Below are 86441 nucleotides of genomic sequence, written 5' to 3'. Positions count from 1 at the left end.
GTCTGGCGGGCCGGGCCGAGGAAGCGGCGTTGGCGATCGCGGCGGCGGCCGAGCGGACGACGGGCGCGCTCGACGCGCGGACGCTGGCAGCGACCGCGGCGTTCGCCGCGGCGGCGGACGAGGCCGGCCGCCTCGTCGCGGAGCGCACCGACGCCACCGGGGCGACCCTGCGCGCCGCGGTCGAGCACCTGACGCGCCAGGCCGAGGACGTATCGGCGGCGCTGGCGCTCGCCGCCGAGAGCGCGGCGGGCGACCTCGACACCCGCCTCGCCGAGGTCGGTGCGGCCTTCGACGGCCACAGCCGCGCGCTGACCGACATGATCGACCTGCACGCCGACGAGGCGCAGACCCGCCTGACCGCGGCCGGCCGCGACATCGTCGTGGCGGTGGCGAGCCAGGGCGCGCGCGTCAACGAGGCGCTGGAGACGACCGGTACCGCGCTGGCGAGCGCCGCCGAGACCGGCGGCCGCGCCGTCGACGAGGTGCTGACGAACCGCCTCGCGGCGCTCCAGGACGCGATCGCCCGCGGCGACATCCTGGCCGACCGCATCTCCCGCGACACCCACGACCTCACGCAGAGCGTCGCCGGGCGGCTGGAGGAGATGGACCGCCTCATCACGGTCCAGGGCCGCGCCGTCGCCGAGACCATCGCGGAGCGTACCCGCGAGGCCCGGGAGGCCGTCGAGGCCCAACTCGGCGCGCTCGAGGACCGCTCGGCCAAGCGCACCGCCGAGATCGGCGCGACCTTCAGCACCATGGTGGCGCATGTCGACCAGCATATCGGCGCCCGCGCCACGGCGCTGAACGAGGCCCTGATCGTGCGGGCCGGCGAGATGGCCCGGGTGATGGCCGAGGGCGGCCGCGAGGTCGCCCAGGCGCTTGACGGCCGCGCCGACGAACTGGCGCGCGCCATCACGGCCCGCAGCCAGGCGATGAGCGACGCCCTGACCGCCCGCGTCGACGAGATCGGCGACGAGCTCGGCCGCCGCACCGAGGAGCTGACCCGTTCGCTCGATGCCGGCGCCGCCCGATTCGACGACCGCGTCATCGCCCGCCTCGAGGGCCTGGCCCAGACCCTCGACGAGCGCGGCCGGATCGTCGACGAAACCTTCGGCGTGAAGGCGGAGGAGGCCCTGCGGCTGATCGAGGCCCGCACCCGCGGCCTCGATCAGGAGCTCGGCGCCCGCACCCGCGAACTCGTCACCTTCGTGGAGAGCCACAGCGGCGAGGCGAGCCGCGACCTCGCGACCCAGGCCGACGCGATCCGCGCCGCCTTCGACGGCCGCACCGAGACCCTGGCGGCCCTCGTCGACGAGCGCATCGCCGCGATGTCCCAGGAGATCGACGAGCGCGGCCGGGCGATGTTCGGCACGCTGGCCAACCGCATGACCGAGCTGGCGCGGCTGTTCGACCGCGGCGGCCTCGCCCTCTCCGACCTCATCGGCAAGCGCGGCGAGACCGTGCTGGCCGCCCTGCAGGGCACCGTGGAGGAGGCCGACCGGGTGCTCGCGGAGGGCTCCGGCCGCCTCGAGACGGCGCTCGGCGACCGCTCGACCGCGCTGGCGACGCTCCTCGACGAGCGCGAGGCCGTGGTCGATCGCCTGTTCGGCGAGCGGCTGCGGGCGCTCGGCCACCTCATCGACGAGCAGGCCGCGACGATGCGCAGCCTGCTGGACGGCGGCTCCGAGGCGCTGCAGGCCGGGCTCGACGACCGGATCCGCGCCTTGCACGACGCGCTCGAGGAGCGGGCCGTCGCCGTGCGCGGCCTGCTCGACGACCGGGTCGGCACCCTGCGCGGCGTGCTCGCCGAGGGCGGCGACAGCCTGGCCTCGACCCTCGAGGAGCGGGTCGGCCGGGCGGTCGGCACCCTCGATTCCCGCACCCATGCCCTCTCCAGCCTGTTCGACGACCGCCTCGCCGCCCTCGACCACCTGGTCGAGAGCCGCGGCGCGGCGTTCGCCGAGGCGGTGGAGGCCCGGGCCCAGGCGCTGGCCGGGCTCATCGACGCCCGCACCCACGCCTTCGCGGCGGCGGCCGAGGCCGGCGGCACCCACCTCTCGGGGCGGGTCGACGCGGCACTCGCCGACCTCGACGCGCTGATCGAGATGCGCGCCCAGGCCGTCGAGACCAGCCTGGAGCGCCGCGGCGAGACCCTGGCCGGCACGATCGCCGCCCGGGGCGAGGAGGTCGCCGGCCTCCTCGACTCCCGCGTCGCGACCCTGGAGGACGCCGTGTCCCGCGGCACCCGGGCTGTCGCCGGCCTGCTGGCCGAGCGCGAGGCCGGCCTCGGCGACGCCCTCGACGAGCACCGCGACGCCTTCGCCCGGACGCTCGGCGAGCGCGTCGAGGCCCTGGCGGCCCTGCTCTCCGAGCGCGAGGCGGCGATCGCCGGCACGATCGAGCAGGGCGGCGGCAACCTCGTGCGCCTGATCGACGGCCGCCAGCGGGCGCTCGCCGAGCTGACCGGTGCCGGCGACGTGCTGGCCCGGCGGGTCCAGGAGCGCATCGACGTGCTCGCCTCCACGATCCGCAGCGGCGGCGACGCGCTCGCCGGCCTGCTGGATTCCCGCAACGCCGACCTCGCCGAGACCTTCGATGGCCGCGGCGCGGCGCTCACCGCCCTGCTCGACGACCGGGTGGCGGAGCTGTCCTCCGCCCTCGAGCGCAGCCGCGCCGCCCTCGACGCGGTGCTCGGCGGGCAGGTCGAAGCCCTCTCCCGCCAGCTCGAGGCCGGCGGCGAGGCGGTGTCCGACCGCCTGCAGAACGGGCTCGCGCTCCTCGGCGGTACCGTCGATGAGCGGGCGCACGCCTTCGGCGCCCTGGTCGACGCCAAGGCGGCGGAGCTCGCCGCCCTGATGCAGGCCCGCACCGAGGCCCTGTCGGGCAGCGTCGACGAGCGCTCGGCCGCCTTCACGGCCCGCATCGACGGCAGGATGCGCGCCTTCGCGGCCCTGGTGGCGTCCCGCGGCGAGGCGCTCGCCGACGCCTTCGATGACCGCAGCGACGCCTACGCGGCCCTGGTCGACGCCCGCACGGCGGCCCTCACCGCCGCCCTCGACGAGCGGGTGGCGAACCTGCACGGCGTCATGGACGAGCGCTCCGCGGCCCTCGCGGCGGCCGTGCAGGAGCGCGCCGCGGCCCTCGCCGCGGCGATGGACGAGCGCAGCGCCCAGCTCGGCTCGGGCTTCGACCGCCGCGCCGCGGCCTTCGCGACGCTGATCGACCAGCGCGGGACCACCCTCACCCGGGCGCTCGCCGAGACCGCCAAGGAGCTGTCCGAAGCGATCGACGGCCGCGGCGGCGAGCTCAACCGCGACCTCGCCGAACGGGTCGAGGCCCTGCGCCAGATCGTCGACGAGCGCGGCGGCGCGCTCGGCCAGCGCCTCGAGGCGACCACCGCCTCGCTGCACCGGACCATCGACCAGCGCGGCAACGCCCTGGTGGCGGCGCTGGCGGCGAGCGGCGAGACGGTCGACGGGCTCGACCGCCAGGTGGCGCAGCTGCGCGGCCTGGTCGAGGGCCCCGGCAGCGAGCTGGTCTCGGTCCTGGCCGAGCGCAGCGAGGCGCTGGAGCGGGCGGTGACCGAGGGGATGGGCGGTGCGGCCGTGCACCTCGCCGAGCGGGCCGAGGCCCTGGCGGCCCTCTCCCGCGAGGCAGCCGAGACCCTGCGCCGGTCGGCCGACGAGGGCGCGGCCCGGGCGGTCGAGGCCCTCAACCGGGTCAACCAGCGGCTGGGCGGCGAGCTCGGCGGCCTGGTCGGCCGCATCGAGGCGGCCAGCGGCGCGCTGCAGGAGCTGATCGGCCGTTCGGACGAGAGCTTCTCGGCGATCGAGGGCGGGCTGTCGGGCAGGGTGCAGGAGATCCAGGCGGCGCTCTCCGAGATCGCGGCCGAGACGGCCAAGGCCTCGGACCGGGTCGCCGAGCAGGTCGGCGCGCTCCAGGGCGCGGCGACCGGTGCCCTGCGCCAGGCCGCGGGCCTCGCCGCGACGCTGGACGCCCGCGGCAAGGCCCTGACCGAGACCGCCCGCCAGCATATTGGCGACCTCACCGCCGCCACCGGCGCCCTGGAAGGCGCCGAGGGCCGGGTGAGCGCCGCGCTGGGCGAGCGCCGGGCCGAGATCGACACCCTGCTGGGCAGCATCGACGCCCGCTCGGCAGCCCTCGCGGCCGCCACCGAGGGCGTCGGCGCCCGGGTCGAGGCGACCCTGAAGACGATCGAGGCCCGCACCCAGGCGCTCGGCCGCGAGATCGAGACCGGCGCCCGCCAGGCCGGCAGCGCGGTAACGGAGGCGTTCGAGCGCCTGCGCGCCGGCACCGGCCAGGAGGGCGAGCGGGCGGCCGAGACGGTCCGCCAGGCCGTGGCGGGCGCCTCGGGCGAGATGCGGACCGCCTTCGGCGATGCCGCCGAGCGCTTCCAGGGCACGGTCGAGTCGATGCGCGCCATGGCGGGCGAGATCCGCCAGACCCTGGAGGAGATCCGCGGCGACCTGCAGCGCGGCGTGACCTCCATCCCCCAGGAGGCCCAGGACGCCACCGGCGAGATGCGCCGGGTGGTGGCCGAGCAGATCAAGGCGCTGAACGAGCTCTCGGCCCTGGTCCAGCGCTCGCCGCGTTCGGTCGACGTGACGCAGCCCCGCGTCGCCGAGGCCGGCCGCTCCGCCTCGGCCGCCGCCCCGGCGGCACCGGCACCGAAGCCCGCGGCTCCGGTCGCAGCGGCCCCGCGGCCGCAGCCGACCGTCGCCAAGGCGCCGGTGCAGGCCGCGACGCCCGCGGCCCAAGCTTCGGCCCAAGCTCCGGCGCAGGCTCCCAAGCCGGCGGCTCCGCCGGCCAAGGCCCAGGCGCCCGCCGTCAAGCCGCCGATCGCGACGGCCCGGCCTTCGGCCGACGCCGGCAAGGCCCCGGCGGGGCAGAACCGTCCGGCCGCGCCGCAGGCTGCGGCCCGCACCGGCGGCGACGCACAAGGCCGCAACGGCTCCGGCGGCTGGCTCTCCGACCTCCTCTCGCGCGCCTCCCTGGACGACGACGAGGACGTGCCGCCGCTCGCCAGGACCGGGGACAAGAGCGCGGACAAGGCCGGCGAGAAGGGCAAGGGATCGGCGATCGGATCGGCCGCGACGGCCAGGGCCGGCGGATCCGCCGACGACGCGGGCGCCGCGGCGATCGACTCGATCTCGAGCAACATCGCCCGGATGATCGAGCATCCGGCCGCGGTCGATCTGTGGGAGCGCTACCGGCGCGGCGAGACCAACCTGTTCACCCGCCGCCTCTACACGGCGGAGGGCCAGCGGACCTTCGACGAGATCCATCGCCGCTATCGCGCCGAGCCGGATTTCCGCCGGACCGTCGACCACTACGTGCGGGAGTTCGAACGCCTGCTCGGCGAGGTCTCCCGCACCGACCAGGACCCGCGCCGGGCCAACGCCTACCTCACCTCGGAGAGCGGCAAGGTCTACACGATGCTCGCCCATGCCAGCGGACGGTTCGAGGGCGCCTGACGCGCCCCCTCCCGTTCCGATGCGAACAGGCCCTTCCGGCCCTTACCCGGGTCGGAGGGGTCTTTTTCGTCGGGATTCGGTCCTTGGGATTCGCGCTAGCCGGCGATGTGGCCTCGGGGAAAATCAATCGTGGCGTTCGCCGACACTGCGGCCGCCGATGGCTCCGTGCCCGCCCGCGAGGCGGCCGGACACCGCCGCGGGTGCGGTCGGCGCCGGTGGGGCTTCGACGGCGCAGGCTTCGCGTCTCACCGACGATCCGTCGGGAGGCGCGACGCTGGCCGTGCTTCGGATCGAAACTCGCGGTGAAGGCCCTGCCCGATCGGACCGGCGGGGCCGGGATCGATGACGTGCGTCCGCGGCCGTCGGCGTTCCGTCAGAGCAGCCCGAGCGAGGCCAGTTCCCGCCGCATCGACTCCGGCATCGCCGCGAGGTCGCCGGCGGCACTCCGGGAGATGTCGCGGGGAGCGTCGGCGGGGGCGAGGTAGCGCCAGCCCTGGAACGGGCGGCAGGGCCGGGGCTCGACCGGCGTCACCGCCGGGTCGAGGACGAGGCGGCAGCGGCCGACGCCCTCGGCGTCGGTGAACGGGCGGATCGCCAGCACCGGCTGGCGGCAGGCGATGAGACCGCGGATCACCCAGTAGAGCGAGCCGGTGCCGACGATCTCGTCGCCGCGCTTGGGCACCATGCGGGTGATGTGGGCCTGCTCGGGCGGGCGGCCCTGGCGCAGGGCCTCGGCCCGGCGCGCGGCGATCCACTCCTCGAGATCGGCGATGGACTCGCAGCCGACGCAGAGCTTGAGGAGATGCAGGGACATCGCGGCCTGGGATGGGGAGCTGGGGCGCGGGCTCCCTGCGCGGCGATCGTGGCGCCGCGAGGGCAGCGCACTCGCCGCGAGAGCCGGGCTCTCGCCGCGAGGCTGACGGCCGCGTGTCGAGAGGGGGCGGCGCCACCGCTCAGGTGAAGCGGGCGAGCTTCTCGTTGACCGCGAGGTCGTCGATCTCGGCAAAGGCGTCCGCGAGGTCGACCGTCTCGTCGACAGGGGCCGCCTCCTCGCGCACCGGCACGAAGGCGATGTCGTCGTCGGCGAGCGCGGGCTCGACGAGGCGCAGCCGCGGCGCGGGCTCGGCCTCCTCCGCGTCGGCCTCCCGTCCCCTGCCCCGCCCGGTTGCGACGATCTCGTCGACGTCGTCCTGGTCGAGGGCGGTCTCGGGCATCTCGGCGCGCTGCCCGGCCTGGGCCGGCGGATCGTCCTCGCTGGCCCAGATCTCGATCATCGCGATCAGGCGCTGCTCGAGGTAGCGCAGGGTGTTGACGATGCGGCTGGTGCGCTGCGCCGTCAGGTCCTGGAACGAGCAGGCGGTGTAGATCTGCGTCGCGTTGTGGTCGAGGCGGTCGCAGACGGCGCTCTCGGCGCCGGTCTCGCGCAGGGTCCAGGCGACCTCCTGGACCTCCTCGGCGGCCTGCAGGATGTCGGAGGTGGCGCGCTCGGTGGTGCGCACGATGCCGTCGAGGGCCTCGGAGGCGGCGCCGAGCTGGCTCTGGTCGTGGTCGGGCGTATGGATCGCCGCGATCTCGGACTTGGTGCGGCTGATCGCCTTCGCCATCTCGATCAGGTCGAAGCGCAGGCGCTCCATCCCGGGCGGGCCGCGCTCGGCCGTGACGACCGTCTCGATCCGGCCGATCGCCTGGAGCAGCACGTCGGTATCGGCGTGGCGGTTGCGCCGCGCGAACTCGCCTAGGAACCAGCGCCCGCGCGCGGTCTCCAGCATCGCGCCCTCGATGACGTCGTACTCTTCCCGCGGCATGGGGAGCGAAGGAGTCCCGGCCATCTCACCTGCCCTGTCAATCGCCCGCCGGATCGGCCGGCGCGGCGTCGCCCGATCAGGCGTGTCGTCGTTAAGGCTTGACATCCCGGCGTTAACGGCGGCTTACGCCAGGCCCGCCCCGGGGCGGCTGATTCGGTCCCGCCGCCCAAAGGTTTCCGTGACGGTCCCCCCGCCCTCCCCCCGCGACGGCCTGCGCCTCGCCCTGCTCTACGCGGCGGTCTTCGCCGGAATCGGCGTGGCGATGCCGTTCCTGCCGCTCTGGCTCGCCGGCCTCGGGCTCGGGCCCGAGCTGATCGGGGCCCTCGTCGCCCTGCCGATCCTGGTGCGGATCGTCGCGACCGCGCCGCTCGTCGGCTTGATCGACCGGGGCGTGCCGCCCCGCACCCTGATGGTGGCCGGCAGCCTCGGCCTCGCCGCGACCTGGGCCCTGATGCCGCTCGCGGCCTCCCTGTCCTGGCTTGCGCTCGCCGGGGTGATCGTCCTCAACGCCGTCGCCGGCGCGTCGCTCGTGCCCTGCCTCGACTACCAGAGCCTCGCGGCGGTGCGGCGCCGGCCGGGGCTCGACTACGCCCGGATCCGGCTCGGCGGCTCGCTCGGCTTCCTGGCCGCGACGCTCCTCGGCGGCTGGCTCCTCGGCCTCGTCGGCACGGGCGGCATCCCGGGCTTCCTCGCGGCCCTCGAGCTCGTCTCCGCCTGCGGCGCCGTGCTGCTGCTGCGCCGCGAGACCGCGTCCGCTCCGGCCCGCCGTGCCGCCGGCCGGGTGCGCCTGCCCGCCGCCCTGTGGCTCGCCATCGCGGCCGGCGCGGCGATCCAGGCGAGCCACGCCGCCGTCTACGCCTTCGGCTCGATCCACTGGGTCGGCCTCGGCCTGTCGCCGGCCGAGACCGGGATCGCCTGGGGCGTCGGCGTCGTCGCCGAGATCGGGTTCTTCGCGGTCGCCGGACGCGTCCCGTACTTGCGCGACGCGCCGTTCCGTCTGCTCGCCCTGGGGGCGCTCGCCGCGCTCCTGCGCTGGGGCGGGCTCCTCGCTGCCGCCGGCCTGCCGGCCCTGGTGCTGCCGCTCCAGGCCCTGCACGCCCTCACCTTCGGGGCGACGCAGCTCGGCGTCATGGCGGCCCTGTCGCGCCTCGCCCCCGAAGGCGGCCGCGGCGCCGCGCAAGGGACCTACGCCGCCTGCGCCGCCCTCGCCTCGGCCTCCGCCACGCTGGCGAGCGGCGCGGCCTACCGGGCCGGCGGCGGGACGCTCGCCTTCGGGCTGATGCTGCCGGTGGCGGGCCTCGGCCTCGTCTTCACGCTCGCGGCGGTGCGGGCGGCACGGCGGTGAGCCCGCCGGCTCCGATGGTTTGCGAATTGTTAGCAGGCCGGGGTATAGGACCGGCCCGAGGGGATCTGTGGCGAACGAGGGAGGCCGGCCCGTGCCGACCGAACCGATGACGCGGGGGGCCGAACCGGCCCACGCCGCGCTCGAGCGCGTCCGCGACGGCCTCGCCGCGCGCCTCACCGGCCGCTGGACCGCCGACCAGGCGCCCGCCGTCGAGGGCGCCGCCGCCGCGATGCTGGCCGGCGCCGCCGGCGCACCCCTGATCATCGATCTCTCCGGCCTGTCGCGCCTCGACACGCTCGGCGCCTGGGTGCTGGAGCGCACCCGCGCGGCCCTGCCCGACGGCACGGCCTATGCGGGGGCCTCGCCCGAGCACCTGATCCTGCTGCGCGAGGTCGCCTACCGGGAGGCCGCGCCGTCGGCGCGCGCCCGGCGCTTCCACCCCCTCGATCCGGTGGCGAACCTGGGCTCGGGCGTGCGCAGCCTCGGCCATCAGGGGCTGGCCGGCCTCGCCTTCCTGGGCGAGGTGGTGGCGGGCTGCCTGCGGGTGCTCGCCCGGCCGCGCAGCTTCCGCGGCCCGGCGCTCATCAACCAGGTCGAGCAGATCGCCCTGCGCGGCGCGCCGATCATCATGCTGATCGCCTTCCTGGTCGGCTGCATCGTCACCCAGCAGGGCATCATCCAGCTCCAGCGCTTCGGTGCCCAGAGCTACGTCGTCAACATGATCGGCATCCTGTCGCTGCGCGAGCTCGGGGTGCTGCTGACCTCGATCATGGTGGCGGGGCGCTCCGGCTCGGCCTTCACGGCCGAGATCGGCTCGATGCGGATGCGCGAGGAGGTCGATGCCCTGCGCGTCATGGGCCTCGACCCGATCGAGATCCTGATCGTCCCGCGGATCATCGCCCTGATGGTGGCGCTGCCGATGCTGGCCTTCCTGGCCGACCTCGCGGCGCTCGCCGGCGGCGCGCTGACCTCCTGGCTCTATGGCGGGCTCTCCCTCGAGGCCTTCGCGTTCCGGCTCCAGAACGCGATCGGGCTGCGCCACGTCCTGATCGGCCTGATCAAGGCGCCGTTCATGGCGCTGATCATCGGCATCATCGCCTCGGTGGAGGGATTCCTGGTCGAGGGTTCGGCCGAATCGCTCGGCCGCCACGTCACTGCCTCAGTCGTCAAGTCTATCTTCATGGTCATCGTCCTCGATGGACTCTTCGCGGTGTTCTTCGCGGCCATCGATTTCTGAGCGAGGCGAGCCTTTCCCTTGCACCATCCCCATACAGCCCCGTCGGCCGCTCCCGGCCGCCTGCCCGGCGCGCACGATCCGCTGATCCGCGTGCGCGACCTCGTGGTCGCGTTCGGCGAGCGGACCGTGCTGAAGGGGCTCGACCTCGACATCCGTCGCGGCGAGATCCTCGGCTTCGTCGGGCCCTCCGGCCAGGGCAAGTCGGTGCTCACCCGCACCCTGCTGGGTCTCGTGCCGAAGCGCTCGGGCACGATCGAGGTCTTCGGCGAGGACGTCGACCGCCTGACCCTCGCCCAGCGCCGGGTGATCGAGCGGCGCTGGGGCGTGCTGTTCCAGCAGGGCGCGCTGTTCTCGGCGCTCACCGTCAAGCAGAACATCCAGGTGCCGATGCGCGAGCACCTGAAGCTCTCCGAGCGCCTGCTCGACGAGTTCGCCCGGCTCAAGATCGAGATGGTGGGCCTAAAGCCCGACGCCGCCGACAAGCTGCCCTCCGAGCTGTCGGGCGGCATGATCAAGCGCGCGGCGCTGGCCCGGGCGCTCGCCCTCGACCCCGAGGTGCTCTTCCTCGACGAGCCGACCTCCGGCCTCGACCCGATCGGGGCGGGCGAGTTCGACGAGCTGGTGGCGACGCTGCAACGCACGCTGGGGCTCACCGTGTTCATGGTGACCCACGACCTCGACAGCCTCTACACCGCCTGCGACCGCATCGCCGCGCTCGGCGACGGCCAGATCATCGCCGAGGGGCCGATCGACGCGATGCTCGCCTCCGACCATCCCTGGCTGCGCTCCTACTTCCACGGCAAGCGCGCCCGCTCGATCATGGTGCCGGAAGCGCCGTCATCCCGCGGAATCGTGGAGGGCGTCGCCTGATGTGCGATGCCGCACCCGCCCGCCGCCCGGGCCCGCTTAAGCTTCTCTCGTCAGGCTGCGCCGCGATGCCCGCTCGGGAGCATCCGGCTCGCGGGCTCCTCGCCCCGTCCCTGCCGGCCCCCGCCTTTACCCCGCACGCGCATGGAAACCGTTAAGGCATGGAAACCCGCGCCAACAACGTCCTGATCGGCGCCTTCACGCTAGCGGTGATCGCGCTCGGCTTCGCCTTCGCGTTCTGGCTGCGCGGGTCCTCGTCGAACCAGGCCCGGATGCCGGTGCGCATCGTGTTCTCGGGCGGCGTCGGGGGCCTGGCCAAGGGGGCGGTCGTCACCTTCAACGGCATCCGGGTCGGCGAGGCGACCGATGTGCGGCTCTTGCCGCAGGACCCGCGCCGGGTGACGGCGATCGTCGAGGTCAACCGCGGCACGCCCCTGCGCGTCGACACCCGCGCGCGCCTCGACATGACCATGCTGACCGGCGTGGCGTCGATCGCCCTCGTCGGGGGCAGCGCCGACGCGCCGCAGCTGGCGCCGACCAAGGACGACCCGGTCCCGACGATCTATGCCGACGCCTCCGACATCCAGGACCTGATGGCGGCCGCCCGCACCATCGCGCAGCGCGCCGACGACATGCTCCAGCGCCTCGACCGGGTGGTCACCGGCAACGAGGGCGCGATCAACCGGACGCTCGCCAACGTCGAGCGGTTCTCGAAGACGCTCGGCGACAGCGCGCCGGCCCTCGACGCCCTGACCAAGGCGGTGGACGGGCGCAAGCTCGCCAGCCTCATCGACAACGTCGACCGGTTCTCGACCGCGCTCGCCGCCGCCTCGCCGGACGTGCAGGCCGGGGTGCACGATGCCCGCACGCTCGCCGGCAAGCTCAACGCCTCCGCCGACCGGCTCGACGCCGTGCTAAAGGGCGCCGAGGGCTTCCTCGGCTCGGCCTCGGGGGATGCCGGCAAGAGCACCTTCGCCGAGGTCCGCGACGCCGCGGTCTCGATCCGCGATGCCGGCCGCGCCTTCCGCACCATGTCGGAGAACCTCGACAAGCGCACGGCCACCCTGACCCAGAGCGTCAGCCGCCTCAGCGGCGCCGGGCGGCGCGAGGTGCAATCGCTCTCGACCGACGGTCAGCGCACCCTCAACACCCTCAACAACGCCGTGCGCAACATCGAGCGCGACCCGTCCCAGGTGATCTTCGGCGGCAAGCCGACGTTGCCGGAATACAACGGTCGCTGACCATGTTGCCGTGCAGCATCGCGGGCATTGCACCCGCGCGCGGGCCCGCGCGTTGTCCGGGCATGTTCGGTCACGCTTCCGGGCCGGTTCCGGCCCACCCCGTCCTCGGTCCCCTCGCCGCCATGACGATCACGGCCTCCCCGGTTTCCCGCCGCGCCCGCCGGTCCGGCCCGGTCCTCGCCGCCCTCCTGGCGCTCGCCGTCGGGGCCTGCGGCAGCGGTGCGGTGCCCACGACCTTCGACCTCACCGCCCTCCCGGGCGCGGCCCGCGGGGGCGCGGCGCGGCGTTCGATCGTGGTGGCGGAGCCGGTCGGGCTCCAGCCCTTCGAGGCCGACCGCATCATCGTGCGCGAAGCCGGCGGCTCGCTGTCGTTCCTCGGCGGCGGCCAGTGGGCCGATCGCCTGCCTCGCCTGATGCAGGCCCGCCTGGTCCAGAGCCTGGAGAATACCGGCCGCCTGCGCTCGGTGAGCCGACCCGGCGACAAGGTCGTGGCCGACACGATCCTGGTGACCGAGATCCGCGCCTTCGACATCGCGGCAGGCTCGCGCGAGGCGGTGGTCGACATCTCGGCCAAGCTCGTCGCCGACGCCACCGGCAAGGTGGTGGCCGCCCGGATCTTCCAGGCCCGCGTGCCCGTCGCCGAGGTCAATGCCGGCGTCGCGGCGAACGGGCTCGACCGGGCGCTCTCGACCGTGCTCGCCGACATCGTGCGGTGGGTCGGCACGGCGGCCTGACGACGCCGTCCGGCGCCCGGGGCGATGAAGGCGGTGCCGCCCGCCTCGTCGGGCGGGAGGCGAGGCCGGCGATATTCGACCGGAAATTCATCCGCGGGCGGAAGTCGGTGGCGGCGAGCACGGGCGGCTCGGAAGTTCGCCCGCGCCGTCCAGGTCTTCCCGCCGATCCGGTGGCGTCCCGCGAATATCCGCCGGCAGAATCGACCGACGGTTCGTGCGGTCACTCCATCACGGCCGCCTTCATGATGACCACCATCATGGCGCGCCCGGTCGTCTCGCTGACGCAGCGCACGGTGTGGGGACGGTCACAGCGGTAGCGCAGGGTCTCGCCGGCCCTCGCGCGCTGCACCGCGCCGGCCACGTCGACCTCGAACTCGCCCTCGAGGACCGAGAGGGATTCCACCGACCCGCGCTGGTGGGCATCCGAATCGAGCACGCCGCCCGGATCGGCCGAGAGGTCGTACCATTGCAGCCACTCGACGGTCTTGATCCAGCCGACGATCGCGAGCCGCATCCGGCCGTCGTCGGAGACGAGGATCGGCGTATCGGCCCGGGAGGACTTCTCGATGAAGGGCTCCTCGTCGCCGGTGGCGAGCACCCGCTCGATCGAGACGTCGAGGGCCTGGCTCAGGCGCCAGATCGTCGCCAGCGTCGGGTTGGTCTCGTTGCGCTCGATCTGGCTGATGATCGACTTCGCGACGCCGGACTGCTCGGCGAGTTCCGACAGCGACAGGTTGTAGGCCTTGCGCAGCCGCTGGATGGTCTTTCCGAGCTGACCCGACAGCACCTGCGCCCCGGTCAACAGGTCCTTGGTGCGCTCCCGCCCCCGCTCGACGCCCATCGCCTGCCCCCGAACCCCGCTGGATCACCGCCGGGCGTTCCGCATACCGAACGCCCGTACGCTCCATCAAACGCAATCGCCGGGAGCACGCAAGGGTCCATCGGGCCGCGCAGGGTGTTTCTTACGGGACGGGCGTCAGTTCCACCACGCATGGAAGTGGTGGACCGGGCCGTTGCCGTGGCCGATCCGCAGCTGGCCGGACGCCGCGAGCGCCGCGCTCAAATACGCCTTGGCGGCGCGGGCGGCTTCCGGCAGCGGCAGGCCGCGGGCGAGCCCGGCGGCGAGCGCCGCCGACAGGGTGCAGCCGGTGCCGTGGGTGTTGCGGGTCTTGATCCTGGGTCCGGCGAGCCGCAGCACCGCCTCGCCCGGTCCGACCAGGAGATCGACGCTCTCGGCGCCGGTGCCGTGGCCGCCCTTCATCAGCACGGCGCGCGGCCCGAGCGCCAGGAGGAGCCGCCCCTGGTCCAGCATCGCGGCCTCCGTCTCCGCGATCCCCTCCCCCAGGAGCACGGCGGCCTCGGGCAGGTTCGGGGTCAGCACCGCGGCGTGGGGCACGAGCTTGGCCCGCAACGCCGAGACGGCATCGTCGGCGAGGAGCCGGTCGCCGCTCGTGGCCACCATCACGGGGTCGAGCACCAGGGGCAGGCCGGCGGCGTGGCGGGCGAGGCCCTCGGCCACCGCCGCGATCGTCGGGCTGCGCGACAGCATGCCGATCTTCAGCGCCTTCACGTCGAGGTCGGTGAAGACGCTCTCGATCTGGCGCGCCACGAATTCCGGCTCGACGTCGTGGATCGCCTGGACGCCGCGGGTGTTCTGGGCGGTGAGCGCGGTGATCACGCTGGCGCCGTAGACGCCGAGCGCCGAGAAGGTCTTGAGGTCGGCCTGGATGCCGGCGCCGCCGCCGGAATCCGAGCCCGCGATCGTGACGGCGATCATGCTTTCTCTCCGATCGTGCCGAAGATCGACCAAAGTCCGATCATGCCGCCCCCCGGGCCGCCAGAGCGCCGTCGACGACCGCCCGCAGGTCGCGGGCCCTTGCCTCGACGTCCTGCCCGGTGCCGAACAGGGCCGAGATCAGCGCGATCCCGTCGGCGCCCGCTCCGATCGTCGCGGCGGCGTTGCTGCGGTCGATGCCCGCGATCGCCCCGACCGGAAGGGTGGCGCCGCGGGCGAGCCGTGCCCGGAAGACGATGCGGTTGAGCCCGTCGAGCCCGACCGGCGGGTCCGGATTGTCCTTGCTGGTGGTGGAGAAGACGCCGCCGATGCAGGCGTAGTCGACCGGCAGGCGATAGAGCTCGTCGGCCTGGGCGGCATTCTTGACCGTGAGACCGACGATCGCGCCGCGCGGCAGAAGGCGCTTGGCGTCGGCTGGGTGCATGTCCTCCTGGCCGAGATGCACGCCCTCGGCGCCCACGGCGAGCGCCAGGTCGACCCGGTCGTTGACGAGGAGCGGCACGCCGGTGCCCTCGAGCGCCGCGTGGATCCGGCGCAGCCGCTCCACCGTCTCGCGCGCGTTGGCGATGGTTTTTTCGCGGTATTGCAGCAGGGTGCAGCCCCCGGCCGCCGCCTCGGCCGCCATCCGGGCGAGGTGCCCGGCGTCGCCGCCGCAGACCCCGACATCGAGCAGGCCGTAGAGCCGCAGGTCCACCGGCACGGTGGCGGCCGGGACGGATGCCGGGCCGGCGCTCACGGGCGGGTTCCCGCGCTGGGCGTGGGGCGGCGTGCGGACATGGCGGGCATTCCTATCGGGCGAGAGCCGTCGTGGCGTTTCTCCCGGAGTAAGGGCGGGCGAGCGCGGGCGTCAACGGGCACCCGGCTCGCCGGGTCCTCAGCCCGCCCGGGCCCCGCCAGCCGCGGCCTCGCGGGCCCGCTCGACCACCAGGCGCCGCTCGCGCCAGACCACGAACACGCCGGCCGCCGCCACGATGCCGCCGCCGAGCGCGATCGAGGCGGTGGGCAGCTGGCCGAACACGAACCAGCCGATCAGCACCGACCACAGCATCGTGGTGTACTCGAAGGGCGCGACCAGCGAAGCGTCGCCGTGGCGGTAGCTCTCGGTGAGCAGGATCTGGCCGATGCCGCCGAGCACGCCGACGACGACGAACAGCGCGAGGTCGGTCCAGCCCGGCATCTTCCAGCCGAGCACGACCGTCGAGAGGCCGAGCAGCGAGGTGAACAGGAAGAAGTACAGTACGATGGCGCCGGTGCGCTCGGTGCCGGTGAGCTTGCGCACCTGGATGGTGGCCGCCGCCGAGCAGGCCGCCGCCAGGATCGCGAACAGCGCGCCGGTGGTGCCGCCCCCGCCCGCGCCGCCGAATTCGAGATGCGGGGCGAGCGTGATCAGGACGCCGAGGAAGCCGACGCTGACGCCGGCCCAGCGATAGGCCTGGACCTTCTCGCGCAGCACGATGGCCGCGAGCACCACGACGAGGAGCGGCGAGGCGTAGCCGATCGCCACCGCGTCGGAGAGCGGCAGGAAGGACAGGCCGGCAAAGCCCGCGAACATGCCGCAGGCGCCGATGATGCTGCGCAGCATGTGCCCCTTGAGGTTCTGCGTGCGCACCGCCTCGATCACGCCGCCCTGCCAGCGCAGCCACACCAGCAGCGGCGCGATGGCGATGAAGGAGCGGAAGAACACGATCTCGCCGGTCGGGAACCGGTCCGCCAGGGTCTTCACGCCGGCGGACATCAGCGTGAAGGCGAGCGCCGACAGGACCTTGAGACCGATGCCGAGATAGGGCCGGGCGGCACCGCGCCCCGACGCGCCAGCTCCGGTGACCGACCGGCCGGGGACGACGAGGGGGGCTGCCATGGGCGGGGCGCTTTTTCTTGGCGGAGCGGGGAAGGCACGGTCGCGTCGATCGCGGCGTCCTGTCAGAACCACGAATCGGCACGGCCGAGGTAGAGGCCTCCCCGAGCGGCTGACCTGCGCGATCCGCATGGTCGTCTTTAAGTCTCCGCAAACGAATCTCGGCCTGCATCCCCGGCCGAGGTTCGACGCTCTGCCCGCGCGTCATCAAAGTGATACGCGAATGGGGTTTGGCTGGCGCGAGACGCCGCCAAGGAGATTGCACGTGGCCGAGGATGCCGACGCGCTTCGCGTGCGAACCCTGTTCCTCTCGGACCTCCATCTGGGCACCAAGGGCTGCCAGGCCGAGCTACTGCTCGACTTCATGCGGGAAGTGGACGCCGACGAAATCTACCTGGTCGGCGACATCGTCGACGGCTGGAAGCTGCGCTCCGGCTGGTACTGGCCGCAATCGCACAACGACGTCGTGCAGAAGCTGCTGCGGAAGGTGCGAAAAGGGTCTCGCCTCGTCTACGTGCCGGGCAACCACGACGAGTTCCTGCGCGACTTCCTCGACATGCATTTCGGCGGCATCGAGATCCAGGACCAGGTCCTGCACGAGGCGGCGGACGGCAAGCGCTACCTCGTCATCCACGGCGACCAGTTCGATCTCGTGGTGCGCCACGCCCGCTGGCTCGCCCTGCTGGGCGACGGCGCCTACACGGCGGCGCTCTTCGTCAACACCCACCTCAACTGGGTGCGCCGGCGCCTCGGCCTGACCTACTGGTCGCTGTCGGCCTGGGCCAAGCTGAAGGTGAAGAACGCCGTCAACTTCATCGGCCGGTTCGAGGAGTTCCTGATCGCCGAGGCCCGCCGGGCCGACGCGAACGGGGTGATCTGCGGCCACATCCACCACGCGGCGAGCCGCATGGTCGGCGACATGCACTACCTCAACACCGGCGATTGGGTGGAATCCTGCACGGCGGTGGTCGAGCACTACGACGGCACCATGGAGGTGATCCGCTTCGCCGACTGGAAGCGCGCCAGCGCCGAGGCGCCGGTGCCGCTGACCTCCCGCAGCCGCCCGCTCGCCCCGGTCGAGGAACTGGCGCCCGCCGCCCGCTCCATGCCGGAGCATCCGATCGTGAACACCCGGGCCGTCGCGTGAGGCTCCTCGTCGCGACCGATGCCTGGCATCCCCAGGTCAACGGCGTCGTCCGCTCCCTCGAGCACATGGTCGCGGCGGGTCGCCGGCGCGGCCACGACCCGGTGATGCTGACGCCGCTCGACTTCGCCAGCGTGCCGCTGCCGGGCTATTCCGAGATCCGGCTGTCGCTGGTGACCGCCCGCGGCGTCGCGCGGCGGTTCCCGGCGCTGGCGCCCAGCCACGTCCACATCGCCACCGAGGGGCCGATCGGGCTCGCGACCCGCCGGGTCTGCCTGGCGCAGGGCCGGCCCTTCACCACGAGCTACCACACCCGCTTTCCCGAGTACCTCGCCGCCCGCCTGCCGGTGCCGGAGCGCTGGAGCTACGCCTGGCTACGCCGCTTCCACGGCGCGGCGAGCGGCACCATGGTGAGCACGCCCTCGCTCGAGCGCGATTTGTCGGGGCGCGGCTTCACCCGGCTGATGCGCTGGACCCGCGGCGTCGACACCGAGCTGTTCCGCCCCCGCGACGGCGAGGCGGCGCCGGACGCGCTCGCCGGCCTGCCCCGCCCGTTCTTCCTGTTCGTCGGTCGGCTCGCGGTGGAGAAGAACGTCGAGGCGTTCCTGCGTCTCGATCTGCCCGGCACCAAGCTCATCGTCGGCGACGGACCCGACCGGGCCCGGCTCTCCGCCGTCGATCCCACCGCCCGGTTCCTCGGCACGCTCACCGGCGAGGCCCTGGCCCGGGTCTACGCGGCCTGCGACGTCTTCGTCTTCCCGAGCCTGACCGACACCTTCGGCATCGTGCTGCTGGAAGCCCTGGCGAGCGGCCTGCCGGTCGCCGCCTATCCCGTCACCGGCCCCCTCGACGTGATCGGCGGCACGAGCGTCGGGGTCCTCGACCACGACCTTGGTGCAGCCGCCCGGGCGGCCTTGGCGATCCCCCGCGAGGCCTGCCGGACGGAGGCCCTGCGCTACACCTGGGAGGCGAGCGCCGACCAGTTCTACGGCAACATCGAGGCCGCCCATGCCGAGGGCGCGACGAAGCGGCGACGCCGGCGCATCGGATTGCCACTGCCGGGCGAGGCGCCCGCTTCCCTGCCGCGGGTCGGCGAGGGCTGACCAAGCCGTTTCCGAAGCGATCGGACCCGGCCGCCTCACGCGAACAGATCGACCACCTCGAAACCCCTCCCCGCCAGCCGCTCGCTCAGCACCCGCCGGTGGCAACGCTCCGGGTCGCGCTCGAAGCACAGCAGGCATGTCGGCCCGGCCTCGGCCAAGGCCGCCAGCTCGTCGAGGGCGGCCTGGCCGGTGCCGGTCTCCAGCACCTCCTCGCAGTAGATCCGGCGCATCAGCGCGGCGTCGTGGGCGCGGGCGGCCTCGCGGCCGGCCTTCGGCGTGCCGAGGCTGCGCAGGTGCCGGTAGCCGATCCCGGCCTCGGTGAGGCCGGCGGCGAGCGCGCTCTTCGAGAAGCCGCGCTTGCGCGAGGCCGCCACCGCCCGCACGTCGGCGAGCGTCGCCACCCCGGCACCGCGCAGGGCCGCGGCGAAACGCTCGGTATCGGCGCCTTCGTACCCGATGGTAAACAGAACCTTGTCCATGCGGCGTCTCGACAAATCCCAGTCCCTGCCGGGGCTTATGCCCGACGGTGAAGGCCGCGACGAGCCGCGGCCTAGGCCTATGTGGCGCTGGCGCCACGGGTTTCGAAATTCCGTCCCAATTCCGTCAAGCTTCCATTAACCGGCCCTACCGCATCGAATATCCATAGTGTTCAGCGTGAAGTCAGGCCGCGCCCCGATGCCGATGGAGTCGACGATCCCCTCCGCCCCGTGGTCCTCCGTCCTGTCGCGCGGCGTCCTGTGGGGCAGGCGCGCGCTCGCGGCGGCGAGCCTCGCGACGCTGGCGGCCTGCGCCGGCGGCGGAGCCGATTTCTACCCGACCAAGGGCGACGCGAAGCCCCATCCGGGCGTCGCCAAGGCGAAGCTTCACCCGATCCAGGGCATCGACGTCTCGAAGTGGCAGGGCCCGATCGACTGGACCTCGGTGAAGGGCGCCGGCACCCAGTTCGCCTACATCAAGGCGACCGAGGGCGGCGACCACGTCGACGACCGGTTCCGCGAGAACTGGGACGGGGCCGGCCGGGCCGGCGTGCCGCGGGGCGCCTACCACTTCGTGTTCTGGTGCCGCTCGGCCAAGGACCAGATGGACTGGTTCAAGCGCAACGTCCCCAACGACCCGACCGCCCTCCCCCCGGTCCTCGACGTCGAGTGGAACGGCCATTCGCAGCTCTGCCCCAAGAAGCTGCCCAAGGCCCAGGCGCTCGCCATGACCGAGTACATGCTGCGGGAGATGGAAGCCTATACCGGCAAGCGGCCGATCATCTACACCGACATCACCTTCCACAAGGACGTGCTGGAGGGTGAGCTGCCGGATTACCCGCACTGGGTGCGCTCCACCGCGGCCGAGCCGGAGCAGCGCTACGTCAACCGCGACTGGATGCTGTGGCAGTTCACCTCGACCGGCCGGGTGCCGGGCGTGCGCGGCGACGTCGACCGCAACGCCTTCTACGGCACCAAGGCCGAATGGGCCTCGTTCCTGGCCACCGACTGCGACCCCCGCAACCACCGCCGGCTCTCGGCCGCGGGGCTGTGCACCGACAAGTGACGCTGGACCGAGTACTGGCAACGAGGAAGCCCGGTCCGCGACGAGCGACCGGGCTTCTTCATTGGAGCCGATGAGTTCTCGCAAGCCCACTGAAGCCCTCGATGTCATCCCGGGGCTCGGCGCAGCCGGGAACCCGGGATCCATGACCGCCGAGGCTGGAGGACGAGGCGGATTGCGTCCCGCTTCATCTTGAACCGTCAGCGTTTGTGGATCCCGGGTTCCGCTGCGCGGCCCCGGGATGACGCGGAGGTGGGCAGGTCCGGGGTTTGTTCGACGAGCGAGACGATGTCGAACAAACCCTCGCCGCCTCACCCGTTGCGGAACGTGTAGCTGTAGCCGTTCAGCGCCGGTGCGCCGCCGAGATGGGCGTATAGCACCTTCGAGCCCTTGGGGAAGAAGCCCTTCTGCACGAGGTCGATCATGCCCTGCATCGACTTGCCCTCGTAGACCGGGTCGGTGATCATCGCCTCGAGCCGGGCGGCGAGGCGGATCGCCTCGACGGTCTCCTTCGAGGGCACGCCGTAGACCGGATAGGCGTAGTCCTCCTTGATCACCACGTCGTCGGCGACGATCTCGCCGGCCCCGACCAGAGCCGCAGTGTTGCGGGCGATCTCCAGCACCTGCGCCCGTGTCTGGGCCGGGGTGCAGGAAGCGTCGATGCCGATGACGTTGCGGGCGCGGCCGTCCGCCGAGAAGCCGACCAGCATGCCGGCGTGGGTCGAGCCGGTGACGGTGCAGACCACGATGTAGTCGAAGTGGAGGCCCATCTCGGCCTCCTGCCGGCGCACCTCCTCGGCGAAGCCGACATAGCCGAGGCCGCCGAACTTGTGCACCGAGGCGCCGGCGGGAATCGCGTAGGGCTTGCCGCCCTTGGCCTTCACGTCCTCGATCGCCTGCTTCCAGCTGTCGCGGATGCCGATGTCGAAGCCGTCATCCACGAGCTGAGACTCGGCGCCCATGATCCGCGTCAGCATGATGTTGCCGACCCGGTCGTAGACCGCGTCCTCGTGCGGCACCCAGGCTTCCTGGATCACCCGGCACTTCATGCCGATCTTGGCCGCCACCGCCGCCACCATGCGGGTGTGGTTCGACTGCACGCCGCCGATCGACACCAGCGTGTCGGCGCCCGAGGCGATCGCGTCCGGCACGATGTATTCGAGCTTGCGCAGCTTGTTGCCGCCATAGGCGAGGCCCGAGTTGCAGTCGTCGCGCTTGGCGTAGATCTGCACGTCGCCGCCCAGATGCGCGGTCAGGCGCGGCAGGTGCTCGATTGGGGTCGGCCCGAAGGTCAGGGGGTAGCGCTCGAACTGCGACAGCATCGAAGGAATCATCGCCGGGGTCCTCAGTGGAAGCGCCTTCATCCTAGCCGCGATCGCATGAAAGGTGCTCTCGAACTTACCCGTCTCGCTGCAACGACGGAAGGCGAAAGCCAAGCTTCGTGCTAGAGACGTTCACGCAGAAGCGACGAAACGGAAGGATCTTCCATGGCGGACGGCCTCGACCGCATCGACCTGAAAATTCTCCGGCTCCTGCAAGAGGATGGCCGCATCGGCAACGCCGAGCTCGCCAAGCGCGTGAACACCAGCCCGGCGACCTGCCACCGCCGCACCCAACGCCTGTTCGACGACGGCTACCTGCGCGGCGTTCGCGCCGTGGTGGCGCCCGAGAAGGTCGGGCGCGGCTCGCTGGTCCTCGTCGGCGTGGTCCTCGACCGGTCCACCCCCGAGAGCTTCTCCGCTTTCGAGGCGGCGGCGCTCGCCATGCCGACGGTGCTAGACTGCCACCTCGTCGCCGGCGACTTCGACTACTTCCTCAAGATCCGCGTCTCCGACATGGCCGACTTCAACCGGCTGCACAGCGAGACGCTGATCGCCCTGCCCGGCGTGCGCCAGACCCGGACCTTCTTCGTCATGAAGGAGGTGGTCGACAACGCGCCGCTCAGCCTGTGAGATCGCGGCGGTTGCCGCTGTACGCAGTTTGTTCTAATCGTAAACGAAGACTTGCCCGGCGCCCCGCCCCGGGAGCCCCATCTGGTTATCCGTCAGGGCGGCCCCATCTGGTCACCATCACGGTCGACAGGGTTCTCGTCCCCGCGGGCTCCCGGCCGGTCCCCGGTCCCATCAAGCCTAGCCGCGCCCCGTCGCTGGCGGCCCGGAGCCTTCCCGCATGGCCTCTCTCGACAAGCTCTTCGACCGTTCCGCGGAGACCCGCGTGATCTCGGTGAGGGGCGCCCGCGAGCACAACCTCAAGAACGTCGACCTGACGATCCCCCGCGACAGGCTGGTGGTGTTCACCGGCCTATCGGGATCGGGCAAGTCGTCGCTCGCCTTCGACACCATCTATGCCGAGGGGCAGCGCCGCTACGTCGAATCGCTCTCGGCCTATGCGCGCCAGTTCCTCGAGATGATGTCGAAGCCCGACGTCGACCAGATCGACGGGCTGTCGCCGGCGATCTCGATCGAGCAGAAGACCACCTCGAAGAACCCGCGCTCGACGGTCGGCACCGTCACGGAGATCTACGACTACATGCGCCTCCTGTGGGCGCGGGTCGGCATCCCGTACTCCCCGGCCACCGGCCTGCCGATCGAGAGCCAGACCGTCAGCCAGATGGTCGACCGGGTGCTGGCGCTGCCCGAGAAGACCCGGCTCTACCTGCTGGCCCCCGTGGTGCGCGGCCGCAAGGGCGAGTACCGCAAGGAGATCGCCGAGTTCCAGAAGAAGGGTTTTCAGCGACTGCGCATCGACGGCGAGTACTACGCCATCGACGACGTGCCGAAGCTCGACAAGAAACTCAAGCACGACATCGACGTGGTGGTCGACCGGATCGTGGTGCGGGCCGACATGGCCTCGCGGCTCGCCGATTCGTTCGAGACCGCGCTGGAGCTCGCCGACGGCATCGCGGTCGTGTCGTTCGCGGATGCCCCCGAGGACGGCGCGTCCCCCGAGCCGATCACCTTCTCGTCGCGCTTCGCCTGCCCGGTCTCCGGCTTCACGATTCCCGAGATCGAGCCCCGACTCTTTTCCTTCAACAATCCGTTCGGTGCCTGCCCGACCTGCGGCGGGATCGGCCACGAGATGCGGATCGACCCGACGCTGGTCATCGCCGACGAGGCCCTGAGCCTGTCGCGCGGCGCCGTCGCGCCCTGGGCGAAATCGACCTCGCCCTATTACGGCCAGACCCTGGAGGCCTTGGCGCGTCATTACCGCTTCCGCACCGACACGCCGTGGTCGAAGCTCACCGCGGCTGCCCGCCAGGTCGTGCTCTACGGCTCGGACGGCGACGAGGTGCGCTTCGCCTACAACGACGGGCTTCGCGCCTACGAGGTCTCTAAGCCGTTCGAGGGCGTGATCCCGAACCTGGAGCGGCGCTACAAGGAGACCGACAGCGACGCGGCCCGCGAGGACATCGGCCGGTTCATGGCCGAGACGCCGTGCTCGGCCTGCGGCGGCAAGCGGCTGAAGCCCGAGGCCCTGGCGGTGAAGATCGCCGGCTCCGACATCGGCGACGCCACGGTGCTGTCGGTGCGGGACGCCCATCGCTGGTTCGGCGAATTGCCCGGGCACCTGAGCGCGAAGCACAACGAGATCGCGGCCCGCATCCTGAAGGAGATCCGCGACCGGCTGACCTTCCTGGTCGATGTCGGGCTCGAATACCTGACGCTCGCGCGCGGCTCCGGCTCGCTGTCGGGCGGCGAGAGCCAGCGCATCCGGCTCGCCTCGCAGATCGGCTCGGGGCTGACCGGCGTCCTCTACGTCCTCGACGAGCCCTCGATCGGCCTGCACCAGCGCGACAACGAGCGGCTGCTTGGCACGCTCAAGCGCCTGCGCGACCTCGGCAACTCGGTGATCGTCGTCGAGCACGACGAGGACGCGATCCTGCAGGCCGACTACGTCGTCGATGTCGGCCCCGGCGCCGGCATCCATGGCGGGCAGATCGTGGCGCAGGGCACGCCGGCCGAGCTGCTCGCCGACCCGAACTCGCTGACGGCGAAGTACCTCACCGGTGCCCTGTCGGTGCGGGTGCCGAAGATGCGCCGCAAGGCCAAGCGGAATCCGGCCGCCAAGGCCGGCGAGCCCGAGCCGCAGATGCTCCGCCTCGTCGGCGCGCGCGGCAACAACCTGAAGGACGTGACCGCGGCGATCCCGCTCGGCACCTTCACGTGCATCACCGGGGTGTCGGGCGGCGGCAAGTCGACGCTCGTCGTCGACACGCTCTACAAGGCGGTGGCGCGCAAGCTGAACGGCGCGATGGAGCACCCGGCACCGCACGACCGGATCGAGGGGCTGGAGCATCTCGACAAGGTCATCGACATCGACCAGTCGCCGATCGGCCGCACCCCGCGGTCGAACCCCGCGACCTATATCGGCGCCTTCACGCCGATCCGCGACTGGTTCGCCGGCCTGCCCGAGGCCAAGGCCCGCGGCTACCAGCCCGGCCGGTTCTCGTTCAACGTCAAGGGCGGGCGCTGCGAGGCCTGCTCGGGCGACGGCGTCATCAAGATCGAGATGCACTTCCTGCCCGACGTCTACGTCACCTGCGACGTCTGCAAGGGCAAGCGCTACGACCGCGAGACCCTGGAGGTGAAGTACCGCGAGCGCTCGATCGCCGACGTGCTCGACATGACGGTGGAGGAGGCGGCCGAGCTGTTCAAGGCGGTGCCGGCGATCCGCGAGAAGCTCGAGACCCTGGCCCGGGTCGGCCTCGGCTACGTCCGGGTCGGCCAGCAGGCCACCACGCTGTCGGGCGGCGAGGCGCAGCGGGTGAAGCTCTCCAAGGAGCTGTCGAAGCGCGCCACCGGCCGCACCCTCTACATCCTCGACGAGCCGACCACCGGCCTGCACTTCCACGACGTCGCCAAGCTGATGGAGGTGCTCCACGAGCTGGTCGACCAGGGCAACAGCGTCGTCGTCATCGAGCACAACCTCGAGGTCATCAAGACCGCCGACTGGGTGATCGACATGGGCCCCGAGGGGGGCGACGGCGGCGGCACCATCGTGGCGGAAGGGACCCCCGAGGCCATCGCCGAATCGGCGGCGAGCCATACCGGCCGGTTCCTGCGCGAGGTCCTGGCCCGCCGCCCGGCGGCGTCGCCGCGCAAAGCCGTCGCCGACAAGGCCGCTCCCGGCAAGCAGGCCAACCGGAAGGCGCCCGGCAAGCAAGCCGCCGAGTAGCCTCAGGCGGCCCGTTCTCCGGCAAAACACCCATGAACCTGCGCCGCCAAGGCCGCGAAGCGGCTTGTGCGGCGCAGCAAGCGGATGTTTTTTCCGAAAATACGCCGCAGTAATCGTGCGGCTCCACCGTCCCCGTCTGTGTCGGAAATGCGTCATTTGCGCAACGGCCAGGCAACCTCTGCAACCCGCCTGGGCAAAGGGCTGGCGTTCGGAGCGTGGCTGTTGGAAGATTATCCCGTTCAGACTGCGCAACACGGCGGGGGCCGCACGGAGCGAGGTGTCGATTCACGTGCGCACTTCATAGCGCGCGACGTCGATGCATGAGCGGCGGTCCCTTCCCGAGAGTAGCTGGGAAGGAAATCTCATGGTCAAGTATTGGCTCGCCGCGGGGGCGGCTGCCCTGTCCCTCGGCATGTCGGCGACGGCATCCTACGCGCAGACGACGACGGTGCCCGGCGAGCAGGTCGGCCTCGCGATCGGCGCGCCGCTGCCCGAGGGCGTGTACGCGATCAACACGTTCACCTATCGCAGCCCGGACGGCCCGAACCTCACCTCGACCGACACCGCGGTCAACATCCCGGTCCTGGTCTGGTCGACCCCCTGGAAGGTGTTCGGCGCCCGCGTCGAGCTCGCCGTCGCTCCGCCGACCGTATTCACCTTCTCTCGCGCTCCGGGCGGGCGGGACACCAGCATCAACGTCGGCACCTTCGTCGGCGGCATCTTCGCCTGGGATCTCGGCAACAACATCGGCGTCAGCTACCTGGCCGGCGTGTACCTGAACGAGCTGAATGCCGGCCGCGGCGGCGGCCTGCCGATCCTGGCCTCGAACACCTACCGCCAGGGCTTCGCCATCAGCTACACCGGCGACGGCTGGAACGTCACCGCCAACCTGACCTACAACTTCTACGACACGCCGGCCCGCTTCGGCGGCCGCGGCGGCATCCCGGGCTTCTACGGCAGCCAGTACCCGACCGACGCCCTCAACCTCGACCTGACCGCGACCAAGAAGTTCGGCAAGTTCGAGATCGGCGCGATCGGCTACGGCACCGCCAACCTGCCGAACCGCAGCCAGCTCGCCTTCGGCGCGCCGTGCAACGGCAACTTCGCCACCTGCGGCACGGTGGTGGGCGGCGGCGGCGGCCGCTTCGCCCTCGGCGGCCTCGTCGGCTACGATTTCGGCAAGTTCACGGTCCAGGCCTGGGTCGCCCGCGACGTCGCCACCTCGGCGCGCCAGATCTCGCCGGTCACCGGCCTGGCGACGAACCGCGAGGCCTACTCGACCGAGGGCTGGTTCCGCGTCGTCGCCCCGCTCTACACCGTGGCGGCCGCGCCCGAGCCGGCGCCGGTCCCGCTCATCCGCAAGTACTGATCGAAGAACCGATCGCGCACGCGATCCCCGGGCCTCGCCGCGGCGAGGCCCGTCCGGCGCCCGGCTCGTCGCGAGCCGGGCGTTCTGCGTTGCGGGCGCCTGTCGGGCCGGGACCCCGCGACCTATAACGTGGAGCGTGCGGACTGGGCCGTCGGAGCCCCGACGCCCTTCGAGATGTGACGCGCGGGGCGCCGAGCCCCGGCAGGAGACCATGATGGCGGCGCCCGGCGACTGGAAGATCCCCTCCTCGGTGCAGCCCCGCCCGGCGGCCTACTCGTACGACCTCGACCAGACCTTGACGGCGATCGTCGCCCTGTCCTCGCGGGTGCCGGACGGCGCCTACACGGCCGAGATCCTCGGCACCGAGCGGGCCGGCAACGGCGTCGTCATCGGTGAGGACGGCCTGGTGCTCACCATCGGCTACCTGATCACCGAGGCCGACACCGTCTGGCTCACCGCCCATGACGGGCGCACCCTGCCCGGCCACGTCGTCGGCTACGACGCCGCCACGGGCCTGGGCCTGGTGCAGGCCCTGGGGTCGCTCGACCTGCCGCACCTGCCGATCGGCAGCGCCGCGTCCCTGCGCGTCGGCGACAAGCTGGTGATGGCCGGAGCCGGCGGCCGTTCCCGCTCCGTGGCCGCCGAGGTGGTCGCGGTGCAGGAATTCGCCGGATACTGGGAGTACCTCCTCGACGACGCGATCTTCACCTCGCCCGCCCACCCGCATTGGGGCGGGGCGGCGCTGATCGGCCCGGCCGGCGAACTCACCGGCATCGGCTCGCTGCAGCTGCAGCAGAGCGGCCGCGACGGGCGCCCGATCAACATGTCGGTGCCGATCGACCTCCTGAAGCCGATCCTGGCCGACCTGACGACCCTCGGGCGGGTCTCGGGCCCGCCCCGGCCCTGGCTCGGCCTCTACGCCACCGAGATCGACGACCAGGTCGTGGTGATGGGCCTGTCGCCCCGGGCGCCCGCCGAGGTCGCCGACCTGCGCGCCGGCGACATCCTGATGGCGGTGGGACAGGAGGAAGTCGGCGACCTCGCGGGCTTCCTGCGCGCCGTCTGGGCGCTGGGCCCGGCCGGCATCACCGTGCCGCTGACCGTGCACCGCGACGGCCGCACGCTCAGCATCCCGGTCGTCTCGGCCGACCGCGCGACCTTCCTGGTCGCGCCGCGGCTGCACTGAGGCGCGACGGAACCGGCTCGGGACTCCGGGCCGGTCTTTTGGCGCCGCGCGCGGCCGACCGCCAAGCGGCGCCCGGAGCGGCAGGATGGTCCGCAGGCGGCTCCCTCCCCGACCGACATCGGCGGCCGCGGGATCGCGTCTGCGCTGTTCGCCGTCCCGCGCGCTCCACCGGCACCGAGGCCGGCGCGGCCTGCCCGATCGAGCGGTCAAAAAAAATCGCGAATTGTTTCGTCTTGACGGCGGCATCGATCGACTTCGCTTAATATTGTTAGAGCAATTCACGCCTCAAGTATCACTATAGATACCTGATATTGGTCTCGTTATATCTGTCATATCTTCAGATTACCGCATATCCACCGAGATGATTTTCATTTCAAATTAATCGGCCCCACGCCTGATGGGCTTCCTATCTTGCAGGTCGCCGTGATATGGCATCGACATCCCACGTTACGGCGCCCACTGCGTCGCTTTCTCCATTTCTGCTCGCGTTGCTTTGCCTGTGCAGCATCATGATGCAAGGCATGACAACCTTCTTCGGGTTCACGATACGGAGGACCGATCTGTGGCTGCTCGCAGTCCTGGCCGGCCTGTGCTGCGCCTTGTGCCTGCCGTCGGGATCGGGGATGCGGGATCGGCTCACGGGACCGCTGCAGAACTGCGTCGCCGTGGTGGCGATCTGCGACTTCACCCTCGTCTTCCCGTGGCAGGTACAGGCCTTCGCGCTGCCGCTCGTGGACGACACGATCAGGGAGATCGATCTGGCGCTCGGCTTCGATCACGTCGCCTGGATGCGGTGGCTCGATGCCAATCCGGGGATCCGGGCCGTCCTGGACGTGTCCTATCGCTGCATGATCCCGCAGATGGTCGTGGTGATCGGCCTCTACGCCGCATCCGGTCGGTATCGCGCGCTCGACCGCTATCTCGCCGCCTTCGCCATCGCGATCTTCCTCACGTCGATCCTGAGCATCGCGGCGCCGACGCGCGGCATCGTCGCCTTTCTCGATCCGGCCTGGCGCGGCACCCCGTCATGGCCCCACGGCGCGACGGACGTCGCGGCCTACGATGCGCTGCGGTCGGGAGCGCTGCGCGATCTCTCGGTCCGGCCCGAACTCGGGATCATCTCCTTTCCGAGCTTCCATGCCGCCTCGGCGGTCCTGTCGGCATGGTCGTTCTGGTGCTTCCGGTCCCTGCGCCTGCCCGCCATCGCCCTCGACGGGATCATGTCCGTCGCCACCGTCGGCTGCGGCGGGCACTACGTGATGGACGTCGTGGCGGGCCATCTCGTCGCCGGCCTCGCGATCCTGCTCGCGGTGCGCGGCTCCGATCTCGGCTATCGCCTCCTCGACCGTCTCGCAGGATCGCCGACGCTCCCGTACCGGCCGACCGACCCGTCGACGCGCGTCGCGACCGCCGAGCGGGCGACCCGATGAGGAGCCGGGGCCGCGCGGCTCGGGTCCCGGAATGCCCAAAACATCGGCACTGCGATGGGCCGGCATTGCACTGCACACCATGTCGCCAGCGACTGCCTCGATCGCGCGTCCGTACGATCCCGCGGCACTCCGATCCCAGCGTCAGCCCGCTCCCTTGGGGCCCTGCAGCATAGTGCCTAAATCCCCGTGGGAATTGCGCTTCATGCGCCAGAGTGCTGCCAAATCGGCGAGCATCCGGGATTGTTGACGATTCCCTGACCGCTGCATGTGAATCGTGCATGGCTGGCTTACGCAGTCCCGTCTCACACCACGGCAGCCAACTCCCATATGGTGCGTTGCAACAGAAGCAGGCGGTCGGTGCCGAAACGGTTCGCACCGGATGCCCGCTCAGAGGTCAAAACCGATGTTCGTCTCCCTCATCCTCAGCAAGATCCGCTCCTACCTCCGCTACCGCGAGACCGTCCACGAGCTGTCGCGTCTGTCCGACCGCGAGCTCGACGATCTCGGCATCAGCCGTTTCGAGATCCAGGGCATCGCCCGCTCGGTCGCCTAAGCTCACCGTCACGCGTACCGTTAAGCTACCGCGTACCCGAGTACCCCAAGTCGATCGAAGCCATCCGGCTCACCATCGTCTCGCGCGCCCGCCCCTTCCGGCGGGCGTTCGCTTGTCCGGGCCCCGCCATTCGCCGCGCATCGGCGGTGTTGCGTCCGTGGCGCCCGATCCGATATGCCGCGTCATGTCCGGATCCCTTCCCATTCACGTCGTCGGCGGCGGCCTCGCCGGCTCGGAAGCCGCCTGGCAGATCGCCGAGGCCGGCCTGCCGGTGGTGCTGCACGAGATGCGGCCCCTGCGCGGCACCGAGGCGCACCAGACCGACGGCCTCGCCGAGCTGGTCTGCTCCAACTCCTTCCGCTCCGACGATGCGTCGCTCAACGCCGTCGGGCTGCTGCACCAGGAGATGCGCCGCCTGGGCTCGCTGATCATGCGCTGCGGCGATGCCCACCAGGTGCCGGCGGGCGGCGCGCTCGCCGTCGACCGCGAGGGCTTCAGCCGCGCGGTCACGGCGGCGCTGGAGGCGCACCCGAACGTCGCCATCGCCCGCGAGGAGATCGACGGGCTGCCGCCGGCCTCCTGGGACAGCGTGATCGTGGCGACCGGCCCGCTCACCGCGCCCGGCCTCGCCGAGGGCATCCGCGGGCTCACCGGCGCCGAATCGCTCGCCTTCTTCGACGCCATCGCGCCGATCGTGCACCGCGACTCGATCGACATGGGCAAGGCGTGGTTCCAGTCCCGCTACGACAAGGCGGGCCCGGGCGGCACCGGTGCCGACTACATCAACTGCCCGCTCGACCGCGAGCAATACGCCGCCTTCATCCAGGCCCTCGTCGACGGCGAGAAGACCTCGTTCAAGGAGTGGGAGGCCTCGACCCCCTATTTCGACGGCTGCCTGCCGATCGAGGTGATGGCCGAGCGCGGGGCCGAGACCCTGCGCCACGGCCCGATGAAGCCCTTCGGGCTGACCAACCCGCACAACCCGACGGTCAAGGCCTACGCCATCGTCCAGCTGCGCCAGGACAACGCGCTCGGCACGCTCTACAACATGGTCGGCTTCCAGACGAAGCTGCGCCATGCCGAGCAAGTCCGGGTCTTCCGCACGATTCCCGGCCTGGAGAATGCCGAGTTCGCCCGGCTCGGCGGCCTGCACCGCAACACCTACCTCGACAGCCCGCGCCTCCTCGACGCGACCCTGCGGCTCAAGGCCGAGCCGCGCCTGCGCTTCGCCGGCCAGATCACCGGCTGCGAGGGCTACGTCGAGAGCGCGGCGATCGGCCTGATGGCCGGCCGCTTCGCCGCCGCCGAGCGGGCGGGGCGCTCGCTCGAGCCGCTGCCGGTCACGACGGCGCTCGGGGCGCTGATCGGCCACATCACCGGCGGGCACATCTCCGACGACGCGACCGCCGCCGAGGACGCCGGCAAGCCACGCTCGTTCCAGCCGATGAACGTCAATTTCGGTCTCTTCCCGCCGCTCGACCGGGCCCCGAAGGCACCGGACGGCAAGCGCCTGCGCGGCCCCGAGAAGGCCCAGGCCAAGAAGCGGGCGATGACCGACCGCGCCCGGGCCGCGCTCGGCGAATGGCTCGGCGAGGCGCCGGAGCCGCTGCCGGCCGAGGCGGCGGAGTAGCCCCGGCCGCAATCTCCCTGGGGGCAGTCGCCCCTCTTGCCCCCCGCGGCATCCCGGGGCTCGACGAAGTCGAGCACCCGGGATCCGGAACCGCCGAGAATTCAGGGATAGGCGAAACGCGTTTCGCTTCGCCGGTCCGCGTCCGCGTCCGCGACTATGGAGTCCGGCTTCCGCGACGCGGCCCCGGGATGACCCGGAGAGTTGTCGCCGGGCGGACGAAGCCGTGCACTACTTGACCGACCGCGCCGCCCGCCACAGCCGCCAGATCCGGCGCCAGTTCGGCACCTCGATCACGGTCGAGAGCGGGTCGTAGCCGGGCCGCTCCATCGCCCCGAGATAGGTCTCGACCATCGCGACCGGCAGGAAGGCGGGGGCGGCGACGGCGGCGATCGTGTGACGCTCGGCCGCGTAGGCGGCGAGGTGGCGGCGGGCGAGCGCCCGCAGGTCGGCGCAGGCGCCGGCGAGGCCCGGGCCGCCGCGGCCCGCCACGATGTCCTCGCGGGTGACGCCGTGAGCGGCCAGCACGTCGGCCGGCAGGTAGACCTGGCCGCTGCGCGCGTGCCAGGGCAGCGCCCGCAACAGCCCGGTCACCGCGTAGGCGACGCCGGCATGGCCCGCGGCGGCGGCGCCCCCGGGCTCCGAGCCGTCCGCCAGGATCAGGCTGCCGAGGCGGATGAGGCAGGAGGCGGTCTCGCCGCAATAGCCCTCGAGGTCGTTCGTCGAGGGCACCGGGTCGTCGTAGAGATCGAAGACCCGGGCATCGACGAGATCGACGAGGGGCTGGCGCGGCAGGCGCGCCTTGACGAGCGTATCGTCGAGGGCGGCGGCGACCGGGTGCGCGCGGACATCGCCCCGCGCCTCGCCCTGGAGAGCGTCGCGCCACCATTGCAGGCGCAATTCCCCCGGCATCGGGCTCGACACCGCTTCCCGCACCCGTGCCACCTCCAGGCTGAAGGCGGCGAGCGCATGGAGGTGCGGGCGCTTCTCGGCCGGCGCGTAGAGGCTGGCGTACCAGCGATCGGGATCGCCCTCGCGGACCAGCGCCTCGCAGTGGGCGTAGGCCCAGGCCGGATCCCGGGGCTCGGCCTCGCTCATGATGGTCTCAGGGTACCGCGATCAGGGCGGCCGCGACCTTGCGGTTCTCGGCCATCAGGATGTTGTAGGTCCGCGCCGCCGCGCCGGTCTGCATTACGTCGAGGCCGATCCCGGCCTGCTTCAGGTGCTGGCGCAGGGAGTCGGGCACGAACACGATCTCGGCCCCGGTGCCGAGCAGCAGGAGGTTGGCCTCGCCGGCCTCGGCCAGGAGGGGTGCCAGGCTCTCCGGGGTGATCCCGTCCGGGTCGGTCACGTCCCAGGCCCGGACGCCGGAGGGCAGCGCCAGGATCGAGCCGCGATGCGACATGTCGGCGAAGCGGAAGCCGCCGCCGCCATAGGCGTCGATCGGGTAGCGGCCCGGGACGAAGCCGTCATGCAGCCGCCCGGACCCGGAGGCGCCCTCGCCCGCCACTACTCGGCCGCCTGCTTCAGGCTGGAGGTGTCGCGCGCCTGCGAGCGGCCGCCGGCCTGGAGCCCGATATAGATCAGGAACGGGGTCGAGACGAAGATCGCCGAGTAGGTGCAGATCACCACGCCGGCCAGCATCACCACCGAGAAGCCCTTGATCGCCTCGCCGCCGAACAGCACCAGGGCGAGCAACGACAGGGCGGTCGACATCGCGGTCATCACGGTGCGCGACATGGTGGAGTTGATCGAGAGGTTGAGCAGCTCCTCGGTCGGCATGGTCTTGTAGCGGCGCATCAGCTCGCGGGTGCGGTCGAACACCACCACCGTCTCGTTGAGCGAGTAGCCGACGATCGTCAGAATCGCGGCGATCGAGGTCATGTTGAACTCGATCCGGGTGATCACGAACAGCCCGACCGTGATGACGATGTCGTGCAGGGTGCCGACGATGGCGCCGAGCGCCAGCTCGCGCTCGAACCGGAACCACAGGTAGAGCAGCACCGCCACGACCGAGAGCACGACGCCGATCGTGCCCGATTGCACCAGCTCGCCCGACACGCGGGGGCCGACGGTCTCGACGCGGTCGAAGGCGTAGTCCTTGTCGAAGGCGGCGTGGGCCTTCTGCATCACCAGGGTCTGGCCGGTCTCGCCGCCGGCCTGGAGCGGGAAGCGGACCGAGATCGAGCCCTGTCCGAGCTCCTGGACCTCGGTCTCGCCGAAGCCGAAATCGTTGGCGGTGTGGCGCACCGCGCCGACGTCGGAGGTGACGCCGGGCTTCGGCCGCAGCTCGACCAGGGTACCGCCCTTGAAGTCGATGCCGAAATTGAGCCCGATCTGCAGGAACAGCACCACCGTGGCGACCGAGATGAAGGCCGAGAGCGGGAAGCTGAGGCGCCGCAGGCGCATGAAGTCGAAGTGGGATTCGTCGGGCCAGAGGCGGAGGAGGCGCATCGTCGGTCTCGGAAGGGTGTGTCGGCGCGCCCCTTTGCCCGGAGCGCAGCGCATGAGCCGGGTGGCTCGTAGCCACCCGGCTGGCAGGACGTCAGATCGGCAGGGTCTTGGGCCGCAGGCGCTGGTACCAGAGGGCGATCATCATCCGGGTCAGGGTCACGGCGGTGATGACCGTGGTCAGGATGCCGAGGATGAACACCACCGCGAAGCCCTTCACCGGGCCAGAGCCGAGGAAGAACAGGATCACCGCGGCGATCGCCATGGTGGAGTTCGAATCGACGATGGTGGCGAAGGCGCGGTCGAAGCCGGCCTGCAGCGCCGACGGGATCGAGCGGCCGGCCCGCACCTCCTCGCGCACGCGCTCGTAGATCAGCACGTTGGAATCGACCGCGGTGCCGATGGTGAGCACGATGCCGGCGATGCCCGGGAGGGTCATGGTGGCTTCCAGCACCGACATCAGGCCGAGGATCAGGCCCACATGGACCAGCAGCGCGATGTTGGCGAAGAGGCCGAACACGCCGTAGGCGGCGAACATCAGCACGACGACAAGGATCGTCGCCACGATGGTGGCGTGCTTGCCGGCCTCGATCGAATCGCGGCCGAGGCCCGGACCGACGGTCCGGCGCTCGATGATGGTGAGCTTGGCCGGCAGGGCGCCGGCGCGCAGCAGGATCGAGAGGTCGTTGGCCTGCTGCACCGTGAAGCGGCCGGAGATCTGGCCCTGGCCGCCGGTGATCGGCTGCAGGATGCGGGGCGCCGACACGACCTCGTTGTCGAGGACGATGGCGAGTGCGCGGCCGACATTCTCGCTCGTCGCCTGCCCGAAGCGCTGGGCGCCGCGCAGGTTGAACTTGAAGTTGACGATCGGCTCGTTCGACTTCGAGTCGAAGCCCGGCTGGGCGTCGGTCAGGTCGGAGCCGTCGGCGAGCACCCGGCGCTCCACCGGCACCTTCTGGCCGTTGGCGTCCTTGGACACCAGCATGTCGACGTCGCCGGCCGGGCTGTCGGCGAGGAGCCGGAACTCGAGCTTGGCGGTGCCCTGCAGCAGGGTCTCGATCCGCTGCGGATCCTGCACGCCGGGAAGCTGGACCAGGATCCGGTCGGTGCCCTGCTGCTGGATCGACGGCTCGGTGGTGCCGGTCACGTCGATGCGGCGGCGCACCACCTCGATCGCCTGCTGCACCGCCCGGCGGGTCCGGGCGTTGAAGCCCGCATCGGTGTAGGCGAGCTGGATCAGGCCGTTCGGTTCCTCGCGCACGTCGAGGGTGCGGGCGCCGGTCTGGCCGAGGGTGGCGTCGGTGACGGGCTGCGACAGGGCCTGCAGCTTCGGCATCACCTTGGCGCGGTTGGCGGCATCGCCGACGCGCAGCTGCACGCCGCGCGGCTGGAGCTGGATGCCGCCGTCGGCCTGGACGCCGGATTCGCGCAGCGCCTGGCGCACGTCGTCGCGCAGGCCCTGCGCCATGGTACGGCCGAGGTCGTTGCGGTCGACCTCCAGCACGATCTGCGAGCCGCCCTGGAGATCGAGGCCGAGCACGATGGCACGGGTCGGCACGATCCAGGTCGGGAACCAGGACGGCAGGGACTTGATGAAGCCGCTGCGCTGATCGGCCGTGAAGAAGCTCGGCACGGCGAGCATCAGGCCGACGAGGATCACGGCGAGCGTCGCGACGGCCTTCGTGGTGGAAATACGGAGCATCCGCGGCGTCCCAACCGGTCTCGAATGGAGGTCAGATAGGGCGGCCCGGCGCCTTTTTGTCCGGGCCTCTCCCAGCGTCAGCGCGGGCTCAGGCGGCCTTGACCGGCTCGCCCTTGGCCCGGACCTCGGCGATCATGGTGCGGACCACCTTGACCTGGACGTTCGGGGCGATCTCGACCTCGATCTCCGGGGCCTCGGTCACCTTGGCGACCCGGCCGACGATGCCGCCGGTGGTCACCACCGTGTCGCCGCGGCGCACGTTCTTGACCATGTCCTGGTGGTCCTTGGCGCGGCGCTGCTGCGGGCGCAGGATCAGGAAGTACATGATCACGAAGATCAGGATGAAGGGGACGACCTGCACGAGGATGTCCGTGCCGCCGGTCGCCCCGGCTCCCTGCGCGAAGGCGGGCGTGATCACTCTCGAGGTCTCCCGAAACAAGACGAAAACGGGCCGGGCGGGTCCCCGCCGGCCTTGCAAAAGCGCGCGGACTATAGCCACGGACGACCCGAAAGCAACGGCGGGGTGGTGGGCGTCCCCGGCCGATCCGGCCGGGTTTTCGTTCGCGGTGCCTTGGGATTATGAGGCGCCACCCGCTCGTCCGCCCCCGCGCAAGGAGCCCGCATCTCCGCGATGACCGATCAGACCCCCTCCCCCGTCTCCGATCTGATGCCCGTGCTGCTGCGCATCGCCGCGGCCCTGGAGCGCGCCGCGCCGCCGGCGATCCCCGCCCCCGATTTCGCGGCGGCCGACGCCTTCGTGTGGCAGCCCGAGGGGCGGCTGCAGCCGGTGCCGCGGGTCAACCGGGTCGAGATGGGCCTTCTTCGCGGCATCGACCGGATGCGCGACACCCTGTTCGACAACACCGCGCGCTTCGCCCGCGGGCTGCCGGCGAACAACGCGCTGCTGTGGGGCGCCCGCGGCATGGGCAAGTCGTCGCTCGTCAAGGCGGTCCACGCCGAGATCAACGCGAGCGGGCCGGAGCGGCCGCTCAAGCTCGTCGAGATCCACCGGGAGGACATCGAGGGCCTGCCCGCCCTGATGGGATGGCTGCGGCCCGATCCGCACCGCTTCGTGGTGTTCTGCGACGACCTGTCGTTCGACGGCGACGACACGTCCTACAAGTCGCTGAAGGCGGCGCTCGACGGCGGCATCGAGGGCCGGCCCGACAACGTGATCTTCTACGCCACGTCGAACCGGCGCCACCTGCTCGCCCGCGACATGATGGAGAACGAGCGCTCCACCGCGATCAACCCCGGCGAGGCGGTGGAGGAGAAGGTCTCGCTGTCCGACCGGTTCGGCCTCTGGCTCGGCTTCCACAAGTGCAGCCAGGACGAGTACCTGGCGATGATCGACGCCTACGTCGCCCGCCACGGCCTGACGATCGCGCCCGAGCAATTGCGGGCCGAGGCGCTCGAATGGTCGACCACCCGCGGCGCGCGCTCGGGCCGCACGGCGTTCCAGTACATCCAGGACCTCGCCGGGCGGCTGGGTCAGCGGCTCGACTGAGGGTTATAGACCCGGGCGCCCGCTCGCGCGGCCCCGGGGGCTGCCCAGGCACCGGGCGGGAGGGCTCAGCCCCCCGCCTCCTCGGCCGCCCGCTCGCGCTCGCGGCGCTTCTCCATCGCGCGGACCGAGATGATCGATGCCTCGTAGAGGAGCAGCATCGGGATCGCGAGCGAGAGCTGGCTGATCACGTCGGGCGGGGTCAGCACCGCGGCGGCGACGAAGACCAGCACGATCGCGTAGCGGCGCCGCTCCTTCAGGAACTTCGAATCGATCAGGCCGATCTGGCCCAGCAGGGTCAGGATCACCGGCAGCTGGAACGCGATGCCGAAGGCGAAGATCAGCGTCATGATGAGCGAGAGATACTCGTCCACCTTCGGCAGGAGTTCGATCGTCGCCTCGCCGGGCTGGCCGATCTGCTGCAGGCTGACCGAGAACTTGATCAGCAGCGGCATCGCCAGGAAATAGACGACGAGGGCACCGAGCAGAAAAAAGATCGGCGTGGCGACGAGGTAGGGCAGGAAGGCCCGGCGCTCGTTGCGGTAGAGGCCCGGCGCCACGAAGGCGTAGAGCTGGGTCGCGACCACCGGGAAGGACAGGAAGCCGGCGCCGAACACGCTCAGCTTGATGTTGGTGAAGACCTGCTCGAGGAAGTGGGTCGCGATCAGCCGCGCCTTGTCGGCCCCGACCACGCTCACGTAGGGATAGACCAGCACGTTGTAGATGTGCTGGGCGAAGAAGAAGCAGATAAAGAACATCACCCCGAAGGCGAGCATCGACTTGATCAGCCGCGAACGCAGCTCGATCAGGTGCTCGATCAGGGGTGCGCGCGAGGCCTCGATCTCGGCTTCATCGGCCTCGGTCATCATGCGCTGCGGCCCGTGCTGGCGGTGTCGTGAGGAGTCGAGGGTGACGGCTCCGCCGTCGGGGTGGCGGAGGATGACGGCTCCGGCGCCGCCCGGGCGGCATCGGCCTTGAGATGCGCGGTCGCGGCGGCCAGGGCCTCGTGGGTCGGCTTCTCGGCGGCGGGCTCGGGCGCCTGGTAGGCCGGCGGCGCGGCCGGGTCGACGGGCGCCGGCTCGGGGATCGTCGCGGCATAGGGGTCGGCCAGCGGGTCGGTGCCCGGCAGCGCCTGGGTCGCCGGCTTGTAGGCCGCCGTGCCGTCGACCGCGCCCTTGATCTCGTTGCGGATGGTCTGGACCGGGTTGAATCCCGTCGCCGTCGCCGAGGCGACGCTGCGGTTGATGCCCTCGACCTCGCGGCGGACGTCGTCGAGCTCGGCCTCGCGCATCGCCTCGCTGAACTGGCTCTGGAACTCGCCGGCCATGCGCTTGAGGCGGCCGGTGACCTGGCCGACGGTGCGCAGGGCCCTGGGCAGATCCTTGGGGCCGATGACGACGAGCGCGACGCCGCCGATCAGCATCACCTCGCCCCAACTCATATCGAACATGGCGTGACGGCCCTGCTACTCGCGCGGCGCGACTCTCGGGCGGGCGCCCCGCGCGGGCTGTCTAGCACGCCGCGGCGCCGGCGCCAGTCGGCGCCGCGCAGGTTCCGGTTGAGAGGCGGGGCCCGCGGGCGGTCCTGCGCCGGCCTTCGATCTTCGACGCGGACGGGCGGCGGGCCGGGCCGCGCACACCCCTCCGCGACGGCGGCGGCTCAGCCGACCTTGTGGTCGGTGTTCGGCTGGGGGGTGAGCGGCGGCATCTGGGCGGTCGGCACGGTGTGCGGCGCCGCGGTCGGCGCGTGGACCGGCTGCACCGGGGCGGGGTGCACGACCGGGGGCGGCACCTGGACCGGCGGCACCTGGGCGTGTGGCACCTGCGCGGTCGTGGTCGGGGCCTGCTCGTCGTCGGCCATGCCCTTCTTGAACGCCTTGATGCCCTTGGCGACGTCGCCCATCAGGTCGGACACCTTGCCGCGTCCGAACAGCAGCATGATGATCACGCCGACGACGATCCAGTGCCAGATACTCGCGCCGCCCATGGTTCTCTCCCGCGCAGCGTCAGTTTCGCTGCCGCACTCGTCACGGGGCGTTCGCGGACGCCCCAAACCTCTGATCCCGCACGCTCATCGTCGCCGCACCGGCTGAGCCGAGCGCGCGCGGTCCGGCCGGAACCTAAGGACGCCAGGAGGCGAAAACAAGCGTTTCCTCCGGCGCTTCCTCAGAGAGCACCGGAATGCCGCGTCGGGGAATCTACCCGCTCGGCTCGCCCTCGCCGGGCGGCGGATCGTCGTCGGGATCGGCGCCGTCGCCGGGCTGGGGCACCCGGAATCCCGCCGGCAACCGCCCCTCGATCAGGCCGAGGCCCTTCAGCTCGTCGAGCCCCGGCAGGTCGGAGACGGCATCGAGGCCGAAATGGTCGAGGAAGGCCGGGGTGGTGCCGTAGGTCACCGGCCGGCCCGGCGTGCGGCGGCGACCGCGCAGGCGCACCCAGCCGGTCTCGAGCAGGAGGTCGAGAGAGCCCTTCGAGGTGGTGACGCCGCGGATCTCCTCGATCTCGGCCCGGGTCACCGGCTGGTGGTAGGCGACGATCGCCAGGGTCTCGAGCGCGGCCCGCGACAGCTTGCGCGGCTCGGGCGCGTCGCCCCGCAGGGCCCCGGCGAGGTCGGGCGCGGTGCGGAAGGCGTAGCCGCCGGCCACCCGGACGAGGGTCAGGCCCCGGGATCCGTAGGCCCGGGCGATCTCGGCGACGACCGCCGGCACGTCGGTGCCGGGCGGCAGCCGGGCGGCGAGCGCGGCCGGCCCGAGCGGCGCCGGCGCGCTGAAGATCAACGCCTCGGCGAGGCGCACGACATACGGGGGGACGGGCGGCTCGGGCGTGCGGGAGGGTTTTGCGCTCACGGGCCGGCCGGGCGGATCTGGATCGCCGCGTAGGGGGCGTCCTGGCGCAGCAGCAGCCGGCCCTCGCGGGCGAGCTCCAGAACCGCCGAGAGCGAGGAGGCGCGCACGGTGGCGCGGCTCTTCGGGTCGGCGAGGTACTGTGACAGGCAGGAATCGAGGTCGGTCCAGTCGTCCCAGGGGCCGACCAGGCGCTCCAGGGCGGTGCGGGCGTCGATCAGCGACCAGACGTTGCGGGGCGGGAGGGTAACCTGCGCGCGGGCCCGCTCCTGGCACTGGCGGGCATAGGCGGCGATCAGGTCGTGCAGGGTGACGGCGAAGGCTCCCCCCTCCCCGGCCGCGGGCTCCGGCAGGGCGGCGCCGCGGCCGAACACGTCGCGGCCGAGCTGCTCGCGCTGCGACAGCATCAGGGCGGCGGCCCGGATGGCTTCGAGGCGGCGCAGCCGCACGGCCAGCGCCTCGGCGAGGTCGCTGCCTGCGGGCTCGGGGCCGCGGGGCGGAGCGGGCAGCAGCAGGCGCGACTTGAGGTAGGCGAGCCAGGCCGCCATCACCAGGTAGTCCGCCGCCAGCTCGAGCCGCAGGCGCCGCGCCTCGTCGATGAAGGCGAGGTACTGCTCGACCAGGGCCAGGATCGAGATCCGGGCGAGATCGACCTTCTGGCGGCGGGCGAGTTCCAGCAGCAGGTCGAGGGGGCCCTCGAAGCCGTCGACGTCGACCACGAAGGCCGCGCCCTCGGGCGCGTCCTCGTCGATCTCCCGCGCGGCCTCGTCCCGCCGCATCGCCGCGTCCCGTCAGGCCGCGGCGGCGAGCCCGGCATCGAGGCGGGCGCGGGCCTCGGCGGGGTCGAAGGACGCCGTGTCGGGGGTGAGCCGCGCCAGGGCGGCCTCGGCCCGGCGCAGGGCCTCGCCGGCGAGGACCGGGGCTGCGGCCACGACCTCCTCCATCTCGGCCCGGACGCCGTTGCAGTGCAGGCCGACGTCGCAGCCGGCCCGGAAGGCGGCGGCGGCGCGGTCGCGAAAGCCGCCGGCGAGCGCGTTCATCGACAGGTCGTCGGTCATCAGCAGACCGTCGAACCCGATGCGACCGCGCACGATCTCGCGGATCACCGTCGCGGAGGTGGTCGCGGGGTTCTCCGGGTCGAGGGCGCGGAACACGACGTGGGCCGACATCGCCATCGGCAGGTCGGCGAGCGCCCGGAACGGCTGGAAGTCGTGCGCGTCGAGCTCGGCCAGGCTCGCCTCGACCACCGGCAGGGCGTGGTGGCTGTCGGCGCCGGCGCGGCCGTGGCCGGGCACGTGCTTCATCACCGGCAGCACGCCGCCGGCCATCAGGCCCTCGGCCACCGCGCGGCCGAAGGCCGCCACCACGCCCGGCTCGGTGCCGTAGGCCCGGTCGCCGATGACGTCGTGGGCGCCCGGCACCGGCACGTCGAGCACGGGGGCGCAATCGACGTTGATGCCGACCGCCGCGAGGTCGTGCGCCATCAGGCGGGCGCCGAGATGCGCGAGCGCCGGGCCGTTCTCGGGTCCGCCGGCGCGCAGGTAGGTCCGGCCGGCCGGATAGGCGTTCCAGTGCGGCCGGGTCATGCGCTGCACCCGCCCGCCTTCCTGGTCGATCAGGACCGGGGCGTCGGCCCGGCCGACGGTCTCGCGAAGCGCCTCCGTGAGGGCGCGGACCTGCTCAGGGCTCTCAATGTTGCGCTTGAACAGGATGAAGCCCCAGGGCTGCGCCGCGCGGAAGAAGGCGGCCTCGTCGGCGCTCAGGACCGGGCCGGCGCAGCCGAGGATCAGGGCAAGGCTCGTCATCGACGGCGACTCTCGTCGGTTCGGGGGCTGGAACGGGGACGCCACCCCGCCCCGGCGCATGGACGCCGACGGGCGGACCGGCAGATTCGAGGGGTCGGTTTCTAGCGCGCCTGACCGGTGCGGGGCTGTCGGCACAGCGCCACAGCGGCAGGGCTTCCGGAAGCCCGACGGAGGCGAGGCGGCCTCGCTTCGACGGAGTCCGGCTCGGGCGAACAAGAAACCCGGTGGCCGAGAAAACTAGTTCTTGGCCACGAAGCAGGCCGCGCCGGCCGACTTGAGCTTGCCGCACAGGCCGTCGGCGCTCTCCTTTGACATCGGCCCGACGCGGACGCGGTAGATCGACTTGCCGTTGACCTCGGCCTGGCGGATCAGCGGCGACTGGTTGCCGAGGACGGCGGCGTAGCGCTCGCGGGCCTGCTTGAACGCGACCTCGGCCTCCTTCTCGGTGGCGCGCACCGAGAGCTGCACCGAGAAGCCGCCGACCGGCGCCTGCGGCGTCGGCACCGCCTGGGTGGTGACCGGCGGCTCGGCGGAGGCGACGCGCTGGGGCGGCCTCTGCACCGGGGTCTCGGGCGCCGGGGTCTCCGCCGCGGCCGCCGGGGTCTGGGGCGCGATCGGCACGACCCGGGCGCTGCTGCGCGGCGTGACCGGCGCCGCGGCCGGCGTCGAGCCGGTCGCCTCGGTCGGCAGGGTCATGGTCGGAATCGGCGACGCGGCGGCGCCTTGCGCCTGCGCGGCCTTCTGCTGGGCTTCCTGCGCGGCGCGCTGCGCCTCGGCCGGCGACGGCTCGGGCCGCACCGAGACGGTGCGCACCCGGCGCGGCTCGCCGAGGGATTCGGTGAGCGCGTTGCCGGGGGTGGCGGGCGAGGCGGCGGGGCCGGCTTCGGCCACGAGGGCGCGGGCCGCCTGCTTCACGTCGAGGGGCTGCTCCTCGCGGTTGACGATGCGGATCTGCCCGTCCTTGGCGATCGGGCCGCGCTCGTAGATCTGCTTGTTCTGATCGGGGATCTCGACGCCGCCGGCATTCTGCGGCGCGACCTTGAGCGGCGCCTGGTCGGCCATGACCAGGATCGGTGCGCCGGAACGGCCGTGGTGGAACGCCTTCCAGGTCAGGGCGCCGCCGATCGACGCGGCGACGATGCCGAGCGCGGTGCCCACCAGGGCGATGCGCCGGCGGCCGCGGGGCCGCGGCTCGGCGGCGAGACCGGGCTCCGCCTCGACGGCCATCGTGGCCGGATCGGCGACGGCCTCGTGCTCGGACGCCGCGAGATACTGGTTGAAGGCGCCGGCCGGAGGATGCGACGGCCCCCCCATCGTGGGCTCGGAGCGGCCGGGGGCGAGGGCGCCGTCGGGCGCGGAGAAGCCCGCCTCGCCGTAGTTCGGCATCACCGGCTCGACGCGGCCACGGCTTTCCGCGGCGCGGGTCGCCTCCTTGGCTTCCTTGGCCTCCAGCAGCGCGCGGAACGGATCGTCCTGGCCGACGATGCGGGCGAGCTCGGCGAGCGGGTCGGGCCGCGCACCCGTCTGGGCGGGAGCCGGCTGCCGATCGTGCTCGAAGCCGTCGTAATCGACGGGAACCCGGGAAGCATTCGACGTCATGGCAGCACCATCCTGTTCGCCCTCGCGTCACCTCGCGGCTGTTGTCAGGCCGGCTCGGCGACATCGGCCGCCCACCCCGATATGGGGAGGGCGGCCGGCAGATCCCATCGCTCGCGTCCCGCCGCGGCACGCGCCTTCGCGCCTCCCGCGGCGTCCGGTCGCGCGCCGATCCCGGCGCCGAGCCTCAGCGCATCTCGTCGGGTGCACCGACGCCGAGGATCCCGAGATTGGACGCGACCACGCCCTTGAGGGCGGCGACGAGGGCCAGCCTCGCCTCCGTGGACTTTCTGTCGGTTTGATTAACAAACCGTAATTGCGGCAAGTCTTTGCCCTTGTTCCAGAAACTATGGAACGCGCTGGCCAGCTCGTAGAGGTGGAAGGCGAGGCGATGCGGCTCGTGGGCGGCGGCGGCCGCCTCGATCACCCGGGGCACCTGGGCGATCAGGCGCATCATGTCGAGCTCGCCCGAATCGGTCAGGCCCGACAGGTCGGCCCGCGCCAGCGCGGCCGGCGAGAGGTCGAGGTCGGGAAAGGCCTCGCGGGCCTGGCGGAACACCGAGGCGGCGCGGGCATGCGCGTACTGGACGTAGAAGACCGGATTGTCCTTCGACTGCTCGACCACCTTGGCGAGGTCGAAATCGAGGGTGGCGTCGTTCTTCCGGTACAGCATCATGAACCGCACGGGGTCGCGGCCGACCTCGTCGATCACCTCGCGCAGGGTGACGAACTCGCCCGCCCGCTTCGACATCTTCACCGGCTCGCCACCGCGCAGCAGGCGCACGAGCTGGCACAGCTTGACGTCGAGCGCCGCGCGTCCGTCCGAGACCGCCTTCACGGCCGCCTGCATGCGCTTGACGTAGCCGCCATGGTCGGCGCCGAGCACGTCGATCAGCTCGACGGCGCCGCGCTCGACCTTGGAGCGGTGATAGGCGATGTCCGAGGCGAAGTAGGTGAAGCTGCCGTCGGATTTCAGGAGCGGCCGGTCGATGTCGTCGCCGAAGGCGGTGGCACGAAACAGCGTCTGCTCGCGGTCCTCCCAATCCTCGGGCAGCTGGCCCTTCGGCGGAGGCAGGCGGCCCTCGTAGACGAGGCCCTTCTCGCGCAGGTCGGCGATCAGCGCCGCCACGGCGCCGCCGTTGCCCCCGCCCTGGAGCGTGCGCTCGGAGAAGAACACGTCGTGGTGGATGCCGATGGCCGCCAGGTCCTCGCGGATCCGGTCCATCATCCGGTCGATGGCGAAGTCGCGCACCAGCGGCAGCCACTCGGATTCGGGCTTGTCGCGCAGCGTCTCGCCGTACTCGGCCTTCAGCGCCTCGCCGACCGGCACGAGGTAGTCGCCCGGATAGAGGCCGTCCGGGATCGTCACCGTCTCGCCGAGTGCTTCGCGGTAGCGCAGGAAGGCCGAGCGGGCGAGCACGTCGACCTGGGCGCCGGCATCGTTGATGTAGTACTCGCGGGTCACGTCGCGGCCGGCGGCGACGAGGAGGTTCGCCAGCGCGTCGCCGAACACCGCGCCGCGGCCGTGGCCGACATGCATCGGCCCGGTCGGGTTGGCCGAGACGTACTCGACGTTGACCCCGCCCGGCACCTTGGCGCCGCGGCCGTAGGCGTCGCCGTCGCGGAGCGCCGCCCGCACCACCTCGCCGTAGAGCGCGGGGTCGAGCCGCAGGTTGATGAAGCCCGGCCCGGCGACGCTGGCTTCCGTCACGCGGGGATCGGTGCGCAGGTCGGCGGCCAGCGCCTCGGCGAGCGCCTTCGGGTTGGTGCGGGCCTCCTTGGCCAGTACCAGGGCGGCGTTGGTGGCGAGGTCGCCGTGGCTCGGATCGCGCGGCGGCTCGACCACCACGCGGGCGCGGTCCAGCCCCTCCGGCAGGGTGCCGGCGCGGGTGAGCGTCTCGAGCGCCTCGCCGATGCGGGCCTCGAAGGCGGCGAAGATGTTCATGCGTTGACCAGTTCTGCAAAGTTCGGGCCGGCCGGGACGAAGGGGCCTCAGCCTGCACGGGGGGCTCTTCTCACGCCGGGGCGGGCGGCGGCAAGCGGAGCCAGTGGAGACCACCTCGTCGATATGAAGGTAAGCCACTTCCCCTCCCCCTTGTGGGGAGGGGCTGGGGGTGGGGGTGGTGCAGGAGGCACCGCGACGTCTCTTCCGGCCCCACCCCTACCCCCTCCCCACAAGGGGGAGGGGAAAGCGCCTGCCTTTTCAACGATTTGGATTTCAGAAACGAGCGGCAGCCACTCGCGAGGCCAGCCGAACATCCCCGTTCTCTCCCTTGTCGCCGCGGAGCCGATGCTGCAAAGCGTCCGAGCGTCATCGCCGGACTCTCCGGCCCTCTGAGACAAACGATTCGGACCGCGCCATGCACGACATCCGGGCCATCCGCGACAACCCGGCCGCCTTCGACAAGGGACTGGCGCGCCGCGGGCTGGAGCCGCTCTCCACCGCCCTGATCGGCCTCGACGACGCGCGCAAGGCGGCGATCTCGGCGGCGCAGGGGGCCCAGGAGAAGCGCAACGCCCTGTCGAAGGAGATCGGCGCGGCCAAGAAGGCGAAGGACGAGGCCCGCGCCCAAGAGCTGATGGCCGAGGTCGCCCGCCTCAAGGAGGAGGCGCCGGGCCTCGACGCCGCCGCCGACGCGGCGGGCAAGGCGCTCGCCGAGCGCCTGGCGGCGATTCCCAACCTCCCGGGCGCCGACGTGCCGGAGGGCCGCGACGAGCACGACAACGTCGAGAAGAGCCGGTTCGAGGGCCGCGGCCTCGCGCAAGAAGGCCGCCAGCATTTCGAGCTCGGCGAGGCCATGGGCCTGATGGACTTCGAGACCGCGGCGAAGCTCTCCGGCTCGCGCTTCGTGGTGCTGAAGGGCCAGATCGCCCGGCTGGAGCGGGCGCTCGGCCAGTTCATGCTCGACCTGCACACCGGCGAGCACGGCTACACCGAGGTGGTGCCGCCGTTGCTCGTGCGCGACGAGGCGATGTTCGGCACCGCCCAGCTGCCGAAGTTCCGCGACGACCAGTTCGCGGCGATCCAGGGCTCTCCCGAGATCGCCCAGGAGAGCGGCGCGCCGAACCGCTGGCTGATCCCGACCGCCGAGGTGCCGCTCACCAACCTCGTGCGCGAAGCGATCCTCGCCGAGGACGAGCTGCCGCTCCGCTTCACCGCGCTGACCCCCTGCTTCCGGGCCGAAGCCGGGGCGGCGGGGCGCGACACCCGCGGCATGCTGCGCCAGCACCAGTTCAGCAAGGTCGAGCTCGTCTCGGTCACCGCGCCCGAGCGCTCGACCGAGGAGCACGAGCGGATGCTGGCCTGCGCCGAGGCCGTGCTGAAGCGTCTCGACATTCCTTTTCGGGTCGTCACGCTCTGCACCGGCGACATGGGCTTCGCCGCCGCCAAGACCTACGACATCGAGGCCTGGCTGCCGGGCCAGAAGACCTATCGCGAGATCTCGTCCTGCTCGGTCTGCGGCGACTTCCAGGCCCGCCGGATGGAGGCGCGCTACCGCCCCAAGGAGGGCAAGGGCGTGGCTTACGTCCACACCCTCAACGGCTCGGGCGTCGCGGTCGGCCGCGCGCTCATCGCCGTGATGGAGAATTACCAGAACCCCGACGGCAGCATCACCATCCCGTCGGCCCTCGCGCCCTACATGGGCGGCCTCAACCGCATCGAAGGACATCGGTGATGCGCATTCTCGTCACCAACGACGACGGCATCCACGCGCCGGGCCTGCGCTGCCTGGAGGAGATCGCCGGGCAGCTCTCGGACGACGTCTGGGTGGTCGCGCCCGAGACCGACCAGAGCGGCGTGTCGCACTCGCTCTCGCTCAACGATCCCTTACGCCTGCGCCAGGCCGGCGAGAAGCGCTTCGCGGTGAAGGGCACGCCCTCCGACTGCATCATCATGGGCATCCGCCACATCCTGAAGGACCACGGGCCCGACCTGGTGCTGTCCGGCGTCAACCGCGGTCAGAACGTCGCCGAGGACGTGACCTACTCGGGCACCATCGCGGGCGCCATGGAGGCGACGATCCTCGGCGTGAAGGCGATCGCGCTGAGCCAGGCCTACGGCATCGGCGGGCGGGCCAACGTGAAGTGGCACACCGCCGCCCAGCACGGCGCCGCGACGGTCCGGCGCATCCTCGACGTCGGGATCGAGCCCGGCATCCTGGTCAACGTCAACTTTCCCGATTGCGAGCCCGACGACGTCAAGGGCCTCGCGGTGGCGGCACAGGGCGTGCGCAACCAGGCGCTGCTCTCGATCGACGCGCGGATGGACGGGCGCGGCAACCCGTATTTCTGGCTCGCCTTCGCCAAGGCGCGGTTCGAGCCGGGCCACGGCACCGACCTGAAGGCGATCGCCGACGGATTCATCTCGGTGACGCCGCTGCGCCTCGACCTCACCGACGAGCCGACGCTGACGCGCTACGCCCAGGCCCTCGCGTGAGCGCCGGGCCGCCGGACGGCGAACCCGGGACGGAATCGGTCAGGGAGCCGGGCGAGGCCTCTGCCGGCGCGGTCGAGACCGCGGCCTTCGTGCTGGGTCTCAGGGCCCGCGGCGTGCGCGACGCCGCGGTGCTCGGCGCGATGGAACGGGTGCCGCGGGAGGCCTTCGCCCCCCTGGCCTTCCGCGACCTCGCCCGCCGCGACCTCGCGCTGCCGCTTCCCTGCGGCCAGACCATGACGGCGCCGAGCGTCATCGCCACGATGCTGGCGGCGCTCACCCCGCAGGGGGCCCGGGTGCTCGAGATCGGCACCGGCTCGGGCTACGCCACCGCCCTGCTGCTGCGCCTCGGCGCCGCCGAGGTGGTCAGCCTGGAGCGCTACGCGACGCTCGCCCGCAACGCCCGCTCGCGCCTCGACGCGCTCGGCTTCGACGCCGCGATGGTGGCGCTGGCCGACGGATACGCGCCGCCGGACGAGGCCGGCGGGTTCGACCGGATCCTCGTCAACGGCACGCTGCGCGACCTGCCCGAGGGACTGCTGGCGCGGCTGAACCCCGGCGGGCGCCTCGTCGGCGCCCTCACCACGCCGGCGGGGCCGCGGCTCGTCGCCATCGCCCAGGAGGCCGACGGCCCGTGGCGGCAGGTGCGCGAGACGCCGTTGCGCATCGGCCCGCTGACGCCCGGCCTCGCGGCGGCGCTCTGACGCGCAGCCGCGTCCGTTCCCGCCGCCGCCCCGCTTGATGAGCCCGAAACACCGCCCCGCAACGGAAGCTTAACCTGAATCCTGTTTGAATCCCGGTCATAGGGTTGCGTGGATGTACGGGTGCGTCGATGCGGGATCGCGGGACAGGCAAGGGGATGCGGACACTGTCGCGCTTCGCCCTCATCGGGCTGATCGGGGGCGCCACGGCGGCCTGCAGCACCGATGCGGTGCGGCTCGATCCGTTCTCGAACCCGTTCTCATCGAGCGCCAGCGGGGAACCCGGGGCCACCGGCAGCCTGCCCGAGGGTGAGGCGCTGACGGCGCCGGTGCGCTCGGCGCCGATCCAGTCGCGGCCGCTCGCCGCGCCGCTGGCCCCGCCGGTCACGAGCCGGCCGCTCGCCGCCGCCCCGGTGCTGACGCCCCGCGTCGCCGCCACCGCGCCGGTGACCGGCGGCCCGGCCGGCTGGTCGGCCGCCGGCGGCACCACCATCACGGTCGGCGCCAACGACAGCCTGAACCAGATGTCGACCCGCTTCGGCGTCCCGTCCGCCGCGATCCTCCAGGCCAACGGCCTGTCGAGCGCCGCGCAGGTCACCGCCGGTCGCCAGATCGTGATCCCGGTCTACCATGCCGGCGGCGTGCCGGCGATGAGCGCCCGCACGGTGCCGCCCGCCCCGCGGGTGCAGGTCGCCGAGGCCCGCCCGGTCGAGACCCGCGCCCCCGAGCCGGTGCGCCGGGTGGCCGAGGTCGCGCCCCGTCCCGAGCCTGTCCGGGCCGAGCCCCCGCGCCGCGAGCCGGAGCCCGCCCGCAAGGCCCCCGTCCGCCCCGGCCAGGCCGAGGCGAAGCCGGTGCCCGCGGCCGCCGCCGAGCGCGCCGCCAAGCTCAACCTGCGCAAGCCCGAGCCGCGCGAGGAAGAGGAGCGGGTCGCCGTCAAGGCGCAGGCGAAGGCCGCCGCCAAGGTCGCCGCGCGCCAGCAGGATGACGACGAGGACGACAGGACCGCCGCCAAGCCGAAGGCCGTCAAGGTCGAGGCCCGGAAGCCGGAGCCGAAGGCCGAGCACAAGCCCGAGAAGGTCGCCGAGAAGGCGAAGCCCGAGGTGAAGAAGGTCGCCGAGCTGCACAAGCCCGAGCCCAAGAAGGTCGAGGCCAGGCAGGTCGAGGCGAAGGTCGAGGCCAAGAAGCCCGAGCCGAAGCTGGTCGAGGCCAAGGCCGAGGTGAAGAAGCCCGAGCCGAAGAAGGTCGCCGAGGCGAAGCCGGAGCCGAAGCCGGAGCCGGCCAAGCCCGTGAAGGTCGCGGCCCTGCCCGAGAAGGCGCCCGAGCCCGCGCCGGCGCCCGCGGTCGCCCCGGCTGCGCCCGAGCCGCAATCGACCTTCCGCTGGCCGGCCCGCGGCCGGGTGATCAACGGCTACGGCTCGAGCGGCAACGAGGGCATCAACATCGCGGTGCCGGAAGGCACCCCGGTCAAGGCCGCCGAGGAGGGCACCGTGGCCTATGCCGGCAGCGACGTGAAGGGCTACGGCAAGCTCGTCCTGGTGCGCCACTCCAACGGCTACGTCTCGGCCTACGCCCATAACGGCGAGATCGACGTGCGGCCGGGCGAGAAGGTGAAGCGCGGCCAGACCATCGCGAAGTCCGGCGCGTCCGGCAACGTGACCTCGCCGCAGCTGCACTTCGAGATCCGCAAGGGCGCGACCCCGGTCGACCCGATGCCGCACCTCGCGAGCAACTGAACGTCGATCGAGCGAGACGGGAGCGGGGCGCGCGAGCGTCCCGCTTTTTCGCGTCGGCGGCTCATGCCTCGAGGCGGGAGTCTCCCTCGCCGAGTTCCGCATTCATTCCCGCCGCCAGGTCGAAGAACCGCCGCCGCACCTCGGCCGAGAACGGGTTCTCGCGCTCGATCGCGTGGTAGACCTCCGGGGCGTCGTGCCGGACCATCCCGACCGCCTGCATCACCAGGTCGAAGCTGCGGGTCGTCATCCGGGTCGGCAGCGGCTCCATCGCCACCAGCACCTTGGCGATGAGATGGGTCAGGCCCTGCACCGCCGCCGCCTCGCGGTCATGCGCCTCGGGCGTGGTCAGGATCACAGTGAGGCCGAGGGCGCGGCGCAGGAACGCGCCGACACGGCGCGCCCGCTCGCCCCGCACCGGGCAGACCGCGATCTTGAGCCCGCGCAGGCCGTCGCGCGCGCTCTGCGGCCCGAAGAGCGGGTGGGTGGCGACGATGTCGACGTCTTTCGGCAGTCCCGCCCGCATGATCTCGGCCGGGCGCACCTTCACCGAGCCGACATCGAGGACGAGGGCACCCGGCCGCAGGTGCGGGGTCATGCCCTCCACCACCGCGGCGAGGGTCGAGACGGGGGTGGCCAGGATCACCACCGGGCAGGCGGCGGCCTCGGCGAGCATGGCGGGCGCGGCGCCGGCCTCCGCGATCACGCCCGAGGGCACGAACGGGTCGTGGACGCACAGGTCGGCGTGCGGCTCCAGATGCGCGGCGACGAGGCGGCCGAAGGCGCCGAAGCCGATCAGGCCGACCGAAACGGGGGTGTCGAGGGGAAACGGCACGGGGAGACCTCGGCGGTGGGCGAGGTCGGCGGGCCTGGAACTTTCGGGAAAAAGCCTCAACCGCCGACACGTCGCAGCGGTTGAGAGATGACGAGCACTCCGCCGCTTAAGGATGCGGCGCGGGATAGAGTCCGGTCGGGAGGGCGCTGGTCATGGCCGAGCCTGTAGCCTCAGCCGGCCGGCACCGTCAATCGGCCCCATTCAGTTAGAACTCGATCCCCTCCTGCGCCTTCACCCCGGCGGCGAAGTGATGCTTGACGACCGCCATCTCGGTCACGAGGTCGGCGGCGGCGATCAGCTCCGGCTTGGCGTTGCGGCCGGTGACCACGACGTGCAGGTCGGGCCTGCGCCGGCTCAGTGCCTCCACCACCTCGGCGAGCGGCAGGTAGTCGTAGCGCAGCGCGATGTTGAGCTCGTCGAGGACGAGGAGCCGGATCGCCGGATCGGCCATCAGCGCCTCGGTCCTCGCCCAGGCGGCGCGGGCGGCCGCGACGTCGCGGTCGCGGTCCTGCGTCTCCCAGGTGAAGCCCTCCCCCATCGTGTGCCACTCGACCTGGTCGGCGAAGCGGTCGAGGGCGAAGCGCTCGCCGGTCTCCCAGGCGCCCTTGATGTACTGCACCACCCCGACCCGCCAGCCGCGGCCGAGCGCCCGCAGCATCAGCCCGAAGGCCGCGGTCGACTTGCCCTTGCCGGGGCCGGTATGGACGATGAGCAGCCCCTTCTCGATCGTCTTACCCGCCACCTCGGCGTCCTGGACCGCCTTGCGCTTCTCCATCTTGGCGCGGTGGCGCGCCGCCTCGTCGTCGCTCATCGTGTCTCTCCCTTGATCGTCATGGGTAGGCCCGCCACCACCAGCACCACCCGGTCGGCGAGCGCGCCCAAGCGCTGGTGCAGGCGGCCGGCCTCGTCGCGGAACCGGCGGGCGAGCGCGTTCTCGGGCACGATGCCGAACCCGACCTCGTTCGAGACCAGCACCAGGGGCCCGGGCGCCGCGGCGCAGGCCGCGAGCAGGTCCGCGACCTCGGCGGCGAGGTCGGCCTCCTCGTCCAGCATCGCGTTGGTGAGCCACAGCGTCAGGCAGTCGACCAGCACCGGCCGGCCCGGCGGCGCCCGGCGGATCGCCCCGGCGAGGTCGCGGGGCGCATCCACGGTCTCCCAGGGCGGCGGCCGGCGGGCGCGGTGGAGGGCGATGCGCTCTCGCATCTCGTCGTCCCACCCTTGCGCCGTCGCGACGTAGAGCCAGGGGCCGGCCTGCGCCGAGACCAGCCCCTCGGCATGGGCGCTCTTGCCCGAGCGGGCACCGCCCAGCACCAGGGTCAGGCGCGGCGCGGCGCGGGTCTCGTCCGGCACGGAACTCTCCTCGGGCGCGGGGGTCGGGTGGAAATCCATCGAATTGGGGGTGTCGGGGCACGGCGCGGCGATTGCAAGCCCGCAGGCGAGCGGCTAGGGTCGAGGAGACGGTGCCTCGATCACGAGGTGAAAAGGGAACGCGGAAACCGGGATCGTCTCGGCCTGCCGCGGCTGCCCCCGCAACTGTGAGCGGACGATTACGGCCCGCCATCGGCCACTGGAGCGATCCGGGAAGGCGGTGGGCCGGTGTTGAGAGCCCGCGAGCCAGGAGACCTGCCGTCATCCTTTCATCTCGACGCCGCCGGTGGGGCGGCAGGAGCTTCGTCATGGTCGCGATCACCCGTACCCTCTCCCCCGACCTGGTCGGCGAGCGCCTGAGCGCCGTGCTCCTGGCCGCCACCCTCGGCGTCGGCCTGCTGTTCGTCTCGGGCTTCGCGCCCGTGGTCGCCCTGCACAACGCCGCGCACGACTGGCGCCACTCCGCCAACTTCCCCTGCCACTGACCAGGGCTTGACCGAACGCGGCTGCGCGGCCTGCGCCCTTCACGGGGAGCGGGCCCGTTTCCCGTTGGTCGTGCAGGTGATCCCTCGATGACGAAACGACTGCTCGCCGCGGCCCTGGTCGCCGGCTTCCTGGCCGCCTGCGTGGCGTCCGTGCTGCAATTCGCCCTCACCTCGCCGCTGATCCTGGCGGCGGAGAAGTACGAGACGGCCGAGACCGCCGAGCCGGCCTTCGCCGGCAGGGCCTTCGCTAACCCGCTGATCGTGCTGGCCCATGCCGGACACGACCATGGCGGCGAGCCGCAATGGCAGCCCGCCCCCGGCCTGCCGCGCCTCGCCTTCACGGCGCTCGCCACCCTGGTGAGCGGCGTCGGCTACGCCTTGCTGCTCGGCGCCGTCCTGGTCGCGACCGGCCGCACCGTGACGCCGGGCGAAGCGCTCAAGTTCGGCATCGGCGGCTTCCTGGCCGCCGGCCTGGCTCCCGCGATCGGGTTGCCGCCGGAACTGCCCGGCATCGCCGCGGCGGGCCTCGAATCGCGCCAGCTCTGGTGGGTGGCGACCGCCCTCGCCACGGGTATCGGCCTCTACCTGATCGCGATCCGCCGCGGCCCGGCGGCGATCGCGGTCGGCCTCGCCCTCCTCGTCGCGCCGCATGTCTGGGGCGCGCCGCACGGGCCGGAAGAGATCTCCGCCATGCCGCCGGTCTTCGCGGCGCAGTTCGCCGCCCGGTCGCTCGCCATCGGCTTCACCTTCTGGGCGGTGCTCGGCCTCGCCTTCGGCTGGGCCTGGGGGGCGGTGGCGGGACGGACGAGAGATTCCGTCCGCGGCGGGGTGGCGGCGTGAGCGATCCCATCTCCCCCGATATCTGCGTCCTCTACGTCTGCACCACCTGCCGCGACGCGGCCGACCCGGCCGACGGCCCCCGCGCCGGGGCCCGCCTGCACGAGGCGCTGGCCGCCGCGCTGGCCGCACGGCCCGGCGCGCCGGTGACGATCGAGCCGGTGGAGTGCCTCTCGGTCTGCAAGCGGTCCTGCACGGTCGCGGTCGCGAGCCCCGGCCGCTGGACCTACGTCTACGGCGACCTCGACCCGGCGGCCTCCGCCGAGGTCATCCTCGACGGCATCGGCCTCTATGCCGGGACGCCGGACGGCATCGTGCCCTGGCGCGAGCGTCCGCAGGAGTTCCGCAAGGGTGTCGTCGCCCGCATCCCTCCCGCGCCGGTGAACGCATGACCATCCTCAACAAGATCCCCTGCACCATCGTCACGGGCTTCCTCGGCGCCGGCAAGACGACGCTCGTGCGCCACGCGATCGAGCACAACGACGGCCGGCGGCTCGCCATCATCGTCAACGAGTTCGGCGATGTCGGCTTCGACGGGTCGCTTCTCGCCGAATGCGGCATCCCGGGCTGCGACGCCGATGCGGTGGTGGAACTGCCGAACGGCTGCATCTGCTGCACTGTCGCGGACGATTTCGTTCCGGCGCTCAACAAGCTCCTCGACCGGCCCGAGCCGCCCGAGCACATCCTGATCGAGACCTCGGGCCTCGCCCTGCCCAAGCCCCTCGTCCAGGCCTTCAACTGGCCGGCGATCCGCTCGCGGGTCACGGTGGACGGCGTGGTGGCGGTGGTGGACGGCCCGGCGGTGGCGTCCGGCGCCTTCGCGGACGATCCGGAGGCACTGGCCGAGCAGCGCGCGGCCGATGCCAGCGTCGACCACGAGAACCCGCTCGAGGAGGTGTTCGAGGACCAGCTCCTCTGCGCCGACCTCGTGGTGATGAACAAGTCCGACCTCCTCGACGAGGGCGAGCGGGCGCGCGTCCGCGCCGAGGTCGAGGCGCACCTGCCGCGCGCCGTCAAGCTCGTCGAGACCGCCCACGGCGCTCTCGATCCCCGCGTGCTGCTCGGCCTCAACGCCGCGGCCGAGGACGACCTCGCCGCCCGCCCCTCGCACCACGAGACGGAAGAGGACCACGACCACGACGACTTCGAGAGCGTGGCGATCCCCGTGGCGGCCGCCGGCTCGCCCGAGGATCTGGCCGCCCGGGTCGCCAAGGCCGCCGAGGTCGCGGGCGTGCTGCGCATCAAGGGCTTCTGCGCCGTCGCCGACAAGCCGATGCGCCTCGTCGTCCAGGGCGTCGGCCGCCGCATCGCCCATCATTACGACCGCCCCTGGCGCCCGGCCGAGCACCGCGACGGCACGCTGGTGGTGATCGGGCTCACCGGCTTCGACAAGGCGGCGGTGACGGCGGCGCTGAAGGGCTGAGGGATCGGTACGCCAGTTCCGGCGTACCAGGTCTCGCGGCCTGCGACAGGCCGTCCGTGTCGGGAAGAAGCGCGGATCTCCCCTCTCCCCGCCCGCGGGGAGAGGAGGGACCCGCGCTTTACTTTCGAAGCGGGATGCCTGACGCCATGGCGTCGGGATGAGGCCGAACCTCGACTGTCGAAACCCCCAGCCCCGGAGGGCCATCCCATGTCGGAGCCGGCGCCGCGGCCCTGGAGCGTGCAGGACTTCTTCTCCTGGCAGGAACAGCAGCCCGAGCGCTACGAGCTGGTCGGGGGGGTGCCGGTGCGCCTGATGGCGGGCGCCCGCAACGTTCACGACGACATCGTCGTCAACCTCGTGGCGGAGTTCCGCACGCGCCTGCGCGGCACGCCGCGCCGGCCCTTCACCGGCGACGGCAGCATCGAGACCCTGCCCGGCCAGATTCGCCGGCCCGATCTCGGCGTCGATTGCGGGCCCCGTGATCCGGACGGGCTGAGCGCGGCCGAGCCGCGGTTCGTCGTCGAGGTGCTGCCGCCTTCCACGCGAGACTTCGAGGCGTTCGGCAAGCTGGAAGAGTACAAGACGCTGCCGAGCCTCGCGGCGATCCTGCTGGTCGAGCCGAACGCGCCCGAGATCGCCCTGTGGCACCGGGATGCGGACGGGGTCTGGAAGCGTCGCTTCGTGACGGGGCTCGACGGGACGTTCGATCTACCCGAGTTCGGCATGACCCTGGCGCTGGCAGACGTCTATGACGGCGTCGCCTTCCCGGCGCGGCCCCGCCTCGTCTCTGGGACCGGGGACTAGGATGCACCTGCTGCGCGTCGATACGGTCTCCCTCGACGAGGGCGAGGCGGCGGTCGATCTGGGCCAGGCGCCCGGCGACATCGTCGCCCTGTCCTTCACCGATTCCGACCTCGCCGGACTCGCCGGCGCCTACGCGTCGTTGTCCGGCGACTGGCCGAGCCTGCGGCTCGCCAAGATGGCGCAGCTGCGCCACCCGCTCTCCGTCGACCTCTACGCCGACGCGGTGATCGCCCGGGCGCGCTTCGTGCTGGTGCGCTGCCTCGGCGGGATGGATTACTGGCGCTACGGCCTCGAGCGGCTGGCCGAGACCTGCCGGGCCCATGGTATCCCCTTCGTCGTGCTGCCGGGCTGCGACCGGCCTGATCCGCGGCTGGCCGCCATCTCGACCGTCGCGCCGGAGCTGCGCGACGCCCTCGACGGCTACGTCCGGGCCGGCGGGATCGAGAACCTGCGCGGGCTCCTGACCCGGATCGCCGCCGAGCTCGGCCGGCCGGTCGTCGCCACGCCGCCCCGGGCCCTGCCGCGGGGATTCGCCTGGTGCCCGGGCTGCGGCCCCCTCGACGCGCTCGGCCCCGCCTCGCCCCTGCCCCGCGCCCTGGTGCTGGTCTATCGCTCGGCGATTCTCGGCGGCGATACCGCGCCGGCTGCCGCACTCGCCGCTGCCCTGTGGGAGCGGGGGCTCAGCCCCACCATCGTCGCCGTCGCGAGCCTGAAGGACCCGGAGGCGGTGGCGGTCGTGCGCGACGCGCTGGCCCGGCACCGGCCCGCCGTGATCGTCGCCGCCACCGCCTTCTCGGCCCGGGACGATGCCGGCTTCGTCCTCGATGTCGCCGATTGCCCGGTGGTCCAGGCCTTCACGGTCGGCTCGGGCCGGGACGCCTGGGCGGCCTCCGCCCGGGGGCTCAACGCCGCCGACCTCGCCATGCAGGTCGCCCTGCCGGAATTCGACGGGCGCCTCTCCGGTTTCCCGATCTCCCACAAGGAGGAGGCGCCGGAGGTCGAGGGGTTCCGCGAGCGCCGGGCGGTGCCGGATTTCGCCGGCATTGCCGCCACGGCCGACCGGGCCGCCGCCTGGGCCCGCCTCGCCGGCATCCCGCGGGGAGAGCGCCGCCTCGCCCTCGTCCTGTCCGATTACCCGGCCCGGGGTGGCAGGGCCGGATTCGCGGTCGGGCTCGACACGCCCGCGAGCACGACGGCGATCCTCGACCTGCTCCGCCGCGAGGGCTACGCCGTCACGGACATCCCCGAGGCCGACGCCCTGATGCGCCGGCTCACCGAGGATGCGCCGGACCTCGCGGTGCCGCTTGCCGCCTACGAGGCCTGGCGCTCCCGGCTGCCGGCGGAGGCGCGCGCGGCGCTCGCCGCGGAATGGGGGATGCCTGCGGACGACGCGAGCGTCCGGGACGGCGCCTTCCGGTTCCGGGCGGTGCGGGCCGGCCGGGTGCTGGTGGCGCTCCAGCCCGACCGGGGCCACAAGGGCGACCGCAAGGCCGGCTACCACGACCCCGACGCGGTGCCCTGCCACGCCTACCTGGCGTTCCACCTCGCCCTGCGCGGCGAGGCGGATGCGCTGATCCATCTCGGCACCCACGGCACCACCGAGTGGCTGCCCGGCAAGGCGGTGGCGCTCTCGCCCGCCTGCTGGCCGGCCCTCGCGGTCGGGGCGCTGCCGGTGGTCTATCCGTTCATCGTCGACGATCCGGGCGAGGCGGCGCCGGCCAAGCGGCGGATCGGCGCCGTCACGATCGGCCACCTGCCGCCCGAGACGGCGGCTGCCGGGCTCGACCCGGAGGCCGCCACCCTGCGCGAGCTGGTCGAGGAGTATTCCGCCGCCACCGTGCTCGATCCGCGCCGCGCCGCCCTGATCGCCCGCGGCATCCTCGAGCGGGCCGGAGATTCGGGGCTGCTGGCGGCGGCCGGCATCGACCGCGACACCCCGATGCCCGACGCGCTGGCCGCCCTCGACGCGCATCTGTGCGACCTCGCCGAGGTGACGATGCGCGACGGGCTGCACGTCTTTGGCGAGGCGCCGGAGGCCCATGCCGAATGCGGGCCGGCGGAGCGGGCGGGGCTGCTCGCCGCCCTCGATGGCCGCTTCGTAGCCCCGGGGCCCGCCGGCTCGCCGGCCCGCGGCCGGGCCGACGTGCTGCCCACCGGGCGCAACCTCGCGACCCTCGATCCCCGTGCCCTCCCGACCAGGGCCGCCACGATGCTCGGCGACAAGGCCGCGGCCGAGGTGGTGCGGCGCTACCTGCAGGACGAGGGCGAGTACCCGGCCCGCCTCGTCATGGACCTGTGGGCCTCTCCGACTCTGCGCACCGGCGGCGAGGACGTGGCGCAGGCGCTCGCGCTGATGGGCGTGCGCCCGACCTGGGACCACGCCTCGACCCGGGTGACCGGATTCGAGGTGCTGCCCCTCGCCCTTCTCGACCGGCCGCGGATCGACGTGACGGTGCGGGTGTCCGGTGCCTTCCGCGACACCTTTCCCGACACCCTGGCGCTCCTCGACCGGGCCGCCCGGGCGGTCGCGTCGCGCGAGGAGGAGGATGCCGACAACCCGCTGGCGGCCGCCCGCCGCCGGGGCGAGGCGCCCGCACGGGTCTTCGGCGCCGCGCCGGGCCGCTACGGTGCCGGCACCGCGTCGCTCGCCCTCGACGGCGAGTGGTCCGGGCGCGGCGACCTCGCCCGCGCCTACCTCGACGCCACCGCGGAGGCGACGGGAGCGGAGGATGCCGATTTCGCCGCCCGGGTCGCGGCGGCGGACGCCTACCTGCACGCCTTCGACGTCGCCGAGCGCGACCTTCTCGACGGCGATGCCGGCGCCGACGCGATGGGCGGCTTCTCGGCCGCGGCGGCCTCGCTCGGGGCGGCGCCCGCGCTCTACAGCCTCGACACCAGCCGGCCCGAGGCGCCGAAGGCCCGCACCGCCCGCGAGGACGTCGCCCGCCTGGTGCGCGGGCGGCTGACCCATCCGCGCTGGATCGCCGCGCAGCTCCGCCACGGCTGGCGCGGGGCGCAGGAACTGGCCCAGGGGCTCGACGCCGTCTTCGTCATGGCGGCGGCCACGGACGCTGTGGCGGATGCCGAGATCGACCGGCTCTACGACGCCTATCTCGGCGACCCCGAGGTGCTGGCGGCGATCGAGGAGGCGAATCCCGGCGTCGCCGAGGCGCTCCGGTCCCGCTTCGCCGAGCTGCGCGACCGCGGCCTGTGGCAGAGCCGGCGCAACTCGCTCGCCGCCCTCGAGCCTCGCGAGGCCGCGGAATGAGCGTGGACCCGGCGCCCCGCCGCGGCTGGTGCCCCGGCCTCGCCCGGCCGATGCCGACCGGCGACGGGCTCCTCGTGCGCCTCCACCCGGTCTCCGGCCGGCTCTCGGCCGGGCAGGTTCGCGCGGCGGCCCGTGCGGCCCGCGAGGGCGGGAACGGCCTCCTCGACGTGACGGCCCGGGGCAACCTGCAGATCCGCGGCGTGACGGCGGAGAGCCACGGAGGCGTGGTCGGGATTCTCGCGGCGGCAGGCCTCGGCGACGCGCGCCAGGACGGCGGACCGCAGCGCCTGACCCTCGACGCGCCGCTTGCGGGGGCGGATGTCCTCGCCGTGGTCGCGGCCGTGGAGGCGATCGGACGGGAGATCGCGGGGCTGCCGGCAAAGACCCTGGTGGCGGTGGAGGATGCGGCGGGCGGGCTCGGGCCGGTCGAGGCGGATGTCTGGGTGCAGGTGGCATTCGACGAAAGGTGCCCCCTCACCTCGATGTCGCCGTCTCAGGCGCGAGTTTTCTCCTCTCCCAGCGGGCGGGGAGAGGAGACGCGCACATGGCGGCGAGCGATGTCGGAAGGCGCCCAAGACACGCTTCTTCCGGCGCTCCAGCTCGCCATCGCAACCCCGGCCGCCCCACTCTGGCTCGCGCCGATGCCGGCCCCCGCCGCGCTCGCCGCCCTGCGCACGCTCCTGCACGGCCTCGCCGCCTCGGGGGCCCGCCGGATGCGCGCGCTTCCCGACGCGGCACGCGGCACCCTCCTCGACGGCCTCGAACGGGGCGATGCGCCGCCGGCCGGCATCGTGCATCCCGCCGGCCTGCACGGCCGCACGCTCCTCGCCGAACTGCCCTTCGGCCGCTGCGATGCCGCCCTTCTCGACCGCCTCGCAGGGTGGAGCGAGCGCTACGGGGACGGCCACCTCGCCCTCACGCCGAGCCGGGGCATCGCCCTGACGGCGCGGGACGAATCCAGTGCCGCGCGTTTGCACGACGAGGCCGCGTCCGCCGGCCTGATCGTCGATCCCGCAGATCCGCGTCGCGCCGTCGCGGCCTGCCCCGGCGCGCCGGCCTGCGCGTCGGGCGGCACCCCGGCGCAGGGCGACGCGCCGCGCCTCGCCGCCGCCTTCGCGGCTCTCGCCCGGGAGGGAGCCACCGCCCACGTCTCCGGCTGCCCGAAGGGCTGCGCCCATCCCGGCCCCGCGACGCTGACCCTGGTCGGCCGGCCCGACGGCCGCTACGGGGTGGTACTGGACGGCCACGCCGGGGCCGACCAGCACCTTGTCCTGACTTTCGGTGCCGTGCTGGAGCGGCTAGAGAGCCTTCGCGAATTGTCCAGCCCACAGGCCGAGTCCGGCCTCAGAGACGCCTTCCGGGAGCCCGCATGACCCCGCGCCTCGACTACATCCGCGACGGCGCCGCCATCTACGCGCGCTCCTTCGCGATGATCCGCGCCGAATCCGACCTCAGCCGCTTCCACGGCGCCGCCGAGCGGGTGGCGGTGCGGATGATCCATGCCTGCGGCATGACCGACCTGCCGGCCGACATCGATCTGTCGCCGGATTTCGCCGACGCCGCCGAGGGCGCTTTGCGCCGCGGCGCCCCGATCCTGTGCGACGTCCGCATGGTCGCCGACGGCGTCACCCGGACCCGTCTGCCGGCCGGCAACGAGGTGATCTGCACCCTGTCCGACCCGCGGGTGCCGGACCTCGCCAAGACCCTCGACACCACCCGGAGCGCCGCCGCGATGGAGTTGTGGCGCGACCGGCTCGCCGGGTCGATCGTCGCCGTCGGCAACGCGCCGACCGCGCTGTTTCGCCTGCTCGAGATGCTGGACGAGGGCGTGGCGCCGCCCGCCGCGGTGATCGGCATCCCGGTCGGCTTCGTCGGCGCCGCCGAATCGAAGGATGCGCTCGCCGCGGACGGGCGCGTGCCCTTCCTGGTGGTGCGCGGCCGGCGCGGCGGCAGCGCCATGGCGGCGGCGGCCGTCAACGCGCTCGCCAACGAGGTCGAGTGATGGACGGCCCGTCCGATTTCCCCAAGGCCGACCCGGCCGAGATTCCGTCCGCCCCGCCCGCGGCCGTCACCGGCACGCTCTACGGCGTCGGCATGGGGCCGGGCGACCCGGACTACCTCACCGTGCGGGCTGTGCGGGTGCTGGAGCGCGCCCACCACCTCGTGCATTTCTGCAAGGCGGGCAAGCGCGGCAACGCCCGCACCATCGCCGACGCGGTGGTGCACGACGCGGCCCGCGAATGGCCGCTGCCCTACCCCTACACCACCGAGCTGCACCCCGAGGATCCGGCCTACGTGGCGGCGCTCGCGGCGTTCTACGACGAGGCGGCAGACGACCTCGCCGCGGTGCTGGCGGCGGGCCGCGACGTGGCGATCCTGTCGGAGGGCGATCCCTTCTTCTACGGCTCGTTCATGCATCTGTGGCGCCGCCTGAAGGACCGGTTTCCGGTCGAGGTGGTGCCGGGCGTCACCGGCATGTCGGGCTGCTGGACCCGGGCCAACACCCCGATCACCTGGGGCGACGACGTGCTGACCGTGCTCCCCGCCACCCTGCCGCACGCGACGCTGGTGGCGCGGCTGAAGACCACCGACGCCGCCGTGGTGATGAAGCTCGGCCGCCACCTGCCCAAGGTGCGCGCGGCTTTGGCCGAGGCCGGGCTGATCGACCGCGCGGTCTATGTCGAGCGCGGCACCATGGCGGGGGAGAGCGTGACGCCGCTCGGCCAGAAGCCGGACGACGCCGCGCCCTACTTCTCGATGGTGCTGGTACCGGGCGAGGGCCGCCGGCCGTGAGCGGCTCCGTCACGGTGATCGGCCTCGGGCCGGGCGATCCGCGCTACCTCACGCCCGCCGCGCAAGCCGCGCTCGACGCGGCGCAGGACCTCATCGGCTATTTTCCCTACGTCGCCCGGGTGCCGGAGCGGCCGGGGCTGACGCGCCACGCCAGCGACAACCGGGTCGAGGTCGACCGGGCCCGCCACGCCCTCGAGCTCGCCGCCGCCGGCCGCCGGGTCGCGGTGGTATCGGGGGGCGATCCGGGCGTCTTCGCCATGGCGGCGGCTTTGTTCGAGGCGCTGGAGGCGGGCGATCCAGCCTGGCGCGCGCTGTCCATCACGGTCGAGCCCGGCATCACCGCGATGCTGGCGGCAGCGGCGCGGATCGGTGCGCCGCTCGGCGGCGATTTCTGCGCCCTCTCGCTGTCCGACAACCTGAAGCCCTGGGAGGTCATCACCGCCCGGCTCGAAGCCGTGCTGACCGCCGACCTGGTGATCGCGCTCTACAACCCGATCTCCCGGGCCCGGCCCTGGCAGCTCGGCGCGGCGCTGGCGCTCGCCGCCGAGCACCGCGCGCCCGAGACCCCGGTGATCCTCGCCCGCGCCGTCGGCCGGCCGGACGAGGCGATCCGGATCCTGACGCTCGCCGAGGCCCGCGAGGCCTCCGCCGACATGGCGACGCTGGTGATGATCGGCGCGAGCGCGACCCGGCTGATCCCGCGGGAGGGCGCGGCGCCCTTCGTCTACACCCCGCGCTCGGTCGCCCGATGAGCGTCGATCCAGGCCAGCACGTCGTCGATCCGCGAGACCTGCGCCACCTCCGGCAGCGCGGGCTGGCGTACGATCACCACCGGCAGGCCGAGGCTGCGGGCCGCCGCGATCTTGCCGTAGGTCGCCGCCCCGCCGGAATTCTTGGTCGCCAGGATTTCGACGCCGTGGGCGCGCATCAGGGCGGCCTCGTCCTCGGCGCCGAAGGGCCCGCGGGCCTCGATCGCCGTCACGTCGATCCCGGGCAGCGCGTCGCCGACCGGCTCGATGGTGCGCACGAGGTAGCGGTGCCGGGGGGCGGCCGCGAAGGCGGCGAGCTCGAGGCGCCCGACCGTCAGGAACACCCTTTTAGGGACCTCGCCGAGCGCCGGCACGGCGTCGGGCACCGAATCGACCTCGCGCCAGTCGTCGCCGGGCGCGCGGGCCCAGGCCGGGCGCCGCACGGCGAGGAGCGGCACGCCGGCCTCGCGGCTCGCCGCCGCGGCGTTGCGCGAGATGATTCTGGCGAAGGGATGCGTGGCATCGATCAAAGCCGCGATGCGGTGCTCGCGGAGATGAGCCGCCAGTCCTTCCGCTCCGCCGAATCCGCCGATGCGGGTGCGCACCGGCAGGGCGATGGGCGCCGTGGTGCGCCCGGCGAGCGACAAGGTGACGTCGTGGTCCGGCCGGTCGGCGAGCCGCCGCACCAGCGCGGCGGCCTCGGTGGTGCCGCCCAGGATGAGGATGCGCATGGCCGCCTTGTCGCCTGAGGTTCTCCCCGTGTCGAGCGTCGCTCCCTGGCTCGCCGTCGTCGGCATCGGCGAGGACGGGCGGGCCGGCCTGTCGCCGGCCGCGAGCGCCGCCCTCGATGGCGCCGGGCTCGTGATCGGCGGGCGACGCCACCTGGAACTGGCCGGCCCGCTCTCCGCCGAGACCCTGGCCTGGCCGAGCCCGCTCTCGGACGCATACCCGGCGATCCTCGCCCGGCGCGGGCAGCCGACCTGCGTGCTCGCCACCGGCGACCCGTTCCATTACGGCGTCGGCGCCGAGCTCGCCCGATTGGTGCCGGCCGGCGAGATCGTCGCCTATCCCCAGCCCTCGGCCTTCAGCCTCGCCGCCGCCCGCCTCGGCTGGCCGCTCGCCGAGGTGGCCTGCCTGACCCTGCACGGGCGGGCGCTGGAACGGGTGATCCCCCATCTCCAGCCCGGCGCCCGGCTCCTCGTCCTGTCCTGGGACGGCTCCACACCGAAAAAACTCGCGGCGCTGATGAGCGAGCGCGGCTTTGCCCGCTCGCGCCTCACCGTGCTCGAAGCGATGGGCGGGCCGCGGGAGCGCCGCCGCACCGGCCTCGCGGCGACGTTCTCTCAGGACGAGATCGACCCGCTCAACACGATCGCGGTCGAGGTCGTGGCCGAGCCGGACGCCCAGGTGATCCCGCTCAGCCCCGGCCTCGACGACGCCTGGTTCGAGAGCGACGGCCAGCTCACCAAGGCGGAGATCCGCGCCGTCACCCTGTCGGCCCTGCGCCCCCGCGCCGGCCAGCTGCTGTGGGATGTCGGCGCCGGCTCGGGCTCGATCGGCATCGAGTGGTGCCTGCGCCATCCGGCGAACCGCGCCGTCGCGATCGAGGCGCGCGAGGAGCGCGCCGGCCGCATCCGCCGCAACGCGCGCGCCCTCGGCGTGCCAGACCTCCAGGTCGTGGTCGGCCGCGCCCCGGACAGCCTCGCCGGGCTGCCGGCGCCGGACACCGCCTTCATCGGCGGCGGCGTCTCCGATCCGGCCCTGGTCGCGGCGGTGCTCGCCGCCCTGCCCCACGGCGGGCGCCTCGTCGCCAACGCGGTGACGCTGGAGAGCGAGGCCCTGCTGCTGCGCTGCCACGCCGAGCATGGCGGCACCCTGCGGCGCCTCTCGATCGCCCGGGCCGAGCCGGTCGGCCACCTCACCGGGTGGCGCACCGCGATGCCGGTGACGCAATGGGCGCTGGCAAAGCCGTGATGGGCCCCATCCTGCACGCCCGGGTGCCGGGCTCGGCCCCGCCGCCCGCGATCCAGCACGGCCCCGGCCGCACGCCTGCTCCCGCGACGCCGCGCGCCCTCGTTGCGGGAATCGGCTTTCGCCACGCCACCACGGCGGACGAGATCCTGTCCCTGCTGGCCGAGGGCCTGCGCCAGGCGGATCGCCCCGGGGCGCACCTCGCGGCGCTGGCCACCGCCGAGGACCGGGCCGACGATCCGGCGATCCGGGCCGCGGCCGAGACCCTCGGCGTGCCCCTCGTCGCGATCGGGGTCGAAGCCCTGCGCGAGGCCGGCCGGCGGGTCGTCACCCGCTCGGTCCGCATCGAGGCCCTGCGCGGCGTCGGCTCGCTCGCCGAGGCCGCGGCCCTCGCGGCGGCCGGGCCCGAGGGCCGCCTCGTCCTGCCCCGCATCGCCTCGGCGGGCGCCACCTGCGCGCTCGCCGCCAGCGGAGACGCCCTTTCGTCATGATCCACTTCATCGGCGCCGGCCCCGGGGCCGCCGACCTCATCACCGTGCGCGGGCGCGACCTCATCGCCCGCTGCCCTGTCTGCCTGCATGCCGGCTCGCTGGTAGCACCGGAGATCCTGTCCTGGTGTCCGCCCGGCGCGCGGATCGTCGACACCGCCCCCCTGTCGCTCGACGCGATCATCGACGAGATGGCGGCGGCGCACGCGGCCGGCCGCGAGGTGGCGCGGCTGCATTCCGGCGACCTCTCGATCTGGAGCGCGGTGGCCGAGCAGACCCGCCGCCTCGACCGGCTCGGCATCCCCTACGACCTCACCCCCGGCGTCCCCTCCTTCGCCGCCGCCGCCTCGGTGCTCGGCCGCGAGCTGACGGTGCCGGAACTGGCCCAATCGGTGGTGCTCACCCGCACCAGCGGCCGCGCCTCGGCGATGCCCGACACGGAACGCCTCGCCGCCTTCGCGGCGACCCGGGCGACGCTGGCGATCCACCTCTCCATCCACGTCGTCGCGACGGTCGCGGCCGAGCTGATCCCGCATTACGGGCCGGACTGCCCGGCCGCCGTGGTCTTCCGCGCCACCTGGCCGGACGAGCGGGTCTTGCGCGGCACCCTGTCCACCATCGCCGATCAGGTCGCGGCGGCGGGACTGGAGCGCACGGCGCTGATCCTGGTCGGCCCGGCGCTCGGGGCGACGGAGTTCCGCGAGAGCGCGCTCTATGCGGTGGATTACGACCGGCGGTTCAGGCCGGGCGGCGCCGTGACGGTACCCACCGGCCCCCGGTCGGCTTGACCCGGTTTCGCGACGGCTCCCGGCCGTTGCGGGTTTTGCACGCCGTCGGTGGAGTTCGTTCATGCGGATGAGAATGGCCACCGACGCCGATGTAGCCGTGCTCGCCCGGATCCACACGGCGAGCTGGAGGGCCGCGTATCGCGGGATCCTCGATCCGGACTTTCTCTCCGGTCCGATCGAGGAGGAGCGGCTGGAAGCATGGACCGGCCGCCTCGGGCCGCACCAGCCGCACGTGACCGCCCTCATCGCCGAGGACGTCGACGGGCCGGTCGGTTTCGTCTGCGCGGTCGGGGCGGATGACGAGCGCTGGGGAACGCTGATCGACAATCTCCATGTCCTCCCCACGGCGAAGGGGCGAGGCTTGGGGACGGATCTGCTCGGAGCCGCGGCCGACTGGTCCCTGCAAGGCTACCCCGATTCGGGGATCACCCTGTGGTGCTTCGAGCAGAACGAGCCGGCCCGTCGCTTCTACGAGCGGCGCGGAGGTGTCATCGTCGAGCGAAGCCGGCACTCCGTTCCCGGCGGTGGCGACCGGCCGGTGCTTCGCTATCATTGGCCCGATCCCGCCTCCGCAATCGGCCTGCAACGCCTCGCCGATCGCCTCTGACGCCCACCGAGACGATCGGTTCGATTGGGACTCGGCGCCGACTGTCCCAATAGTTGGCCTGCAACGCCCCTCACCCCACCGGATGGAACGGCGCCCGCCCGACCAGCCCGCCCTCCCGGTCGAACACCACCACCTCGAGCGAGCTGCCCGAGCCTGCCAATGCCCGCGCGGCGGTGGCCCAGGCGTAGCGGGCGACGAGGTCGGCGAGCGGCAGGGCGCTGCCTTGCGCGAGCCGCAGCACCTCGAGGGCGGTGTTGGCGCCTGCCGCCCGGCGGGCGAGGTCGGGGGCGCCCCCGGCCTCGACGACCCGCTCCGACAACCAAGCGAGGTCGACCGGGCCGGAGCGCGAATGCAGGTCGAGGAGGCCGTGGCCGAGCTTCGCCATCTTGGCGATGCCGCCCGCCACCGTGACCCGCGGCACCGGGTGGCGGCGCAGGTATTTCAGCATCCCGCCGGCGAAGTCGCCCATGTCGATCAGCGCCTGGGGGGGCAGGCCGTGCAGGCGCGCCACCGCCTCCTCCGAGGTCGAGCCGGTGGCGCCGGCGACGTGGTCGAGGGCGCCGGCCCGGGCGACGTCGACGCCGCGATGGATCGAATCGATCCAGGCGGCGCAGGAATACGGCACCACCACCCCGGTCGTGCCGAGCACCGACAGGCCGCCGAGGATGCCGAGCCGCGGGTTGAGGGTCTTCTGGGCCAGGGCCTCGCCGCCGGGGATCGACACCTCGACCACCACGTCGGGCGGTCCGCCGAGGCCGGCGGCGGCCTCGGCGATCGCGGCGGCGATCATCCGGCGGGGGGCCGGGTTGATCGCCGGCTCGCCGACCGGCAGCGGCAGCCCGGCCCGGGTCACGGTGCCGACGCCGGGCCCGGCCCGGAACGCGATGCCGGAGCCTGGCGGCCCCTTTCGGACCGTCGCCAGGACCAGGACCCCGTGTGTCACGTCGGGATCGTCGCCGGCATCCTTCACGACGCCGGCGAAGGCCCCGCCATCGACCAGCCCGCTCCGTGCCAGGGCGAAGGTCGGACGGGCGCCGCTCGGCAGCGGGATCTCGACCGGATCCGGGACGAGGCCGGTGACGAGGCCGGCATAGGCCGCCTTGGCGGCGGCCGCCGCGCAGGCGCCCGTGGTCCAGCCGCGGCGCAGGGTCTCCCGAGGTCGTGTCGCATCCATGCGGCGTGGTATCACCCAGCGGCGGCGCGGTGAATGCGCGCCGCGCGCTCGACAGATGGACGCCTTCGTGACCGTACGCCCCGCCCGTGGCCTTCTCGTCGCCGCCGCCCGCTCCGGGTCCGGCAAGACCACCGTGACCCTCGCCCTGCTGCGAGCCCTGCGCCGGCGCGGGCTGGCGGTGGCCGGGGCGAAATGCGGGCCGGACTACATCGACCCCGCCTTCCACGCCGCCGCGACGGGGCGACCGAGCTACAACCTCGACAGCTTCGCCATGGACGGCGCCCTCCTCGACGCGGTGGCGGGCCGGGCCGGCGAGGCGGCCGAGCTGGTCCTGGCCGAGGGCTCGATGGGGCTGTTCGACGGCGTCGTGGCGGAAGAGGGCCGCAGCGGCGCCAATGCCGACATCGCGGCCCGCTACGGCTGGCCGGTGGTGCTGGTGCTCGACGTCTCGGGGGCGGCGCAATCGGCCGCCGCGACGGCGCTCGGGGTGCGGGCCTACGACCCGCGCCTGCATCTGGCCGGGGTGATCCTCAACAAGGTCGCGAGCCCGCGCCACCGCCGCCTCGTCGAGGTCGGCCTCGCCCGGATCGGCGTTCGGGTCCTCGGCGCCGTGCCGCGGGAGGCGTCCCTGGTGCTGCCGGAGCGCCATCTCGGCCTGATCCAGGCCGGCGAGACCGAGGATCTGGAGGCCCGCCTCGACCGCCTCGCCGAGCTGGCCGAGGCCTCGATCGACCTCGACGCGGTGGTGGCCGCCGCCGGCGGGCGGGTGCCCGACCCCGCGACCGGCATCCTGCCGCCGCCGCCCGGGCAGCGCATCGCGGTCGCGCGCGACGCCGCGTTCTCGTTCGTCTACCCGCATCTGGAGGCCGGCTGGCGCGCGGCCGGGGCCGAGATCGTGCCGTTCTCGCCGCTCGCCGACGAGGCGCCACCGGCCGGCTGCGACGCCTGCTGGCTGCCCGGGGGCTACCCCGAATTGCATGCCGGGCGCATCGCCGCGGCGTCCCGCTTCCTCGACGGGCTGCACACCTTCGCCGGGACGCGGCCGGTCCACGGCGAGTGCGGCGGCTACATGGTGCTGGGCGAGAGCCTGGAGGATGCCGAGGGGACGACTTACCGCATGGCCGGGCTCCTGCCGGTGGCGACGTCCTACGCGCGGCGGCGCCTGCACCTCGGCTACCGGATCGCCACGCTCCTCGGAGCGGGCTCCCTCGGCACGACCGGCCAGGGCCTCGTCGGGCATGAATTCCACTACGCGAGCGAACTCACGCCGCCGCCGGGGACCGACGAGGCCCTGGCCGAGGTCACGGATGCGGAGGGGCGCCCCCTGGGGCTCGCCGGGCACCGGCGCGGCCGGGTCAGCGGCAGCTTCTTCCATCTCGTCGGGCTGCGCTGACCGCGACCGGACGAGAGTGTCGGAGGCCGGCTACTCGGCGGCGGTGGCCGTCGCCTCGACGCTCGCGGCGGCGGCGGCCGAGCGGCCGAGGCGGGCGGCCGAGCGCACGATCGCCAGCACCTCGCGGCGCAGCTGCTCGTCCTCGATCTGCACGTAGGCGCGCAGGAGTTCGATCGCGCCCTGGGCGCTCAGGAAGCCGAAGACGTTGTCGTCGCTGCCGTCACCGCCGGCCTGGTCCTCGAAGAAGGCCGAGACCGGGACCTCGAGCAGACGGGCGATCTCGCGCAGGCGGCCGGCGCCGACGCGGTTCTGGCCCTTCTCGTATTTCTGCACCTGCTGGAAGGTGACGCCGACGGCGTTGCCGAGGGCCGTCTGGCTCAGTCCCTTGGCCTTGCGCAGGGCCGTGATGCGGACTCCGACGAGCCGATCGACCTCAGTGGTTTGCTTGGGCATCGGTCCTCAACGTCTTCGTTCTGGCCTGTCGGAGGCTCCGGCCCGATCCCCGGGCTGCCGCCGTCCCGCGTCGTCCTTGCCCGCAAGGACAACCGGGGCGGTGACGCACCGGCGGCCTCGCGGCTTCCACTCGGGCCGGCGGCGAAGACGCCTCGCCTCCGGTCCGCCCTTCAATGCCTTCCGGGCTCGCGCCGGACGATCCGCCACTTGTGGCGCGTCCGGCGGGCCGATGACCAGTCATTCCGTCTGCCTAGGCCGCTTCGGTCACGGTCGAGGAAGCGGGCCTGGGTCTGACATGCAACCCAACGCACGTCTACACGCTCCGAGTGAATTCCCCAAGGGAACAGAGGTTAAAAAAATTACTGAGATCCCACCTAACCGGAGGTCGCGTGCCGGAGCTTCCGGGGCAGGCCCGGGCGGGTCACCTTGCCGGTCACCTTGCCGATAGCGACGGGGCCCCCATCTCAACGGCCGAGCCCGAGGAAGCCCGGAAGGATGCCCGCCATGTTCATCGCCATGAACCGGTTCAAGGTCTACAAGGACGCCGCGCAGGACTTCGAGCAGGTCTGGCTGGGGCGCGACAGCCACCTCGGCGAGATGCCGGGCTTCGTCGAGTTCCACCTGCTGCGCGGACCGGAGGCCGAGGACCACATCCTCTATGCCTCGCACACGATCTGGTCCTCGAAGGCCGATTTCGAGGCCTGGACCCGCTCCGAGCAGTTCCGCAAGGCCCATAGCCGCGCCCCGGGGACGAAGCCGCTCTATCTCGGCCACCCGCAATTCGAGGGCTTCGAGACGATCCAGACCGTCGCCCGCAACGACTGAGCCGGAACCGTCCGGAGCGGGAATCCGACGGGCGGGGCCCCGAGCCCCGCCCGCGTCGTCAGGCGGCGCGGGGCGCCTCGAGCCGCGGCAGGAACGCCGCAAGCAGCCCGACCGCCGGCAGGAAGGCGCAGAGTCCGTACACGAACTCGATGCTGGTGCGGTCGGCGACCTCCCCCAGCACCGCGGCGCCGAGGCCCCCCATGCCGAAGGCGAAACCGAAGAACAGCCCGCCGACGAGGCCGACGCGCCCGGGCAGCAGCTCCTGGGCGTAGACCAGGATCGCCGGCATCGCCGAGGCCAGGATCAGGCCGATCGGCACCGTGAGCGCCACGGTCCAGAACAGGTTGGCGTGCGGCAGCGCCAGGGTGAAGGGCAGCACGCCGAGGATCGAGCCCCAGATCACCACCTTGCGGCCGAACCGGTCGCCGATCGGGCCGCCCGCCACCGTGCCGGCCGCGACCGCACCGAGGAACACAAACAGGTAGAGCTGCGATTCCTGCACCGACACGCCGAAGCGGTGGATCAGGTAGAAGGTGAAGTACGAGCTCAGGCTCGCCATGTAGAAGTACTTGGAGAAGATCAGCACCAGCAGGACCGCGATGGTGGCGACAACCTTGCCTCGCGGCAGGTCGCGCCCGCCGGTGCCGGCCTTGCGCGGGCGCGCCGCCCCGGTGCGCAGCCGCTCGCGGTACCAGCGCCCGACGAGGGACAGCACCACGAAGCCGGCCAACGCCGCGACCGCGAACAGCGCGACGCTGGCCTGCCCGAGGGGTACCACGATGAAGGCCGCGAGCAGCGGCCCGAGGGCCGAGCCGGCATTGCCGCCGACCTGGAACACCGACTGGGCCAGCCCGTAGCGCCCGCCCGAGGCGAGGCGGGCGACCCGCGAGGCCTCCGGGTGGAAGATCGCCGAGCCGAGGCCGACGCAGCAGGCGGCCAGGATCAGGAGCCCGTAGGTCCCGGCATGGGACAGGAGCAGCAGGCCGCAGAGCGACAGCAGCATGCCGGCGGCGAGGGAGAACGGCATCGGCCGCTTGTCGGTGACGAGGCCGACCACCGGTTGCAGCAGCGAGGCGGTGAGCTGGAACGCCAGGGTGAGCACGCCGATCTGGGCGAAGTCGAGCGCGTAGCTCTGCTTCAGGAGCGGGTAGATCGCCGGCAGCAGCGACTGGATCATGTCGTTGAGGAGGTGCGACAGGCTCAGGCCCCCGAGCACCAGGGCCGCCGGCCCGGTCGCGGCCGGAGCGACGATGGCCGTCGCCGGCGCGGCCTGCGGCGGCCCGGTCACCGGCGCCGCGACGGCCTCGATCGCCGCATTCTCCCCCGTCGCATTCACCCGCGCGCCGCTCGCCGTCGCATCCATCGCCTGACGCCTCCCCGGGCGGCCATCGAGCCGGCCGCCTCCCGCCGCGCCGCCTGTCGAACCAGGGGTTACGGCCGAGCGTCCCATACACCCGCCCGGCGCCCCCGTCCCGTCGCGGGCCGCAGGTCTGGAATGCCCGCGGTCCCGGGCTTGCTCACGCTTTCTGCAACCGCCGGTGACGGGATAGGGAATGTGCGATAACGGCACGCTCCCACCCGGCCCGTTCCGAGGCGGCACAGACGCGGTCACGGGTCATCTCGCCATGCGACACGAACGGTTCCCGGAGGACGGCAGCGCCAACCTCGCCTCGTCGGAGGCGCGCGCGGTCTGGAACGCGCTCCTCCCCCGGCGCGGACGGGCCGCCCTGCGCCTCGCGATCGCCGCCGCCGCCGCGCTGGCCGAGCTCGCCGCCGTGGCCATCACCGGGCTCGCCTGCGAGATAACCTACCATCTCGTCACCTACGAGCGGCAGCCCGAGCTCGGCCCGTCGCTCGCCGTCGGGCTGTTCCTCGGCCTGTTCGTGGTGCTGCCGAACGTCGCGCGCGGCGAGTACAGCATCGAGAACTACCTCGCCCGCGCCCCGCATTTCCGCCGGGTCGTGAGCCTGTGGCTCGCCGCCTGGGCGGTAGTGCTGGTCCTCGGCTTCCTCAGCAAGACCACCGGCGACCATTCCCGCGCGGCGGCGCTCGCCACCTTCCTCACCGGCCTGCCGGCCCTCGTCGCCACCCGCCTCGTCACCGTCGGGCTGGTGCGCCGGCTGATCACGCCGCGCTCCGATTCGGCCCGCCGCATCCACCTGATCGGCTACGAGGAGGACGTCGCGAGCTTCTACGCCACCCACGACACCGCGGCGCTCGGCCTGCGGGTGATCGGCGTCAGCACCCTGCGCAACGCCCCCGAGGGCGGCGACCAGGAGGCGCGCCGGACCCAGCTCGCGGAGGATCTTGACCTCAGCGTCTCGGTGGTGCGCTTCCTGCGGCCCGACGACGTGTTCGTGCTCGTGCCCTGGGCCGAGGTCGAGGACCTCGAGGCCTGCGTCGACGCCTTTTTGCGGGTCCCGGTCGCCCTGCACCTGCGGCCGGGCCGGGTGATGGACCGCTTCAGCGACGTCCGGGTCGGCCGGGTCGGCCTCCTCACCGGCATCAATGTCGGTCGCGCGCCGCTCTCCCCGGTCGAGATCGCCGCCAAGCGCACCTTCGACGTCGTGGTGGGCTCGCTCGCCCTAGTGGCGCTCTCCCCGCTGCTCCTGCTGATCGCGATCCTGATCCGCCTCGACAGCCGCGGCCCGAGCCTGTTCCGCCAGAAGCGCTACGGCTTCAACCAGGAGGCGTTCTGGGTGTTCAAGTTCCGCAGCATGCGGACCGATGCCGGCAGCGCCTTCCGGCAGGCGACCCGGGACGACGACCGCATCACCCGGATCGGCCGCATCCTGCGCCGCACCAACCTCGACGAACTGCCCCAGCTCCTCAACGTGATCCGGGGCGACATGTCGCTGGTCGGCCCCCGCCCCCACGCGGTCGCCCACGACCGCAGTTTCGAGCGCCGCATCGCCCTCTACGCCCGCCGCCACAACGTGCGGCCCGGCATCACCGGCTGGGCCCAGGTCAACGGGTTGCGCGGCGAGACCCTGACCGATGCCGACATGCAGCGGCGCGTCGAGCACGACCTGTTCTACATCGACAACTGGTCGCTGTGGTTCGACCTGCGGATCCTGGTGATGACCGTGGTGGCGCGGAGCGCGTTCCGGAACGCGTATTGAGGTGGACAGGGACCCGCTTGGAGGCGGGTCCCGTGGGCGCTCAGCTCGCCAGGCGCCGGCCTTGGCGGCGGCTCTCCTCGAAGGCCTGGAGGTCGAGGGCGAGGGCGACGACCTGGTCGGACTTGAGGCGGGTCGGGTCGATCGGGCCGCCGAAGCCGTGGCCGAGATAGATCTCCTGGACGTCGGGCGAGCGCATCGCGCCGCCCATGGTCCAGTTCGGGAAGAGCCGCGCGGCGACGTCGCGGACGTTGAGGATCGTCGCGCTCGCGTGGCGCGGGTCGCGGGCGATGCGGTTGTAGGTCTCCGTCACCTTGCCGCGCTCGCCCTCCAGGATCTGCACGAACCACTGGGTGTCGAAGATCAGGAAGCCCGTGATCGCGTCGCGGGCATTGTTGCGCTGGGACACCGAGAGGATCTCGCGCATGTTGGTCAGCATGGCGCGGTCGCCGCCCGGCACGGTGTTGCGGCTGTAATAGACGAGCTGATGGATCATCGACGCTTCACTCCACCGGCCCGAGGGCGGAGCGCTCGGGTGAGCGTCCGGGGCCGTCATCGCGGGCCGGTCACGATGCGCGCGTCCGGCATGAGCGGGAACATGGGGCGGGACGATCGAGTGACGACAAAACGTCGTTCGACAGCATTAACGGTTCCTGCCGATCGACGAACGACGTCGATTGGGCGAACTTAACATGGAGCAAACAGCGCGAGAACTGGGGATGAGGTGCCGGATTACCCGGCCTCCGCCCGCCCCTGGCATGCCCCGCACTCGCCCTCGATCTCGACGATCCGGCTCGCCGGCTTGAACCCGGCCTCGGCCAGCGTGCGGTCGAGGCTGCGCTCGATCTCGGCCGAGATCGTCTCGTCGACGCTGCCGCAGCTGCGGCAGATCAGGAAGACCGCACTCTCGCCGGCGCCGTGGCCGTGCTCGCAGGGCACGAAGGCGTTGCGGCTGGCGATGCGGTGGACGAGGCCGTGCTCGGTGAGGAAGTCGAGGGCACGGTAGACCGAGACCGCGGCGACGCGCTTGCCCGGGACGCTGAGGCGCTCGGCGATGTCGTAGGCGCCGAGCGGCCGGCCCTCCTCGGCGACGACCTCCAGGGTGCGCCGGCGCAGGGCGGTGAATTGCAGGCCGAGGTCCTGCGCCAGCCGCTCGGCCCGGGCCACGAGGTCGGCCGTGCGGGCCGGGCCGTGAGCGTCGTGCGCGTGGCCGTGATGCCCGCAGGTTTCGTGCTCGTCCATGCGCTTCCCCGCCTCCATGCGCTTCCCCGCCGCGTTCCCCGCCCCCGAGCCGCCGCGTGCGGCTGGCCTACCGCAACCCGGCGGCGGTTGACAGGCCCTGCCTGTTACAGTGTAACGCTCGGCGCTTGGGCGGCACCCGGCCGTCCCCCATATGGGGTCCGCGACGACGCCCGCCGAGGGCGCGCCCCGGACCCGAAGCGACGAATCGCCGATGCCGCACAATCATGGCCCCGCCGCGCCGGCCGACACTGCCGTCCCGCGCCGCCTGCCGGCGCCGTTCTCCCTGCTGCGGCAGGGCCTCGGGCCGCGCCTCGCCCTGGCAACCCTGCCGGCCCTCGCGGTCTGGGGCCTGATCGGCTGGGCGACGGCGTGATGGCGCCCCTCCCCCGCCCCGCGCCCGGCGGCGCCCTCGCCTTCCGCGGCCTCACCCTCGGCTATGCCCGGCATCCGGCGGTCCACCACCTCGACGGCACGTTCCGCCCCGGTTCGCTCACGGCGGTGGTCGGGCCGAACGGCGCCGGCAAGTCGACCCTGCTCAAGGGCATCATGGGCGAGATCGGCCCGCTCGAGGGCGAGGTCGTCCGTTCGGGCCTGTCCCGCCAGGACATCGCCTATCTGCCGCAGGCGGCCGAGATCGACCGCGCCTTCCCGATCGGCGTCTTCGACCTCGTGGCGATGGGGCTGTGGCGCCGGGTCGGGCCGTGGCGCTCGCTCGGGCGGCATCGCGGCGCCGTCGAGGCGGCGCTGGCGGCGGTCGGTCTCACCGGCTTCGAGCGCCGGCCGATCGGCACCCTGTCGGGCGGCCAGCTGCGCCGGGCGCTCTTTGCCCGGGTCCTGCTCCAGGACGCGCGGGTGATCCTGCTCGACGAGCCCTTCGCGGCGATCGACGCCCGCACCACCGACGAATTGCTCGCCCTGGTCCACGGCTGGCACGGCGAGGGCCGCACCGTGGTGGCGGTGCTGCACGACCTCGACCAGGTCGCCCGCCACTTCCCCGAGACGCTGCTGCTCGCCCGCGAGGCGGTGGCCTGGGGCGCCACCGCCACCGCGCTCACGCCCGAGAACCTGCGGCGGGCTCGCCGGCTCTGCGAGGCCTGGGACGAGGAGGCGCCGGTCTGCCGCGCTCCGGCGCAGCCCCATGCCCACGGGCCGCAAGACCACGGATCCCACGATCACGCATCCCACGACAACGGCCCTCACGGCCGCCACAACCACGGGCACGCCGCGTGATCGACCTCCTGACCGCGCCCTTCGTCGAGTTCGCCTTCATGCGCCGGGCGCTCGCGGGCTGCGTCGCCCTGTCGGTGGGGGCCGCCCCGGTTGGGGTCTTCCTCACCCTGCGGCGCATGAGCCTGATGAGCGAGGCCATGAGCCACGCCATCCTGCCGGGCGCGGCGGTCGGCTTCCTGTGGGCCGGGCTGTCCTTGCCCGCCATGACCCTCGGCGGCCTCGTCGCCGGCCTCGCGGTGGCGATGCTCTCGGGCCTCGTCGCCCGCTCGACGGTCCTGCGCGAGGATGCCAGCCTCGCGGCCTTCTACCTGATCTCGCTGGCTGGCGGCGTACTGCTGATCTCGGCCCGCGGCTCGTCGATCGACCTCCTGCACATCCTGTTCGGCACGGTGCTGGCGCTCGACGACGATGCGCTGGTGCTGCTCGGCGGCATCTCCACGGTGACGCTCATCGGCCTCGCGGTCGCCTACCGGCCGCTGGTCATGGAATGCGTCGATCCGCTCTTCCTGCGCTCGGTCGGCCGGGCGAGCGGGCCGGTGCACTACGCCTTCCTGGCGCTCGTGGTGCTCAACCTCGTCGGCGGCTTCGCGGCGCTCGGCACGCTGCTCGCCGTCGGGCTGATGCTGCTGCCGGCGATCACCGCCCGGTTCTGGGCCGTCGACCTCAGCGGCCTCCTGCCGGCCTCGGTGGTCCTGGCGCTGATGGCGAGCGTCGCGGGGCTCTTGGTCTCCTACTACGCCAGCCTGCCGACCGGTCCGGCGATCGTGCTCGCGGCCGGCGCGCTCTATCTCGCCTCGATGCTGCTCGGGCCCCGAGGCGGCCTCGTCTGGCGGCTGATCCCGGCCCGCCACCTGGAGGCGTGAGCGCCGCTACCGGTCGCCTTGCGGCGCCTTCGCCGGCTCGCCCCGGTGGGCGGCGCGCCGGCAGGCGTCGGAGCAGTAGCGGACCTCGTCCCAGACCCGCTCCCACTTCTTGCGCCAGGCGAAGGGCCGGCCGCATTGGACGCAGACCTTCTGCGGCAGGTCGCCCTTGCGACGCATCTTCGGCATCGGTTCAGCGCCCGGTCTTGCCGGCATCGGCCAGCGGAATCGCGCTCCAGCGGGTGATCTGCACGTAGCCGTCGCGGGCCGCCACCAGGATCTGGCGGCGGTAGGAATGCACCACCGTGCCGGGGGCGTGGCGGTGTGCCTCGGTCCAGCCCTGGGCCTCCTGGACGAAGACCCGGCCGTCGTTGATCCGCGCCAGGGTCTCGATGGCGCCGAAGGCCCGGACGCGGCGCAGGATCGCCTCGACCGGCTGGCGGAAGTCGAGGGTGCGGTCGAGGTCGCTCACCCGCGGCCAGTAGGCGCCGTCGCCCTGGGGCTCGGCCCGGCGCCACAGGGCGGGCAGGTCGCGGGCGATCGGCCCGCGGGCGAGCCGCACCGCCGCCATCTGGCAGCGGGCGAGCAGGGTCTCGTGTGTCTCGGCGCCGGAGATCGGGAAGAGATCCTGGGCCAGGATGTCGCCGGTGTCGAACCCGTCCTCGGCCAGCACGTGGGCGGTGACGCCCCAGCTCTCGTAGGAATCCAGGATGGCGCGAAACAGCGGGTAGGGCCCGCGCCCGTCCGGCAGCGGCGAGGGATGGAAGTTGAGGGCGTAGCGCACCCGGCCCGGCCAGCCGGTGATCAGCCAGGGGTAGCCCGCCACCACCAGCGCCCAGTCGCGGCCGTGCTCGGCCGACAGCGCCTCGATGTCCGACACCCGCAGGCGGGAGAGCTGCATCGGCACCCGGTGGCGCCGCGCCAGGGCCACCACCGCGTCGTTCTGGTCGTAGATCCCGTCGCAGGGGCGGGTGAACAGCTTGATCGGCTGCCAGCCCGACGCGACCAGGGCCTCGAACACCCCGCCGAGGAAATCGATGCCCGCGAAGGCGAATTTCACGTCACGGCTCCTTCCGATCCGCAGGCCCGCGCCGCCCGCCGCTCCCTGCGTCAGTTCGGCCCGCCCCCGGCGCCCCCGAACGCCCTAGCTAGCGTTATGGGCAGGCGGAAGGGAGCCGCAATGGCGCGCGAGACGATTCACGGTGCGGCCCGCCGCCGCCGATCTCCCGTGCGCCACCTGCGCCTCGTCCTCGGCGACCAGCTCCATCCCCGGCTCGCCACCCTCACCGACCTCGATCCCGACGCCGATACGGTGCTGATGGTCGAGGTCATGGACGAGGCGACCTACGTGCGCCACCACAAGCAGAAGCTGGTGCTGGTGTTCTCGGCCATGCGCCATTTCGCGGCCGAGCTGCGCGAGCGCGGCATCCGGGTCGATTACGTGGAGCTGGAGGACCCGGACAACACCGGCTCGTTCACCGGCGAGGTCGCCCGCGCGCTCGATCGCCACACGCCCGACCGGATCGTCGTCACCGAGCCCGGCGAATGGCGGGTCGAGGCGATGATGCGCGACTGGGAGGAGGCGTTCGGCCTGCCCGTCGAGATCCGCGACGATACCCGCTTCCTGTGCCCGCGCCCGGTCTTCGCCCGCTGGGCCGAGGGGCGCGAGGCCCTGCGGATGGAGACGTTCTACCGCGCCATGCGCAAGCGTACGGGCTGCCTGATGGAGGGGCGCGACCCGGTCGGCGGCCAGTGGAACTTCGACCACGACAACCGCCGCCGCCTGCCCGCCGGCCACGCCGTGCCGGAGCGCCGCCGCTTCGCGCCCGACGCCGTCACCCGGGAGGTGATGGCCCTCGTCGCCCGCCGCTTTCCCGACCATTTCGGCGACCTCGACGGCTTCGAATGGCCGGTGACCCGCACCGAAGCGCTCGCGGCCCTGCGGCACTTCCTCGACGACTGCCTGCCGGAGTTCGGCGATTACCAGGACGCCATGCGTTCGGGCACGCCGTTCCTCTATCACGGGCTGATCGCGCCCGCGCTCAACCTCGGCCTCCTCGACGCCGAGGAGGTCTGCCGCGCGGCGGAAGACCGGTGGCGCGACGGCGCGGCGCCGCTCAACGCGGTCGAGGGCTTCATCCGCCAGATCCTCGGCTGGCGCGAATACGTGCGCGGGCTCTACTGGGCCCGGATGCCGGACTATCCCGAGACCAACGCGCTGGAGGCGACCCGCGACCTGCCGTGGTTCTACTGGTCGGGCAAGACCGCCATGGCCTGCCTCGCCGAGTGCGTGCGCGACACCAGGGCCCATGCCCACGCCCACCACATCCAGCGGCTGATGGTGCTCGGCAACTTCGCGTTGCTCGCCGGAATCGCGCCGCGCCAGGTCGAGGAATGGTTCCTGGTCGTCTATGCCGACGCCTACGAGTGGGTGGAGCTTCCCAACGTCCACGGCATGGCGCTCTGGGCCGATGGCGGGCTCCTCGGCTCCAAGCCCTACGCCGCCTCGGGGGCCTATATCGACCGGATGTCGGATTACTGCCGGTCCTGCACCTACGACGTGAAGGCGAAGAGCGGCGAGACGGCCTGCCCGTACAACTACCTGTACTGGAACTTCCTGATCACCCACGAGGAGCGGCTGGGCCGCAACCCGCGCATGGCCATGCCCTACCGGACGCTCGCCAAGATGGCGCCGGCGCGCCGGTCCGAGGTGCTGGCGGATTCGGCCCGTTTCCTCGATGGCTTGAGCGCTTCAGAGGGGGAGCCAGGCGGTCAGCGTGCCGTAGACGCCCGGGCGCCGGATCTGTTCCTCGTAGACCCAGCCGGCTGAGACCCGCAGGCGCAGGTCGGCCGGGAGCGCGGCGGGCAGCGCGACGTCGGTGGCGTGCAGGCCGAGGCTCCATTTCCGGTAGCCGGCAAGGTCGGCGTAGAGCGCGGCCTCCGGCCCGAGATAGGCCGCGCCGAGGCCCACCCCCTGCAAGGCAGCGACCTGCATCCCCCAGGACACCCGGCCCCAGGCGCTGCCGCGGGCGGTGCCGGCGATGAACGTGGCCGTGACGAGGGTCGCCTCGCTCGGCCGGGCCCACAGCTCCGCCTGAACCCTGGCCCCGAGCCGCGGCGCCGGCAGCCGCTTCGTGCCGGGACTGTCCAGCACCTCGAAGGCGAGTTCCGGCCCGGCGAACACCGCGACGACGCCCCAATCGTGCATCCATTGCCGGCCGGCCACGGCGCCGGCCAGGACGGTGTGGCGAGAGACCCGGGGCGGGCGCCCGCCCGCGGCGGCGCGCGGATCGCCCCACCAGTCGCGTTCGGTCCGCGTCCCGTAGCCGAGGGTCGCCAGGGCGACGACGCCGTCCCGGTCCACGCCGTCGGGGGCGTACTTGGCGCCGGCACTGACGAAGGTGGAGCGACCGGCATCCAGGCTGCCGAACAACACCGTCCGGACCTCGTCCCGTTCGTCCGCACGCACCCCGCCGGCGCAGCCGAGGCACGCCGCCGTGTAGATCAGGGCGGGGCGGGCCGAGGGAAATGGCACGGCGACCGGGCGATCGTTGCGAAGATAGAAATATCTTTTCCATCGAACTCAGCGTCAACCGCGAATGCTCGCCGCCGCACAGGCAAGCGCCGACCACCTCTCGTCCATCCTCGACATCCGGGATGCAGGCCTGCTTGGGGGATCGCAGGCCTATCGCCCGAGCCGTGCCCCACGGGACGGCCGAGGAACTGTCAGCACTCGTCGAGTTCGGCTGCCAATGCTTGAGAAAACAACGGTTTAGCGGTGATTTCCGCTTGAGCTTAACCGTTGATTAACCGCACCATCGGACCCTTGGCCGGCAAAGCGCTTCGCATCCCGAGAAGGATCTTCGACACACGAGGAGGTTCCATGGTCTCGAAGGAGTTCAGGCAGCAGATCGAGGGCTACGGCCTGACCACGGCCCACATCCTCTACCGCATCCCCGATCACCCCGGCGTCCTCCAGACCTTCATCTGGCAGGAATACGACCTCGCGCCGCGCTTCCCCGTCCTCACCGGCTTCCTCGAGTTCTGGAAGCGCGAGCTCGACGGTCCCCTGCACTCGGTCCGGGTGGCGCATTCCCGGCTGATCAAGCCGGCGGAGTTCCGCGCCGTGAACGGCGTGCTGACGCTGCATTGAGCCCGGGACGGGCCGAAGAATTTTCGGCCCCTGCCCTACGATTGCCGCCTTGGCCGTGTGTGAGACCCGCTACGGCCGCACCCTCACGGGCGCGGCGCTCACGTCGGTGAACCATGCACAGGCGCCTCCTCTCCGCCGCCGGCCCGTTTCGACGGCGGCTCGCGCCCCTTGCCGCCGGTCCGGCCCATCCGGACCGGGCCACGGCCTCCCACGCACGCGGGTTGGCCCGCGCGGCGGAGTGGGCTAGAGGGGGCCGCGCGACCCCGGCCAGGGCCGCAGCGACTCCGCCGGCGAGCGTCGCGCCCTCGATCGAGGAGGCCGCGATTTCCCCCGGGAGCGCCTCCCCGGCACCGGACGACCAGAGCCCCGTGACGCAATCCGCCCGCACCTCCGAGATCCTGACGGTCCTCGCCGCCCAGGACACCGAGCGGCTGACCGTCGGCGAGATCGTGGCGGTCCTGCGCGACCGGGCCTTCGCGCTCCTCGTCGTGCTGCTCGGCCTGCCCAACTGCCTGCCGATGCCGCCGCCGATCCCGCTGATCTGCGGCCTGCTCCTCGCCCTCGTGGCGGCGCAGATCGCCGCCGGCATGTCGGCGCCGTGGCTGCCGCGCTCGCTCCTCGGCCGCTCGATCGCCCGCTCCGACCTGCAACGGGCGGTCTCCCGCGCGGTGCCGCTGCTGCGCCGGCTCGAGCGCTGGTCGCGGCCGCGGCTGCGGGTGTTCGAGAACGACATCGGCATGCGCACCATGGGCGTGCTGATCCTCGCCCTGTCGCTGGTACTGATCGTCGCCGCGCCCCTGGTCGGCCAGATCCCGCTCGGGCTGGCGGTCACGCTGGTCGGCCTCGGCCTCGTCGAGCGCGACGGCGTCGTGGTGGCGGCCGGCCTCGGCATCGGCGTGCTCGGCGTGCTGCTCAACCTCGGCTTCGTCTACGCGGTCTTCACCGCCGTGGTGGGCCTCCTCAACCTCGGGGCGGCCGCCACCGGGGCGTGACGCCCCGGCAATCCTGCCCGTGGAGCGCGCCCGGCGGAGGTCGGGTACGGTACGCGGCGGCGTCAGCGGGGAAACGACGTGATGTCCCTCTCGTTCGACCTGCCGCTGATCCTGGCGGCGGCCTTCGTATCGAGTGCCAGCCCGGGCCCGGCGACGCTGGCGATCGCCGACACCGCGATGCAGGCCGGGCGCCGGTCCGGCCTCGCCCTCGCCGCCGGGGTGGTCACCGGATCGCTGGCCTGGTCGATCGCCGCGGCGCTCGGGCTCGCCGCCGTCATGGCCTCGAGCGCCTGGATGCTCGAGGTGATGCGCTACTGCGGCGGCGCCTACCTGCTGTACCTCGCCTGCAAGTCGGCGCGCAGCGCCCTGCGGGGCACGGCCGATCCGGAGCGGGTGGCCGTCGAGGTCTCGCCCTCCCGGGCCTACGCCACGGGGCTCGCCCTGCACCTCACCAACCCGAAGGCGATCCTGTTCTTCGGCTCGCTCTACACGCTCGGCCTGTCGCCGCGGACCTCGCCGGCCGAATTGATCCTGGTGATCGCCGCCGTCGGCCTGCAGAGCGCCGCGATCTTCACCGGCTACGCCCTGCTGTTCTCGCACGGCCGGATCGCGCAGGCCTACCGGCGCCTGCGGCGCTGGTTCGACGGAGCCTTCGCGCTGCTCTTCGCCGGGGCCGGCCTGCGGATGCTGACGACGCGCCTGCCGACCTGACCGGCCCGGCCGAACCCGCTCACAGCAGATCGACGAGGGCCGCCGGCGTATCGACGTCGATCAGCACGCCGGCCTCGTCCACCGCCAGTTCGAGCACGTCGTCGCGCCGCGCCAGCAACGGGCCGGCGCCGCGGTCGCCGGTGAGGCTGGCGATGCCGGCCGAGAGGAGATGGCGGTTGAGCAGGACCGGGTTGCCGCGCCGGCCGTCCTTCACCGGCACCACCGCCGCGGGCGCGACCGGGGCGGCACGGAATGCCTCAGCGAGCCGGACGGGCAGGCCGGATCCGACCCGGGGCATGTCGCCGAGGAGCACGATCGCCCCCGTGACGGCCTCCGGCAGGGCGGCGAGCCCGGCGCGGAGCGAGGTGGAGAGGCCGGCGGCGTAATCCGGGTTCTCGACGACGGTCAGCGGCAGCCCGGCCAGCGCCTCGCGCACCTGCGCGCCCGCATGCCCCAGCACCGCTACGACCGGGCCGAGGCCGGCCTGCACCGCCGCCTCAGCGGCGTGGCGCACCAGCGGCTTGCAGTCGAGGAGGCTCAGGAGCTTGGGGCTCGCCCCGAAGCGGGTGCCGCGCCCGGCGGCGAGCAGCACGGTGCCGACCGGGTCACGCATCGTCGGCGCTCTCCCCGCCGTCCCGCGGCTGGGGCCGCGACACGATCTCCATCAGGAGCCCGCCGACCCCGAACCCGACGATGTCGTCGCGGGTGACGGGCAGGCCGGCGAGCAGCCGCTGCAGCACCCAGTCGAAGCCGTTCTCCTTCGGGGAGCGGGCGCAGCCCGGCGCCCCGATCACCGGCACGGGGTTCGTCGTACCCGGGCCGAGCCGGCCGAGCAGCAGCAGGTTGCCGGGATCGACCGGCATGCCGAGATGGTCGACCGTGCCGCCGGCGGCCTCGATTCCCGCCGGGATCACGTCGCGCCGGTCGGCGATGGCGGAGGCGCCGAACACCACCGCCAGTTCCGCACCGTCGCGCTCCACCGCGTCCCGCAGGGCGTCCGCCACCGCACCGGCCTCGTGCGCCACCCGCGCCTCGCCGACGATGCGGGCCCCGGCGGGGGCCAGGCGCGCATCGAGGGTCCGCAGGGTCTTGTCGACGACGCTCGGCTTCAAGCCCGGCAGCAGGGTCGAGATCGCCGCCACACGGCTCAGGCGGTAGGGCGCGACCCGGATCGCCGGGGCGGCGACGGCGAGCGCCCGGTCGAGGATCGCGCCCGGCACCGCGTAGGGGATGATCTTGACGGTCGCCACCATCTCGCCGGGCACCACCGGCTTGAACGGCACGAGGGTCGCGAGCGTGACCGCCTCGTCGACCCTGTTCACCGCGCCGATCACGCCTTCGTCGAGGCAGAGCAGGCCGGCCTGCGCGGCATGGAGGTTGGCCCGGCCGGTGAAGGGCGGCTCGGCGCCGACGCCCGGTCCCGCGACGGCCGCGGCGAGCCTTTGCGCCGCCTCGTCCTCGCCGACGTCGCCCGGCTCGAGGACGACCGCCACCACCTCGCCGACGCCGGCGGCTTCGAGGCGCGCGGCGTCGTCCGGGGCGATCGGCCGGCCCTTCCTCACCACCGCGTCGCCGGCCCGCACGGAGTGCGCCGCGATGAGGCCGGCGGCCTCTCCGATCGGGACCGGGCCGAACCTCATGCCGGGGCCCGGCGGCGATCCTGCCGCAAGGCCGCGATCACCTGGGCCAGCACCGAGACGGCGATCTCGGCCGGGCTGACCGCGCCGATGTCGAGGCCGATCGGCGCGGCGATGCGGGCGATCCGCTCCTCCGTGAGACCGGCGGCGGTCAGGCGCTCGACGCGCCTGCCATGCGTCTTCCGAGAGCCGAGCGCCCCGACATAGAAGCACTCGGCCTTCAGCGCCGCAATCAGCGCCGGATCGTCGATCTTCGGGTCGTGGGTCAGGGCCGCGACCGCGGTGTAGCGGTCGAGGGCCGGCAGCTGCGCCAGGGCGTCGTCGGGCCAGAGCGGCAGCAGGGCGACGTCCGGAAAGCGCTCCGGCGTCGCGAAGGCGGTGCGCGGGTCGATGATGGTGACGTCGAGGTCGGTCGCCTGCGCCATCGGCGCCAGCGCCTGGCTGATGTGGACGGCGCCGATCACCACGAGCCGCGGCGGCGGCACCTGCACGGTGAGGAACAGCGAGCGGCCGTCCGCCTCGACGATCCCGCTCTTGCCCGAGCGGAATCGGGCGCCGAGTTCGGCAGCCAGCGGATCGGTCGCGGCCTCGGCCTCGCGCACCAGGCGCTGCATACCGTCGACCGTGTCGGTGACCAGGATGACGGCGCGGCGGGCGGCGCGCTCCCGGTTCATCTCCCGCAGGATGTCGAGCTTCACGCGACCGGCTCGACCAGCACGCGGATGCGCCCGCCGCAGGACAGGCCGACCCGCCAGGCGGTCTCGTCGGCGACGCCGAACTCGAGCACCCGGGGTTGGCCGTCCTCGATCACGTCGGCGGCCTCGGCGATGACCGCGCCCTCGACGCAGCCGCCCGAGACCGAGCCGAGGAAGTTGCCCTCCTGGTCGATGATCAGGTGCGAGCCGACCGGGCGCGGGGCCGAGCCCCAGGTTTCGATCACGGTGGCGAGCGCCACGCCGCGGCCGGCCTCGCGCCAGGCCTCCGCGGTGGCGAGGATGTCGGTGTCGGTCGAGAGCATCGGACAAACGTCTCCAGGGCCGTTAGCCCCTCACAGGAGGTAGGATCTAGCCGGCCTCGCGCAACCACGTCTTCGGCGCGCGGCCGCGCGGCTGGTGCGCGCCGAGCGCGCGGCAGAGGTCGGCCATCGCCGACAGGCTGTGGATCGGCCGGAAATCGTCGACATGCGGCAGCATCGCCCGGATGCCGCTCGCCCGCGCGGAAAAGCCCTCGAAGCGCAGGAGCGGGTTGAGCCACACCAGCCGCCGGCACGAGCGCCGCAGCCGGTCCATCTCGTGGGTCAGCTCCGGCGTCACCTCGCGCTCGAGCCCGTCGGTGAACAGTAGCACCACCGCGCCGCCGCCGAGCACCCGGCGCGACCAGTGCCGGTTGAACAGGTGCAGCGCCTCGGCGATGCGGGTGCCGCCCTCCCAATCCTGCGCCCGGGCGCTGGCGCGCGACAGCGCCTCGTCGGGGTCGCGGCGGGTCAGCTCGCGGGTGATGTTGGTGAGCCGCGTCGCGAAGACGAAGCTGTGCACCCGGCGCTGCTCGCTCATGGCGTGCAGGAAGTGCAGGAACAGGCGGGAATACTCCGCCATCGAGCCCGAGATGTCGCAGAGCGCCACGATCGGCGGCGGCCGCTCGCGGGGTGCCCGGAAGGCGAGATCGATCGCGCCGCCGGCCCGCACCGTACGCCGGAAGCTGCGGCGCGGATCGATGCGCCCGCGCGGCCGGGCCTCGAACCGCCGGGTCCGGGTGGCGTCGTCGGGAAGCCGCAGGCTCGCGATCAGGCGGCGGGCCTGCGCCACCTCCTCCGCGCTCATCTGGGCGAAGTCCTTTGCCTTCAGCACCTCGGCCTGCGACACCGACAGGGTGACGGTGGTGAGGTCTTCCTCGGCGATCTTGGGCTTGGGCTTCTCCGTCTTCGGCGACAGCGCCTCCTGCACCCGCAACGCCCCGGCATTCGGGGGTTT

General features: G+C 72.8%; 83 protein-coding genes and 1 riboswitch (1 of these 84 only partly in view). Of the genes, 45 read left to right on the top strand and 38 right to left on the bottom strand.

Annotated features, from left to right (window positions below; genetic code table 11):
• The first annotated feature begins 29 nt into the window (after positions 1 to 29).
• Positions 30 to 5495: an apolipoprotein A-IV repeat region-like domain-containing protein gene (locus V3T34_RS24995; RefSeq protein WP_331369308.1), complete on the top strand. Its 5466-nt coding sequence runs from the start codon at positions 30 to 32 to the stop codon at positions 5493 to 5495.
• 373 nt (positions 5496 to 5868) lie between these two features.
• Here the strand turns inward: V3T34_RS24995 and V3T34_RS24990 are convergent, their stop codons facing one another.
• Both V3T34_RS24990 and V3T34_RS24985 read right to left on the bottom strand, forming a co-directional pair.
• A complete protein-coding gene (locus tag V3T34_RS24990) occupies positions 5869 to 6309 on the bottom strand; it encodes a DUF1489 family protein (protein ID WP_091888731.1) in 441 nt (146 codons plus the stop codon).
• Between the two features lie 139 nt (positions 6310 to 6448).
• Entirely contained in the window at positions 6449 to 7300 is an 852-nt protein-coding gene (locus tag V3T34_RS24985; RefSeq protein ID WP_236012462.1) for a hypothetical protein, read from the bottom strand.
• Between the two features lie 178 nt (positions 7301 to 7478).
• Between V3T34_RS24985 and V3T34_RS24980 the strand changes: the two genes are divergently transcribed.
• The 5 genes from V3T34_RS24980 to V3T34_RS24960 all read left to right on the top strand — a co-directional run bounded on the left by V3T34_RS24980 (position 7479) and on the right by V3T34_RS24960 (position 12724).
• Positions 7479 to 8645, top strand: a complete 1167-nt coding sequence (locus tag V3T34_RS24980; protein ID WP_305077193.1) for an MFS transporter — start codon at positions 7479 to 7481, stop codon at positions 8643 to 8645.
• A gap of 106 nt (positions 8646 to 8751) precedes the next feature.
• A complete protein-coding gene (locus V3T34_RS24975) occupies positions 8752 to 9882 on the top strand; it encodes an MlaE family ABC transporter permease (protein WP_060849283.1) in 1131 nt (376 codons plus the stop codon).
• 90 nt (positions 9883 to 9972) lie between these two features.
• Positions 9973 to 10752 carry an ABC transporter ATP-binding protein gene (locus V3T34_RS24970; RefSeq protein WP_407942772.1) on the top strand — a complete coding sequence of 260 codons (780 nt, stop codon included), beginning with the start codon at positions 9973 to 9975 and terminating at the stop codon, positions 10750 to 10752.
• 158 nt (positions 10753 to 10910) lie between these two features.
• Positions 10911 to 11990 carry an MlaD family protein gene (locus V3T34_RS24965; RefSeq protein WP_305077192.1) on the top strand — a complete coding sequence of 360 codons (1080 nt, stop codon included), beginning with the start codon at positions 10911 to 10913 and terminating at the stop codon, positions 11988 to 11990.
• 122 nt (positions 11991 to 12112) lie between these two features.
• Entirely contained in the window at positions 12113 to 12724 is a 612-nt protein-coding gene (locus V3T34_RS24960; RefSeq protein WP_060849285.1) for an ABC-type transport auxiliary lipoprotein family protein, read from the top strand.
• A gap of 220 nt (positions 12725 to 12944) precedes the next feature.
• On the opposite strand, the gene V3T34_RS24955 is transcribed toward V3T34_RS24960, so the two are convergent.
• The 4 genes from V3T34_RS24955 to V3T34_RS24940 all read right to left on the bottom strand — a co-directional run bounded on the left by V3T34_RS24955 (position 12945) and on the right by V3T34_RS24940 (position 16377).
• Entirely contained in the window at positions 12945 to 13565 is a 621-nt protein-coding gene (locus V3T34_RS24955; protein ID WP_060846520.1) for a helix-turn-helix domain-containing protein, read from the bottom strand.
• A gap of 135 nt (positions 13566 to 13700) precedes the next feature.
• Positions 13701 to 14501, bottom strand: a complete 801-nt coding sequence (gene thiD / locus V3T34_RS24950; RefSeq protein WP_305077191.1) for a bifunctional hydroxymethylpyrimidine kinase/phosphomethylpyrimidine kinase — start codon at positions 14499 to 14501, stop codon at positions 13701 to 13703.
• A gap of 40 nt (positions 14502 to 14541) precedes the next feature.
• Complete coding sequence (thiE, locus tag V3T34_RS24945) at positions 14542 to 15255, bottom strand: thiamine phosphate synthase (protein WP_305077190.1); 714 nt, start codon at positions 15253 to 15255, stop codon at positions 14542 to 14544.
• A gap of 138 nt (positions 15256 to 15393) precedes the next feature.
• The gene (locus V3T34_RS24940) at positions 15394 to 16377 is read right to left on the bottom strand and encodes a DMT family transporter (RefSeq protein WP_091888721.1); all 984 of its coding nucleotides are present in this window, start codon (positions 16375 to 16377) and stop codon (positions 15394 to 15396) included.
• Positions 16378 to 16639: 262 nt separating this feature from the next.
• Between V3T34_RS24940 and V3T34_RS24935 the strand changes: the two genes are divergently transcribed.
• Positions 16640 to 17521, top strand: a complete 882-nt coding sequence (locus V3T34_RS24935; protein ID WP_060846524.1) for a UDP-2,3-diacylglucosamine diphosphatase — start codon at positions 16640 to 16642, stop codon at positions 17519 to 17521.
• A complete protein-coding gene (locus V3T34_RS24930; protein WP_305077189.1) occupies positions 17518 to 18621 on the top strand; it encodes a glycosyltransferase family 4 protein in 1104 nt (367 codons plus the stop codon). The genes V3T34_RS24935 and V3T34_RS24930 overlap by 4 nt, the downstream gene beginning before the upstream one ends.
• A gap of 35 nt (positions 18622 to 18656) precedes the next feature.
• On the opposite strand, the gene V3T34_RS24925 is transcribed toward V3T34_RS24930, so the two are convergent.
• Positions 18657 to 19100, bottom strand: coding sequence for a DUF488 domain-containing protein (locus tag V3T34_RS24925; protein WP_305077188.1), 444 nt, complete (start codon positions 19098 to 19100; stop codon positions 18657 to 18659).
• A gap of 202 nt (positions 19101 to 19302) precedes the next feature.
• Between V3T34_RS24925 and V3T34_RS24920 the strand changes: the two genes are divergently transcribed.
• Positions 19303 to 20163 (top strand): glycoside hydrolase family 25 protein, encoded by an 861-nt coding sequence (locus tag V3T34_RS24920; protein WP_407942770.1) that lies wholly within the window; start codon positions 19303 to 19305, stop codon positions 20161 to 20163.
• 308 nt (positions 20164 to 20471) lie between these two features.
• On the opposite strand, the gene V3T34_RS24915 is transcribed toward V3T34_RS24920, so the two are convergent.
• On the bottom strand, positions 20472 to 21482 hold the full coding sequence (locus tag V3T34_RS24915; protein WP_091888743.1) for a 1-aminocyclopropane-1-carboxylate deaminase: 1011 nt from the start codon (positions 21480 to 21482) through the stop codon (positions 20472 to 20474).
• 165 nt (positions 21483 to 21647) lie between these two features.
• On the opposite strand from V3T34_RS24915, the gene V3T34_RS24910 reads away from it, so the two are divergent.
• The 7 genes from V3T34_RS24910 to trmFO all read left to right on the top strand — a co-directional run bounded on the left by V3T34_RS24910 (position 21648) and on the right by trmFO (position 31503).
• Entirely contained in the window at positions 21648 to 22112 is a 465-nt protein-coding gene (locus V3T34_RS24910) for an Lrp/AsnC family transcriptional regulator (RefSeq protein ID WP_091888717.1), read from the top strand.
• Between the two features lie 217 nt (positions 22113 to 22329).
• The gene (gene uvrA / locus V3T34_RS24905) at positions 22330 to 25335 is read left to right on the top strand and encodes an excinuclease ABC subunit UvrA (RefSeq protein ID WP_305077187.1); all 3006 of its coding nucleotides are present in this window, start codon (positions 22330 to 22332) and stop codon (positions 25333 to 25335) included.
• A 364-nt stretch (positions 25336 to 25699) separates the two neighbouring features.
• Entirely contained in the window at positions 25700 to 26704 is a 1005-nt protein-coding gene (locus tag V3T34_RS24900) for a transporter family protein (protein WP_305077186.1), read from the top strand.
• 214 nt (positions 26705 to 26918) lie between these two features.
• Positions 26919 to 27890: a S1C family serine protease gene (locus V3T34_RS24895; RefSeq protein ID WP_060846530.1), complete on the top strand. Its 972-nt coding sequence runs from the start codon at positions 26919 to 26921 to the stop codon at positions 27888 to 27890.
• Between the two features lie 623 nt (positions 27891 to 28513).
• A complete protein-coding gene (locus V3T34_RS24890; RefSeq protein WP_305077185.1) occupies positions 28514 to 29320 on the top strand; it encodes a phosphatase PAP2 family protein in 807 nt (268 codons plus the stop codon).
• Between the two features lie 403 nt (positions 29321 to 29723).
• The gene (locus tag V3T34_RS24885) at positions 29724 to 29873 is read left to right on the top strand and encodes a DUF1127 domain-containing protein (protein WP_082173034.1); all 150 of its coding nucleotides are present in this window, start codon (positions 29724 to 29726) and stop codon (positions 29871 to 29873) included.
• A 184-nt stretch (positions 29874 to 30057) separates the two neighbouring features.
• Positions 30058 to 31503, top strand: a complete 1446-nt coding sequence (gene trmFO / locus V3T34_RS24880) for a methylenetetrahydrofolate--tRNA-(uracil(54)-C(5))-methyltransferase (FADH(2)-oxidizing) TrmFO (RefSeq protein ID WP_060846532.1) — start codon at positions 30058 to 30060, stop codon at positions 31501 to 31503.
• A 228-nt stretch (positions 31504 to 31731) separates the two neighbouring features.
• On the opposite strand, the gene V3T34_RS24875 is transcribed toward trmFO, so the two are convergent.
• The 5 genes from V3T34_RS24875 to yajC all read right to left on the bottom strand — a co-directional run bounded on the left by V3T34_RS24875 (position 31732) and on the right by yajC (position 36071).
• The gene (locus V3T34_RS24875) at positions 31732 to 32598 is read right to left on the bottom strand and encodes a phytoene/squalene synthase family protein (RefSeq protein WP_091888709.1); all 867 of its coding nucleotides are present in this window, start codon (positions 32596 to 32598) and stop codon (positions 31732 to 31734) included.
• A gap of 7 nt (positions 32599 to 32605) precedes the next feature.
• Positions 32606 to 33010, bottom strand: a complete 405-nt coding sequence (locus V3T34_RS24870; protein WP_060846534.1) for an Mth938-like domain-containing protein — start codon at positions 33008 to 33010, stop codon at positions 32606 to 32608.
• Entirely contained in the window at positions 33010 to 33954 is a 945-nt protein-coding gene (gene secF / locus V3T34_RS24865) for a protein translocase subunit SecF (RefSeq protein WP_060846535.1), read from the bottom strand. The genes V3T34_RS24870 and secF overlap by 1 nt, the downstream gene beginning before the upstream one ends.
• 91 nt (positions 33955 to 34045) lie before the next feature.
• Positions 34046 to 35653 (bottom strand): protein translocase subunit SecD, encoded by a 1608-nt coding sequence (gene secD / locus V3T34_RS24860; protein ID WP_305077184.1) that lies wholly within the window; start codon positions 35651 to 35653, stop codon positions 34046 to 34048.
• An 88-nt stretch (positions 35654 to 35741) separates the two neighbouring features.
• Positions 35742 to 36071: a preprotein translocase subunit YajC gene (yajC, locus tag V3T34_RS24855; protein WP_048425523.1), complete on the bottom strand. Its 330-nt coding sequence runs from the start codon at positions 36069 to 36071 to the stop codon at positions 35742 to 35744.
• Between the two features lie 213 nt (positions 36072 to 36284).
• On the opposite strand from yajC, the gene V3T34_RS24850 reads away from it, so the two are divergent.
• Positions 36285 to 37160 (top strand): ATP-binding protein, encoded by an 876-nt coding sequence (locus tag V3T34_RS24850; RefSeq protein ID WP_091888707.1) that lies wholly within the window; start codon positions 36285 to 36287, stop codon positions 37158 to 37160.
• A 65-nt stretch (positions 37161 to 37225) separates the two neighbouring features.
• Here V3T34_RS24850 and tatC read toward each other — a convergent pair whose 3' ends face one another.
• The 8 genes from tatC to argS form a co-directional block, all read right to left on the bottom strand.
• Positions 37226 to 38026 (bottom strand): twin-arginine translocase subunit TatC, encoded by an 801-nt coding sequence (gene tatC, locus V3T34_RS24845; RefSeq protein ID WP_305077183.1) that lies wholly within the window; start codon positions 38024 to 38026, stop codon positions 37226 to 37228.
• Positions 38023 to 38607: a Sec-independent protein translocase protein TatB gene (gene tatB, locus V3T34_RS24840; RefSeq protein WP_091888705.1), complete on the bottom strand. Its 585-nt coding sequence runs from the start codon at positions 38605 to 38607 to the stop codon at positions 38023 to 38025. Before tatB ends, tatC begins: the two co-directional genes overlap by 4 nt.
• 209 nt (positions 38608 to 38816) lie before the next feature.
• Positions 38817 to 39143 carry a twin-arginine translocase TatA/TatE family subunit gene (locus V3T34_RS24835; protein ID WP_082742446.1) on the bottom strand — a complete coding sequence of 109 codons (327 nt, stop codon included), beginning with the start codon at positions 39141 to 39143 and terminating at the stop codon, positions 38817 to 38819.
• A gap of 211 nt (positions 39144 to 39354) precedes the next feature.
• Positions 39355 to 40002: an SMC-Scp complex subunit ScpB gene (scpB, locus tag V3T34_RS24830; protein ID WP_305077182.1), complete on the bottom strand. Its 648-nt coding sequence runs from the start codon at positions 40000 to 40002 to the stop codon at positions 39355 to 39357.
• Entirely contained in the window at positions 39999 to 40778 is a 780-nt protein-coding gene (locus tag V3T34_RS24825; protein WP_305077181.1) for a segregation and condensation protein A, read from the bottom strand. Before V3T34_RS24825 ends, scpB begins: the two co-directional genes overlap by 4 nt.
• Before the next feature lie 12 nt (positions 40779 to 40790).
• Entirely contained in the window at positions 40791 to 41804 is a 1014-nt protein-coding gene (gene nagZ, locus V3T34_RS24820) for a beta-N-acetylhexosaminidase (protein WP_060846542.1), read from the bottom strand.
• Between the two features lie 237 nt (positions 41805 to 42041).
• Entirely contained in the window at positions 42042 to 43403 is a 1362-nt protein-coding gene (locus V3T34_RS24815) for an SPOR domain-containing protein (RefSeq protein WP_305077180.1), read from the bottom strand.
• A gap of 184 nt (positions 43404 to 43587) precedes the next feature.
• Entirely contained in the window at positions 43588 to 45345 is a 1758-nt protein-coding gene (gene argS / locus V3T34_RS24810; protein WP_305077179.1) for an arginine--tRNA ligase, read from the bottom strand.
• 415 nt (positions 45346 to 45760) lie between these two features.
• On the opposite strand from argS, the gene serS reads away from it, so the two are divergent.
• From serS to V3T34_RS24790, 4 genes are all read left to right on the top strand, one after another.
• Positions 45761 to 47077, top strand: a complete 1317-nt coding sequence (serS, locus tag V3T34_RS24805) for a serine--tRNA ligase (RefSeq protein ID WP_305077178.1) — start codon at positions 45761 to 45763, stop codon at positions 47075 to 47077.
• Complete coding sequence (surE, locus tag V3T34_RS24800; protein WP_060846546.1) at positions 47077 to 47838, top strand: 5'/3'-nucleotidase SurE; 762 nt, start codon at positions 47077 to 47079, stop codon at positions 47836 to 47838. The genes serS and surE overlap by 1 nt, the downstream gene beginning before the upstream one ends.
• Positions 47835 to 48539 (top strand): protein-L-isoaspartate O-methyltransferase family protein, encoded by a 705-nt coding sequence (locus tag V3T34_RS24795; RefSeq protein WP_407942769.1) that lies wholly within the window; start codon positions 47835 to 47837, stop codon positions 48537 to 48539. Before surE ends, V3T34_RS24795 begins: the two co-directional genes overlap by 4 nt.
• 155 nt (positions 48540 to 48694) lie before the next feature.
• Positions 48695 to 50269: a peptidoglycan DD-metalloendopeptidase family protein gene (locus V3T34_RS24790; RefSeq protein WP_305077177.1), complete on the top strand. Its 1575-nt coding sequence runs from the start codon at positions 48695 to 48697 to the stop codon at positions 50267 to 50269.
• A 61-nt stretch (positions 50270 to 50330) separates the two neighbouring features.
• On the opposite strand, the gene V3T34_RS24785 is transcribed toward V3T34_RS24790, so the two are convergent.
• From V3T34_RS24785 to cobU, 3 genes are all read right to left on the bottom strand, one after another.
• Positions 50331 to 51101: a prephenate dehydrogenase gene (locus V3T34_RS24785; RefSeq protein WP_305077176.1), complete on the bottom strand. Its 771-nt coding sequence runs from the start codon at positions 51099 to 51101 to the stop codon at positions 50331 to 50333.
• A 205-nt stretch (positions 51102 to 51306) separates the two neighbouring features.
• Positions 51307 to 51912 (bottom strand): cob(I)yrinic acid a,c-diamide adenosyltransferase, encoded by a 606-nt coding sequence (gene cobO / locus V3T34_RS24780; RefSeq protein WP_058620722.1) that lies wholly within the window; start codon positions 51910 to 51912, stop codon positions 51307 to 51309.
• Positions 51909 to 52490, bottom strand: a complete 582-nt coding sequence (cobU, locus tag V3T34_RS24775) for a bifunctional adenosylcobinamide kinase/adenosylcobinamide-phosphate guanylyltransferase (RefSeq protein WP_407942768.1) — start codon at positions 52488 to 52490, stop codon at positions 51909 to 51911. The genes cobO and cobU overlap by 4 nt, the downstream gene beginning before the upstream one ends.
• A gap of 52 nt (positions 52491 to 52542) precedes the next feature.
• A riboswitch (cobalamin riboswitch) is annotated at positions 52543 to 52746 on the top strand.
• Positions 52747 to 52777: 31 nt separating this feature from the next.
• Here cobU and V3T34_RS24770 point away from each other — a divergent pair.
• From V3T34_RS24770 to cobJ, 10 genes are all read left to right on the top strand, one after another.
• A complete protein-coding gene (locus tag V3T34_RS24770; protein WP_305077174.1) occupies positions 52778 to 52954 on the top strand; it encodes a CbtB domain-containing protein in 177 nt (58 codons plus the stop codon).
• A gap of 87 nt (positions 52955 to 53041) precedes the next feature.
• Positions 53042 to 53794, top strand: a complete 753-nt coding sequence (locus V3T34_RS24765; RefSeq protein WP_305077173.1) for a CbtA family protein — start codon at positions 53042 to 53044, stop codon at positions 53792 to 53794.
• Positions 53791 to 54183, top strand: coding sequence for a DUF1636 family protein (locus tag V3T34_RS24760; RefSeq protein ID WP_244533492.1), 393 nt, complete (start codon positions 53791 to 53793; stop codon positions 54181 to 54183). The genes V3T34_RS24765 and V3T34_RS24760 overlap by 4 nt, the downstream gene beginning before the upstream one ends.
• Positions 54180 to 55214 carry a cobalamin biosynthesis protein CobW gene (cobW, locus tag V3T34_RS24755; protein WP_305077172.1) on the top strand — a complete coding sequence of 345 codons (1035 nt, stop codon included), beginning with the start codon at positions 54180 to 54182 and terminating at the stop codon, positions 55212 to 55214. Before V3T34_RS24760 ends, cobW begins: the two co-directional genes overlap by 4 nt.
• A gap of 207 nt (positions 55215 to 55421) precedes the next feature.
• Entirely contained in the window at positions 55422 to 56018 is a 597-nt protein-coding gene (locus tag V3T34_RS24750) for a Uma2 family endonuclease (RefSeq protein ID WP_305077171.1), read from the top strand.
• Position 56019: 1 nt separating this feature from the next.
• Complete coding sequence (gene cobN / locus V3T34_RS24745) at positions 56020 to 59286, top strand: cobaltochelatase subunit CobN (protein WP_305077170.1); 3267 nt, start codon at positions 56020 to 56022, stop codon at positions 59284 to 59286.
• A complete protein-coding gene (locus V3T34_RS24740) occupies positions 59283 to 60659 on the top strand; it encodes a nitrite reductase (protein ID WP_305077169.1) in 1377 nt (458 codons plus the stop codon). Before cobN ends, V3T34_RS24740 begins: the two co-directional genes overlap by 4 nt.
• On the top strand, positions 60656 to 61288 hold the full coding sequence (locus tag V3T34_RS24735) for a precorrin-8X methylmutase (RefSeq protein WP_305077168.1): 633 nt from the start codon (positions 60656 to 60658) through the stop codon (positions 61286 to 61288). The genes V3T34_RS24740 and V3T34_RS24735 overlap by 4 nt, the downstream gene beginning before the upstream one ends.
• Positions 61288 to 62079, top strand: a complete 792-nt coding sequence (locus V3T34_RS24730) for a precorrin-2 C(20)-methyltransferase (RefSeq protein ID WP_060846556.1) — start codon at positions 61288 to 61290, stop codon at positions 62077 to 62079. The genes V3T34_RS24735 and V3T34_RS24730 overlap by 1 nt, the downstream gene beginning before the upstream one ends.
• Positions 62076 to 62831 (top strand): precorrin-3B C(17)-methyltransferase, encoded by a 756-nt coding sequence (cobJ, locus tag V3T34_RS24725; RefSeq protein WP_305077167.1) that lies wholly within the window; start codon positions 62076 to 62078, stop codon positions 62829 to 62831. Before V3T34_RS24730 ends, cobJ begins: the two co-directional genes overlap by 4 nt.
• Here the strand turns inward: cobJ and V3T34_RS24720 are convergent.
• Positions 62804 to 63559 (bottom strand): cobalt-precorrin-6A reductase, encoded by a 756-nt coding sequence (locus V3T34_RS24720; protein WP_305077166.1) that lies wholly within the window; start codon positions 63557 to 63559, stop codon positions 62804 to 62806. The genes cobJ and V3T34_RS24720 overlap by 28 nt on opposite strands.
• On the opposite strand from V3T34_RS24720, the gene V3T34_RS24715 reads away from it, so the two are divergent.
• From V3T34_RS24715 to V3T34_RS24700, 4 genes are all read left to right on the top strand, one after another.
• Complete coding sequence (locus V3T34_RS24715) at positions 63558 to 64802, top strand: bifunctional cobalt-precorrin-7 (C(5))-methyltransferase/cobalt-precorrin-6B (C(15))-methyltransferase (RefSeq protein ID WP_060846558.1); 1245 nt, start codon at positions 63558 to 63560, stop codon at positions 64800 to 64802. The two genes, V3T34_RS24720 and V3T34_RS24715, sit on opposite strands and share 2 nt — an antisense overlap.
• A complete protein-coding gene (locus tag V3T34_RS24710) occupies positions 64802 to 65290 on the top strand; it encodes a cobalamin biosynthesis protein (protein WP_305077165.1) in 489 nt (162 codons plus the stop codon). Before V3T34_RS24715 ends, V3T34_RS24710 begins: the two co-directional genes overlap by 1 nt.
• Positions 65287 to 66075 (top strand): precorrin-4 C(11)-methyltransferase, encoded by a 789-nt coding sequence (gene cobM, locus V3T34_RS24705; RefSeq protein ID WP_060846559.1) that lies wholly within the window; start codon positions 65287 to 65289, stop codon positions 66073 to 66075. Before V3T34_RS24710 ends, cobM begins: the two co-directional genes overlap by 4 nt.
• 73 nt (positions 66076 to 66148) lie before the next feature.
• On the top strand, positions 66149 to 66682 hold the full coding sequence (locus tag V3T34_RS24700; protein WP_305077164.1) for a GNAT family N-acetyltransferase: 534 nt from the start codon (positions 66149 to 66151) through the stop codon (positions 66680 to 66682).
• Positions 66683 to 66752: 70 nt separating this feature from the next.
• On the opposite strand, the gene V3T34_RS24695 is transcribed toward V3T34_RS24700, so the two are convergent.
• A complete protein-coding gene (locus V3T34_RS24695) occupies positions 66753 to 67856 on the bottom strand; it encodes a cobalt-precorrin-5B (C(1))-methyltransferase (protein WP_060846561.1) in 1104 nt (367 codons plus the stop codon).
• 55 nt (positions 67857 to 67911) lie between these two features.
• Between V3T34_RS24695 and V3T34_RS24690 the strand changes: the two genes are divergently transcribed.
• Positions 67912 to 69249, top strand: coding sequence for a cobyrinate a,c-diamide synthase (locus V3T34_RS24690; protein WP_407942767.1), 1338 nt, complete (start codon positions 67912 to 67914; stop codon positions 69247 to 69249).
• Positions 69250 to 69279: 30 nt separating this feature from the next.
• Here the strand turns inward: V3T34_RS24690 and V3T34_RS24685 are convergent, their stop codons facing one another.
• Positions 69280 to 69702: a helix-turn-helix domain-containing protein gene (locus tag V3T34_RS24685; RefSeq protein WP_060846563.1), complete on the bottom strand. Its 423-nt coding sequence runs from the start codon at positions 69700 to 69702 to the stop codon at positions 69280 to 69282.
• 504 nt (positions 69703 to 70206) lie between these two features.
• Here V3T34_RS24685 and V3T34_RS24680 point away from each other — a divergent pair.
• Complete coding sequence (locus V3T34_RS24680) at positions 70207 to 70527, top strand: antibiotic biosynthesis monooxygenase family protein (RefSeq protein WP_048425756.1); 321 nt, start codon at positions 70207 to 70209, stop codon at positions 70525 to 70527.
• 58 nt (positions 70528 to 70585) lie between these two features.
• Here the strand turns inward: V3T34_RS24680 and V3T34_RS24675 are convergent, their stop codons facing one another.
• Positions 70586 to 71890: an MFS transporter gene (locus V3T34_RS24675; protein WP_305077162.1), complete on the bottom strand. Its 1305-nt coding sequence runs from the start codon at positions 71888 to 71890 to the stop codon at positions 70586 to 70588.
• A 262-nt stretch (positions 71891 to 72152) separates the two neighbouring features.
• Here V3T34_RS24675 and V3T34_RS24670 point away from each other — a divergent pair, with 262 nt between their 5' ends.
• On the top strand, positions 72153 to 73649 hold the full coding sequence (locus V3T34_RS24670) for an undecaprenyl-phosphate glucose phosphotransferase (protein ID WP_305077161.1): 1497 nt from the start codon (positions 72153 to 72155) through the stop codon (positions 73647 to 73649).
• 40 nt (positions 73650 to 73689) lie between these two features.
• On the opposite strand, the gene V3T34_RS24665 is transcribed toward V3T34_RS24670, so the two are convergent.
• Entirely contained in the window at positions 73690 to 74142 is a 453-nt protein-coding gene (locus V3T34_RS24665) for a BLUF domain-containing protein (RefSeq protein WP_305077160.1), read from the bottom strand.
• 236 nt (positions 74143 to 74378) lie between these two features.
• Entirely contained in the window at positions 74379 to 74888 is a 510-nt protein-coding gene (locus V3T34_RS24660; RefSeq protein WP_305077159.1) for a Fur family transcriptional regulator, read from the bottom strand.
• Positions 74889 to 75099: 211 nt separating this feature from the next.
• On the opposite strand from V3T34_RS24660, the gene V3T34_RS24655 reads away from it, so the two are divergent.
• Genes V3T34_RS24655 through V3T34_RS24645 form a run of 3 tightly spaced genes read left to right on the top strand, consistent with a single transcriptional unit; the run spans position 75100 to position 76981 of the window.
• Entirely contained in the window at positions 75100 to 75261 is a 162-nt protein-coding gene (locus V3T34_RS24655; protein WP_305077158.1) for a hypothetical protein, read from the top strand.
• Positions 75261 to 76118, top strand: coding sequence for a metal ABC transporter ATP-binding protein (locus V3T34_RS24650; RefSeq protein WP_305077157.1), 858 nt, complete (start codon positions 75261 to 75263; stop codon positions 76116 to 76118). The genes V3T34_RS24655 and V3T34_RS24650 overlap by 1 nt, the downstream gene beginning before the upstream one ends.
• A gap of 38 nt (positions 76119 to 76156) precedes the next feature.
• Positions 76157 to 76981, top strand: a complete 825-nt coding sequence (locus V3T34_RS24645; protein WP_091888735.1) for a metal ABC transporter permease — start codon at positions 76157 to 76159, stop codon at positions 76979 to 76981.
• 6 nt (positions 76982 to 76987) lie between these two features.
• Here V3T34_RS24645 and V3T34_RS24640 read toward each other — a convergent pair whose 3' ends face one another.
• Both V3T34_RS24640 and V3T34_RS24635 read right to left on the bottom strand, forming a co-directional pair.
• Entirely contained in the window at positions 76988 to 77167 is a 180-nt protein-coding gene (locus tag V3T34_RS24640) for a DUF2256 domain-containing protein (protein WP_060846570.1), read from the bottom strand.
• Positions 77168 to 77171: 4 nt separating this feature from the next.
• Entirely contained in the window at positions 77172 to 78038 is an 867-nt protein-coding gene (locus tag V3T34_RS24635) for a methionyl-tRNA formyltransferase (RefSeq protein ID WP_305077156.1), read from the bottom strand.
• A gap of 120 nt (positions 78039 to 78158) precedes the next feature.
• Between V3T34_RS24635 and V3T34_RS24630 the strand changes: the two genes are divergently transcribed.
• A complete protein-coding gene (locus V3T34_RS24630) occupies positions 78159 to 79808 on the top strand; it encodes a cryptochrome/photolyase family protein (RefSeq protein WP_305077155.1) in 1650 nt (549 codons plus the stop codon).
• Here V3T34_RS24630 and bcsS read toward each other — a convergent pair.
• Positions 79731 to 80513, bottom strand: coding sequence for a cellulose biosynthesis protein BcsS (bcsS, locus tag V3T34_RS24625; protein WP_082742451.1), 783 nt, complete (start codon positions 80511 to 80513; stop codon positions 79731 to 79733). The two genes, V3T34_RS24630 and bcsS, sit on opposite strands and share 78 nt — an antisense overlap.
• Positions 80514 to 80861: 348 nt before the next feature.
• Between bcsS and V3T34_RS24620 the strand changes: the two genes are divergently transcribed.
• The 3 genes from V3T34_RS24620 (at position 80862) to V3T34_RS24610 (ending at position 82834) form a co-directional block, all read left to right on the top strand.
• Positions 80862 to 81131 (top strand): usg protein, encoded by a 270-nt coding sequence (locus V3T34_RS24620; protein ID WP_060846572.1) that lies wholly within the window; start codon positions 80862 to 80864, stop codon positions 81129 to 81131.
• A gap of 368 nt (positions 81132 to 81499) precedes the next feature.
• Positions 81500 to 82123: an exopolysaccharide biosynthesis protein gene (locus tag V3T34_RS24615; protein ID WP_060846573.1), complete on the top strand. Its 624-nt coding sequence runs from the start codon at positions 81500 to 81502 to the stop codon at positions 82121 to 82123.
• Between the two features lie 81 nt (positions 82124 to 82204).
• Positions 82205 to 82834 carry a LysE family translocator gene (locus tag V3T34_RS24610; protein WP_305077154.1) on the top strand — a complete coding sequence of 210 codons (630 nt, stop codon included), beginning with the start codon at positions 82205 to 82207 and terminating at the stop codon, positions 82832 to 82834.
• Positions 82835 to 82853: 19 nt separating this feature from the next.
• On the opposite strand, the gene V3T34_RS24605 is transcribed toward V3T34_RS24610, so the two are convergent.
• The 5 genes in view from V3T34_RS24605 to V3T34_RS24585 are tightly spaced (at most 46 nt apart) and all read right to left on the bottom strand, a layout consistent with a single transcriptional unit that may run on beyond the window.
• Positions 82854 to 83447, bottom strand: coding sequence for a nucleotidyltransferase family protein (locus tag V3T34_RS24605; RefSeq protein WP_305077153.1), 594 nt, complete (start codon positions 83445 to 83447; stop codon positions 82854 to 82856).
• A complete protein-coding gene (locus V3T34_RS24600) occupies positions 83440 to 84474 on the bottom strand; it encodes a molybdopterin-binding protein (RefSeq protein ID WP_305077152.1) in 1035 nt (344 codons plus the stop codon). Before V3T34_RS24600 ends, V3T34_RS24605 begins: the two co-directional genes overlap by 8 nt.
• Positions 84471 to 85169, bottom strand: coding sequence for an XdhC family protein (locus V3T34_RS24595; protein ID WP_305077151.1), 699 nt, complete (start codon positions 85167 to 85169; stop codon positions 84471 to 84473). The genes V3T34_RS24600 and V3T34_RS24595 overlap by 4 nt, the downstream gene beginning before the upstream one ends.
• Positions 85166 to 85489 carry an XdhC family protein gene (locus V3T34_RS24590; protein WP_091888635.1) on the bottom strand — a complete coding sequence of 108 codons (324 nt, stop codon included), beginning with the start codon at positions 85487 to 85489 and terminating at the stop codon, positions 85166 to 85168. Before V3T34_RS24590 ends, V3T34_RS24595 begins: the two co-directional genes overlap by 4 nt.
• A gap of 46 nt (positions 85490 to 85535) precedes the next feature.
• Positions 85536 to 86441, bottom strand: partial view of a vWA domain-containing protein gene (locus V3T34_RS24585; RefSeq protein WP_305077150.1) — the 3' portion only. 303 nt of this gene lie beyond the right edge of the window; only the last 906 of its 1209 coding nucleotides appear in the window; its start codon lies beyond the right edge, outside the window; its stop codon occupies positions 85536 to 85538.

This window comes from Methylobacterium ajmalii, from assembly GCF_036448855.1.
In the GTDB taxonomy this organism is placed as follows: domain Bacteria; phylum Pseudomonadota; class Alphaproteobacteria; order Rhizobiales; family Beijerinckiaceae; genus Methylobacterium; species Methylobacterium ajmalii.
Note: the sequence above shows the minus strand (reverse complement) of the source record. Positions and strands in the feature narration are given on the sequence as shown.

What these genes read in the sequence shown, in the direction of transcription:
- V3T34_RS24990 (WP_091888731.1), bottom strand. Translation starts at nt 6,309, where the DNA reads ATGTCCCTGCATCTCCTCAAGCTCTGCGTCGGCTGCGAGTCCATCGCC.
- V3T34_RS24985 (WP_236012462.1), bottom strand. Translation starts at nt 7,300, where the DNA reads ATGCCGCGGGAAGAGTACGACGTCATCGAGGGCGCGATGCTGGAGACC.
- V3T34_RS24975 (WP_060849283.1), top strand. Translation starts at nt 8,752, where the DNA reads ATGACGCGGGGGGCCGAACCGGCCCACGCCGCGCTCGAGCGCGTCCGC.
- V3T34_RS24965 (WP_305077192.1), top strand. Translation starts at nt 10,911, where the DNA reads ATGGAAACCCGCGCCAACAACGTCCTGATCGGCGCCTTCACGCTAGCG.
- V3T34_RS24960 (WP_060849285.1), top strand. Translation starts at nt 12,113, where the DNA reads ATGACGATCACGGCCTCCCCGGTTTCCCGCCGCGCCCGCCGGTCCGGC.
- V3T34_RS24955 (WP_060846520.1), bottom strand. Translation starts at nt 13,565, where the DNA reads ATGGGCGTCGAGCGGGGGCGGGAGCGCACCAAGGACCTGTTGACCGGG.
- thiD (WP_305077191.1), bottom strand. Translation starts at nt 14,501, where the DNA reads ATGATCGCCGTCACGATCGCGGGCTCGGATTCCGGCGGCGGCGCCGGC.
- V3T34_RS24940 (WP_091888721.1), bottom strand. Translation starts at nt 16,377, where the DNA reads ATGGCAGCCCCCCTCGTCGTCCCCGGCCGGTCGGTCACCGGAGCTGGC.
- V3T34_RS24925 (WP_305077188.1), bottom strand. Translation starts at nt 19,100, where the DNA reads ATGGACAAGGTTCTGTTTACCATCGGGTACGAAGGCGCCGATACCGAG.
- V3T34_RS24920 (WP_407942770.1), top strand. Translation starts at nt 19,303, where the DNA reads ATGGAGTCGACGATCCCCTCCGCCCCGTGGTCCTCCGTCCTGTCGCGC.
- V3T34_RS24915 (WP_091888743.1), bottom strand. Translation starts at nt 21,482, where the DNA reads ATGCTGTCGCAGTTCGAGCGCTACCCCCTGACCTTCGGGCCGACCCCA.
- V3T34_RS24910 (WP_091888717.1), top strand. Translation starts at nt 21,648, where the DNA reads ATGGCGGACGGCCTCGACCGCATCGACCTGAAAATTCTCCGGCTCCTG.
- uvrA (WP_305077187.1), top strand. Translation starts at nt 22,330, where the DNA reads ATGGCCTCTCTCGACAAGCTCTTCGACCGTTCCGCGGAGACCCGCGTG.
- V3T34_RS24900 (WP_305077186.1), top strand. Translation starts at nt 25,700, where the DNA reads ATGGTCAAGTATTGGCTCGCCGCGGGGGCGGCTGCCCTGTCCCTCGGC.
- V3T34_RS24895 (WP_060846530.1), top strand. Translation starts at nt 26,919, where the DNA reads ATGGCGGCGCCCGGCGACTGGAAGATCCCCTCCTCGGTGCAGCCCCGC.
- V3T34_RS24890 (WP_305077185.1), top strand. Translation starts at nt 28,514, where the DNA reads ATGCGGGATCGGCTCACGGGACCGCTGCAGAACTGCGTCGCCGTGGTG.
- V3T34_RS24885 (WP_082173034.1), top strand. Translation starts at nt 29,724, where the DNA reads ATGTTCGTCTCCCTCATCCTCAGCAAGATCCGCTCCTACCTCCGCTAC.
- trmFO (WP_060846532.1), top strand. Translation starts at nt 30,058, where the DNA reads ATGTCCGGATCCCTTCCCATTCACGTCGTCGGCGGCGGCCTCGCCGGC.
- V3T34_RS24875 (WP_091888709.1), bottom strand. Translation starts at nt 32,598, where the DNA reads ATGAGCGAGGCCGAGCCCCGGGATCCGGCCTGGGCCTACGCCCACTGC.
- secF (WP_060846535.1), bottom strand. Translation starts at nt 33,954, where the DNA reads ATGCGCCTCCTCCGCCTCTGGCCCGACGAATCCCACTTCGACTTCATG.
- secD (WP_305077184.1), bottom strand. Translation starts at nt 35,653, where the DNA reads ATGCTCCGTATTTCCACCACGAAGGCCGTCGCGACGCTCGCCGTGATC.
- V3T34_RS24850 (WP_091888707.1), top strand. Translation starts at nt 36,285, where the DNA reads ATGACCGATCAGACCCCCTCCCCCGTCTCCGATCTGATGCCCGTGCTG.
- tatC (WP_305077183.1), bottom strand. Translation starts at nt 38,026, where the DNA reads ATGATGACCGAGGCCGATGAAGCCGAGATCGAGGCCTCGCGCGCACCC.
- tatB (WP_091888705.1), bottom strand. Translation starts at nt 38,607, where the DNA reads ATGTTCGATATGAGTTGGGGCGAGGTGATGCTGATCGGCGGCGTCGCG.
- V3T34_RS24835 (WP_082742446.1), bottom strand. Translation starts at nt 39,143, where the DNA reads ATGGGCGGCGCGAGTATCTGGCACTGGATCGTCGTCGGCGTGATCATC.
- V3T34_RS24825 (WP_305077181.1), bottom strand. Translation starts at nt 40,778, where the DNA reads ATGCGGCGGGACGAGGCCGCGCGGGAGATCGACGAGGACGCGCCCGAG.
- nagZ (WP_060846542.1), bottom strand. Translation starts at nt 41,804, where the DNA reads ATGACGAGCCTTGCCCTGATCCTCGGCTGCGCCGGCCCGGTCCTGAGC.
- V3T34_RS24815 (WP_305077180.1), bottom strand. Translation starts at nt 43,403, where the DNA reads ATGACGTCGAATGCTTCCCGGGTTCCCGTCGATTACGACGGCTTCGAG.
- argS (WP_305077179.1), bottom strand. Translation starts at nt 45,345, where the DNA reads ATGAACATCTTCGCCGCCTTCGAGGCCCGCATCGGCGAGGCGCTCGAG.
- serS (WP_305077178.1), top strand. Translation starts at nt 45,761, where the DNA reads ATGCACGACATCCGGGCCATCCGCGACAACCCGGCCGCCTTCGACAAG.
- surE (WP_060846546.1), top strand. Translation starts at nt 47,077, where the DNA reads ATGCGCATTCTCGTCACCAACGACGACGGCATCCACGCGCCGGGCCTG.
- V3T34_RS24790 (WP_305077177.1), top strand. Translation starts at nt 48,695, where the DNA reads ATGCGGACACTGTCGCGCTTCGCCCTCATCGGGCTGATCGGGGGCGCC.
- cobO (WP_058620722.1), bottom strand. Translation starts at nt 51,912, where the DNA reads ATGAGCGACGACGAGGCGGCGCGCCACCGCGCCAAGATGGAGAAGCGC.
- cobU (WP_407942768.1), bottom strand. Translation starts at nt 52,490, where the DNA reads ATGGATTTCCACCCGACCCCCGCGCCCGAGGAGAGTTCCGTGCCGGAC.
- V3T34_RS24770 (WP_305077174.1), top strand. Translation starts at nt 52,778, where the DNA reads ATGGTCGCGATCACCCGTACCCTCTCCCCCGACCTGGTCGGCGAGCGC.
- V3T34_RS24765 (WP_305077173.1), top strand. Translation starts at nt 53,042, where the DNA reads ATGACGAAACGACTGCTCGCCGCGGCCCTGGTCGCCGGCTTCCTGGCC.
- cobW (WP_305077172.1), top strand. Translation starts at nt 54,180, where the DNA reads ATGACCATCCTCAACAAGATCCCCTGCACCATCGTCACGGGCTTCCTC.
- V3T34_RS24750 (WP_305077171.1), top strand. Translation starts at nt 55,422, where the DNA reads ATGTCGGAGCCGGCGCCGCGGCCCTGGAGCGTGCAGGACTTCTTCTCC.
- cobN (WP_305077170.1), top strand. Translation starts at nt 56,020, where the DNA reads ATGCACCTGCTGCGCGTCGATACGGTCTCCCTCGACGAGGGCGAGGCG.
- V3T34_RS24740 (WP_305077169.1), top strand. Translation starts at nt 59,283, where the DNA reads ATGAGCGTGGACCCGGCGCCCCGCCGCGGCTGGTGCCCCGGCCTCGCC.
- V3T34_RS24735 (WP_305077168.1), top strand. Translation starts at nt 60,656, where the DNA reads ATGACCCCGCGCCTCGACTACATCCGCGACGGCGCCGCCATCTACGCG.
- V3T34_RS24730 (WP_060846556.1), top strand. Translation starts at nt 61,288, where the DNA reads ATGGACGGCCCGTCCGATTTCCCCAAGGCCGACCCGGCCGAGATTCCG.
- V3T34_RS24715 (WP_060846558.1), top strand. Translation starts at nt 63,558, where the DNA reads ATGGCCGCCTTGTCGCCTGAGGTTCTCCCCGTGTCGAGCGTCGCTCCC.
- V3T34_RS24720 (WP_305077166.1), bottom strand. Translation starts at nt 63,559, where the DNA reads ATGCGCATCCTCATCCTGGGCGGCACCACCGAGGCCGCCGCGCTGGTG.
- V3T34_RS24710 (WP_305077165.1), top strand. Translation starts at nt 64,802, where the DNA reads ATGGGCCCCATCCTGCACGCCCGGGTGCCGGGCTCGGCCCCGCCGCCC.
- cobM (WP_060846559.1), top strand. Translation starts at nt 65,287, where the DNA reads ATGATCCACTTCATCGGCGCCGGCCCCGGGGCCGCCGACCTCATCACC.
- V3T34_RS24700 (WP_305077164.1), top strand. Translation starts at nt 66,149, where the DNA reads ATGGCCACCGACGCCGATGTAGCCGTGCTCGCCCGGATCCACACGGCG.
- V3T34_RS24695 (WP_060846561.1), bottom strand. Translation starts at nt 67,856, where the DNA reads ATGGATGCGACACGACCTCGGGAGACCCTGCGCCGCGGCTGGACCACG.
- V3T34_RS24690 (WP_407942767.1), top strand. Translation starts at nt 67,912, where the DNA reads ATGGACGCCTTCGTGACCGTACGCCCCGCCCGTGGCCTTCTCGTCGCC.
- V3T34_RS24685 (WP_060846563.1), bottom strand. Translation starts at nt 69,702, where the DNA reads ATGCCCAAGCAAACCACTGAGGTCGATCGGCTCGTCGGAGTCCGCATC.
- V3T34_RS24680 (WP_048425756.1), top strand. Translation starts at nt 70,207, where the DNA reads ATGTTCATCGCCATGAACCGGTTCAAGGTCTACAAGGACGCCGCGCAG.
- V3T34_RS24675 (WP_305077162.1), bottom strand. Translation starts at nt 71,890, where the DNA reads ATGGATGCGACGGCGAGCGGCGCGCGGGTGAATGCGACGGGGGAGAAT.
- V3T34_RS24670 (WP_305077161.1), top strand. Translation starts at nt 72,153, where the DNA reads ATGCGACACGAACGGTTCCCGGAGGACGGCAGCGCCAACCTCGCCTCG.
- V3T34_RS24665 (WP_305077160.1), bottom strand. Translation starts at nt 74,142, where the DNA reads ATGATCCATCAGCTCGTCTATTACAGCCGCAACACCGTGCCGGGCGGC.
- V3T34_RS24660 (WP_305077159.1), bottom strand. Translation starts at nt 74,888, where the DNA reads ATGGACGAGCACGAAACCTGCGGGCATCACGGCCACGCGCACGACGCT.
- V3T34_RS24655 (WP_305077158.1), top strand. Translation starts at nt 75,100, where the DNA reads ATGCCGCACAATCATGGCCCCGCCGCGCCGGCCGACACTGCCGTCCCG.
- V3T34_RS24650 (WP_305077157.1), top strand. Translation starts at nt 75,261, where the DNA reads ATGGCGCCCCTCCCCCGCCCCGCGCCCGGCGGCGCCCTCGCCTTCCGC.
- V3T34_RS24645 (WP_091888735.1), top strand. Translation starts at nt 76,157, where the DNA reads ATGCGCCGGGCGCTCGCGGGCTGCGTCGCCCTGTCGGTGGGGGCCGCC.
- V3T34_RS24640 (WP_060846570.1), bottom strand. Translation starts at nt 77,167, where the DNA reads ATGCCGAAGATGCGTCGCAAGGGCGACCTGCCGCAGAAGGTCTGCGTC.
- V3T34_RS24630 (WP_305077155.1), top strand. Translation starts at nt 78,159, where the DNA reads ATGGCGCGCGAGACGATTCACGGTGCGGCCCGCCGCCGCCGATCTCCC.
- V3T34_RS24620 (WP_060846572.1), top strand. Translation starts at nt 80,862, where the DNA reads ATGGTCTCGAAGGAGTTCAGGCAGCAGATCGAGGGCTACGGCCTGACC.
- V3T34_RS24610 (WP_305077154.1), top strand. Translation starts at nt 82,205, where the DNA reads ATGTCCCTCTCGTTCGACCTGCCGCTGATCCTGGCGGCGGCCTTCGTA.
- V3T34_RS24605 (WP_305077153.1), bottom strand. Translation starts at nt 83,447, where the DNA reads ATGCGTGACCCGGTCGGCACCGTGCTGCTCGCCGCCGGGCGCGGCACC.
- V3T34_RS24600 (WP_305077152.1), bottom strand. Translation starts at nt 84,474, where the DNA reads ATGAGGTTCGGCCCGGTCCCGATCGGAGAGGCCGCCGGCCTCATCGCG.
- V3T34_RS24590 (WP_091888635.1), bottom strand. Translation starts at nt 85,489, where the DNA reads ATGCTCTCGACCGACACCGACATCCTCGCCACCGCGGAGGCCTGGCGC.